The following is a 115343-nucleotide window of genomic DNA, read 5'->3' as shown; positions in this document are numbered from 1 at the left end:
CGACGTGCAATACATCATCAGACATTCTTATTGATCCCAAGCTTCCAGGTATTGCTTCCAGTGTGGTTCGGTACTTTGCTCCAGCGTATGGCGCACCAGTGCAATTTCAGCGTCGTAGGCAGCTGCGTCGAGCTCGCCTCGCAAGAGTCTAAAACGACAATAGACCAACCAAGTATTGACCACATCAGTCTCGCAATATGCTCTCACCTCATGTGCGCGACCTTGCGACCAAGACTCCCAAACATGGCTACCATCCATGCCGAGCTTGCCAGGAAAGCCGCAAAGCTTTGAGAGATCATCGAGTGGCGCATTGCCTCGGCCATTGTATTTAGCCAAAACATCCATGAGATCAATATGCCGATTGTGATAGCGACTCAGGTAGTTGTTATAGCGAAACTCACGATCATCATCACCCGTATCCCAGTACCTCGGTGCCACAACACCATGAATCAGACTGCGATAGTGCAACACAGGCAAATCAAAACCATTGCCATTCCAACTGATCAACTTTGGCGTATAACGCTCAATCGTTTTGAAAAATCCAGATAGCAACACCTGCTCAGGATCATCTGCTGTACCCAAGCAGCGCACCCTGAACCCCTGTTCATCGCGAAACACGCATCCAACCACAGCGACACGCTGTAAGTGCAAGGGGAGGAAATCACTACCAGTGAGTTCTTTGCGCGCGGCAAAAGCTTTTTGTGCGACCTCTGCGTCGGAAATATCAGATCCCCATCCATGCAGACGGCGTAAACCGTCTATGTCAGGTATGGTTTCAAGGTCAAAAACAAGTGTAGGGGTCATCAAACACTATCGGGCTGGTAAATATTGCATGGGGTCCACAGGGGTTCCGCGACGGCGAACTTCAAAGTGGAGACGAACAGAAGTCGTGTCAGATTGTCCCATCTCGGCAATTTTGGTTCCGCGTTTGACCAATTGCCCTTCTTTGACCAATAACGATTTGTTATGGGCATAAGCAGTGATGAAGCCATCACTGTGCTCGACAATGACTAGGTTACCTAAGCCCCTCGGCCCATCACCCGCAAAAATTACCTTGCCATTGGCGGCTGCTTCGATTGGATCACCTGTGCTACCGGCGATGTCAATACCTTTTGTCGTTGAGGTAAATCCCTGAATCACTTTGCCTTTGGCGGGCCATCCCCAGCTTATCAAACCAGCATCCGACGCGCGAGCATTGCTGGATTCGGTTGACGCAGAAGTATTACTTGTCTGCGAAGTTTGTGTCGAGGAGCTGTTAGTACGGGCAACGGGCGGTGGCGTTTGAGAGTCCGAAAGTCGCAATGTCTGTCCGACAATGAGTAAATTAGGATTCGTGATTTTATTGATACGTGCAATCGTGCCCTCAGCAACACCTGTCGCGCGCGCAATCTTGTTCAACGTATCGCCTGGCTTGACCACGTAGGTCGAGGCGCTTGGCACACCCGAGGACAAATTCGATACTGGCGCAAGCGAACTGGAAGTACATCCTGCCAAGACAAGCGCCACAGCAAAGCAGACTGCGGAAGTTAACGTTCTGAACTGAGTATTTGATTTCACACTTGCCTCGTTTTGATCTCTGATGTTGGTGTAGGTTTCCCCGCACACACCATTTTCCTACCTATTTATGGTTGCAATCCTGACTTGAGAGGCACAAATCTTACCTCCTCAAGCTCCTGTCTAGTCCAGCCTGTTTCGCTGGTTCGTTGTATTCGTATCAGTTTTTGGGCACTCGTGCCTTCTGGAGCTATCAAAATACCCCCGACTCTCAGTTGCAACATCAGCGCCTGCGGGATTTTAAGGCCTGCAGCAGCAACAACAATCGCATCAAACGGTGCGGCACTCGATAGACCTGCCATCCCATCGCCGTAACTCAGCCTGATCTTGGTTAAGTGCAGCGAACGCAAATGTTCCTTTGCCATATCGTACAACGAGCGAATACGCTCAATCGAGTAGACCTGCGGAAAAACATAGGACATGACGGCTGCCTGATAACCACAACCCGTACCCACTTCAAGCACACGAGTAGGCAATTCGATTTCGCACACTGCTGAAATCATTCGGGCAACCACCCAGGGTTGTGAAATCGTCTGGCCATGGCCGATAGGGAGTGCTGCATCATCATAGGCACGGCTTGCGAGTGCTTCGTCAACAAAAGAATGACGCGGGACCACTTGCATTGCACTCAGTACGCGCTCGTCAGTGATTCCTTGGGCGTGTAAACGCTCCACCATGGCGGCTCGCAAACGCTCCGAATGTAGACCTAAGTTTTCCTGTACACGTCGCGCTGGAAGCGCGGCATCGCTGCCACTGGACAAACGCGAAATGGAAATTTTGGTATTGCTATTCGTTGCGGTAATGCCCTGCAAACCACGGCTACCTAAGGACTTTAAGTCCTTGGCCGAAGCGAGCACTCTTGGGGGCTTTAGCCATTGCATAAAGGCTGAACCCATGAAGCCACGTCAGTCAACTGAGCGTGTTGCGTTAAGTCAAGTCTCAAAGGCGTCACAGAGACATAACCATTGTGGATCGCATCGAAATCCGTGCCTTCAGTGGCATCATTGGCTGCACCTGCTGGACCGATCCAGTAAACGGTCTCACCATAAGGCGTGCTGGAGCGCACAACCGGCTGAGAAGGATGTCGTTTGCCCAAGCGGGTCGCCATTACACCCTTGTTTTGACTCAGAGGACAATCAGGGAAATTGATATTGAGTAAAGACGCCCCTGCAAGAGGCTGCGTTAGTTGTTGTTGGACAATTTTTTTCGCTAGTTGCGCGGCAGCATCAAGGTTAGACCACCCCTTCGCGACGAGGGAAAAAGCAATAGAAGGAATACCGAACAGATATCCTTCGGCAGCAGCAGCTACAGTGCCAGAGTAAAGTGTGTCATCACCCATGTTGGCACCATTATTGATGCCAGAGACAACCAAATCTGGACGGCGATCAAGCAGACCCGTCAGTGCCACGTGTACGCAATCTGAAGGTGTACCGTTCACATAAGTAAAACCGTTTGGAGCCTGACGAACAGCCAAGGGACGGCTCAATGTCAACGAATTCGATGCGCCACTATGATTGACCTCTGGGGCCACAACCGTGATATCAGCTAAATCACGCAGTACCGCAACCAAGGCCTCAAGTCCAGGGGCGTTATATCCGTCATCATTGGAGACCAAAATATGCATAAATAAGAGCTCATTCACTATTCAGTTTGATTAGGAATCATTGTACCTGCTGCTCGCTTGGCGGTGGCTCTGTCAGACCGAAAATGATATCAACAAGTTAGAATAGCTGACTATTTCACAGGCTCAAAAGGAACTGCTTGATGGACATCCCGCAAAATACCCTTTCCCTTCTAGGCATGTTACTGACTGCTTATTTGATTGGATCTGTATCTTTTGCGGTTGTTTTCAGCAAATTATTTGGTTTGCAAGACCCGAGAACCTACGGTTCAGGTAATCCGGGGGCTACTAATGTTCTGCGCTCAGGCAACAAAGCTGCTGCAGCATTAACACTGATCGGTGACGCTGCAAAAGGCTGGTTTGCGGTTTGGATGGCTCAGCGGTTGGAGTTATCGCCCCTTGTGATTGCCTGTGTAGCAATTGCTGTCTTTATCGGACACCTTTATCCGATCTTCTTAAGGTTTAAAGGAGGCAAAGGTGTGGCAACAGCATTTGGCGTCATGCTTGCAGTACAGCCACTTTTAGCATTAGCTGCCACGGCAACCTGGGTCATCATCGCCGTGTTTTTTAGGTTTTCGTCACTGGCTGCGTTGACTTGTGCGGTGTTCGCGCCGTTTTATTATTTCTTTGGTGGCATGTTGGTCTGGCAAGCTCATTTGCCAATAGGCGTTGCGCTCATCACGATTGCGATCTTTCTACTGTATCGCCACAAAGCCAACATTCAGCGTCTGCTCAACGGGACGGAACCGCGCATCGGCCAAGGTAAAAAAACGTGATTAGAGCGTTGACTGACGCTCAGATCGTTGCGAGGTCCCATCGGGGCCGGACATCAAAGCCGTGTTGTTGATCGGTTAAATCGACCAAGCCCCTCGAAATGCGTTGCGCTGCAGCAAAGGCAATCATCGCGCCGTTATCTGTACATAGTTCTAAGGGTGGAAAAAAAGCCTCGGCTCTGCGTTTATTTAAAGCAAGTGCCAATTTGCTGCGCAAGAGTTGATTGGCCCCGACGCCGCCTGCCACCACTAAGCGCTTGAGCCCTGTTTGATCAAGCGCGGAAACAGACTTCGCTACCAGCACATCGACAATGGCTTCTTGAGTCGCTGCTGCGAGATCTGCTGCCAAGGTATCACTGACACGAGGCTGAGCTTGTGCAGTTTTTAGTCTCGTCAGTACTGCGGTTTTGAGTCCGCTAAAGCTAAAATCAAGACTGCCACTGTGAAGCATGGGACGCGGTAACTGAATCGCTTGCGCATTGCCCTGCTCTGCTAACCGTGCGAGAGCGGGTCCGCCTGGATAGCCGAGTCCTAGTAGCTTGGCCGTTTTATCAAAAGCCTCCCCAGCTGCGTCATCCATGGTTTCACCCAGCAGGCTGTACTGCCCAACATCATCAACACGCATGAGCTGGGTATGACCACCCGATACCAGTAATGCGACAAACGGGAACTCTGGACATGGATCCGCAAGACGCGGTGAAAGTAAATGTCCCTCAAGATGGTGAATCGCAATCGCAGGTAAATTTAACGACCAGGCTAAGGACTGTGCCACGCTTGCGCCCACTAACAAGGCGCCCGCCAAGCCTGGTCCAGCGGTGTAAGCGACTGCGCCAACGTCTTGGAGACTCAGGCCAGCCTCCGCCAGTACAGCACGCGTCAAGGGAATCACACGCCGCACATGGTCGCGCGAGGCAAGTTCAGGAACGACTCCACCATAAGCCGCATGCATCGCAACTTGCGTGTGTAGCGCATGGGCGAGTAAACCCTGTTCAGTGCACACCAGTGCTACACCAGTTTCATCGCATGAACTTTCAAAACCGAGCACAATCATGGGAACATCAGTCCTCGATACCTTTTGAGGCTAGGTATTCTTCGTAGGGCCCGCGATAATCAGTCACCTGCCCAGTTGGCTGAATTTCCCAGACACGGGTCGCAAGTGCAGAAACAAACTCTCGGTCGTGAGAAACGAAAAACAACGTACCTGGGTACTTGTCCAAGGCAAGCTGCAGAGACTCAATCGATTCCATGTCGAGGTGATTGGTCGGTTCATCAAGCAACATGACGTTGTGTTTTTTAAGCATTAAGCGACCAAACGTCATGCGGTTTTTCTCGCCTCCCGATAAAACTGGAGGGGCTTTAGGTAAATCGTCAGCAGAAAACAATAAACGGCCTAATACCGAACGGATAGATTGATCGTCATCAGAAGGTTGACGATAGTGTGTCATCCACTCGAACAGGTTGCTGTCTTTGTCTGTGAAAAGCTCAGAGACATCTTGAGCCATATAGCCTAGGTCAGCATTTTCAGACCATTTTACGGTTCCGCGGTCTGGTGCCAAATCAAGAGCCAACATGCGTAAAAGTGTGGTTTTACCTGCACCGTTTGCGCCAATAATGGCGATTTTTTCGCCTGCTTCTACCATTGAAGAAAACGGACGAATGACCGGCGCATCAAAACTCTTTTCGACGGACTCCAGCGTGACCGCCTGACGATGGAGCATTTTGAGTTGTTCAAAACGAATAAATGGGTTTTGACGTGATGAGGGCTTGACCTCGATCTGTGCAGACTTGATACGATCGATTTGCTTGAGCCTTGACGTCGCCTGACGCGCCTTGGATTTGTTCGCAGAGAAGCGACGAACAAAATCCTGCAATTCGCTCACGCGCTCTTTTGCTTTAGCGTTGGCATTGGACACGCGCTCACGCGCCTGAGTCGAGGCCAACATATAGTCATCATAGTTACCCGGATAGACGCGAAGCTCACCGAAATCCAAATCCGCCATGTGTGTGCAGACTTGATTTAAAAAGTGACGATCGTGACTGATGATAATCATCGTGCTCTGGTAGCCGTTGAGCACATTTTCTAACCAGCGAATGGTGTTGATATCCAGGTTGTTGGTTGGCTCATCCAGTAACAACACATCAGGATTTGAAAAAAGTGCCTGAGCCAATAGCACCCTGAGCTTCCAGCCTGGCGCGATTTCGCGCATCGGCAGTTGGTGCTGTTCAACTGGAAATTCAAGACCTAACAATAACTCACCAGCGCGAGCTTCAGCGGTGTAACCATCGTATTCGGCAAATTTTGCCTCGAGGTCAGCGGCCAGCATGTAGTCTTCGTCAGTGGCGTCCGCATTGGCATAAATGGCATCACGTTGCGACATGGCTTCCCACATCTCAGTGTGTCCCATGAGAACAACATCCAACACACGATAGTCTTCAAAAGCAAACTGGTCTTGGCGTAGTTTGCCTAAACGCAAGCCTGGCTCAAGGTGCACATTGCCCGCTGTGGACTCAAGGTCTCCGCCAATAATTTTCATCAGCGTGGATTTGCCGGAACCGTTGGCGCCAATCAAACCATAGCGATTACCCTCCCCGAACTTGACGTTGACGTTTTCGAAGAGAGGCTTAGGTCCGAACTGTATGGCTAGATTTGAAGCTGTTATCACGGTAGGCTACTTTAGTAAATATTGGAGTTACATCTTGATAGATATGTTTTCAGTGTAACAACACGGGCAAAACCACCCTTTTTAAATTCTTCGTACCTATCATGCGCAGGGTCAGCTACCAAGCTGAACTCATTGACACAATACGAGGAGAAAAAGTTGGAACAACTCACTATTTTATTTCATACCCTTGGCGGAATCGTTTGGGGCCCTATTCTTTTGGTTTTACTCGTAGGAACAGGGGTATATCTGACCATTAGGCTTGGCGCTCTACAGATCCGACTCTTGCCAGCGGCGCTGAGGATGGCCTTTTCGAAGGGTAAAAATCCTAATCTCCCCGGGGATATCTCTCAGTTTCAGTCGCTAATGACCGCATTAGCCGCCACGATCGGGACAGGAAATATCGCTGGCGTAGCAACCGCCGTCGTTCTGGGTGGTCCGGGCGCCCTGTTTTGGATGTGGGCTAGCGCATTTTTTGGAATGGCCACCAAATATGCGGAGGGACTACTCGCAGTGAAGTACAGGGTTAAAGAGGCGGACGGAACGATGTCAGGCGGTCCGATGTATTACATTTCGCTTGGCTTAAAAATGAAATGGCTTGGCATGATGTTTGCCGTATTTGGCATGGTGGCAGCCTTGGGGACAGGCGCCTCCGTACAGTCAAACTCTCTGGCGCAGTCAATGCTGTCGACTTTTGGTGTATCTGGCTGGTTGACAGGTGTTGTATTGACCTCAATTACAGCTCTCGTCATTTTGGGTGGCATCAAAAGTATTGGTCGCGTCACCGCCGTGATTGTGCCTTTTATGGCAGCGGTCTACCTGTTAGGTGGACTAGCCGTGATTGTGACAAACATCGAAGGTCTCTGGCCAGCGTTGTGTCTGATTATGACTGATGCCTTTACAGGTGCTGCTGTTGCGGGCGGTGCGCTCGGTACGATGATTCGCTATGGTGTCGCTCGCGGGGTATTTTCTAACGAAGCTGGACTCGGGACAGCCCCTATCGCTGCCGCTGCGGCAAAAACGGATCAACCCGTCAAGCAAGCATTAGTTTCTATGACTGGTACGTTCATCGATACGATTATTGTGTGCTCCATCACAGGTATTGTTCTAGTGATGGGGGGACAATTTACTTCCGGGATAACAGGAGCCGCGCTGACTGCGCAAACTTTTGAGGCCATGCTGCCTGGGCCTGGGGGGTGGATTGTGACAATCGGCTTGATATTTTTTGCTTACTCCACAATTTTAGGATGGAGCTACTATGGCGAAAAATGCGCACAATACGCTTTAGGCAAACGCATCATCTGGCCTTATCGTTGCCTCTACACAGCTTTTGTCATGATCGGAACTGTGGTGTCACTTGATCTTGTCTGGGCAGTTTCAGACGTCGTCAATGGCTTAATGGCTTTTCCCAACCTGATTGGCATTGTGCTCTTGTCTGGCGTCGTGATCAAAGAAACACAAGCCTATCTGGCGGATGAGAGAAATAGGTCTGAAAAATAAATCAGTAAAGATTTAAATTTCGTCTGGATGTTCATCCAGCACTAAGTGGGCGATGCCATCTTCGGTGGCTACGCCCACTTTCGCTCCAATGGGCAAGGTCACTTTCATCGGAGTGTGCCCATAAGGAAGGCCCGGAATAATGGGAATCTTAACTGTTTGCTTAATAAAGTCGATGGCAGCATTTAGATCGTACCCACGATCATGCGCAGCTAGTTTGTATTCAGTGAAACCACCCAACATCAACGCCTTTTGCTTGCCTAAAATGCCTGCTTGGGCAAGTTGATTGAGCATGCGCTCAATGCGATACGGATGCTCACCTACATCTTCGACAAACAAAATGCCGCCTTTGATTTTTGGCATAAAAGGTGTCCCGATTAAGGCGGTGATCATTGCCAGGTTTCCACCCCACAGCACGCCACGACAATCAACCGAATCTGCTTTGGGTGATTCGAAACTCAGTATTTCGAGCTCGCCACGCATGACTTCACCAAAAATCTCAGTGGTCAGTATTTCTGTTTTAGCTGCACCAAAGTCGTAACAAGCCGTGGGACCCGCATAGCTCACTAAGCCCGTTTTGGCTAAAAAGGCCAAATTAAAGGCCGTAAAGTCACTTTGGCCGACGAATCTTTTGCCAGAGTTTCCTAAAGCATTCCAATCCAAGTGAGGTAACAGTCGAGTCAGACCATAGCCACCACGTGAAGCCATGACAATTGGAAGTTTCTGCTTGATCGCACGCGTAAACGCAGCGAGTCTTTGTGTATCGGTTCCCGCGAAACGCTGTGAACACGCTAGCACGCTGCGGTCCAGTGCCACTTTAAATCCCATCTTCTCAAGACGTTGAACGCCTCTCGTGAGCACTTTTGCTTCAGCAATTGCACTTGAGGGACTCATAATGTAGATACCCTTATGGCCTGCATTGGATGTCGGCTTAACAGGGGATTGATTGATAGCAGTACTACGACTCATTGTTGCTTTCCTTGTTGCGGCGAAGTCGAAAGAAACTCCGAAGCGTCTCGCCGCACAATTGCTCAAGCACACCTCCCGTCACTTCTGTGTGATGGTTCAGGCGCGACTCTTGCGGTAAATTAATCACACTGCCACATGCGCCTGTTTTAGGGTCTGCGGCTCCAAATACTACGCGCGCCAAACGTGCGTGCATGATAGCCCCCATGCACATGGCACAGGGTTCAAGCGTCACATACAGCGTGGCGCCAGGGATTCGGTAATTGCTTAAATGTTTGGCGGCAGCCCGGAGGGCCACAACTTCGGCGTGTCCAGTTGGGTCATGATCCTGAATGGTTCGGTTAAAACCAGTTCCGATGATTGTTCCAGCGCGATCAACTATCACGGCACCTACAGGTACCTCACCCAAGTATTGCGCTTGAAGGGCTTGCTCTAAAGCAAGCTGCATACGCGACTCATCCACGGTAAACACGAGATTTCAGTGCAATCCTGCCAGCCAAGCTTGTCAGCGCTTCTTCGAGCCATTGGTAGAGTTCTGCATCATCATCATAGCGAGCCTGATTCAAATTGGAGACGCGTCCATCCTCGATAAATCCCCAAGCACGACTGCGTTTATCGCGATGTTTTGGATCCCAGACGCCGAACGCAAAACCACCTGAACTTCGGATCAAGGAAAAACAAGGAATATCAGTGTAGCCATCGCCGACAAACACCATTTGATCAAAGGGTACCCGCAACCGGTCTTCGGGGATCTTACGATTGACCTCAAATGGCTTACCTAGGTAAGCAGGTCCAACAATCCCTTTTTGGATATGAAACAGATAGCGCGTTTTATCCGTGAAACTCACGACTCGACGTGGAAAGGAAATCCCACCGTCTTTGTCATAGATAAACTCTGAGGCCCAGATCGCCGTAAATTCGTGGGCGATACGAGTGTGACGCACAACGTCACCGATTCCACTAGAAATCAAATAAAACTCAAGTTGAACCTGAGGGTGCACTTGTCTGACTTGCTCACGCAGGCGTCGAAAAAGTGATTCCACACCAGTGTGTAAAGGCAAGGCTTGGCCCCAGGCCTTCAGACGTTCTTGCGTAATATTGCCGTGATTTCCTTCTTGGGATAAGGCAATCATTTCATGCAAATATGCGGGCACAGGATCCCAATCTTTTGCAAGAAGTGGATCGACACGCCCAGACCAAAACTGTTGGGTATCCACACCGATACTCTCCAGAAAGCCGGAGGTGCTATCTGGAGCAAGCGTGTCGTCAAAGTCGAAAATAAGCGCGATTACATCTGACATCGTTGTCTTTCCAGCGGTTCGATACAGTGCAATTGTAGCGATCTTGCTCCTTTCTAGCTGCCTAAAGCAAGATCAGAGGTGTTTGGACAGATCCAGCGCACGACATCACGCGTCGCATCAATACAGCCACCCTCCTGATAAACCCCCCTGATATCTCGATAACGCATCATTCTTTCCACGATGCGGTTTGTTTCGGCTGATGATTTTTTAGTTTCGTTAACCTTTTCCCGGACAATATCCTCGTTCATTTTGAGCTCACCGGCAGCGTCGTAAAAGACGCCATCACGCCAGTGGTAAATCTCCAGACATTTATCTGTCAATTTGAAGGGATTGGCACGCTCCCATAGATTGCAAAACTCACCACCACCGTGATAAACCACCCACGATCCCTCAAAACCCTCTACATCTGCAGAGTGGCTATCAGGATTGCGAAACCACAGACGACAACCAGGGACATAAAACTGCATCGGCAGCGGATGTTCTAACGTACCGACTTCATAAATGAACGCATCGTTAAAGTCATCTGCAAGTAGCGCCCGGGTCTGCCACTGTTTCTGCAGGGCCGTATACAGCGCAGGATTATTCAACTTGAGCTCTTGCGCAATCGAAAGCAACATAATGTATTCGGCTGCTCGTCCACATGAAAACGTATAGAGCTGTTGTCCGGACACCTCAGGCTGAGTCGTTTTAATTAAGGCCTCAACCATATCTACGCCAGGTTTTAATAAAAAACCTTTTCCTTCAACATACGTCCAGCATTCTTTTGGACGCTCATATCCGTCAGGGTTAAAAGCCAGTTCTGTTCGCCGCGCCGCATCCACTGCAAAATGACGGACACGAACTGCGGCCTTAAGCTCAGCAATCGAGGGAAAACAATACGCGATAGGTGAACATGCCAGACAAAGCAGAATTTCAAGATCTAAATGCTCAGGTTGATGGAGGGTATCCAATCCGAGTTGTGCACACAAGTTCAGCGTGTTGTAGTCAGGTGTTAGGGCATGTAATGCCGGCGAAGCCGTCACGTGCACAACAGTCTGTCCTTGGTACGAAACAAGTGCAATATTGAGGTAAGCTTGTGCTCCAAGAGCTTGCCTCCAGCTGGTGATTTCAGAGGCCGCGAGTTTTGCGAGCTGTTCTTGTTCGAACAACACACAAATGCCCTCAAGTGCCTCTATCTTATGTTTTGAATAATCAGCCATTGAGATAAAGAGTTCCTAAGTTAAACCTTTATTCGACATAAACATGCCTGAACAAGCACTTTATGTCATAGACCTACTCTATGTCGACCCCAGAAATCCGTCCAGAACAATCTATTGAGTTGCTAAAAGCTCTACATATCCTGACGCGCGATGGAAAACTCAATCAAGACAGCAGGCGCAAACTTAAACAGGTTTACCACTTATTTCAATTTATTGAACCCCTACTAAAACAAGTTCAACTCAAGCGAAATGATTTTTGCGTAGTGGATCACGGTGCGGGTAAATCCTACCTAGGATTTATACTTGTTGACCTCTATTTGCGACACCACGCGCCTCTCGCCTCCATGATTGGGATCGAAACACGATCAGAGCTTGTCGAACAAACCAAAAAGCTGGCTCAAGATCTTGGTTTTGAGCAGATGCGCTTTTTAAATGAATCAGTCGCACAATCCATCGTGTCACCGTCTTTGCCTGCAGAAGTCGATCTTGTGACAGCACTGCACGCATGCAATACCGCCACCGACGATGCCATACGATTTGGTCTTGCCAAACGAGCAGAGTTTATGGTGCTAGTGCCTTGTTGTCAGGCTGAAGTGGCAGGTGTCTTGCGCAAGCACAAAGCACAGCAGCTTAAAGACCCGCTAGCTGAAATTTGGCGGCACCCTCTGCATACACGTGAATTTGGTAGTCAAGTCACCAATACGCTGCGTTGCTTACAGCTCGAAGCGCATGGGTATCAAGTGACCGTCACTGAACTCGTTGGCTGGGAGCACTCTATGAAAAATGAGCTATTAATTGCGCAACGTAAAGGTCCGCCAAAGCCCCACACCATCGCACGCCTTGAGGCATTGCTCGCACGTTTAGGCCTTGAAGAACTCAAACAACGTTTTTTTGTTCCCGATCAATTGAGTCAATCCGGTGAGCAACCATGACACCCAAACCTCTTCGTTTGTTGATTGCCGGTTGCGGTGACCTCGGTAGTCGCGTGGCAAATAAGCTGTTACTCGAACCCGGCAATTGTGTCTGGGGGCTTCGGCGTACTCGTGATGAACGTTGCGAAAGTGCGCCAGGCTTTGAATGGCTCGTAGCCGATTTGTCCAAACCAGAGACGCTCGCTATGCTCCCGGCAGATATTACGCACGTACTATTTTGCGCCGCGCCAAATAGTCGAACCGAGTCGGCGTATCGGGATGTTTATTTTAATGGTCTGAAAAATGTTGCTGAACGCGCACTGAATCCCAATTTAAATCGCATCCTGTTTGTATCTTCGAGTGCTGTTTACGGAGCGCATGGTGATGAATGGGTCGACGAAGAAACGCCCGTGAGTCCACAAAACTTTAACGGTCGAATTCTGCTGGAAAGTGAACAATGGCTGAGTCGTTTTTGCCAAGAACACGCCATCAAAAGTCTAAGCTTGAGGTTGTCTGGAATCTATGGTCCGGGACGGGTGCAATTGTTGGAAAAACTTAAACTAGGTCTAGTGGGTGCACCCTCCTTACCCATACATTGGGCAAATCGCATTCACGTGGAAGACGCAGCAAATGCCATCTTGCATCTCATGAATTTACCAGACCCAATGCCTACTTATCTCGTGACAGATAGTACGCCGCTTCCACTACATACTCTGTATGAAAGCTTGGCGCGACTTGTGAATGGACCGACTCCGACTGAAGCCGCGGCCCCTAGTTTTGTCGGTAGTAAACGACTGAGTAACGCTAGGCTTCGCGCATCAGGCTTTGATTTCCTGTGGCCAAATAGCGTTGCTGGCTACGCCTCACTCATTCAGTCAGGATAACGAATTTCCAGGATATCGAGCTCTTCGATACCACCAGGTGTTCTGAGTGTCACGGTGTCACCGAGCTTGGCTTTGGTGAGTGCACGCGCCACAGGAGAAATCCAGCTGATTCGTCCCTGCAAAGGTTCCGCCTCATCCACGCCAACAATCGTGACACGATGCTCTTCTCCATCTTGATTGGCGTACAAGACGGTCGCACCAAAAAAAACTTGTTCACGATTTGTCTGAAGTGCAGGATCAACGACTTCAGCGAGCTCTAGACGCTTGGTCAAAAAACGCATACGTCTGTCAATTTCGCGTAAACGTTTTTTTCCGTACAAGTAGTCGCCATTCTCAGAGCGATCACCGTTAGAGGCTGCCCACGAAACGACCTGCACCATGGCAGGTCGTTCTTCGTTCATCAGATGCGCAAGCTCATCTCGCAAGCCAGCATATCCTCCAGGAGTCAGATAATTTTTTGTTCCCGCAGGTAAGGCCTGAGCCTCTGGCAGCTCTTCATCCTCAACACCATCTTGCTCTTTGACGAAAGCTTTATTCATTGTTAATTACACCAAATCCTGCCACACGGGCTTAAGATCTACGGGGAGTGGTGGCAGGCTGCCGAGATCAATACGGCTTTCCTCCGGGCTATGGAAATCAGACCCACATGAGGCCTGAAAGCCATAGTGTCTGGCCACTTGGGCATACTCTTTAAATTGAGGGACGCTATGACTTCCCGTCACGACTTCGATCGCGCAACCACCGAGGTCCTTAAACGTATCGAAGAGCGCTCCAAACTGTAATGGCGTGTATTTGTAACGGCCTGGGTGGGCAATGACAGATACGCCACCTGCCCCTCGGATCCAGTTGACAGCAGACTCAAGTGTGGCCCATTGCATAGGTTCATGTGCAGGCCCATCATCCTTGAGTAAACGGTCAAAAACGGCTTGAACATTTGGAAAATAACCCGCTTGAACTAAAAACCGTGCGAAGTGGGTGCGGCTGATGAGTTCGGGATTGCCTGCAAAAGGCAAGGCGCCCTCAAAGGCTCCTGGCATGCCAAGCTCCGCGAGACGGTTTCCAATACGTTGTGCGCGTTGCGCACGCCCTGCTCGTGTCTGACGCAGACCTTCAACAAGGGTGGCATCCGTTGGATTGAAACCAAGACCAACAATGTGAACAGTCTGATTCGCCCAAGTCACCGAAATTTCAACGCCGGTCAGGTAATGAAGACCAATTTCGCGGGCGGTTTCGGATGCAATCGCCTGTCCGGAGAGTTCGTCATGATCCGTCAAAGACCAGAGCGTCACTCCCGAATCTTTGGCACGTCTTGCCAAATCATCTGGAGTAAACACACCATCAGAAACGGTTGAATGACAGTGTAAATCAGCACAAAAAGTATCCGCAAAAGTATTCATCGCATCAATGCCTAAAAGCTTGTGAGTCTTGCGCTGTCTGACTCAATAAAAATTCTGTCACCACGTCAATTTGAGCCGTCTCCATCAAAGTGGGAGCGTGTCCAACACCAGCGATTTCAGTCAAACGCGCTTGGGGCTGATATTGCAGCATTTTCTGACAGGTTTGTTCTGACAATAAATCAGATTGCTGTCCACGAATAATTTGTATGGGTGCAGTAAGAGATGAAAATGCCCCCCAAAGAAATGCCTCACCCTGAGCAGCGAGCTCAGGTGTGAGTTGCTTGAAAGGCACGGCTAAAGAGAGGTCATAATGCTTAATCCACTGACCCGCTCTCTCAACGTAAACATAACGCGTCAGGTCGGCCCACTGTTCAGGCGTGTGCGGGCCAAAACTTTCACAAGTCATACGCACATATTGAACTGCTTGATCAAAACTTGGAAAACTGACATTTTCGCCCACATACAAGCCAATGCGTGCCAAAGAAGCTGGCTCAAGATGAGGCCCCACATCATTTAAAACAATTGAGTCCAGGCGCAGTTGCGTAGAAGGTACGGGGGTGTGACTCTGCGCAGGTGTCAAAGTCGCATTCGAATGACGCGCTTGTGCCAAAGCACCTGCATACACTAAACCAATAAGACCCCCCATTGATGTTCCGACCCAATGCAAGCGCTCAGGCTGCAGTCGGGCGATCAAAGTGACCATATCTGAAACATACTGGGGCAACCCGTAGAGTGCGGGATTGGACAACCAGTCCGAAAGACCACGTCCGGCCACATCAGGACAAATCACTCGATATCGGTTGGACAATACTTTAGCCAGGGCATCAAAATCTCTACCTGTCCGCGTGAGGCCGTGAACGCAGAGGACAACTTCATGGTTGTCTGAATCTCCCCATTCGTAATAAGCCATGCGATGCAGTCCTGCGGGACTGGAGCAGGTCACGGCTTGCAAACGTGGCAACAGCATGGTGAGTTCCCCCGGGTCTTGTTCGGCGAATGCTCGAACGGATACCTTATTGTAGTACTGACCCGGGAGTAATCGCTGCACTGCAGCAATAGCTTATTTCTTAAGCATTCCTGCGTTGCGAGCGTCTTCCATCACCAAGGGTTCCTTTTCCTTCATGAAAGCAGGGATCTTTTCGAGCGGGATGTCGACCAGAACAAAACCGCCCTCTTCCAAGCGTGTTTTTGTAGCGGGATCCGCATTAAGCTTTGCCATGTAATCAGACATTTTCTTTTGTGTCTCGATCGGTGTGCTCTTTGGCATGGCAATACCTCTATAGGCGCCATCCACCCAATTGAGCCCAAGCTCTTTAAAGGTTGGTACATCGGGAAGAGCAGGATGACGTTTTTCAGTGGCCACAGCTAAGGTACGCACGCGATTTTTCTGTTGAATCGCCAAGGGTAAATAGCCCATTGCACCGTCAACATGCATACCAATCAGTGAGGCAATTAAGTCTCCTGTCCCTTTGAACGGCACATAGTTGACTTTGACCTCTGCCAATTTGTTCAGACGCTCAGTGGCCATATGATTGGCAGAGTACTGCGCAGATCCTGCAAGCGACATCTTGCCAGGATTTTTCTTGGCAGCGGCAATGAACTCTTGGTAAGTCTTATAAGGACTGTCGGCCGACACCATCAGAGCATCAGGCGTAAAGTGATAGTAATAGACAGAGTTAATATCGTTGGTTTTGTACTGAGTGCCTTCTTGTAAAGGTTGCAACATGATGTGCGGAATATTGACGCCAATGATGTTGGTGCCGTCATTGGGATAGTTGTTTAACTGGCTCCATACAAGGGCTCCGCCCGCGCCTGCGCGGTTTATGACAACCATAGGTTGCTTGAATTGCTTAGCTGAAATGTCAGCCTGCAAACGCGCTACAACATCAGACTCGCCGCCGGGCGGAAATGGAATAATGTATTGGACAGGTTTTTCACTAATCACTTGTGCAGCGACCTGAGTCGCACCCATCAAGGCGAGCGACATGACACCTGCGATTTTGGCTATTTTTACAAATTGCATCTCTCAATCTCCTCAGTCTTTTATTTTTTGGCATCCTAACTCCTTCACGCTGCAGTCAGGATGAGTATGGATTACTTTACTCTGAGTTACTGTCAAAAAACTGGCGAGATAAAAAAAAATTTACCATTTTGACCAGCACTCAGTTTCTGTCATGCCAATACCTCTTGCGCTCTTGTGCTTGAGAAAAAATAGTCAACCCTGTATTGCTTGATTCAGCAGTCACCGCACCATCGCGATCTGTTCTCCAAAAAATGGTCTGTAATGCTTTCCACCTCTGTTCGACCTGAGGCGCAGGATGCGAAAAGCGATTGAGATACCCAACCTGGGCGATCGCATGACGAGCGCCTAACTGAGAAATGAAGCTTTCTGAGGAAGATGTGGCTGAGCCATGATGCGCCACTAAGGCAACATCAGCCCGCACATGACCTAACAGCTCTTTCTCTTGCCTGTTACCAATATCACCAGGCAACAGAGCTGAATGATGTTTACCCTGTATGTGAAGCACACAACTATGTGCATTTGTTTTGACTTTTTTCTTGCTCATATGCTTGACCATTGAAGCTCCCTCATCCTTGGTATTTGTCACAGGATGCAAGAAAGTAAAGGTCACGCCATCCCAGATCCAACTTACCCCTGCTTGACACATCAACACCTCATCAGGTCGCACAATCGGTGCGGGAAGTTTCAGGACGCTTTGGGTATGATTTAAAAGGTGTTCCAAATTGAAACTTGCATACGCTAAAGAGACGGGCATTTCGCGTAATAAACCGGGTAAACCACCTGCATGATCAATGTCTGGATGTGAAATGATCAAAGCATTGATATGTCGCACACCCAGTGCACGTAGTGCGGGTGACACGACGCGTTGACCTGCATCACTGACACCTAGTCGCGGACCGACATCAAACACCAAAGAGTGACGCTGGGTACGCACAATGATTGCACCACCTTGGCCAACATCAAGGGCCGTTAGTTGCCAGGCACCCGCTGATAATGTTTGAGGCTGCCATGTCAAAGCTGGCAATAGCAAGGTCCATCCCACCCACCGCTCAGGAATACCAGGAGGCTGTAAGGCCCAGACAATTCCAATTAAGGAAAGTAATAAACACCAAACAGGCATTGCTGCAACGGACATTGAAGAACCTGGAACAAAGGCAAGCCAGGTCACGGGCACCATTGTCCAGTCTAGTGCCCAGTGTGCAAACCAAGCAATCCAACCGGCTAAGACCTCTACGCCTGGAATGAGTGCTGTGAGTGCCATCAACAGGGCAAGTGGGGTCACAATGAAAGTAATCACTGGAATCGCAACCGCATTGGCAATCGGAGAAGTCACAGAAACTTGTTGAAATAAATATGCGAGTGCGGGAAGCATCGCTAAAGTAATCAGCCACTGTAGTCGCGCAGACTCTTTAAAGATTATCCACCAACGCACTCTAAATGTCAGAGTCCCCTCTGCGTTCAATTGAGCTTGCGATCCAACATAAAATAAAACTGCCACCGCACCAAACGATAACCAGAAGCCTGTTGCAAGGGGTGACCATGGATCAATGATCGTCACAACCGCCGCCGCTAGACAAAGCACACTGCTAGCTGAAATAGGTAAACGCACTAACATTGCAAGGCCTGACACCAGAAGCATAAAAAACGTACGCCTAGCAGGTACTCCCCAGCCCGCCAACAGACAGTAAAGCCAAGCCACGCTTAACGCGGCGATACCCGCAACGATCTTTGCAGGAATGTGCTCCGCTAAAGCCCGACCACGCCAACGTAAACGTTTCCACAACCAAAGCATGGAGATGCCTCCAAATGCCGCCAGCATCGTGACGTGCGAGCCACTAATGGAAACCAAATGCGTAATGCCAGTCTTGTTAAATATTTCCCAGTGTTCCGCTAGAACGCTGTCTTGATCCCCGATCGCCAGTGCAATCAGGACGGCTCCAAAAGTCATGTCGGCAACATGTTTGCGCATCGCTTGACGTAAGTATTGACGTGCCCGAGAGACCATCACTTGAAGCGAAGCCATTCGAATTTCAGTGACGAGAACGGGATTTCCACGCACACGTCCGATGGCACGAATATTGCGACTCAATAAATGCGCCTCATAATCAAAGCCGTGTGGATTTAAGGCTCCCCTAGGCTGTCGAAAAATAAGTGCAGCGCGCCAAATCTGACCAGGTAATATGACTAGTGAAGCATGTTCAGCATCGGGTTTTCGCCAGACAACTTGAATATGGCGAGGGATTCCCTTTAAACGCTCTCCAGTCTGACTGTGGGGTAAAACCTCAGCCTCAAATCTAAAACTATCACCTTGATCTTGAACCATGCCAGTGATTTCAAATTGGATGCGAGAGACGACATTTTCATGCTCTGGGGACAGCTGATCCGACATCCGCAATTGCGCTCTCCAAGTCGACCAGGCAAGTGAGGCTGTCAATACCAAAGCCAAAATCATGGCACGATTCAAATATTGAACACTCTGTTTTGCAAAAGAGTATTTCTCAATAACAGTAAAACCAGAGCAACTGTATAGAAAAATCCATGCAGAACAAACGATCAAACACAGGCCAAGCACATCCAGCCATTGCGGCAAGTGCGCTAAAGTTTGAACATAAACACAAGCTGCAACGATGGAAAGTGCAATTAACCTACCCATTTACACCTCGACGAAACACGCCATAGTGCTTCGTCTTGAACAACTTGTCACGGGTGTGTGAACGGTATTGACCTGTCGTAATACTACGTGCGCAGAGGGAGGTCGAGGTGGCACTCAAGCCCTGTTTTAAAACCATTTTTCAAGGTCAAAGTGCCGCCATGCTGTTCGGCAATACTGCGCGCAATCGTTAAGCCTAAGCCCGTTCCACCGTGATCTCGATTACGTGAGGACTCTAAACGATAAAAAGGATCGAACAACCGTTCTAGCTCATGCTCAGGAACGCCGGTACCTTGGTCAGAAATGACAATATGGAGTGAAGCAGGCAATTGCATGACCTGCACCTGAGCCGAGCTTCCGTACTTAATGGCATTTTCTAATAAATTAGACAGACATCTTTTCATTGCTTGAGGCCGGCACGGATACGGAGCCGAAGCATGACCAATCATTTCAATCGAATGACCAGATTCGCGTGCATCATCTTGTAAGCTTTCAATGAGTGCGTTGATATCAAGCGGTTGAATGACTTCTGTCGTTTCAATCCCCCGCATAAAATCTAACGTGCCAGTGACCATTTTTTCAAGTTCGCTCAAATCACGAATGAACTTCTCTCTAATCGGTTCATCATCCAGTAATTCTGCCCTAAGACGCATTCGTGTAATGGGTGTTTTCAGGTCATGAGACATTGCCGCAAGAATACGGGTACGGTCGTGCAGGTATCGCGATAAGCGCATCTGCATACCATTGAGAGCCCTAGCTGCCTGAGCAACTTCTAGAGGACCTGTTTCAGGTAGAGGCGGCCGATTGATATTTTTACCTAGTTCAGTCGCTGCAATGGAAAAGTTTTTAAGGGGTCTGGTGACCCAACGTACTCCAAATACCGCAAGCAGCACAACAGTCACAATCAATACCAGCACACTCAACATTGCTCTGTAAGGCCATGTCCAAGCCTCCGGTTGTAGCTGTGAATCAAAGATTGCCCAACTCCCGTCTTGCAGGCGAACTTGTACAAAGACGGATGCATGTAAACGACCTCGATGACGCCCGACTGCATCGCCTTGTTGAGGATCTAAAACGGCCAATCGAATTTCTCGGTCGCGCCCTAAAATTCTTTGTAGAATCGATGAAAACATCACAGCCTGAGGTGAGTCGTTTTTGTCTCTAGGCGGACGAAGACTTTTTAGACTAGTGGCTTCGGGTGAAAGGACAACACGCATGACTGGGGAACTCAAGAGCTTGACGAGTCGCTCTCGCTCAGAAACGTTTGCGGTATCCAACAAGATGACTGTATCTGCAATCCGACGCACAGACTGAACGCCACTTGTTCTAGACAAAAACTCTCCCCGATCTTGGAGAACGATCGTCAAACTTATGCCCTGAGCAACGATCAACACAACTAAAAAGATCATCACTAAACGACTAAATAGGGAGTGTGGAAATAATTTCATGCGGTGTCCGACACAACTTCAGAGGCCAAGACATAGCCCTCTCCGCGGGATGTCTTGATAATCGTGGGATCTTTTGGGTTGTCATTCAGGCGACGCCTAAGACGACTCACTTGTAAATCAATGCTGCGATCGAAGGGACCCGCATCGCGAGACTGTGTCATATCAATTAGCTGATCGCGTGTCAGCACCCGATTGGGGTGATCAAGAAATATCCGTAATAATTTGAAATCTGTACCGCTCAAAGCAATCGTCACGCCTTCGGGCGAGATCAAATTGCGGGTGACGACATCCAGTGTCCAACCCGTAAAGTGCATCGTCTTAATGTGATCTGGTTTGAGATTTGAGGGTAAAGCCCGCGTTCGCCTGAGGATACTTTTAATACGCGCTACGAGTTCTCTGGGACTAAAGGGCTTGGAAAGATAGTCATCCGCACCCATCTCTAAGCCAACGATACGATCTACCTCTTCACCGCGCGCGGTCAACATGATGATGGGCACATCTGAATGCGCCCTGACCTCGCGACATAACGTCAGCCCATCTTCGCCAGGCAACATCAAGTCCAGCACGATCAGTGTAGGTTCTTGGCGCGCAAGCACAGCACGCATCGTGCGACCGTCTGCGGCAACGGTGGTCCGATATCCCTGCTTTTGTAAATACTCGCTCAACAAGTCTCTAATGTCGCGATCGTCGTCAACGATGAGAATATGATCCATAGCGCTCATCATGCCCACATCCTCCCCTGGTGAAAAGAAGTATTCACTCCTAAATTGTATTGCAATGTATCAAACTTGAGCTTTGGCGCTTAAAGCTACAAATTCACTGTCAATCGACATAAAAAAAGGCGTTTGAACTGATTCAATACGACTCATCCGCTCCACTTGCAATGTGATGGCGGCAACTTCACCTTAATAGGGAATTGATCATGAAAAGCACACGCAACCTCGCAATGACGCTCTTGGCAACTTTGGGCATATCACTGGCTTTCGCCAATGCCCAAGCTCAGGCGACTGCACCACAATCAACGGATACAACTTCTTCGCTGTCGACCGCTACGCCTTCAGCGGACTCCAAGACAAGTCCAAGCAGCAACATGGGTCCCGGCATGCAACATGGCCAGGGTCACGGTATGGGGCAAGGGTCGGGTCAAGGTAAGCAACACGGAAAAAATGGTCAGGGCTCTGAAATGAGCAAGCTGATGACACCCGAAGAACGTACAGCGATGCGCGCAAAAATGAAAGCCGCACAGAATCCAGAAGAGCGAAAAGCTATTCGCATGAGTATGCGGACTGAAATGGAAAAGCGAGCCAAAGAAAAAGGGATCGCCTTACCTGAACGTAAAGGTGGCTGCCAACGTCAACAGGGTGCACAAGCCAGTTAAACAATGGACAGAGGTCTCTGCTTCAACCATTGATTGAGGTGCTTCACTTCACTGCGAGTCCTGCCAATCCTGGCAGAACTCGCAGTGCTGTTTTCGCCGTTTCAAAGAGTGTTTCAGCCTCTGTCATACCTCTGAGTGTCGCAAGCGTTCGAGCGATTTCTGCTACTTGGCAAGGCTCATTGCGCCGATTGTCATGACACCATGCGGGGGCTATATCAGGTGCATCGGTTTCAAGCACCAGAGCACTGAGCGGCAGCTCAACAGCCAAACGTCGTATTTGCAGAGCACGACTGTAAGTCATTGCACCACCGATTCCCAGTGCAAAGCCTCTTTCTACAAACTGGTTGGCCTGTTGCATGCTCCCATTAAAGGCATGTGCAATACCTCCTCGAACCTGACTCCGTCGTAAATATTTGAGCACCATATCCTGCGATCGTCTGATATGCAACAACACGGGCAAATCAAACTCACAAGCAAGAGCGAGTTGTGACTCATAAAAAAATTCTTGTTTCTGGCGCGGTGCACCTTGGGAAATTTCAGGAACAAAATAATCTAGACCAATTTCACCGATCGCAACTAATTTTGGATCACCGCGATGACGGTTGAGCAGTGTATGCAAAAGGTGTAAATCTTGCTCTGAAGCATGTTGTACGCACATCGGATGAATCCCTAATGCATAAAACCCCTGATCAAAAGAGTGGGCTAACACACGTACGCGCTCGAAATTTCCAGCGTTCACAGCTGGAATCACAATGGCCTGAATATGTTCTTGTTGCGCACGCGCAATCACTGCATCGCGATCTAAGTCGAACTCTGTGGCATCAAGATGACAATGTGTATCAAGGCGCATTGACCAGTCGCCCAGCATCCATGTAGAGGCGTCGATCCGCCAGCGCAGCAAGCTCTGGGTCATGCGTCACGATCAAAAATGCAGTCCGAGATTCCGCATTAACTTGCTTGAGCAACTTGAACATTTGTTGCGCCGTATGACGATCGAGATTGCCTGTGGGTTCATCGGCCAAAACACAAGCTGGGCGTGTCACGAGGGCCCGAGCGAGCGCAACCCGTTGGCGTTCCCCGCCAGAAAGCTGACCAGGGTAATGCGTTGTACGCGCAGAAAGACCGACAAGCTCTAATACTTTGAGTGCCTCCGCACGTGCACTTTCACGGCTGTCACGACGCACAATCAAAGGCATCGCCACATTATCAAGCGCAGTAAACTCAGGCAACAAATGGTGAAACTGGTAGACGAAACCCAATTCAAGATTACGAAGTCGGCTGCGGGCTGACTCAGACAAACCCTCGGAGGGCTGTCCTGCCACGCGAATGGTTCCAGAAGTCGGTAAATCCAACAGGCCTAATGCATGTAATAACGTGCTTTTGCCAGAGCCCGACGCACCAATAATCGCCACTAATTCGCCACGTTTTATATCAAGACTCACTTCACGCAGTACATCGATACGCACATTGCCATCGTCGTAATATTTGCAAAGATTTTTGGCTTGCAGGGCAAAATCGAGCGCTTGATCAGTCATGGCGGAGTACCTCTGCAGGCTGCAGACGAGACGCGCGCCAGCTGGGATAAAGCGTGGCCAGCAGCGACATCACAAGCGAGGTCACACCGATGGTCGTAATGTCAGCCATGCGCGGATCGGAAGGCAACGCACTGATAAAGTAAATTTCTCTGGGTAAAAACTGTGCACCAATCAGCCTTTCGATTGCGGGCACCAGCACATCCACATTAAAGGCAATTGCGGTACCACCCACAACCCCTAGCAACGTGCCTACCACACCAATCAAAGCACCCTGAACAAGGAAAATGCGCGCGATCTCGCCAGGGGTTGCTCCAAAACTACGGAGAATTGCGATGTCAGATTGCTTGTCTTTGACCGCCATCACCAAAGAAGACAACAGATTGAACGCTGCGACAGCAACAATCAAAGCCAAAATTAAAAACATCATGCGCTTTTCGGTCTGAACGGCAGCAAACCATGTTCGGTTGTTGCGTGACCAATCCCCGATTGAGACGTTGTTTGGCAGCAAAGGGATCAATGATCGGGCGATCTCAGGTGCTTGATGCATATCATCAACCCTCAGCCTGACCCCCGCCAACCCGCTATCCCGAAACATTTTGGCCGCATCGGAGGCATCCACAAATGCCAAGGAGGAGTCGTACTCGTAATGACCAGAGCGGAAAGTACCCACCAAGGTGAACTGGCGCATTCGAGGAGTAAAACCAGCCGGGCTAATATTAGCGGCAGGCGCTAGCATCATGACGGTTTGACCGATTCTGACCTGGAGCAAATCAGCTAATTCTTGACCAAGCACAATACCAAAGGCACCTGGTTTGAGATCGGTGAGTTTGCCCCGCACCATTTGGCGACCTGCTTCAGAGACTTCTTTTTCTGAAACAGGATCAATACCGCGCACTTGAACACCACGCAAATCTTGGCCACGCATGAGCATTGCCTGCGCAGCGACAAAGGGAGCTGCACCCGTTACTTGAGGGGATTGTCGTGCTTGCTTGGCAAGCTCGGTCCATTGTTCAAGAATCTGAGAGGGATCCCCACCGGGAACAAAAATCTCAATATGGGGCAAAACAGAAAGCATACGATCACGCACATCTTTCTGAAAACCGTTCATGACTGACAGCACAACAATTAAGGCTGCGACACCTAACGCGATCCCAGCCATCGAAGTCGCTGCCACGAACGACACAAAGCCGTCGCGACGACCCCCGCGGGGCCCAGAGCGACTCAGGCCCGCATAGCGAGCACCAATCCAAAGTTCATAAGGTAATTTAAACACCCTGCCATTATCGCACCAAACCCCCAAACCGGAAGCCATCCCACTACAATTCAGCTTATGCATCTGATCATTCCGGGATCACTTCCCTCTTATACCGTCGCGGCAGACCTTCTTCCTCACGTGCAGGAACGCTGCCCAGAGCTGGTTCAACGCATGACGCGACTTCGCGCAGTCGTGACGACATGCCCACCTGAAGAAACGGGTTGTTCTGCATTAGAGTTTCTTGAACTTTCTGCACTTGGCTACTCGGGAGAAATTGGTCATAGCGTTGGAGCCGGACTCGGCCCGCTTCGTGCAGGGATGATCCAGCCTGGTGATCCTGTTTGGGTGGCTGATTTGTGCTCTGTCGCCATTGGTCGAGATGGCGCGTCACTCGCCATTCCCGACTCTCTTGGTCTCGACCCGGCTCACGCAGATGCATTATTTGAGGCTGTGCAGCCATTGTGGCGTGAATGTGGGATTTCAGTGCTGCCAATAGAAACTGGTCGCTGGAGAGTGTGGCTTGCCCCTGATGCGCGCATTCGCTCAATATCACCTGCAGCGGTCTCCACCCTATCGGTTTCTGACTGGTGGCCACAAGACGAATCAACAAAAACTTGGCGCAAACTACTGAATGAAGTACAGATGGTTTGGCATACGCATCCAGTGAACGCACAACGAACTGCCAACGGTCTGGAGCCCATCAATAGTCTATGGCTTTACGGAGGCGCACAGGGTTGGAAACCGACCCCAAGAACAGCGACCACTGAATACACCAATCTATTGGCAAAGAGTTTCTTAGAAAATGACTGGGCCACTTGGCTAGATTACTTGCCCCAATTATCAAAACAGATTTCAAATTTGCCTGAAGATGCGAGCCTGACATTAGTGGGTGAACGCAGAATCGTCAGACTCAGCCCATCACAACAACCTTGGTGGCAGCGCCTCATGCCCCGCCGCACTCAAAATTGGACGACCTGGTGGATACGCCAAAACTAACTGTACGCGCGACAGACACTGACACCAGCACACGCCTACAAGCCGCTGGCATCCACCCCTTGCTCGCGCGACTCTGGTCTGCAAGAGGTGTACGCAGCCAAGAAGATGTTCAGCTTGACTGGCCGGCCATGCTCGCGCCCAAGACGCTTACCCAAGCTGAACATGCTGCCGTGTTATTAGCGGATGCAATCACTGCACGCAAGCGTATGCTCATTGTGGCGGATTACGACTGTGATGGTGCAACGGCCTGTGCGGTCGGCATGCGTGCGCTAACAGAAATGGGCGCGATCGTCGATTTTTTGGTGCCTAACCGCTTTGAGACTGGCTACGGACTGTCCCCTGCCGTCGTAGACTTAGCTTGCCAACATCCCGCCGGACGTCCTGATTTGCTGATCACTGTGGACAATGGCATTGCAAGTGTTGACGGTGTCGCGGCGGCCAATGCGGCCGGAATTGGTGTGATCGTCACGGATCATCATCTTCCTGGAGACCTGTTGCCGCAAGCGCTTGCCATCGTCAACCCTAATCAGCCTGGCTGCGATTTTCCTTCCAAAAATCTTGCTGGTGTGGGAGTGATTTTTTATCTGATGCTTGCGCTTCGAGCAGAACTCAGAAGTCGAGGGCGCTTTCCTGCCAATGGAGGACCGCGTCTTGATGCGCTGGCGGATTTAGTGGCGCTAGGCACCGTAGCCGACGTCGTCAAACTGGACACTAACAACCGATTACTTGTCACGCGTGGCCTTGAGCGTATGCGCAAAGGCCTCATGCAACCAGGCATCCGTGCTTTATTTGCTGTTGCAGCACGAGACCCTCAAGCCGCCAGTGCTTTTGACTTAGGCTTTGCCCTAGGGCCGCGCATCAATGCTGCGGGTCGCCTGGCCGATATGGGGCTCGGCATACGGTGTCTGATCACAAATGACGACATGCAAGCGCTCGAGTTGGCACGTGAACTGGACACGATCAATCGTGAGCGCAGGCAGATTGAGAACGTGATGAAAGAACAAGCCCTTGCCGCTACTGAGTCTGTTCAGGCTGGCAAACTCGGCGCCTCAGTCTGTGTTTTTCATCCTGAGTGGCATCAAGGCGTAGTTGGACTTGTCGCATCGCGTTTAAAAGAAAGGTTTTTCCGCCCCACCCTCGCTTTTGCTCCTGCGGGTGATGATGAATTACGCGGTTCCGGACGCTCGATTCCGGATGTGCACTTGCGCGATGTCTTAGATCTGGTTTCCAAACGGCATCCTGGACTGATCCGTAAGTTTGGCGGTCACGCGATGGCCGCGGGCCTGACTCTCGGCAAAGATGATTTTGATCGGTTCGCGCCAGCCTTTGATCTTGCCGTCACGGAGCTCACCGGAAGAACGAGCTTTGAACCCGTGATCGAAACGGATGGATCGCTCGAAGAGGGCTATGCAAACGCTCAAGTCGCGAATATTTTGGAGCAACAGGTCTGGGGAGCCGGTTTTGCAGCACCTCTATTTCTCGATACTTTCAAGGTTCAGAGCCAAAAGCTGGTCGGTGAAAAACACCTGAAGCTCTCTGTTCAGCGCGGCCATCAAAGATTTGACGCAATCTGGTTCAATCACACAGACAGACTGCCTGAATTTGTCAAAATGGCCTACCGATTGGATCAAAACGTCTGGAATGGCGTCATTTCTGTTCAACTGATCGTGGAACATGCCGAAACTGCCTGATTTGATGCAGGCCATATCTGGCTGAAGCATTGTTGAGACTCCGTTAAACTACGGAGTTATATCTATACATAGCGGAAACCAAAGCACATGGACGCAGAACGTCAAAATCAAATTTCCTCACGCCTTTTAGATTATGCCGCGCGTGAGGCAGCACTTCGGGGGTATCTTTGACTACGATGTCAAAGCTGAACGACTCCATGTCGTCAATGCCGAACTAGAAGACCCCAACGTCTGGAACGACCCTAAGCGGGCTCAGGAGCTTGGGCGCGAGAAAAAAAGTATCGAAGACGTGGTGGGAACGCTGACCACGTTGGCACAGTCCATAGCAGACTCCTCCGAACTGTTCGAACTGGCTGCCGCAGACAATGATGATGAAACCTTAATCGCGATTGAAACCGATGCAGAACAATTCCAGGCCACCCTTGAGGGGATGGAATTTAGAAGAATGTTTTCAAACCCTGCAGATCCCCTTAATTGCTTTTTAGATATTCAAGCGGGTGCGGGTGGCACAGAGGCGCAGGATTGGGCATCGATCCTCTTGCGACAATATTTACGCTACGCCGAGCGCAAGGGTTTTAAAGCAGAGCTTCTCGAAGAATCAGAAGGTGAAGTGGCTGGTATCAAATCTGCCACTATTAAAATCGAGGGTGAATACGCCTTCGGTTTTTTACGCACAGAAAGCGGTGTGCACAGACTTGTACGCAAGAGCCCGTTTGACTCTTCAGGAGGACGTCACACTTCTTTTGCAAGCGTCTTTGTTTATCCCGAAGTCGATGATTCAATCGAAATCGATATCAATCCCGCAGATTTGCGCGTCGACACCTATCGCGCAAGCGGTGCGGGTGGTCAGCACATTAACAAAACCGACTCTGCGGTACGCATTACCCACGTTCCGACCAATATCGTTGTGCAATGCCAGAATGATCGCTCACAACATCGTAACCGTGCCGAAGCAATGCAAATGCTCAAGTCGCGATTGTTCGAACTTGAAATGCGCAACCGCATGGCTGAACAGCAAAAGATGGAGGATGCCAAAACTGATGTGGGCTGGGGGCACCAGATTCGTTCTTACGTGCTGGATCAGAGCCGCATTAAAGACTTGCGCACCAACGTAGAGATCTCCAATACGCAAAAGGTCCTGGATGGCGACCTGGATCCGTTTATCCAGGCAAGCTTAAAGCAAGGAGTATAAAAATGACAACGCTCACGATTTTGACAGGTACAACACGTGGTCTGGGTGCTGCGATGGCTGAGCAACTTGCCGCGCATGGTGAACATCTTGTGACATTGTCACGCAAGAGCTCTCAAGCACTCGTTGATATTGCAGCGGCTCACGGAACCTCTCTGACACAACTCGAAGTCGATCTGTCAGATACTCCTTCGGTTAAACATGCTGCCTCACAGCTTATTGCGCTGATCAATGGACATTCGCATGTACGCTTTATACACAATGCAGGTGTCGTTAAACCTATTTCACAAAGTCAGCATTTGACAGATTTAGATGCAATCAACGATGCATTTCATGTCAACATCACTTCAGCCATTTTTCTGACTGCACATGTATTAAACAGCTCACCTCAGGCGACCGATCGTCGTGTCATGCTGATCTCTTCTGGCGCAGGTCGAAATGCGAGCTCTGGCTGGGCCGTTTACTGCGCGACCAAGGCTGCCATGGACCGCTATGCCGAAGCGGCACAGCTTGATCAAGGCCCCCGTGCACGCATTGTCTCGATGGCCCCCGGCATTATTGACACGCCAATGCAAGAAACAATCCGTGCCACTTCCAAAGATGCACTTCCCTCTTTGGAGCGCTTTATTGGCTTTAAAGAAAGCAATCAACTGGCAGACCCAGCGTCTGTGGCCCAACGACTTCTAAAGGTTATCGAAAGCGACGCCTTTGGCAGCAAAACCATCGACGATATTCGTCAACATCACGCCTGATCATGACTGACACCAACACCCCCCAACACGATGAAAACCACCTGATTGCCGAGCGCCGGACAAAATTATCTGGCTTGCGCAACCAAGGAATTGCATTTCCAAACGATTTTGTCCCTGCGAATCGTGCGAAAGCACTCCATGCAAGTTTTGGCGAACTGGATCAAGCCACTCTTGCTACAGCAGCTCACCCTGCTTCGGTTGCAGGACGCATGATGCTCAAACGTGTCATGGGTAAAGCGAGCTTTGCCACTTTACAAGACAGTACTGGACGCATTCAGATTTATCTTGAACGTGGCAGTCTCGGCGAAGAGGTCTATGACTCCTTCAAAACCTGGGATATTGGTGACATCATTGCAATAAAGGGTCATGTTTTTAAGACCAATAAAGGCGAATTGTCGATCCATGCGACTGAGGCACGTGTCTTAGCAAAATCCCTGCGTCCCCTGCCTGACAAATTTCATGGCGTCTCCGATCAAGAGTTGCGTTATCGCCAGCGTTACGTCGATCTCATTATGACCGAGCAAACGCGCGAAACGTTTTTAGCGCGCAGCCAAGCCATTAGCGCAATTCGTCAAACGATGGTGGATGCAGGATTTCTCGAAGTTGAGACTCCAATGTTGCACGGCATTCCAGGCGGCGCGGCGGCGAAACCTTTTGTGACGCACCATAACGCACTTGATATGGAGATGTTTCTGCGCATAGCGCCTGAACTCTATCTCAAGCGTTTGATCGTTGGCGGATTTGAAAGAGTATTTGAGATCAATCGAAACTTCCGGAATGAAGGTGTGAGCCCGCGCCACAACCCCGAGTTCACGATGATGGAGTTTTACGCAGCTTACACAGACTATCAATGGCTGATGGACTTTACAGAGCAAATTATTCGCGCAGCTGCCATTAAAGCTTGTGGCACTGCCACGCTGACCTACCAGGGACGCGAGCTTGATTTGTCCAAACCATTTCACCGACTCACGATTGTCGAAGCGATCCTTCAACATGTTCCAGAGTTCACCGAAGCACAATTGACTGACATTGAGTTTGTTAAAGCTCAACTCAAAAAGCGCGGCGTAGATGTCAATGCACCAAATTTTGCACTTGCTGGATTAGGTGCTTTGCAACTGGCGTTGTTTGAAGAAACAGCGGAATCGCAGCTCTGGCACCCGACTTACATCATCGACTACCCAATCGAAGTCTCACCACTTGCCCGCGAGTCAGATACACGCCCGGGCATTACCGAACGTTTTGAGTTGTTCATGACAGGTAGAGAAATCGCCAACGGTTTTTCGGAGCTTAACGATCCGGAGGATCAAGCTGCGCGTTTTCACGCCCAGGTTGCCGCTAAAGATGCTGGTGATGAAGAAGCCATGTTCTATGACGCAGACTATATTCGAGCACTTGAGTACGGAATGCCACCTACAGGTGGGTGTGGAATCGGCATTGATCGCTTAGTGATGTTGCTGACCGACAGCCCCAGCATACGGGATGTCATCCTGTTCCCGCACTTGAGAAAAGAAGACTAAATTTAAGTTCTGTAAGGAGTCAGCCACGCTAAACCAGCTTCGACGCTGGCGCGTGGTTTGTACTCACAACCAATCCAGCCCGCATACCCCAGCGAATCAATTCGTTCAAATACAGCGGCATACGCCACCTCACCCTCATCAGGCTCAGCTCGGCTTGGTACCGCTGCGACTTGTATGTGACCAATATGCGGCAAATAATGAGCAAGTTTGGTCAGGATATCTCCCTCAGCCACACCTACGTGATAAACATCAAACATCAGTTTGATATTTGCGCGGCCGCATTGCTCCCGTATCGCATTTGCTTCAGCTTGAGTTGAATAAAAATATCCGGGTTTGTCTCGCTGATTAATGGCTTCAAGCAAAATTGTGATGCCATGCTTTGCCGAAAGATCTGCTGCCCATTGAAGATTGCTGACCAATGTGCGCGAGGCAATGATGTGCTGCTGAGGATCGATAATCCCCGGCAACACATGTATAGACGAGGCGCCGGCTGCGACACACCAGGCAAGCGACATTTCAAAGGACTGTTGAAAATCCCGCTCTCTTCCCGGCAAGGCAGCCAAGCCTGACTCCCCTACACTAGGATCTCCAATCGGTGCGTTCGCTGCCAACAAAGTGATATCGTGGCGTACACAAGCCTCTTTGACAGCATCAGCTGGCGTGTCATAAGGCCAATGCAACTCGATGGCTCGGAATCGACTGGCAGCCGCCCGCTCAATACGTTCGAGCAAAGGCAGTTGCGACCAAAGAAATCCTAAATTAGCCGAAAAACGCAACATCGAGTCCCCACTCAAGAATCAATACCCTGTCTTTGAAGAACCGGGGGCCTGAGCACCCCGCGCAGTAGCCACTGCGGCTTTAGCCGCACTCGCCATCAGTGCAGCTTCGTTTCCAGGTGTCACCATCTGAAAGCCTTGCTTGATACGCATGGCTGCCGCTTCACCCGACGAACAAAAAATACCAGCGATTTTTCCGTGCGCAATGGCACGTTGACGAATGTGCTCAACGGCTTTCATCACGACAGGGTCATCGGACTCCGACTTTGGAACTGAGCCTAGCGCAAGTGCGAGATCATTCGGTCCAATATAGATGCCGTCTAGTCCGTCCAGAGCAAGAATTTCCTCTAAATTGTCCAAACCGGCTTGAGTCTCGATCATACCAAGTGCAAGAATCTCTTTATCAGCATGCGGGTAGTAATCCGCACCACCATACAACATGGCACGAGCAGGACCAAATGAGCGCTGTCCATGAGGTGGATAACGGCAGGACGAAACAAAGCTGGCCGCATCATCGACGGTAGAAATCATCGGACAAATAATGCCGTAAGCGCCACTGTCCAACAAGCGCATGATTTGGGCGGGGTCATTCCATGGCACCCTCGCGAGTGGGATGGCTGGCGTAGAAGAAAGAGCCTGAAACATCGGGAGCGCAGCATCAATCCCAATCATTCCGTGCTGCAAATCAACGGTCACAGAATCAAAGCCCTGATGACCAATAATCTCAGCGGAATAGGAAGAAGGAATAGCTAACCAGCCATTCACAACGGGTTGACCTGCAGCAATTTTTTGACGGATGGTATTGGCACGCATGCATATCTCCACTGTTATTAATATGGAAGATACTTTACACGATTGCTGCTAGAACGTTTTAGTGATTTTCTTTGGCGTGATTGATGGTATAGCGTGGAATTTCAATCGTTAAGTCTGAGTGAGCCACACGTGCCTGGCAGGCAAGCCTTGAGGTCGTAGAAAGACCCCAGGCGCGATCAAGAAGATCCTCCTCTGAGTCTGAAGCCTCAGCAAGCGATTGGAAGCCTTCTTTGACAACCACATGACAAGTCGTGCAGGCACAGGAAAGCTCGCATGCGTGCTCAAGTTCAACATGGTGATCCAGTAACACTCGGCAAATTGACTCGCCAACTGGAGCATTCTCAATCACTTTGCCCATAGGACAAACATCGGGGTGAGGCAACACAATAATTTTGGGCATAAAAATCCTATAAGTCCTCGAGCGATCGACCCGTCAAGGCGGCACGGATACTACGATCCATACGGCGTGCGGCAAAGTCATCTGTCACAGAAGACAGCGCTTTGATCGCGTTGCGAATCGCTTCGACATCGTCACCTGAGGCGGCTTCGATCGTCATTTGGCAATGTTGGGAAATGCGCGTTTGTTCTGCGGCGCTTAAAAGATCGGCATCAGCCGCGAGCGCCGCTGACACAGACTCAATGAGCTGTTGCGCGTCGACTTGCTGTTCACGCAACATACGCATCTGGGCATCGTAGCCTGCTTTGGACATTCCCTCAGAGAGCATGCGGGAAACCTCATCATCGCTCAAACCAAAAGACGGCTTGACCGTGACAGACGCCTCGACACCCGAGCCAAGCTCGCGTGCGGACACACTCAGCAAACCGTCGGCATCGACCTGAAAAGTGACGCGTATACGCGCCGCACCCGCAACCATCGCAGGAATGCCACGCAACTCAAAGCGTGCCAGTGATCGGCAATCCGATACCAAATCACGCTCTCCCTGAACAACATGCACGGCTAAGGCAGTTTGACCGTCTTTAAAGGTCGTAAATTCTTGAGCACGTGCGACAGGAATTGTGCTGTTACGGGGAATAATATGCTCGACTAAACCCCCCATGGTTTCGAGTCCGAGAGTCAAAGGCGTCACATCGAGCAGCAGCCAATCCTCGCCTGGATTACGATTACCTGCTAATAAATTGGCTTGAAGTGCAGCGCCCAAGGCGACAACTTGATCAGGATCAAGATCCGTCAAAGGCTCGGTCCCAAATGCATCCCGAACACTTTTACGCACGATGGGCATCCTGGTCGCACCACCCACCATCACGACACCCTTGATGTCGTGAACTTTAAGCGATGCATCCTTGAGGGCCTGTTGTGCACAGGCAATCGTCCGTGCAACCAAAGGAGCCGCTAGTTGCTCAAAAGCCTCGCGAGAAAGCTCAAGTTGGTAAACCTGACCATCCACACTGACACTCTCAGCGTGCTCTGAATGATCAGTGAGCATTTCGCGTACGCATCGCGCAGCGCTCAGCAAAGCACGTCGGGTCTGAAGACTGATAGAACTCATTTCCTGCTTGCGAATAAAGTCATCCACAATCAGTGCGTCGAAATCATCACCACCCAATCGCGTATCACCACCCGTTGCAACCACCTCGAACACGCCGCGAGACAATCTCAACAGAGAAACGTCAAACGTTCCGCCACCTAAATCAAAAACAGCATAGGTACCTTCGGATGCATGGTCAAGTCCATAGGCAATGGCTGCTGCAGTGGGCTCATTCAACAAGCGCAACACATTTAAACCGGCTAAACGTGCGGCATCCCGAGTGGCTTGACGCTGCGCATCATCAAAATAAGCTGGTACGGTAATGACCGCGCCCACGAGGGCATCGCCTAAGGTACCTTCCGCCAAAAGCTTCAGTTTTTCTAAAATCTTTGCAGCGACCTCGACCGGAGACAGCAGAGCATGCTCGGTCTGAACTTTTACACTTTGACCGTCTTCCACAAAAAGGTAAGGCATACCAGAGGCGAGCGCTTCTTGGTAAGACCTACCCATCAGTCGCTTGATAGAAACAAGCGTGTCTAAGGGGAAGTCAGTTTGTTTGGCGATCGCCTCTGAACCAACGTGTGCGAGACCTCCTTGCTCCACGTACACCGCAGAGGGCACAAGCGGTCTTCCTGCATCAGAAAGCACTTCAGGCACGCTGCTTCGGACAGCCGCAACTAAAGAATGTGTGGTGCCCAAGTCAATCCCCACCGCCAAGCGACGTTGATGTGGAGCAGGAGATTCACCAGGCTCAGAAATTTGCAGTAAAGCCATATGTTTGATTCAGTTGCGCACTCTGTGCTGCGTAGAGACCGCAAGGCCTAATCAATTGCGCGACATTGCGCAATCAGCTTATTTAAAAACATCCACTCGCGCACACGCGCGGCGGCCAAATCATAACGCTCTTGAGAGAGGTATTCACCCACAGACTTCTCTATTTCATGCTCAGCTTCAGTGAGTTCAGCCTGAAGAGCTTGACGCACTGCGTGTCGAGCCTGAGGATCACCACTGCGGTCCAACACTTCGTCAAGCTGCTCATGCCAAGACATCTGACGAAATAAAAAATCGGCAGACATCGCAGTATTGGTTTCAGTTTGCAGATCGACGCCGGCGAGCTCACAGAGATAACGCGCTCGGGACATAGGATCTTTCAAAATCCTGTACGCTTCGTTTGCCTGAGAGCTCCATTGCATCGCGACTCTTTTTTCGACCGCAGATCGTGTGGCAAACCGATCAGGATGCACAGCGAGCGCTACCTTTTTCCAGGCTGACTCTAAAGCCTGAGGGTCCGTTTTAAAAACCCGAGGCAATCCAAGCAGGCTAAAGTGATCCTGCGTAGACAGTGAGCTTGACGTTGAGGCTTCCAAAAAATTTATACCGTGAAAGACTCGCCACAACCACAGGTTGCCTTTTCATTTGGATTACGGAACTTAAAGCCTTCGTTTAGGCCTTCACGTGCGTAGTCGAGCTCGGTGCCATCTAAATATGACAGGCTTTTCGGGTCAATAAACACTTTGACACCAAAACTTTCGAACACCTGGTCTTCGGCAGCGGCCTCATCAACGTACTCGAGTTTGTATGCCATTCCCGAACATCCCGTCGTTCTAACACCTAAACGAAGCCCAATACCGCTGCCGCGTTTTTGTAGGTATTTGCCGATATGGTCGGCAGCCTGAGTGGTAAGTGTGACGCCCATGATCATCCAGTATGCTTGTTTTTGTAATCCTCGACAGCAGCCTTGATCGCATCTTCGGCAAGAATCGAGCAATGAATCTTAACGGGTGGAAGAGCCAGCTCTTCGGCGATCTGTGTATTGCGAATCGTCAAAGCCTCGTCCAGTGTTTTACCTTTAACCCACTCGGTGACGAGTGAGCTTGATGCAATGGCTGAACCACAACCATAGGTTTTAAATCGTGCATCTTCGATAATGCCAGCTTCATTGACACGAATCTGTAATTTCATCACATCACCACAGGCGGGTGCGCCCACCATTCCTGTGCCAACTTGATCATCACTCTTGTCAAACGTGCCGACGTTGCGTGGGTTTTCGTAGTGGTCTAGGACCTTGTCGCTGTATGCCATTTGTATTCTCCAATCAGTGCGTTTAGTGGGCGGCCCACTGAACTGAATTTAAATCGATACCTTCTTTGGCCATTTCCCAAAGCGGCGACATATCACGTAGCTTTCCAACGCGTGACTTCAACAAGTCGACCGCAAAGTCGATTTCTTTTTCAGTCGTGAAGCGTCCAATCGTAAAGCGAATCGAACTATGGGCCAGCTCATCGTTACGGCCCAGTGCGCGCAACACATAGGAAGGCTCGAGACTCGCAGAAGTACAAGCAGAGCCACTCGACACTGCGAGTTCTTTAATCGCCATGATCAAAGATTCGCCTTCAACGTAGTTAAAACTGACGTTCAGGTTGTGGGGAACACGGTGTTCCAGATCGCCATTGAGGTAAACCTCTTCGATTTGTGAAAGACCTGCCCACAAACGGTCTCTCAACATGCGAATGCGTTCGTTTTCAGTACCCATTTCCTGCTGTGCTAACGCGAAGGACTCACCCATTCCCACAATCTGGTGTGTAGCCAAGGTACCTGAGCGAAATCCACGCTCATGTCCGCCACCGTGCATTTGAGCTTCGATCCGGATCCGTGGCTTGCGGCGCACGTACAAAGCACCGATACCCTTGGGACCGTAAGTTTTGTGTGCACAGAAAGACATCAAATCGACTTTGAGTGTTTGCAAATCGATCGCGACCTTGCCAGTAGCCTGAGCAGCATCAACGTGAAAAATAATATTGTTGGCGCGGCACAGTTCTCCGATTGCGGCAACATCCTGAATAACACCGATCTCATTGTTCACAAACATGACAGAAATCAGCACAGTGTCAGGACGAATGGCGGCTTTGAGCGCATCCATACTGATCAGACCATTTTCCTGCACGTCTAGGTACGTCACCTCAAAACCTTGACGCTCCAACTCACGACAGGGATCAAGGACGGCCTTGTGCTCTGTCTTAACGGTGATGACGTGCTTGCCGCGCTCAGCATAAAAGGTGGCCGCACCTTTGATTGCCAAGTTGTTTGACTCTGTCGCACCGGAAGTCCAAATGATTTCACGCGGATCAGCATTGACCAAAGCTGCGACCTGAGTGCGAGCATGCTCAACGGCCTCCTCTGCTTCCCAGCCATAGGAGTGACTACGCGAGGCAGGGTTTCCCGCATGCTCGTAAAGCCAAGGGATCATCTTTTCAACAACGCGCGGATCGACTGGTGTCGTAGCCGAGTAGTCAAAATAAATAGGACGGGTAGACATACTAGTACTCCTGAATATTTTTAAAGACTAATCGAAATAGATTCTGATGAAAGTGGAGACGCAGTTGTACCAACAACATTCACCCGCACACCTGCTCCAGAGGTTTTGCTCGCCTCTTGAATCTGGCGCAAGCGTTGCTGATCAACTAAATCTTGCAAAGAAACTGAGTCTAAAAAATCGACCATTTTGCGATTGAGAGTCGACCACAATTCATGCGTCATACAGATGCCAGACTTACCATCCGTACCGCTATCACAGGCAGATTTGCCAGCACAATTTGTGGCATCAATCGGCTCGTCGACTGCAAAAATAATATCGGCGACTGTGATGTTGCGTGCCAAACGGGATAACGTGTATCCACCGCCTGGACCGCGAACACTTTCAACGAGTTCGTGGCGTCGAAGCTTTCCGAACAACTGCTCCAGATAAGAAAGCGAGATGTTTTGACGCTGGCTGATGGCGGACAATGTGACGGGGCCACCCTGTTGGCGGAGCGCCAGATCAATCATGGCGGTAACGGCAAAACGACCTTTTGTAGTGAGCCTCATGACAGTATCCTTTTGAAGAAACCTTAAGTATTTGAAGACTTACCCGACTAATAAACTCAAGTATACATAATTCCCGAGTGTTTTAGTTGGGTATACCCTTAAAACATTATTGGTTTTCAGGATAAAAAGTCGTAAAAAAACCGCGCAGAGCGCGGTTTTTCAAATCACACCAATCAGGCAGCCTGATATTGGGTCGCGCGCTTACGCACCAACTCAAGCACGCCTTGGCAAGCGTCTTCGAGATAGTCGAGCACTTTACCGAAACCTTCTGGACCACCGTAGTAAGGATCTGGAACAGTCGCTTCCTCGAACTCATTCGCAAAGCGCATCAACAACATCAACTTGTGATGATGAGGCTTGGGGCACTGTTGCTGCAAAGCGGACAAATTTTCCCAGTCCATCGCCAGAATCAGGTCGTAATCGTGGAAATCCTCGGGCTCGACTTGCCTGGCTTCGGCACGTGTAATCTCGTAGCCGCGTTTTCGCGCAGCAGCGATTGCACGGGGATCAGGCGCCTCACCAACGTGGAAGCTATGGGTACCGGCGGAGTCAATCCCGACGACCTCAGAAAGGCCTGCGTCATTGATTAGGTGGCGGAATACGCCTTCTGCGCTGGGCGACCGGCAAATATTGCCCATGCATACGAAGAGAACTTTTGTCATGATGGTGCATATTGTGCGGGAAAACCCGTAACATGTCCAGATATTTTTTTTGTTTTTTTAAAAGAAAAGCAAAAATTTCAAAAACAATAAAATTAATATAAACAGATACTTAGATCAAATTTATTGTTAAGGACATTAAATTTAAATTTTGTAAAACCCAGACTTAAGCGATAGAAAAGCCATCTCTGCACAACTTGTTATGCACTGCAGCAATGCCAAAGGACTGCAGTTATGCACCAGACAGCAGCACGCGGTCTTTTAATGCCTTTAGAGCATCCCTCGCAGCGGCAGCTTGTTCAAACTCAAGATTTCGCGCATGGTCGAGCATGAGCTTTTCTAAACGCTTAAATTCTTTTGCAAGCGCCTTTTCATCTGTCAATAAAGCACGCGACACCTCAGGCTCTTCTTGGTTTCTAAATGCAGGCGCCACGATGCCGTCAATCAACTCGCGAACAGCCTTACGAACGCTTCGCGCCTCAATCCCATTTTCTTGGTTGAAGGCGAGTTGCTTTTGACGGCGTCGTTCAGTTTCACCCATTGCACGCTTCATTGAATCGGTGACGCGATCGGCGTACAAAATGGCTCGACCATTTAAATTACGGGCGGCTCGACCGATTGTTTGAATCAGACTTCGATCCGAACGCAGGAAGCCTTCTTTGTCTGCATCCAAAATAGCCACGAGAGAAACCTCAGGGATATCAAGACCTTCGCGCAATAAGTTAATCCCAACTAACACATCAAACACGCCCAGCCGTAAGTCACGGATGATTTCAACACGTTCAACAGTGTCAATATCAGAATGCAAATAACGCACTCTGATACCGTGCTCAGCAAGGTAATCGGTCAAGTCCTCGGCCATGCGCTTGGTCAGGGTCGTGACCAGCACCCTCTCCTCAACCGCGACGCGAATTTTGATCTCGCCTAATAAGTCATCGACTTGAGTTCGGGCGGGTCGCACCTCAACAATCGGATCGACCAGTCCTGTTGGGCGCACCACTTGTTCGACCACATTGTCGGTATGAGTCTGCTCGTATTGACCAGGAGTGGCCGAGACAAAAATACACTGACGCATCCTTGTTTCAAACTCCTCCATTTTTAGAGGACGATTGTCCATTGCAGAAGGCAGGCGAAAGCCGTAGGTCACCAGTGTTTCTTTGCGCGCTCGATCACCACGATACATCCCACCGAGCTGTCCGATTGTGACGTGACTTTCATCAATGAACATGAGCGCATCGCTGGGCAAATAATCAATGAGTGTGGGTGGCGGATCTCCTGGCGCGGCACCAGAAAGATGCCTCGAATAGTTTTCAATGCCTTTACAAAACCCCAACTCCGTCAACATCTCCAAGTCAAAACGCGTTCGTTGTTCGATACGTTGTGCTTCGACAAGATGGCCACCATCCACAAAAAACTTTACCCGCTCGCGGAGTTCTTGTTTGATCGTTTCGATGGCTCGCATCACCGTATCGCGTGGGGTGACGTAATGTGAACCAGGATAAACAGTAAAACGCGGCACCTTTTGGCGGACTTTACCCGTCAGAGGATCAAAAAGCTCAAGACTTTCTACCTCATCATCAAATAAAGAAAGACGAACAGCCAACTCGGCACTTTCCGCAGGAAAAATATCGATCGTTTCACCGCGAGCACGAAAGGTACCTCGTGTGAACTCAGTATCATTGCGTTCATATTGCATGGCCACTAAGCGAGCGAGAATTTCACGCCTCGGCACACGGTCTCCGACACGCAATATAAGTACCATTGCGTGGTAATCAGACGGGTTGCCGATACCGTAGATACAAGAAACTGTCCCTACGATGATCGTATCGCGACGCTCGAGCAAGCTTTTAGTGGCTGACAAGCGCATCTGCTCAATGTGCTCATTGATTGATGAGTCTTTTTCAATGAACAAATCACGGGTTGGAACGTAAGCTTCGGGCTGATAATAATCGTAATAAGAAACAAAATACTCAACGGCATTTTTAGGGAAAAACTCCCTCATTTCAGCATAGAGCTGGGCAGCTAATGTCTTGTTGGGCGCCAATACGACGGCTGGCCGGCCAAGTCGCGCAATCATGTTGGCCATCGTGAACGTTTTGCCGGAACCGGTCACGCCCAGCAGCGTCTGCATCATTAGACCGTCTCTCACGCCTTGCTCAAGCTGATTGATCGCGTTAGGTTGATCTCCCCCGGGTGGATAAGGCTGGTACAAATGAAAGGGACTATCCGGATAGTCGACGTAACGCGGCTCTTCTTTTCCTGTCGAAATCGTTGCAGGTACTACAGGAATTGATACACGTGCCGCGGAAACACCCTCGTGTGCAATGGCTGGGGGCAAACTCAGACTCAAGGCCGCGGACGCGTCGTCCTCGTCGCTTGGGATCAGCTTGTTGGCGAATGAATCAGCTGAGTGCGGATCGTGTATTTCTTCGGGTGGAATGTGTGAGGCCATGCTAGACTTATTCGGGAAACCCCTCGGATGCGGGGCTAGCCTTCTATTATGTTCTCTGTTAGTTCGAGCGTCCACCCAAAATATTTAGTGGTATTAAACAAACAGCAATACTTAAAATGTTGTTACCCAATCTCTAGCACTTACAATCTAGCCCTATTCCTCTTGCTACTCTCTACACAGAAACTTAAATGAGCACCCTTTTTCAATCCGTAGAACTCGCCCCTCGTGACCCGATCTTGGGTCTGAATGAACAATTCAATGCAGACACGCGCGCGCACAAGGTTAACCTTGGTGTTGGTGTCTATTACGATGACAACGGCAAGATTCCCTTGCTTTCAGCCGTTCATCAAGCCGAGGTGGCTCGCGTAGAAGCTGCTGCTGCCCGGGGTTACTTACCCATTGAAGGCATTGCCGGCTACAACAAAGGCGCCCAGGAATTGGTGTTGGGTAAAAATTCTCCCCTGATCGCTGCAGGCCGCGTGCTGACGATGCAAGCGCTTGGTGGCACAGGTGCATTAAAAATTGGTGCTGACTTTATTAAACAATTAGTACCAGGTGCAAAAGTTGCAATCAGTAATCCCAGCTGGGAAAATCATCGCGCCCTTTTTGAGCGCGCAGGTTTTGAGGTTGTGAACTACCCTTATTACGATGCAGCAACACATGGCTTAGACTTTCAGGGCATGCTCAACGGATTGCGCGCACTGCCCGCCCAAAGCGTGGTCGTATTACATGCGTGCTGCCACAATCCAACCGGCGTGGATTTGACGACAGATCAGTGGCGCGAAGTGGCCAAGGTCATTAAAGATACCAACCTCATTCCTTTTCTTGATATTGCCTATCAAGGCTTTGGCGATGGTTTGGAGCAAGACGCATCTGCCGTGCGACTCTTTGCTGATCTTGATATGACTATGTTTATCAGCTCATCGTTTTCAAAGTCATTTTCGCTGTATGGAGAGCGCGTTGGTGCATTGACGATCGTCACGGGCAGCCAAGACGAATCGAACCGTGTACTGAGCCAGGTCAAGCGTGTGATTCGCACCAACTACTCCAATCCTCCGACCCATGGCGGCACAATTGTGTCGACAGTGCTCAACACACCTGCACTTTTTGCCCTTTGGGATCAAGAACTTGCTGGTATGCGTGATCGCATTCGCTTAATGCGCCGTCAATTAGTCGAAAAGCTCGCTGAAAATGGCGTTAAAAAAGACTTTGGTTTCGTCATGAAGCAGCGCGGTATGTTCTCCTTCTCTGGCTTAAATGCTGCGCAAGTTGAGCGCCTACGCGCAGAACATGCGATTTATGCCGTGAGCAGTGGGCGAATTTGCGTTGCAGCCCTCAATAGCCATAATATTGATGTTGTCGCGAAAGCCATCGCGAGCGTGATGAAAGACTAATAAATAGCCTTTTTAAGGTGTGTTGAAGCAGCTCCGCGTCGTCGGAGCTGTTTTTTTATACAGATAACATTTGCCATTCAGAGACAAATGATGCAAAATAAAGGCTGTATATAAAAACAGCACTGTACGTGTGCACACGCCTGAGGGGCTGACTGTGACTATCAAACTAACTGAACGGCAGCAGCAAATCTTAGATTTGATCCGAGAGGCTGTTTCAAGCACCGGCTTTCCTCCTACTCGTGCAGAAATCGCCCAAAAGTTAGGCTTTCGTTCCGCCAATGCAGCAGAGGACCATCTGCGTGCCCTCGCGCGGAAAGGTGTGATCGAACTCACTGCAGGTGCCTCACGTGGTATTAGACTCACCGAAAGTGCTTCAGACTTCATGTCGGAATCATCTTTCGATGCAGACACACCCCTCATGCAAGAAAGTGTAGACATTGGTACTCGTACAGGGTTGGGCCGTCTCAGCCTAAAACAGCCTCCTGATATAGGGCAGATGCTTGTTCCTCTGATTGGTCGTGTTGCGGCAGGTTTCCCCATGCTCGCAGCAGAGAACATTGAAAAGGAAATCTCTGTTGATCCCAATATGTTTGCACAGCAGCCTGACTACTTGCTAAAAGTAAAAGGCCTCAGCATGAGAGATATCGGCATTTTAGATGGTGATTTACTGGCAATCAAAAAGACCAGTGATGCTAGAAATGGTCAAATTATTGTTGCGCGTATTGATGACGAAGTCACGGTCAAACGCCTCAATAAAAAAGGCAACCACATCGAGTTGTTACCTGAAAATCCTGACTTCGAACCGATCGTGATTCAACCCGGTCAAGACTTCTCAGTTGAGGGTATTGCGCTGGGCCTGATTCGCAACACACCGCTGCATTAATGACTCTGATACGCAGTTCTTGAAACGCGGATTTTCGCGCACGATCTCCGTCGCTTTTCTAAATCACCGCACCGAGCGCGGCGATTTAATTCTCCTTCCACCGCTCTAGCGCTCTACGATTGCGCTTGGTTGGGCGCCCAGCAATTTCCTGCGAGGGCTCGCTATAAAAACGTCTATTCTCAGCGACCGTCTGACGCGCTAAAAGACTTTCTGGTGTTTCTTCAAAGAGCAAGCGTGCAAGAGGCGCAGACTTACGTTGTTCAGTAATACCGCGAACAACCAATTCAAAACGTTCTTGCTCACGATTAATTTTTAATCGTTCACCGACCTTAATCAAGCGCGCAGGTTTAGCGCGCTCATCCGATACAAGTACACGGCCAGCCTCAATGGCTGTTGCAGCCAGCGTTCGCGACTTGTAAAAACGTGCGGCCCAAAGCCATTTATCAAGCCGAACAGAATCAACAAATACATGCATCAAGTCGACCACTCCTGAACAAAAGAGGCGCCAACAGGCGCCTCTTTCTTAAACACATACTAAAAAACACCACGTCGGAAATAACTTAGTGCTTAATCACAGGATCTGTCGTTGCAACAACTTCTGGCTTTGCTACCACCTCTTTTGCAACAACCGACTCTTCAGGTAAAGGCTGGGTAGGACCAGACAGAGCAACCTCTAGCACCTTATCAATCCAGCGAACTGGAACGATTTCCAAGTGATTTTTGACGTTATCAGGGATCTCAGCCAAATCCTTGACGTTTTCCTCAGGGATCAAAACAGTCTTGATGCCGCCACGATGCGCTGCTAACAGCTTTTCTTTGAGCCCACCAATCGCAAGGACCTCGCCTCTCAAAGTAATCTCACCAGTCATTGCAACGTCTGCGCGAACAGGAATGTGCGTCAATGCTGAAACGATCGCAGTTGTAATAGCAATACCTGCGGAAGGTCCGTCCTTGGGTGTAGCCCCTTCTGGAAAGTGAACGTGAATATCTCGCTTTTCAAAAACCGTATCAGCAATTCCAAGGCGCGCTGCACGTGCACGTACAACACTTCGTGCCGCTTCAACGGACTCTTTCATCACGTCACCGATTGAACCTGTGCGTTGAATCACACCTTTGCCTGGCATATCTGCGACTTCGATCGTGAGTAAATCACCTCCCACCTCAGTCCATGCCAAGCCTGTGACTTGTCCGATCTGATTTTCCTTTTCCGCCATTCCAAAGTTGTAACGACGTACACCCAAGTAGTCACTCAAGTTATCAGACGTCACCACTACTTTTGCGATAGGCTCTGCGGACTTGGCAGCCTTTTTAGCTTCGCTTTCTGCGAGCAGTTTCTTGACAACTTTACGACAGATTTTGCCTACATCACGCTCAAGAGCGCGAACGCCAGCTTCACGTGTGTAATAACGCACGATGTCACGAATTGCTGACTCTTCAACGATGAGCTCTTCGGACTTGACACCGTTGTTCTTCATGACCTTGGGGACAAGGTGATCAAGCGCAATATGGATTTTCTCATCCTCTGTGTAACCAGAAAGACGAATCACTTCCATTCTATCCAGCAAGGCTGGTGGAATATTGAGCGTATTACTGGTCGCTACAAACATCACATCAGACAAATCGAAATCTACTTCGACGTAGTGATCCTGGAATGTATGGTTCTGTTCGGGATCCAGTACCTCAAGCAAGGCAGATGCAGGATCACCGCGGAAATCCATCCCCAATTTATCGATTTCATCCAATAAGAATAAAGGATTTCTCACAGCAACTTTTGACATGTTTTGCAAAATTTTGCCGGGCATCGAACCAATGTAAGTTCGACGATGTCCACGAATTTCGGCCTCATCACGCACGCCACCTAAGGCCATGCGAATGAACTTACGATTTGTGGCTTTGGCAATCGACTGACCTAACGAGGTCTTTCCAACGCCAGGAGGGCCTACCAGACAAAGAATCGGTGCTTTGACCTTATCAACCCGTTGTTGGACAGCAAGGTATTCAAGAATACGCTCTTTAACTTTATCTAAGCCATAGTGGTCGTTATCAAGCACGCTTTCAGCATTGGGGATCGAGTTATTGACCTTGCTCTTTTTGCGCCAAGGCAAAGCAATCACTGTATCAATGTAATTACGAACGACAGTGGCTTCAGCCGACATGGGCGACATGAGTTTGAGCTTTTTGAGCTCGCCATCGACCTTTTTACGTGCATCCTTAGGGAGATGCGCAGCCTCGATTTTCTTTTCGAGCTCCTCGATATCTGCGCCCTCTTCGCCCTCGCCCAATTCTTTTTGAATGGCTTTAACCTGCTCATTCAAATAGTAGTCACGCTGGCTCTTTTCCATCTGTTTTTTAACGCGACCACGAATACGCTTTTCGACCTGCAGAATGTCGATCTCAGTTTCGAGTTGCGAAAGTAAAGCCTCGAGGCGCTCAGATGTCGAAATGATTTCAAGCATCTTTTGCTTTTGTTCGAGCTTTAAAGGCAAATGGGCAGCAATCGTGTCAGCCAAGCGGCCAGCGTCATCAATCCCAGCCAAAGAAGTCAGAATCTCTGGGGGAATCTTTTTATTGAGTTTGACATACTGTTCAAACTGGCTAACGATCGCCCGACGCAATGCCTCAATTTCTGCTCCAGTCGTTGCATCCGGAGCGATTGGCACCAGTTCAGAGGTGAAATGGGTGTCTGCATCCTGAATATTTGTGACGCGAGCGCGTTGTGCACCCTCAACTAATACCTTGACTGTACCGTCAGGAAGCTTGAGCATTTGCAAGATGGTGGCAACACAGCCGATTTCATAGACATCATCTGGCGTAGGGTCGTCTTTACCTGCAGATTTTTGAGCAGCCAGCATAATGCTTTTGCCAGCCTCCATGGCAGCCTCGAGCGCCCGAATAGAACGGGGACGTCCGACGAAAAGAGGGATTACCATGTGGGGAAACACGACAACGTCGCGTAATGGCAACAAGGGCAAATTGATGGGTTCAGAAGGCAGGGTCTGATGTCCGGACATGATGTCCTCCTAAAAAAAACTCGGCGAATCCTAACTGGGCGGCCGATACAAAGCCCGTGTTTCTACGAATAGCTTCGTTATTGGGACAATAGCCTAAATTTCAAGTTCTAAACCTTAATAAAAGCAAAAGCCCCTCTAGAGGGGCAGGGAAATCTTATAAATAAGAACTTAAACCATTATCAAGCCGCAGCATCCCGGACTGCTGGCTTTTTAACAACCGGTTTTGGCTCATTTTCATCTGCATAAACCAACAGAGGCTTGCCCGTACCGCTAATGGCAGATTCATCGAGCACCACTCGCTTGATATTACCTTGTGTAGGCAACTCATACATCGTGTCCAGCAATGCAGACTCTAGGATCGAACGCAAACCGCGAGCGCCTGTTTTGCGCTTGATTGCTTTACGAGCGATCGCTTTTAGCGCATCAGGACGGATCTCAAGTTCGGCACCTTCCATCGCAAACAGTTTCTCGAACTGCTTGACCACGGCATTTTTAGGCTCAGTCAAAATTTGCATGAGCGTGTCTTCGTCTAGCTCTTGCAAGGTGGCAATCACGGGCAAACGACCCACTAGTTCGGGAATTAATCCAAACTTAACCAAATCTTCTGGCTCAACCTCTAGGAATGTATCCCCAGTCGATCTTTCGGTTTTAGACTCAACAGAAGCACCGAAACCAATACCAGAGCGCTCGGTCCGATTACGAATCACCTTTTCGAGACCATCGAAAGCACCACCGACAATAAACAAAATGTTGGTGGTGTCGACTTGAACAAAATCCTGATTTGGATGCTTGCGACCACCCTGTGGCGGGACAGAAGCAACAGTTCCTTCGATCAACTTAAGTAAAGCTTGCTGAACACCCTCTCCGGATACATCACGTGTGATGGATGGATTGTCTGCTTTGCGAGATATCTTGTCTATTTCGTCAATATAAACAATCGCGCGTTGCGCTTTGTCGACCTCGTAATTGCAGTTTTGAAGAAGCTTTTGAATGATGTTTTCAACGTCCTCACCGACGTAACCCGCTTCGGTGAGTGTTGTGGCATCTGCCATGACAAAAGGTACATTGAGCTGACGAGCCAGCGTTTGGGCAAGCAAAGTCTTGCCAGAACCCGTCGGGCCGATTAGGAGAATGTTACTTTTTGATAGTTCAACACCATCACCCTTAATTTCGGCATGGCGCAAACGCTTGTAGTGGTTATAGACGGCTACTGCCAAGACACGCTTAGGTGCAGTCTGACCAATCACATATTGATCGAGAAATGCCTTGATTTCTGCAGGAGTCGGCAAGTCCGTCTTAATGGACTCTTTGGCATTGGCTTGGGCTTCTTCGCGAATAATGTCATTGCACAGGTCAATGCACTCGTCACAAACAAACACCGAAGGACCCGCTATCAGCTTGCGAACTTCATGCTGAGCCTTGTTGCAAAATGAACAATGCAAGACTTTTGTCGTTGCAGATCCCTTTTTTTCGGACATAAGCTTCCTGTAGGTCTTGGGCCGGAGCGTCTTAAACGGTGTCCGCGCGGGATGTCAGTACTTTATCGATGAGGCCATACGCCACAGCGTCAGGCGCAGACATAAAGTTGTCACGTTCAGTGTCAATCTCAATGCGCTCAACAGACTGACCAGTGTGTTCAGCCAACATCTGATTTAATCGCGCACGCAAATCCAAAATTTCACGCGCTTGAATCTGAATGTCTGAGGCTTGCCCTTGCGCACCACCCGAAGGTTGATGAATCATGATGCGGGAATTGGGCAGAGAGAAACGCTTACCCTTTTGACCGGCTGCCAACAAAAACGCACCCATACTCGCGGCTAAACCGGTACACAGTGTTGACACTTCTGGTTTGATAAAACGCATTGTGTCGTAAATAGCCATACCCGCATAAACCGATCCGCCGGGTGAGTTGATATAAAGAGCCACATCCTTGTCAGGATTTTCGGACTCTAAAAACAACAGTTGCGCGACGACCAAGTTGGCCGAGTGGTCATTGACCGGGCCAACCAAAAATATCACACGCTCTTTGAGAAGGCGCGAATAGATGTCGTAAGAGCGCTCACCACGGCCCGATTGCTCAACCACCATCGGTATGTAACCAAGCCCGGTGGGCGTGACTGAAGCGCCACCGTGCATGGATGCATAGAAATCGGTAAAACGTTGCATTTAGGCTGTTCCCATCACTTGGTCAAAGGGGACCTGCTCGTCTTCAACCTGTGCCTGAGCCAATGCATGCTGGACAACGTTGTCCTCAAGCACAATGCCTTCGACCTCAGAACGACGCGCACGATCTGAAAGATAGTAGCTCACGACTTCAGCAGGTTTTTCATAATTTGCTGCGAACTCTTCAATACGGGCGCGAACCTGCTCAGGTTTGGCCTGAAGTTGAGCCTTTTGAACGAGCTCAGAAACCAATAAACCAAGGCGTACACGACGCTCCGCTTCAGCAGTGAACGCATCGGCAGGAATTGGCATCTTGTCAGCGTTTGGCACGCCGCGTTGTGTCAACTCTGCACGAGCCGCTTGGACACGTGCTTCGCACTCGCTGTCCACCAGGGACTTGGGTACGTCAAACGTAGCGGCACCAATCAAGGCATCCATCACGCTGTTTTTAGTGCGGGCGAGTGTGCGGGCTTTTACTTCACGCTCAATATTGCCACGAATGTCGGCGAGCAATTTCTCAACGTCACCTTCAGGTTGACCCAAGGATTTAGCAAACTCTGAATCAATGACTGGCAAGACAGGCTCAGCAACTTCTTTGACAGTAATCGTGAACTCAGCCGTTTTACCAGCAACGTCCTTGCCACCGTAATCGGCTGGAAAGGCCAAGGGGAAAACCTTTGATTCGCCGGCTTTCAAACCACGGACGGCCACCTCAAACTCAGGCAACATACGACCCTGTCCAAGGACAAAAGGAAAATCTTCGGCTTTGCCGCCATCAAATGGAACACCATCGATGGTGCCAACAAAATCCAGCGTGACACGATCTTCATCGGTCGCAACACGACCTTCTTTAGCAGCGTATTCGGCACGCTGTTTGCGAAGGATATCGACGGTGCTTTGAACTTCGGCATCGCCGACTGTTGTCACAGCGCGCTTGATTTTGAGGGCAGATAAATCAGGAAGCGTAATTTCTGGATACACCTCAAAAACAGCGTAAAACGCTAAGGTACCCTCAGGGGTTCCTTCTGTCTTTGGCTCAAGCTTGGGTGATCCAGCAATACGCAAGCCTGAAGCTTCGATGGCTTGTTCAAATGCTTGACCGACCTTGTTGTTGATCATGTCATAACGAATGCCGGCGGAATGTGTACGCTCGAGCATAGCCATTGGCACTTTTCCGGGACGGAAGCCAGGCGCTTTAGCAGTCCGGGACACTCGCTTGAGTTCAGCCTGAACAGCTTTTTCTACGTCGGCCAACAAGACCGAGATTTCGATGCGGCGCTCGAGGCCGGAAAGGGTTTCAACCACAGGTTGCATGAAAATCTACCAAACAAAGAGGACGGAAAGCGCAGCAAACAGCCTACGCCGTATCAAAGAGCAGTGTTGGTGCGAAGGGCGGGACTCGAACCCGCACACCTGTTACGGCGTCAGGACCTAAACCTGGTGCGTCTACCAATTTCGCCACCTTCGCAATAGCCAGACATTGTAGCGCACACTAAGCATGTTTTCCGCCCCACCCTGTCAACCAACTGGTTAAAATGTCGGAATGAATCCGCGCCTCGATACTTTACAGCCCTATCCGTTTGAAAAACTGAGAGCATTATTAGCTCAGTCAAACCCTGCCGCCTCTGGCTTGCGGCCAATCAATCTCTCTATTGGCGAGCCCAAACATCCGGCTCCCGATTGCGTAAAGACCGCCATCGTGAATGGGCTAGACGGCTTGTCTGTTTATCCTCCCACCAAAGGCGACCCCAAGCTGCGTCAGGCTATTAGTGCATGGATCGGTCGCCGCTACGGCATTCCCTGCCCAGATCCAGAAACTCAGATATTGCCGGCACTTGGCTCTAGGGAGGCTCTTTTTGCCTTTGGACAGGTCGTTCTTGATGACACGAAAGATGGTTTGGTCGTCTGCCCGAACCCTTTTTATCAAATTTACGAAGGTGCTGCCCTGCTGGGAGGCGCCACACCCTTTTACGTGAATTCAGATCCTGAAAAAAACTTTCGTTGCGACTGGTCAACCGTTCCGCCTGAAGTTTGGGCTCGCACACAGCTTCTCTTTGTCTGCTCTCCCGGCAATCCGGCTGGCAATGTCATGCCCTTGTCAGACTGGAAGATATTGTTTGATTTATCTGACAAATATAATTTTGTCATTGCGTCTGACGAGTGCTACTCAGAAATTTTTCTCGATGAAAATAATCCGCCACTAGGCGGAATGCAGGCCGCATTTCAACTCGGTCGCACTGATTTTCGAAATTTAATGAGCTTTTCAAGTCTATCGAAACGCTCGAATGTACCGGGAATGCGATCAGGATTTGTGGCGGGCGATGCAAAGCTTATTGCGAAGTTTTTACTGTATCGCACGTATCACGGCAGTGCACTCTCACCTGTCGTATCAACGGCTAGTATCGCTGCTTGGAACGACGAAGCCCATGTCATTGACAATCGTGCACAGTACCGCGCAAAATTCGATGCGGTACTCCCTATTTTGAAGCCCGTCTTGGATGTCGAACGCCCAGACGCCTCCTTTTATCTTTGGGCAGGTACTCCGGGTCCAGATGCTGAGTTTGTTCGCGATCTGCTTACACATACGAATGTGACATTACTACCCGGTAGTTATGTCGGACGCACTGTGGATGGCGTCAATCCAGGTCTAAATCGCATTCGCATTGCTTTAGTCGCACCACTTGCTGATTGTGTCGAAGGTGCACATCGAATCGCTGAATTTGTCCGTTCACGTTACCCACAGGCTGTGAGCAAATAAACAAAGACGTTTATTTTTATTACCAATATCTTTTACTCTTATTTTTATATTTTTAATTTTTTTTACAGGGCTCTCATGACTCTCGATCTGCAAACCACCATTGAACAAGGCTGGGAAAACCGCGCCAATCTCTCACCTTCAGCTGCAGATGCCGCAGTTCGCGAAGCAGTCGAGCACACGATTGACGCTTTGGACACAGGCCGTTTACGTGTTGCTGAAAAAATGAATGGTAAGTGGGAAGTGCACCAGTGGATTAAAAAGGCTGTACTGCTTTCATTCCGCTTGTATGACAATGCGATCATGGGACAAGCCCCCATGCAGTTCTATGACAAAGTGCCTCTTAAATTTGCCGAATACGGTGAGACTGCCTTTAAAACTGGCGGCTACCGTGTTGTACCGCCCGCAGTCGCGCGTCGTGGCGCATTTATTGGACGCAACGTTGTGTTGATGCCTTCCTATGTCAATATTGGTGCCTACGTTGACGAAGGCACCATGGTAGATACTTGGGCTACTGTCGGCTCCTGCGCGCAAATCGGCAAAAATGTTCACCTGTCTGGCGGCGTTGGGATCGGTGGCGTTTTGGAACCTCTTCAAGCCAACCCAACCATCATCGAAGACAACTGTTTTATTGGCGCTCGTTCAGAGGTTGTCGAGGGTGTCATTGTTGAAGAAAACTCAGTTCTGGCAATGGGTGTATTTCTATCGCAAAGTACGCGCATTTATGACCGTGAAACAAAAGAAATTCACTACGGACGTGTACCTTCTGGCTCTGTCGTGGTGCCGGGTTCATTGCCTTCTGCAGATGGTTCGCACAGTTTGAACTGCGCCATCATTGTCAAACGAGTCGATGCACAGACCCGCGCTAAAACTAGCATCAACGATTTGTTGAGAGCGTAATGAACCGAGCAAACCCATCAACACCATTTATTCATTCGCCTCTAACAAGTCTGAACATCGCATGACCAAACAAATTGACGGTTCACGTGAAGCGTTACTCAGCGTTCGAGACTTCATTCGCTACGCTGTATCACGCTTTAACGAACATAAACTTTTTTTTGGTCATGGCTCAGATAACGCTTGGGACGAAGCAGTTTATTTGGTGTTGCATGCGTTGCACTTACCACCCGATCTGCTCGAGCCTTTTATGGATGCTCGTGTTTTACCCTCTGAACGTGAAGCGGCTCTGAGTCTGATCGATTTACGCTGTGAGCATCGACTACCAGCGCCCTATTTGACACATGAGGCGTGGCTTCAAGGCTACACCTTTCATGTTGATCAGCGAGTGATCGTGCCACGCTCACCCATTGCTGAATTGTTGATGAATCAGCTGAGTCCTTGGATTGCAGATCCTTTTGAGATCACGGGCATTCTCGATCTGTGCACAGGTTCAGGTTGCTTGGCGATTATCGCAGCGCATCAGTTTCCTGAGGCCTTTGTCGATGCCACGGATATTTCAAAAGATGCCCTTGATGTTGCCCTCATCAATGTTGAAAAGCACGCCATGCAAGATCGTCTGAACTTGCATCACGGCAGCCTCTACGATCCGCTACCGGTTTCCGCTCGGTACGACCTGATTATCAGCAATCCGCCTTACGTCAACTCCGCATCCATGTTGAAGCTTCCTCCAGAGTATCGTCATGAACCATCCTTAGCGCTTGCTGGTGGAGATGACGGCATGGATTTGGTGCGTACGATTATTGAACAAGCCCCCACTCACTTGCGTGATAATGGTTTGTTGTTAATTGAAATCGGCCATGAAAGACCTTATTTTGAAGCGGCCTTTCCTGATCTCGAGCCCATTTGGCTTGATACCGCCGAAGCCACAGATCAAATTCTTCTCCTGACCAAAGAGCAACTAACACCGTGATTCGTGCTTCTGGTTTGACGGTTCGTCGTGGCACTAAAGTATTGCTCGATCAAACTGAATTTGTTGTGCATCCCGGCGAGCGTGTAGGTTTCGTTGGGAAAAATGGCGCCGGAAAATCTACTCTTTTTGCTCTGCTCCAGCATGAAATTGAAGCGGATGCAGGAACACTTGAAGTGCCTCAAGGATGGCGCATGGCAAGCGTCAAACAAGAAATTGCCTCAAGCGATGGCAGTGCGCGTGACTTTGTTATCGATGGTGATACCCATCTGCGCCTACTACAAGCTGAGCGCAGCGCATTGTCTGATGCGCTCGAACGCTCACCTAACCAAGCAGAAGCACTCGGGGCACGTATCGCAGAACTAGAGTCCGAACTCATCGAAGTCGGCGCATGGACCTCCGCCTCACGTGCTGAGCAACTCCTGGCGGGCTTGGGCTTTACACCAGCGCAATGGGATCATCCTGTAGATAGCTTTTCTGGTGGATGGAGAATGCGTCTCGCGCTCGCAAGAGCTCTGATGGCTCCCTCAGAGTTGTTGTTGCTAGATGAGCCTACAAACCACCTGGACCTCGACGCAATGCTGTGGCTTGAACGCTGGCTAGGCGCTTACACGGGGACCGTTTTACTGATTTCTCACGATACCGAGTTTTTGGATTCTGTTGCACAAACAATTCTCCATTTTGATCAAGGCAAACTCAATCGATACAAGGGTGGCTATCAGGATTTTGTTATTCAACGTTCGGAAAGACTGCGTCAAACCAAAATTGCTTGGGAGCGTCAGACACGCGAGACCGCCAGGTTGCAAGGATTTATTGATCGGTTTAAAGCTAAAGCATCAAAAGCCAAACAAGCTCAAAGTCGTGTGAAGGCCTTGGCGCGAATGGAGCTGTTAGCACCCATTCATGCCGAGTCAGGCATTGACATTCGCATTCCCTCGCCCGAAGAAATGCCCGACCCACTTTTAGTGTTAGAGGATATGCAGGCGGGCTATACCAACGAACAAGGCGAAACGATCCCTATCTTGCGGAAGGTGCGCTTGATGGTTCGAGGTGGAGATCGTATTGGCATCTTGGGCGTCAATGGTGCGGGTAAAAGTACGCTAGTCAAAACACTGGCTGGTGAACTGGAGGTTCAGGCCGGCAGCCGTAAAGCCTCACGTGGTCTAGAGGTGGGATATTTTGCTCAGCATCAGCTTGACATGCTGGATTTAGACAGCAGTCCTTTGCAGCACTTAGCACGACTGGCACCACAAACCCGCGAACAAGAACTTCGTAACTATCTTGGTGGCTTTGGCTTTGGTGGCGATCGCGTCATGGACAAGGTTGCTCCCATGTCCGGTGGTGAAAAAGCCAGACTCGCGCTTTCACTCATCGTATGGCAAAAGCCCAATCTCTTATTGCTAGATGAACCAAGCAATCACTTGGATGTAGAAACACGCGAGGCCTTGACGACTGCGCTAGCAGAGTTTGGTGGCAGCATGCTGCTCGTGTCCCACGATAGACACTTGCTTCGCACCACTGTGGATCGCTTTTGGATCGTGGCGGACGGTGGCGTACAGGAGTTTGACGGTGACCTTGAGGATTACAGAGATTGGTTAGCGCAACATCAAGCAAATGCCCGTAAACAAGAGCTCGCCGATAGGCAAGCTGCAAACACCGTATCACTCGCCCAACAAGAAAATTCCTCAAGTCTTCCGGACATCTCAAATGCTGATCGGAAACAACAAAAACGCGAAGAGGCACAGGAGCGGCAACGAACGGCTGTGCTGCGTAAACCCATCGAGGCCAAGCTTACGAAAATTGAAAAAGAGCTTGAGTCCACGCAAAGCAAACTCAAAATACTTGACGCCTTGATTGCCGATGCAGATCTGTACACGGAAGCAAGACGCCAGGAGAGAGTGCAGACGCTATCCCAGCATGGGGAACTCACAAAAAAGCATGGGGAACTAGAAGAAGTATGGCTTGAGTTGCAAAGCGAGTTGGAATCAATTGGCTAGTACTGACACTAGCCAAATTGAGATTACAAAATTAAACAATAGATTACGCCTAGAAAAACTCTAGCCCTGAATGATGTCAAGTTTGGCCACGCCAAGAGCCAAAGTTTTGGCTCCAACATCGCGAAACTGGATCTGAGCTTGAGCATCTAAACCGCTACCCGACAATCCAAAAATAGTTCCTTCGCCAAAGCGGCCATGTCGTACACCCTGGCCTACGCGAAAATGTTGGTTTCCAACTGTGACACCGTAAGATGCACTTTGACTGACGGCGGGTGCTCGCTTGACGCTTCCCTGCCTTGCATAAGGATCAAAACCTGCGCTACTCGACTTCCAGCGAGGCTCGGAATCACTGAGGCCTTGTTTAGGCGTCAACCACTTTAAATGCTCCTCCGGAACCTCGGACAGAAAGCGTGACCGCATCGCATAACGCGTCTGACCATGGAGCATGCGGCTCTGAGCAAGGCTGAAATAAAGCCGTTCGCGTGCGCGGGTGATCGCCACGTACATCAAACGGCGTTCTTCTTCGAGGCCAGCCTGCTCCAATATGCTGTTTTCATGAGGAAAAAGACCTTCTTCGATGCCAGTGATAAATACTGCATCAAACTCAAGGCCTTTGGCTGCGTGCACAGTCATCAACTGCACAGCATCTTGACCGGCTTGCGCTTGGTTATCACCCGCTTCGAGTGCTGCGTGAGATAAAAAAGCCATCAGAGGTGAAAGACCATCAAAACCCTCTTGCATCGGATCTTGGGCACCTGCTGTCTGCACCACTTCGCCCGCAGGTAAACCACCCATGTCAGACTCTGCAACAAAAGCTGCAGCGGCAGTAATCAACTCTCGAAGGTTTTCAATCCGATCCGCACCTTCGCGATCAAGCTGATAGTGACCGACCAAACCGCTGTGCTCAATGACATGTTCAACAAGCTCTGGAAGAGGCAAGCTGCGTGTCTCATCGGCGAGACGCTGGATCAAACTCGAAAACTGAGCAAGATTAGACCCACCCTTACCAGGCACTCTCGCAACGGCAGCACTCAGACTCGTGTCGTAAGCTTTTGACTGATCTCCCAAAAGCTCTAACGTTCGTGCGCCAATACCGCGAGGAGGAAAATTAACCACTCGCATCCAAGACGTGTCGTCATCCAGATTGGCCATCAACCGCAAATAAGCCAGGGCGTGTTTAATTTCTTGACGCTCAAAAAAGCGTAGACCGCCGTAAACCTTGTAAGGCACTCCCGAAGAGAACAATGCATGTTCAATCACTCGTGACTGAGCATTACTACGATACAAAATAGCGATTTGACTGCGGTCACGACCGTCAGAGATCAGGCCTCGAACTTCTTCGACCAGCCATTGAGCTTCGAGCAAGTCAGTCGGTTGTTCAACAACACGAATTTTTTCTCCCTCACCCTGCTCTGTCCACAGATTCTTTCCAAGCCGACCCGTGTTGTGACTGATCAGAGCATTGGCTGAGTCAAGAATATGGCCAAAGGATCGATAATTTTGCTCGAGGCGAATGACCGTACCATGGGCATAATCGCGCTCAAAATCTGCCATGTTGCCAACATTGGCACCACGAAAAGCGTAGATTGACTGATCATCATCACCCACAGCAAACAAATGTGCGCCACCACCTGCTAATAAAGTGAGCCATTTGTACTGCAAGGTATTGGTATCCTGAAATTCGTCAACCAAAATATGTTTAAAGCGGCGCTGATAGTGCTCACGAATCGGCGCATGTCGAAACAATAACTCGTAGGCACGCAAGAGTAGTTCTGGAAAGTCGACTACGCCTTCACGCTGACACTGCGCCTCATAAAGGGTATAAATTTCGATCAGACGTCGACGAAAACTATCGTAGGCCTCAACATCACCAGGACGTTGGCCGTCTTCTTTGGCACCGTTAATAAAGCGCTGAACATCGCGCGGTGGATACTTATCATCATCCACACCATTTGCTTTTAGCAGTCTCTTGATAGCGGCTAACTGATCCGCAGTATCCAAGATCTGAAAAGCCTGCGGCAAACCAGCATCACGATGGTGGGCGCGCAACATCCGATTACACAAGCCGTGAAAAGTACCAATCCATAAACCACGGGTATCAATCGGCAAAATAGCCGACACCCTGGCCACCATTTCACGTGCAGCTTTGTTGGTAAAAGTGACGGCTAAGATACCAAGCGGACTGACTTGGCTAGTTTGAATCAGCCAAGCCATTCGGGTGGTGAGCACCCGAGTTTTACCGCTACCAGCACCCGCCAACACGAGTGCGTGTTGAGCGGGTAAAGTGACTGCGTCTCGCTGCGGGTCGTTTAGCTTGTCAATCATGCCGCATAGCGGCGAAGACGCAGAGCGAACTCCTCAAGGCTCGCAATGCCGCTCTGCTGAGCACGCTGACACCATGCCTGCAAGTCATGAAGTAACTGTTCGCTGGACGATGTTGAGCTGTCCCAGAGTTTGACTAAGTCATGACGCATCAGGACGAGTGTCGACAAAGATTCATTAAGTGAAAGCGCTTGTTCGATACGGGCACGCTCAGCAGGAGCAAGGTTCTCCTCGCCACGTCCTAACCAATGTGTCGCTGCCGCGAGAGCATCTGCCTTGGTATCAGCTTTAGAAGCTTTTAAACGAACCAACTCATCCTTGCAGGCAGTTTTCATGATGCCGGTATAGCGGGCAAGAATCTCATAACGATGTGCGATCACACCTTGTAGGGTGCGGAGGTCAACGCCTGCTTTGCCAGTCGCCTCTAATTTTAATTTAGGTGCCACTTTTTTGATCTTGGCTAAACCTAACGCCTTGAGACCTAGGATATAAATCCAGCCAATGTCCAACTCATACCATTTACTTGAAAATTTAGCGGAGGTGCCGTGAGCATGATGATTGTTATGGAGCTCTTCACCACCGATCAAGATGCCGATAGGAAACACGTTAGTGCTGGTATCTGGGCTCGCGAAATTGCGATAACCAAAGTAATGACCAATGCCGTTTACCACGCCTGCAGCCCAAAATGGAATCCAAGCCATCTGAATTGCCCAGATTGTGAACCCAATCGCACCAAACAAAGCCACGTCGATGATCAACATCAAAATGATGCCACGAGCGCTGAAGCGTGTATAAACATTGCGCTCAAGCCAATCATCTGGCGTACCGTGCCCGAATTTGGAGACTGTCTCTGCATTTTTTGATTCGTGGCGATATAACTCAGCACCACTAAATAAAACTTTGCCAATGCCGTAAATCATTGGCGAGTGTGGATCCCCCTCACGCTCACAGCGCGCATGGTGCTTGCGATGAATCGACACCCATTCTTTTGTGACCATTCCAGTGGTCATCCAAAGCCAGAAACGGAAAAAATGCATAACCGCCGGATGGAGATCCAAGCCACGGTGCGCCTGGCTGCGATGCAGAAAAATAGTCACGGCAACGATGGTGACGTGGGTCATACCCAGCGTGAAAAGCACTACCTGCCACCAGTTAGCCTGGAGCAAACCACCTGCTGCAAAAGAGATGAAGTCGTTCATGTAAGTGTCTATGATCCAAGACATTAAGATGAACAGAATTTTAGCCCAGCAAAGGGTTATCTGCTAGTAAAAACCCTCAAGTATTTGCGCAAAATCAACTATTTAAGGGTTAACGGTGGCTAAACGACCGGTTACGCTCGTTTGGGCGTAACCGGCACAATTCACCATCATATTTGAGGGTCTGAAGCATCTTCAGATTGAGGCTTTTCAGTCACTTTTACTTTAGCTTTAGGTTTTGCCCGTGGTTTAGCCTTAGGTTTTACTTCAGGTTCAAGCAGCCCTTCAGGCTCCGACAGTATCTCAGACTCAGAATCTGACTCTAATTCAGGCTCACTTTTGACCTTTTCCATCACTAAAGATTTCTTTCTTTCGAAGATAGCTGCAAAAAACCCATCCGTACCATGGACGTCCGGACGCAAACTTAAATAAGGGCCTTCGATTTGAAGTGTTGTGCGCGCTGCCAAAATGGGCGCTGCATCGACCAATTCAAATTCAGGATGGTTTGCCAAAAACAGCTCTGCCTGATCCTGATTTTCTTCTTTTAAAACGCTGCACGTCGCATAAACAAGCCGACCCCCAGGGGCGACACAGCGTGAAGCACTTGCCAAAATGCGTGCCTGCAAAGCCGTGAGCTCTTGAAGACTCTGAACAGACTGACGCCACTTCAAATCAGGGTTGCGTCGCAAGGTTCCCACGCCACTGCAAGGTGCATCCACCAACACGCGGTGCGCTTTACCCGCAAGCCGCCGAACACGCGTGTCATTTTCATGCTCAATCGCGACCGGCACGATATTGGACAACCCGCTTCGAGCAAAGCGTGGCTTAGCCTTTGCAAGTCTAGTCGCTGACACATCAAACGCATAGAGCCTGCCAGTAGAGCGCATCAGCGCACCAAGCAATAATGTCTTACCCCCAGCGCCGGCGCAGAAATCGATCACCATTTCGCCGCGCTTTGGCCCCACCAGCAACGCGAGGAGCTGACTGCCCTCGTCCTGGACCTCAATCAAACCATGTTCGAACTGGTGCCACTTGTTCATAGCGGGCCGCCCCTTAAGACGGATTCCCCAAGGCGAATAAGGTGTCGCAACAGGCGCATGCCGCACGCCATTGCCTTTGATCAAGTCAGCCAGCATTTCATCGCGGTCCGCTTTCATCGGATTGACGCGAATATCAAGCGGGGCTGCAGTATTCAGTGCTGCTGTGAGGGATTCCAGTTCTGGCATGTCCTTGATTCGATCGAACAACCAGTCGGGCAAACTTGTACGGACCTGCAATGAAAGAGACTGCTCATCAATCTGAGCAATCCGGTCTAGCCACGCCAGCTCACCCACATCCAATACTGGGCGAACTTTGTCAGCCCCCATTGTGGCAATGGCGCCCTGGATCGCTAAACGCCGTACCGCATTACCGACTCCACTCTCCCCGAGCTGACGATAGCGACGCAAGTGACGCAACACGTCATAGACAACCTCAGCGACCTCAGCGCGATCGCGGATTCCGAGTTTGGGGTGCGCTCGAAACCAATGGGAAACAATCGAGTCCGCGGCAAAGCGCCAGGTCAGAACTTCGTCAAGGACCTGGCGGATCTGATCCAGCCGAACCGTCATGACAGGCTGGCGAGGCTTTGGAACATATGTTGAAACGACGGGTTGCTTTTCTACGCCATAAGGCTGGCCCTCACCTTGTCCGGCAAAGCCTCGATCGCCTTGAGGGCGGGGTCCACGAGGCTGAGCATTCATGAGTCTTTCAGTCGCGGAACCAGGCTTGACCGCACTAGCTGATGCGCTCAGCGCCGCGGCCCGAGCTTCATCTTTTTTGTTGTGTCGCCCTGCACCCGTCGCGCCAGGTGGCCGACGGCTTGGTTTGCTGGGATTGCTCATAAATATTGGCCTGATGTAAAAAGTCGTGTGGTGATGCCGTCCACCTGAACGCGCTGATCGCTGGTCAAGTGTATTCGGCCCTGAGCAAGCCAACATGCGACTTGCGGATAAATATGGTGTTCCATGCCCAACACCCTTGCGGCTAAGGTCTCGGGCGTATCGTCATTGAGTACCGGGACCACACCCTGAGCAATAATGGGACCGTGATCAAGCACGGGAGTGACGAAGTGTACGGTGCATCCATGGGATTGAACACCCGTGGCTAACGCTTGAGCATGGGTATGTAAACCAGGAAAAGCAGGCAACAAAGACGGATGGATGTTCACAAGCCGTCCGGCAAAGCGCTCAACAAAGCCTGGAGTCAACACTCGCATAAAACCAGCCAGCAGCACGTAATCTGGCTCAAACTGTTCAATGGATTGTGCCAGTGCGGAGTCAAAGGACTCTCTGGAGCTGAAGGCAGTATGGGCCAAGCCCACAGTCTGGATACCCTGCTCTGCAGCCCAAGTCAGTCCTGCTGTCTCAGCACGGCTCGCGATGACGGCAGCGACGTCTGCAGCGCATTCTCCAGTTTGGCACGCCTGCACGATTGCTTGCATATTGGAACCCTGTCCTGAGATCAAAATCACAAAGCGAGGGCGTATATTTTGGGGGTCGGACATGGTATTCCACGATAAGGCTAGTCTGAAATTGTAAACTGTCACCTGTGAAAACCATTCTCAGCATTTTTCGCCAAGCCCCCGCGCCTGATTTTCGCCTACCGTGCGCCCTGTCAATTGGTAACTTTGACGGGGTACATCGTGGCCATCAGGCCATGATTGCTCAAGTCTGCGACGCGGCAGAGCGACTTGCGCTCGCTCCAACGATCCTGACCTTTGCACCGCATCCGCGTCAGTACTTTGCGCATATCAACCACCGCCCAGAGCTCTCTCCTCCGCAAATCACTGGGCTGAGGGACAAACTCACCGCCCTCGCCCACGCCGGCGTTGAGCGTGTGATTCTCGCTCGATTTAATCAAGCAATGGCGGAAATGTCGGCCTCAGACTTTGTCACAAAATGGCTAGCAATTGAGCTCAATGTCCGTTGGTTGCTGGTGGGCGAGGATTTTCGTTTTGGCCGCCAGCGAACCGGGGACGTCAAGTTGCTCAAAGAGCTTGGGCAACTTTGCGGTATCGCGGTTCATACGCTAAGTGACATTACCGATGAACAGGGACACAGGATTTCCAGCTCTGAGGTCCGAGGTGCGCTTGCAGCGGGAGATGTTCGCCGTGCCGCCAGCTTATTAGGCCGCCCTTTTGGCATGACGGGTCACATTGTTCATGGCAAAAAGCTCGGACGTACGCTTAATATGCCAACGATGAATATGCATGTCACACCTCGTTGCGCTGCGCGCTCTGGCATTTATGTCGTTCGCGCACATGGTCTTGGGCCCAAACCCCTGCCTGGAGTGGCTAGCCTAGGCGTTCGTCCCACCGTCGAAGATGATGGAAGAATTTTGCTTGAGACTCACTTATTTGATCTGAATGTAGATGCATACGGTAAACTCGTGCGCGTCGAACTCCTGCAGCATTTGCGGGATGAAGAAAAGTTTCCCGATCTGCCAACCTTGACTGCCGCCATGCATGCCGATGCACAGCATGCGCGCGCTTACTTTGCGCTCCATGGACTATAAAAACACACTCAATTTGCCCGATACACCCTTCCCGATGCGTGGAGACCTTCCGCGTCGAGAGCCTGCTTGGGTCGCACAATGGCAAGAAAAAAAGGTTTATCAAGCGATTCGCGACGCAAGCCGCGGTCGACCAAGCTTTTTATTGCATGACGGCCCGCCCTATGCGAATGGCGACATTCACATCGGTCACGCCGTCAATAAAATCCTAAAGGACATCATCGTCAAAAGCCGCAACATGGCGGGTTTTGATGCGGCGTATGTTCCAGGTTGGGATTGTCACGGCATGCCCATCGAAATTCAGATCGAAAAGAAATTTGGCAAACACTTGCCTGTTGCCGAAGTGCAGGCAAAAGCTCGGGCTTACGCGCTTGAACAAATCGAGCGACAGAAAAAAGACTTTGAACGCTTGGGTGTCCTGGGTGATTGGAATCGCCCTTACCTGACCATGAACTTCAGTAATGAAGCCAATGAAATTCGAGCGCTCGGGCGTATTTTAGAAAAAGGCTATGTTTTTCGTGGTCTCAAACCCGTTAACTGGTGTTTTGATTGCGGCTCTGCTTTGGCTGAAGCCGAGGTCGAATACGCGGACCGTCAGGATCCAGCCGTTCACATCGCCTTCCCTTTTGCAGACCGCCCAGCCCTCGCAAAAGCATTTGGCTTGCCCGAAGTGGATGCCGGTGCTATTGTGATTTGGACTACGACGCCTTGGACCATCCCTTCCAATCAAGCGCTGAATATCCATCCAGAGTTTAAGTACGCGCTCGTGCGTGTGACGCCGGCTCCCTCAACGGGTTCGCTGCTGATTTTGGCCGCAGATCGCGTTGAGGCTTGCCTCAAAGAATGGGGGCTCGAAGGCGACATTATCGCGGAATGCGTTGGCCTCGCTCTGGATCAAATTACCTTCGATCATCCATTGGCAAGCTTCGACGAAGGCTACCGCCGCGTCGCGCCGATTTATCTCGGCGACTATGTGACGCTGGATACAGGAACAGGCGTTGTGCACTCTGCGCCCGCCTACGGTGTTGAAGACTTCCTCTCCTGCAAAGCCAATGGGATGAAAGATGCTGACATCATTAATCCTGTGATGGGTGATGGCAAGTACGTGCCTTCCCTACCTGGCTTTGGTGGACTCAGCATTTGGGCAGCCAATCCGAAAATTGTTGAAGCTTTGGCTGCTGCAGGAACTTTGCTTAAGCAAGAGCCGCATTCACATAGTTATATGCATTGCTGGCGACACAAGACACCCATCATTTACCGGGCGACTAGCCAATGGTTTGCCGGAATGGATGTTCAGCCGATCGACAACGACGCGACTTTGCGCCAAAGTGCCTTAGCGGCGATTGATGCCACAGCGTTTTACCCTGCTTGGGGACGCGCACGATTGCATGCAATGATCGCAAATAGACCAGACTGGACATTGTCTCGCCAACGTCAATGGGGCGTGCCGATGGCGTTCTTTATCCACAAAGAAACAGGCGCGCTTCATCCAAACACACCTGCACTCCTAGAAGAAGTCGCTAAACGTGTGGAAAAACACGGCATTGAAGCTTGGCAAGCGATTGAACCGGCTGATCTGCTGGGGGCTAATGCAAACGACTACGAGAAGAATCGTGACACGCTCGATGTATGGTTTGACTCAGGCACGACGCACGCCACAGTATTGGGTGGTCCTGACAATCAGCACAAGGGCTCGCATGGTGAACTGACTTGGCCTGCGGACATGTACCTTGAAGGCTCAGATCAACATCGCGGTTGGTTCCACTCGTCTTTGTTGACGGGTTGTATGCTATCGGGACGCGCGCCTTACAAGAGCCTTCTGACCCACGGTTTCGTGGTGGACGGTCAGGGCCGCAAAATGAGTAAATCAGTCGGCAATGTGATTGCACCTCAAAAAGTATCTGATAGCCTTGGTGCAGAAATTTTGCGTCTATGGGTGGCCAGCACGGATTATTCTGGTGAGTTGTCCATTTCTGACGAAATCCTCAAACGCGTGGTTGAAGGCTATCGTCGCATTCGTAACACCTTGCGCTTCCTGCTTGCCAACCTCGCTGACTTTGATGCCTCCACGGATGTCGTCGCTGCGAGTGATTTATTAGAAATCGATCGCTATGCCTTGACGATGACTTCGAAAATGCAAGCAGAGGTGTTATCTTGTTTCGAGAAATACGACTTTCACCCGGCCATGTCTCGCATACAGCATTTCTGCTCAGAAGACCTTGGTGCGTTTTATCTTGATGTATTGAAAGATAGGCTTTACACGTCCGCACCGCGCAGTCTTGCTCGACGCTCGGCCCAAACCGCTCTGCTTCACATTACACAGACGTTGCTCAAATTGATGGCGCCTGTATTGTCCTTTACGGCCGAAGAGGCGTGGGGGATTTTGCTCAGCTCAACACTGAAATCCTCTCCTGATATTGGTCGTCTGACCATTTTTACCGAATGCTTCCATGTGACGCCAAAGGTTGCTGACTCCGAGGTACTGGAGCAGCGTTGGTTGAGATTGCGCGAGATTCGGGCGCTTGTCATGCGCAAGCTCGAGGACTTACGTAGTGCAGGGAATATTGGCTCTTCCTTGCAGGGCGAAGTCGATCTGACTGCTCATGGTGATGATCTGGCATTACTGCAAAGCGTTGCAGATCAATTACCCTTTATCTTTATCGTTTCGCGCGTGGGTATTCACGCAGGTGCTGGTGAGTTGGAAATCAGCATTGCGCCCTCTACGCATCAAAAATGTGAACGCTGTTGGCACTGGCGCGACGATATTGGTCAAGATCAAGCGCATCCACACATCTGCGGTCGATGTGTGGATAACTTAAATGAAGCTGCAGCCACCTAAGTATGGAGAGCGACAAGCAAGGCACGTCACACTCGCCCATTCCCGACTTAGTCGGTTATCGCGGAATGGGAAGATGGCTGCTGCTAGCGTTGTTACTGATTGTGGTGGATCAACTGACCAAGATTGGTTTTGATCATGCCCTGCGGTATGGAGAGCGCGTCAACGTTTTGCCTGTTTTTGATTTCACCTTGCTCTACAACAAAGGCGCTGCGTTTAGTTTTCTAGCAGATCAGCCCGGTTGGCAACGTTGGTTTTTTACCATTCTGGGGATTGGTGCAAGCGCATTTATTCTTTGGATGATGCACACCCACCGTTCTCAGCATCGCTTCATGTTGGCGCTCACGCTGATTCTTTCTGGTGCTCTTGGTAATGTGATTGATCGTATCGCCTATGGCCATGTCGTGGACTTTTTGCTTTTTTATTGGCAAAACTGGTATTACCCTGCTTTCAATGTAGCTGATGCAGGCATCACAGTCGGTGCTATCCTTTTAATCATTGACGAAATTCTTCGCCTTCGAGGTCAGCATGCAAGATCTTCTTGATAAACGGATTGTGCTGGGTTTGAGTGGGGGCATTGCCTGCTACAAGGCTGCTGATCTAGTTCGCAGACTGATTGAACGAGGTGCCCAAGTAGACGTTGTCATGACTGAGGCCGCAACGCGGTTTATTACAGCCGTGACGATGCAGGCGTTGAGTGGACGCCCCGTGTTTGTAGATGCTTGGGATAATCGCATCCATAACAATATGGCGCATATCCAACTCACCAGAGGTGCTGATGCGATCCTGATCGCTCCCGCTTCGGCAGACTTTATGGCTAAGCTTGTTCAGGGGCGTGCAGATGATCTGCTCTCGACACTCTGCCTTGCACGTGCCTGTCCATTATTGGTGGCTCCTGCTATGAATCGCGAGATGTGGCTCGCGGCTCCTACACAGCGCAACGTCGCTCAGCTCTCCCAAGACGGTATCGAAATACTGGGTCCTGGCAGTGGTGAGCAAGCATGCGGTGAAACGGGTGATGGCCGCATGCTCGAGCCATTGCAAATTGTTGCAGAGCTCAAGCGATTTTTTCAGCCCAAGCATTTTAAAAATTTGCACGTACTCTTGACGGCTGGACCGACAATTGAGCCGATTGATCCCGTGAGAGTGTTGAGTAATCGCTCCTCTGGCAAGACTGGGTACGCACTTGCCGAGGCTGCCTGGGAAGCTGGAGCGAGCGTGACCCTGATCTCTGGACCGACCGCACTGCCATGTCCCTATGGAGTGACCCGTCTGGATGTGGATACCGCTCAGCAAATGCATGATGCTGTCATGTCCCACCTAACTGGGCAGGATATTTTTATTTCGGTTGCGGCAGTTGCGGACTGGCGCATTAAAAATGTTTCGTCTGAAAAAATTAAGAAAAGTGGTTCATCCACACCCGAATTAAAGTTTGAAGCAAATCCGGATATTCTGGCAGCTGTTGCCTCCCTTAAAGACGGTCCGTGGTGTGTTGGATTTGCAGCTGAAACTGAAAACCTTTCCGAATTTGCTCATGCTAAGAGACTTCGAAAAGGTATCCCGATGCTGATCGGCAACTTAGCCCAACATGTCATGGATGCAGATCACACGACTGTTTCAATTTTTGATGAGCAAGGGGAACATGCCCTGCCCTTGAGTTCCAAACAGGATGTCGCCAGACAGCTTGTGAATGCGATTGCGCAACGCTTTCATCGCTCACACCCGTCAAGATAGATTATTTAGGTCTACACATGCAAGCGTTGATCGACCAACTCGTCTTATTCATTCAAAACAATCAGTCGTGGGCGGGCCTAGTCATTTTTATCATGACTTTCGGTGAATCTTTGTTTGTTCTGGGAATTTTCATCCCAGCAACAGTGTTGCTATTTGCTACAGGCACATTGATTGCAACTGGCACACTTGATGCAGGACCCATTTTATTTTGGGGCATTGCTGGAGCCATTGTTGGGGATGCACTGTCCTTTTGGCTTGGTCGCTGGATGGGCCCTAAAGTTTTACGCCACAAACGGTTGAATGCCTACCGCAGACAAGTCGCTCGCGCTCGACTGTTTTTCTACAGATACGGATTTTTAGCTGTATTAATTGCTCGCTTTTTAGGCCCGCTCCGCTGTTTTATTCCGACCGTTGCTGGCGTAATGGGCATGCCTGAACTTCGTTTTCAACTGGCAAATATCATCTCCGCAATTTTGTGGCTACCTGCCCTGTTGGCTCCAGGGTATCTTGCCTCCCTGAGCGTTGAAGCGCTTAAGCAAGGTCAGCACTCTACTGTTTATTCTTTGGTGGGTCTCGCGGTGATTGCAACGATTGCCTGGCTCGTCATTCGCAAAAGACGTGAAGTCAAAAATAAGCAAACAAATTCGCATAAACGTATTCGTCATCACGACATTTAAATAGAATCTTGAGCTCAATATGAACGCTGTAGACGTAAAAATTCTAGATCCTCGTATGCGTGAGCAATTGCCTGCTTACGCAACGAGTGGCTCAGCAGGCTTGGACCTGAGAGCGTGTTTGGACCAACCTCTTGTGTTGGAACCTGGCATGACACAGCTCATTCCAACAGGCTTGGCGATTCACGTTGCCGATCCAGGGTATGCAGCGGTGATTTTGCCCCGATCGGGTCTTGGCCATAAGCACGGCATCGTATTAGGTAACTTAGTTGGCCTGATCGATTCTGATTATCAGGGGCCATTAATGGTGTCTGCGTGGAACCGTAGCAGCGTCGCCTATACGCTTGAACCCATGGAGCGTTTGGCTCAACTTGTCGTTTTACCCATCGCACAGATTCAATTCAATGTGGTCGAAGATTTTGATCGTACTAGCCGTGGATCTAGTGGTTTTGGCAGTACTGGCAAAGGCTAAATTACTAGCGACTACAAGAAGATCCAGAAGGAGCCTTTTGAGTTTTTAAGGCTTCTGTTAGCTGAGTCGCAAGCGCTTGAACGTTTTCCTGTTGCCCCCTGACTAACGCAAGCACTCCAATATCGACGGGTTTAACCAACCTTGTATAGCAAGTCAAAAAAGACTTGCTCCCAGGAAAACGCATACTCCAGACCGTATCCAAGGCGACGGACTGTCCAGGGATTAAATCAAATCGCTGCACAGCCAATTGTATTTTTGTGACAGACGCGCCTGCGGCTTCGGAGACAAGTTTTTGTACAGGCGGCATGCCTATGCGTTGCGTTAATGCTTGAGAGAGTGCAGTCGACAGTTGGGCTGAAAGAGAACCAGACCAACGATCCTCACTGAGCACCATCAAACGTCCCTCACCCTGACTGACTACGAGAGAAATATTGTCCACCTCGGCAGGCACACTAATATCGGACAAGGAATAGGCGCCGACACTCTTGCCAGACACTTCTTTGCTTGAAGAAACAGCTGATGACGGCGGTGGTAAAGCTTGACTCAAGGTGTAGTGCTGAGCAGGAGGACCTGCGCAACCCACAAGACTTAAAACGCCCAAAGCCAATGCCAAGCGCTTGAAGGAAATCATCATTTACTTGGAGCTCCAAGAGTATCTCGGGAATATGGCTGAGCGCCTCGTCCCCGGATAATAGAATCGGGATTAGCCTGCAAGCTATCTGTCAAAGAACGCAGGGACTTGAGACTGCCCTTTAGATCTTCGAGCATAGACTCTGTGTTGGACGTCAGCGGGCTACCGGGTGCAATTAACGTATTGAGATTTTTAACAGTCAACTCAATCTGTGTCAGAGTGGAAGCTAACTTAGGTGTGACGCTTTTATCCAGATTTGCACTCATGCGCTTAATTTGAATGACCATCTCATCAAGATCTTCTGCAATTTTCTCGAAAGGAATTTTATCGATCTTGGCGATGATGCTTCCAATCTGCGCTTGCATGCTTCCCAGGTCATCTGCAGCAATCGTTGGCATGATAAAAGGTAGCGTTGTTTGATTAGATTCAGCGGGAGGCACGTTAGGAAAGTCCGCTAAGGTGATGTAGAGCTGACCGGTCAAAATACTCGCTGTTCTCAATTGCGCTCGAAGACCTTTGTTAGTCATGCTATTCAACGACTCTGTCAGATCCCCTGGAGTCTGGTGGGCTAGCTTGAGCTCAGTATAGACAGTGCCCAAACGCTCAGGATAAAGGGTACCTTCTACCACGGTAAAAAATTGTCTCGTCATAATGTCGAAATCAAGTTCGACAGAATCCACCACGCCGAGGTCTACACCGTGAAATACAACCGGCGCACCGACATTTAACCCACGAACGGGTTGGTCAAACCGCATACGAATTGGCACAGCAACACCTCTTGGGACAACGGCTGCAGCATTTCGAGATTCGTAGAGTTTGAAAGGCTTTTTAGCATCAATTAATGGTTGAGGCTTACCAAAGGAGGAAAATGAAATCCCACCTGCAATCAACGAAATTAAAGACTCCGTTTGCAGATGCATTCCTCCCGCACCGATCGTCAAGTCAATACCACTTTCATTCCAAAATCGTGTGCTTGTATCGATATATTTGTCGTAAGGTGCGTCAACGAAAATATTGAGATCCACAAATTTACCGGCATCGTTCAGAGAAAATCCCGTCACCAGTCCAACTTGAATTCTTCGATAAAAAATAGGAGCGCCAGGTCCCAAAGAACCTAAGCTATCGGTACGCAACACATAATGGCTACCAGGCCGATTGCTGGAGATTGGAGGAGGAAGCTCCAAGCCGACAAAGTTTCTCTCGCTTTCGCGAGATTTCGCACTGCCATCAAAATCAGTTTCAATGTAGGAGCCAGACAATAGCGTAGTCAGTCCAGAAACCCCACCGAAACCCACGCGAGGCCTGACTACCCAAAAGCGTGAACCCTCATGCGCAAAGGCTGCACCATCCTTGGTCAGATCCGCCTCAACCACCACGCCATCCTGCGTACTATTGAGGCGAACGCTTTTAACTAAGCCAATCACCACATCACGATATTTAATTTGTGTCTTACCATTTTCAATTCCGGTCGCTGACTGAAATGAAATCGTGATCTTTGGACCTTGCTGAGAGTAGTCATGCCAGATGATGGACAGTCCTACGAGAAGCGCTGCGAGCGGGATGAACCACACCCAAGCGAGACTACGCTTAGGACGCCTAGCGACGCGCGGCAATGTTTTCTCAGCGGTCTTGCTTTGCAGGTCGGGCATGCCAGGCTCATTAAGTTGACTCAAGGCGAAATTCCTTGGGCATAGAAGGACTAAATATTAAAAGGAGATGATACTTGACGGCGGTAGCCGGCGCGTCGCCAAGCCAGTCGTGGGTCAAAGCTCAGTGCAGCCAGCATAGTCAAAATCACAACTGCACCAAAAGCAACCGCCCCACTCCCTGGCTCGATACGCAGTAAAGCACCAAACTGTCCCAAAGCTGAAAGCAAAATCACAACAAATACATCCAACATTGACCACTGTCCAATGAACTCGACCACGCGATAAATCTGTGTCCGCCTGCGTAAACCACGCATCGCACCGTACTGAGTAAGGACTAATAAAACTGAAAGTGCCACAAGCTTGAACACAGGTACCAACACACTTGCAACCAAGACAACCAGTGCGATATCCCAAGAGCCCATTTGAAATAATTCGATGACGCCTCCGAGAATAGTGTGAGCGGAGGTTCCGCCCACCGACGTGATTTTCATGATGGGCAGTAAATTAGCAGGTATGTACAAAATCACTGCTGCGAGCAAGAGCGCCCACACCTGCTTAATCTGGGCAGGTGATGGTGGTTTAGGTAAAGTTGGTAATTGCGCAGGCACACCCAAGTCGAGGGCCATCAGACGTAACCTATGCGCATCTAAACGACCCGTACTCGTGATAAAAATCGCTGCACATGCTGTTGCAAACAAACCAACTCCTGCGACTAATGAAGCTAATCCGGCAAGCTTGACGACGGAGACAAGAATGCCAACCAAAAATACTGGGACCATGCACCAAGGCTTTAAGTGGTCAATCATCTTGATTGACCACTCAAAATATGCGGGTAACCGTCCAAGTGACAGTGGCAACATCACTGAAAAAAGCAAGGAAAGCTGAAACACAGGGAGTAAAAAGCCTGCTGCAAATGTAACAATCGCAACCTCTTGGTAACCCTCTTTCCAAACGACTGAAACGGCATCAAAAAACGTTGCAGCTTGTCCTTGGCCCTGCACATAAAGCGTGGCAACAGGGTAAATATTTGCAAAAAACAAACTGATGAAGGCCGTCAAAATAATGGCAAGCCAAGCATTCGGAGTGAAAGCTGCGTAGGACTCCAATACGCTATTACAGCGAATGCACTGAGCCCATTGATCAGGCTCAAGTTCGGGACGCAAATAAACAGCCCCACACTGATGACAAGTCAACGTGAGGGGCTGTGAGGAACTTACCAATGAAGGGCCGTTCTCTGACGTCATCAATGCACCAGCACGGCCTCCTGATCAGAACCCTTGGCGGCACCAGAGGATTTATCATCCTTGGTATCAAACGTAAGAATGACCTTCCCGTCAGCGTCAACGTCCACGCAAACAGAGCCACCATCGACTAGTTTGCCAAACAGTAACTCATCCGCTAAAGCACGACGGAGTGTGTCCTGTATCAAGCGCTGCATAGGACGTGCCCCCATCAATGGATCAAAACCATTTTTACCAAGATGCGCACGTAACGCATCGGTAAAGGAGACCTCGACACGCTTATCGTGGAGCTGGTCTTCAAGCTGCATCAAGAACTTGTCCACAACACGCAGAATCACCTCTTGACTCAAGGGTGCGAAGTGCACAATGGCGTCGAGCCTGTTACGGAACTCAGGTGAAAACAGGCGCTTAATGTCGCCCATTTCATCGCCACTCGCACGCGTATTGGAAAAACCAATATTTGGTTTGTTGAGTGCTTCAGCGCCTGCATTGGTCGTCATCACTAAAATGACATTACGGAAGTCAGCCTTTCGACCGTTGTTGTCGGTGAGCGTGCCGTGATCCATGACCTGCAACAAAATATTAAATACATCCGGATGCGCTTTTTCGATTTCATCTAATAACAACACGCAATGGGGTTGTTTGTTGATCGCCTCGGTCAGCAAACCGCCTTGATCGAAACCAACGTAGCCGGGAGGTGCACCAATCAGACGTGAAACGGTATGACGTTCCATATATTCAGACATATCGAATCGCAGCAACTCCACCCCAAGGGTGAATGCCAACTGCCTTGCCACTTCAGTCTTGCCTACACCCGTTGGTCCGGAGAACAGGAAGGCGCCAATGGGTTTTTCAGGACGACCAAGACCAGATCTTGCCATCTTGATCGCACCTGCCAACGCCTCAATGGCACCATCTTGACCGTACACGACCGTTTTCAAATCACGCTCAAGACTTGCGAGCTTGCTTCGATCATCACTCGATACAGTCTGAGGAGGAATGCGAGCGATTTTAGAAACAATCGCTTCAATATCCGTTTTCCCAATCACTTTCTTTTGCTTTGAGCGAGGGAGCAAGCGCTGCGCTGCACCAGCCTCGTCGATCACATCAATCGCCTTGTCTGGGAGATGCCGATCATTAATGTGGCGAGCCGAAAGTTCGGCAGCCGCTGTCAACGCAGCGCCTGAGTATTTGACCCCGTGATGCTCTTCGAAGCGCCCTTTCAGACCACGCAAAATTTGAATGGTTTGTGCGACCGTAGGTTCGGAAACATCCACTTTTTGAAAGCGACGGGAGAGCGCTGCATCTTTTTCAAAGACACCTCGGAACTCGGTATATGTTGTGGCACCGATGCAGCGTAACTGACCTGAAGACAGCGCGGGCTTGAGCAGATTAGAAGCATCAAGCGTGCCACCCGATGCAGAACCCGCACCAATCAAGGTATGAATTTCATCGATAAACAAGATGGCTTGCGGATTATTTTTGAGCTGTTTCAACACGCCTTTAAGTCGTTGCTCAAAATCGCCTCGATACTTGGTGCCAGCAAGAAGCGCACCCATATCCAAAGAAAATACCTGAGCATCTTGGAGCACTTCGGGCACCTCGCCCTGGGTGATTCGGTAAGCTAAGCCTTCGGCAATTGCTGTTTTGCCCACACCCGCCTCACCCACCAAGAGAGGGTTGTTTTTTCTGCGGCGACACAAAGTTTGAATCACACGCTCAACTTCTTGATCGCGTCCAATCAGCGGATCAATGCGGCCCGCGATGGCGGCGGCATTTAAATCCTGCGTGTACAAATCAAGCGGTGACTGTTTGCCTTCGGCATTTTGCTCAGTTCCTTCCGCTTGCTGTTCTTTGGGTCCAGCAGGGGTCTCAGCTGCAGCTTGTTTGCTGATGCCATGCGAAAGGAAATTCACAACATCCAGGCGGGAGATACCTTGTTGCTGCAAATAAAAAACAGCATGGGACTCTTTCTCACCGAAAATTGCGACTAAGACGTTAGCACCAGTCACAGGCTTTTTGGAGGCTCCACCTGCAGAAACGTGCATGATTGCACGTTGAATCACTCGCTGAAAGCCAAGAGTGGGTTGCGTATCAACCTCTGCACCCGCAGGAATGACTGGGGTGTTGTCAGTCACAAACTTACGTAAGTTATTACGTAACTCATCCATGTTGGCTGAACACGCACGCAGCACTTCGATTGCGGCTGCATTATCAAGCAGCGACAAAAGTAAGTGCTCGACGGTGATGAACTCATGACGAGCTGAGCGGGCCTCAACAAAGGCCATATGTAGGCTAACTTCAAGCTCTTGGGAAATCACATTTCCTCCGACGTTCTTTCAAGTGTTACACCGTTAAATTGCATTCTATGCCTTATTCGTCACCAACCGGTTCCATCACACACTGCAATGGGTGCTGGCGGGCGCGCGCGTGCTGCGCGACTAGAGCGATACGACTTGCAGCGATGTCATGCGGGTAAACCCCACACACACCTTTGCCTTCGTGGTGAACTTGCAACATGATCCGCATCGCTTCCTCCTGCCCTTTACTGAAAAACTTTTGTAGTACATGAACGACGAACTCCATGGGGGTGTAATCGTCATTCAGCAAAATCACACGATAAAGAGGTGGAGGAGCAGTTTTTGCGCTCTGCTTGTCAACAACAAGATCCGGAGTCGAAGTGGTACGTGCGGGCATGTTTAAAAGTTCAATTAAAGAGATACCTTCATTCTACAGACCCCAAGGGGGCAAAAAACTACTTAATAATGAGAAGTATCAAGCAAAAAATTAGTCATACTAGGCAAACCGATACTTGACGAACACATTAAATCTAACGAATATCGCTATACACACAGGAAATAATTGGGTGTCAAGTTGCCGAAAGCAGATTTTTTCAAGCATACGCTTTAGATCAGCTTTCTGTTTAGTTTATACAACGTTCATAAGAGGCAGTCGGAATGTCAGACTCGACCACAAGTAATGGCCCTAAGGTCACAGGTGTAGTGAAATGGTTCAACGACGCAAAAGGCTTTGGATTTGTGACACCCGATGATGGTGGCGAAGATCTGTTTGCTCATTTTTCAGCAATCCATATGGACGGTTTCAAGACTCTCAAAGAAGGCCAGAAAGTTGCCTTTGAGATCACGCAAGGTCCTAAGGGCAAGCAAGCAACTAATATAACGGCTGCTTAAATAGCCGGGGTGAATAACCCCTTGGATACTACGCAATGTATAGACGGTTCCCGCAAGAAAAACAGCGCGATCTGACGGTCGTGCTGTTTGTTTTTATCATTGGTTTTTTCTTTTCGGTTTCCTCTGCTTTTGCACAGATGAATCCGACATTACCCATTAAAAAACTGAATGCAGGCATGCATGTCATTCAAGCCGAAATTGCGGCCACTCCTGAGACGCGCACAATCGGATTAATGAATCGCAAATCTCTTGCGCCTAACCACGGCATGTTGTTTGTTTTTGATCAGGCAAACGTGCAATGCTTTTGGATGCGCAACACTCTGATTCCTCTTTCAATTGCTTACCTCGACACAGACGGTACGATTGTGAACATTGCAGATATGACGCCGCAAAGCGATCAATCACATTGCTCTAATCGCCCGGTGAGATTTGCGCTCGAAATGGACCAGGGTTGGTTTGCTGCGCGCGGCCTCACACCAGGCAAAAAAATACTCGGTCTGCAATAGACCGAGTATTGAGGACGCCATGCAGTATTAGACGCGTTCGACAATCATCGCGATACCCTGCCCCACGCCTATGCACATCGTGCACAAGCCGTAGCGCCCACCAGTAACCTCCAGCTGATGCACTGCTGTCATCACCAGACGCGCTCCGCTTGCGCCCAAGGGGTGACCCAGGGCAATCGCACCGCCGTTGGGGTTGACGCGTGGATCATTATCAGCGATGCCAAGCATCCGCAACACGGCGAGGCCCTGTGCAGCGAATGCCTCATTTAATTCGATCACGTCCATTTGAGCGAGTGTCAAACCAGCGAGTGCCAATACTTTTTGTGAAGCTGGTGCGGGACCAATACCCATAATACGGGGCTCTACGCCAGCTGTGGCCATTGCTACCACACGGGCACGCGGCTTGAGACCATGGCGTGCTGCGGCTTGCTCGTGCGCAATCAGCATCGCAACAGCACCATCGTTGACGCCTGAGGCGTTGCCCGCAGTGACGGAACCGCCTTCGCGCACAACACCTTTGAGCTTTGTGAGCGACTCAAGTGTCGTGAGACGTGGATGCTCGTCGCGATTAACGATCAGTGCATCCCCCTTTTTTTGCGCAATACTGACCGCAACAATTTCGCTTTCGAAATACCCACTTTTTTGTGCTGCCGCTGTCTTTTCCTGGCTGGCCATCGCAAACAAATCTTGGTCTGCACGAGAGATGTTGAACTGATCCGCAACGTTTTCTGCAGTTTCTGGCATCGAGTCGACACCGTATTTTGCTTTCATCAACTTGTTGACGAAACGCCACCCAATCGTGGTGTCATAAATCGATGCGCTACGAGAAAATGCCGAGTCAGCCTTTCCCATGACAAAAGGTGCGCGCGTCATGCTTTCAACGCCGCCAGCTAACATCAGCGAAGCATCTCCTGCCTTGATCGCACGAGCAGCCGTACCAATTGCATCCATGCCGGAGCCGCACAGGCGATTGATTGTTCCACCGGGCACGACATCAGGCAAACCAGCTAATAAAGTCGCCATCCGTGCGACGTTACGATTATCCTCGCCTGCTTGGTTCGCACACCCCATCAGCGCATCATCCAGTTCTTCCCATTTGACGCCTGGATTGCGCTCTGCCAATGCACGGACTGGAATTGCTGCTAAATCGTCTGTTCGAACCGTTGCCAATCCACCAGCGTAACGACCGAAAGGGGTACGAATTGCATCGCAAATATAAGCGTTTTTATCCATGGCGATTCTCTTTTATAAAATGTTGAAAGACTCGAGCGAAATCTTAGCGCAAAAACTTGCACGAAAAAAAACCGACCCTGAGGTCGGCTTTTAGAGGCAGGCTGAAATTAACCGAAGTTTTTAGCAGCGAACGCCCAGTTTGCCAAGGTCCAGAAACTTTCCAGATACTTTGGTCGTGCATTGCGGTAGTCGATGTAATAGGCGTGTTCCCAGACATCACAGGTCAACAATGCCACATCTGTTGTAGTCAATGGCGTTGCAGCATTGCTAGTGTTGACGATATCGAGTGAGCCGTCCGCCTTTTTCACCAACCATGTCCAGCCTGAACCAAAATTGCCGGCAGCTGACTTATTGAAGGCTTCTTTGAAAGCAGCAACACTGCCCCACTTGGCGTTGATGGCCTCTGCAAGCTTACCTGTTGGCTCTCCGCCAGCATTAGGTGCCATGCTGTTCCAGTAGAACGTGTGGTTCCACACCTGAGCAGCATTGTTAAAGATGCCACCAGAAGATTTTTTAACGATCTCTTCTAATGATGCAGTCTCAAACTCTGTGCCTGGAATCAGGTTGTTTAAATTTGTCACATACGTCTGATGATGCTTGCCGTAGTGGAACTCAAGTGTTTCTTTTGAAATAGTGGGTGCCAAAGCATCCATTGCATAGGGCAAAGCTGGGAGTGTGTGGGCCATTGCTGCAAATTCCTATTGAATGTGGGTAAAACAAATCAATTTCTATTGTATCGGACACACCGAATTCATGGCGACAACCCCTTCACTGACAAGGGTTTCCGAACGGATCAAGCTCCATCCTGCGGGTGTTTGAGAGACAAAACCTGGACATTCGCACTGCCAGCAGCGAAACTGACTTCGAGAGTGTCGCTTTGATTGACTTCGTGGGACGAACGCACCACGTTGCCAAGTTGAGTCCTTACGATCGCATAACCTCTAATCAAGGTTTGTTCAGGGCTGAGGGCTCGACACTGTGCAGCAAGTGACGCCAACTTCGCCATACGTAAAGCATGCAACCGACGAAATCCTGAGTCCAAAGAGGCAGCGGCACGTTCGACGCTGACACGTGACGTGCTCAGCTCGGGCAATACGCCGCGCAAGCGTGCGATCGCTCGTTCCGAAGCGTTATGGCGCTGTTGTTCACTGCGCTGAGTCGCTGCACGCAACCTAAATACCAATCCGCTTAATCGCTCCGACTGGTGCGATAACCTTTGCGCGGGAGACACTAAGCTTGCCGCAAGACGATCTACGCGTTGGGAGAGCCTGTCAATCTTTCGTTGCATCCCAACCGTCAATTGATCTTGGGCCCGGCGGACGCGCTCAGACAACTCAACGCGAGCTGTACATACGAGCTCAGCTGCTGCCGTGGGGGTGGGTGCGCGGAGATCCGCCACAAAGTCCGCAATCGTGAAATCTGTTTCATGACCGACTCCTGAAACGACAGGAATCAGGCTGGCTGAAATATCCCGCGCTAAGGCCTCGTCATTAAAGCTCCAGAGATCTTCGATACTACCGCCCCCTCTCACGAGAAGGAGTGTATCGACCTCTTGACGCTCATTCGCCAAGGCGAGCGCCTGCCTGAGCTGCAAAGCCGAGTCAGCACCCTGCACCATCGCCGGATAGATGATCACAGGCACATGAGGGGCTCGTCGCTCAAGCGCCGTTAATACATCGCGGAGTGCCGCAGCGGACAAAGAGGTAATGACACCGACTGCTCTAGGGTGCTTAGCGATGTCCCGTTTATTTTGTGCCTCAAACAGCCCTTCTTGGGTCAATTTGTTCTTGAGTGCTAAAAAAGCCTCAAAAAGCGACCCAAGACCTGCACGTCGCATTTGCTCAGCCTGAATTTGGTATTCGCCGCGGGCTTCGTACAGGGTGACTCGACCCTTGAGTTCGATCTGATCACCAGACTTCGGAACAAATCCCACCGCAGCCGCACGACTTCGAAACATCACTGCTCGAACAGAGGCGCCATTGTCCTTGAGTGTGAAATACCAGTGACCTGATGCCGCGGGTGTGAAATTAGAAACCTCACCACGCACCCAGCTGACATCAAAGCTTTCCTCTAAAAGTCGTGCGACAGCCTGATTTAACTCAGAGACTGTCAGAATGTCCCGCGTCAATACAGGATTTGTTTGTTGATCGCCAAGCGCCATAAGGGGTCTACACCAAAGATTGTCCACAAACGTAATAAAAAAGTAATAAGTTGTTGTGGTTAAAGAATATATCGTTTCTGTTGTTAAGTTTCGTTAAATAAAAATTGTAAGTCATTGATTAAACAGTGAAACTAAATATATCAATATAATTTGCTCAAATTTTAAGCATTTGCTTCAAAGCACCCATTTTCCTTCATTTCGGAAGATGCGCACAGAATTATCCACAAGTTCTGTGGATAGATTTTAATGAGTCCTTGGCTTGCCAAGGGTCTGGTTACCCCCTTACCATGACATCATTGTTGTAAGCACTTAAACACTGAATCTAAGAGGCACCTTTTTTGCAATCAATCGTCATTCAAGCAGGCTGGCCCATCTGGCTCTTGATCGCATTATCCGTTGTCGGTCTAGCCATAGTGATTGAGCGCTCGCTCAGTCTTTCCGCTAAACGCATCATTCCCCACGACCTGCCCGCTCAAGTGATACAAATGGTTCGCGCTCAGGCAGACACCCCCGATGCGATAGACAAACTGCGCGCTTCATCCCCACTCGGACAAATACTCGCGGAGTGTCTAGTCAATCGTCATTTGCCCACAGCAGAACGTCGCCTGGCGATTGAAGATGTTGGACGCGATATTGCATACATGTTGCAACGATACTTGCCTGCGCTGGCAACAGTGGCAAGTATTGCACCCCTCATGGGTTTGTTTGGGACTGTCGTAGGCATGATTGAAATTTTTGCAGCCTACCGCCCTGATGGCTCAGATCCGTCTGAACTAGCCCGCGGAATCTCCATTGCTCTCTACAACACTGGTTTCGGCATTTTGATTGCGATTCCGGCTGTCATGGCGCATCGCTTGTTTAAATCCCGTGTTGAGGCACTTTTACTCAACATGGAAAAAGCCACACGTTATGTTCTCAAAAACATATAAGCGCTGCGCATCATGAACTTCCGCTCAAGCGCCTCAGATCAAGACGCACCCGATATCAATCTCATTCCTTTAATTGATGTGTTGTTGGTGATATTGATATTTTTAGCTGCAACCACGACTTTTACGCGGGACAGACAATTAAAAATTTCTTTGCCTCAGGCCAGCGCGGAGCAAATGACCGTGCCTACTGTAGAGCTTTCAATCTCGCAAGATGGTCGCTTTGCGCTGGCTGGTTTGTTGATTTCCACTTCAGACTTGGTCGCAACACTCAAGACTCAGCTGTCAGGTCAAACCGACGCAGTCCTGTTAATTCGTGCAGATGCCTTGTCGCCGCATCAGGCAGTTGTTCATGCTATGCAAGCCGCACGAGACGCAGGAATCGGTAAAGTCCACTTCGCCACACAGGCGGTGCAGTGAACCTCACTAGTCTGCGTGCCGCAATTGAAAAATGGCTGCATCGGCAGTGGCAGCGTCGTGGAGTGTGGGCCTGGGCGATGGCGCCACTTGCTTTGCTGTTTGGCTTGATTTTAAAAATTCGTGCCTTGCGCTTTAAAAAACTACTCTATCCACATGATCAAATAAATATCCCGATACTAGTGGTTGGCAACATTTATATCGGTGGAACGGGCAAAACGCCTGTAGTCATTGCTCTGGTCAAGCAACTCAGCGCCCTAGGTTGGCAACCAGGGGTGATTAGCAGGGGCTATGGCACCGACATTGGCGATCAACCCCTGCTGGGCCAAGGCTCGGTAGATGCCAAACAATTTGGGGACGAACCCGCGCTGATTACCCACGAGACTGGCGTTCCCATTGCAGTCCATCCCAATCGACATCAAGCCTGCCTGGACCTGATTACACAGTTTCCTCACATCAACCTGATCATTTCAGACGACGGCCTACAGCATCTCAGGCTTCCTCGAGACATCGAACTCGTCGTTCAGGATGCACGAGGGACGGGCAATGGTTGGCTGTTGCCTGCAGGTCCTCTCAGAGAGCCTGTCAGCCGATTGAGTACAGTTCACGCCGTCCTCACACGCATAGATGAGGCACCCCTCAACGCCAAAAAACAATCCGCCTTACTTGCCGTGACGCACCACTCCGCGACAAATTTGCGCAAAACTTCAATTTCTCTTCAGATTTGTCGCTTTAGACACCTTTTAAGCGGACAAACGCAAGAGCCTGCCTCCTTTGTTTCTTTTGTTCACACGCTTTCTGTGACAGCCGTGGCAGGCATTGCCAATCCACAAAGGTTTTTTGCAAGTTTGCAAAAAGCTGGCATTCCCCTCGCACAAGCCCTCGCGCTTCCCGATCATTTTTCCTTTGACCACTCGCCCTTTGCTTCTCTATCGGCTGATGTCATCTTGTTGACCGGAAAAGACGCAATTAAATGCAAAGCTTTGATAGATGACCGCCTTTGGGTTGCAGAAGTGGACATGACATTTGCTGATCCTGAATTTCTACCCTGGCTGAACCACCAATTGCAAGCAAAAGCTTCGCGACTCAGTCCCGATTGATTACAATGGTTTATGCAAACACGACTCCTTGACCTCCTTGTCTGCCCTCTCTGCAAGGGCCCCCTGCACCCAAACGCTGAGCACACGGAACTTGTGTGTCGCGGGGATCGGCTAGCCTTCCCTGTTCGCGATGGCGTGCCAGTCATGCTCGAAGCCGAGGCGCGCGTTTTAAAAGACACGGAAAATCCCTCGGATAACGCTTAAAGACTTCGGGACACGTGTATGCAACCCTTCGTGGTCATCATTCCAGCACGTCAGGCCTCGACCAGACTCCCTGGGAAAATGCTGGCAGACCTTGCAGGTACACCCATGGTGGTCAGGGTCGCTCAACGGGCGGCCGCTTCAGATGCTGCCGAGGTACTGATTGCCACCGATGATTTGCACATTGCGCAGGTGGTGCAATCTTTTGGTTATCGGGCGCTCATGACTCGTATCGACCACCCCTCCGGCACAGACCGCCTGGCAGAAACTGTTGAGCAGCTCAACTTGCCTCCTGAGGCGATTGTGGTGAATGTTCAAGGTGATGAGCCGCTCATTGACCCCGCTTTAATCAATCAGGTCGCGTCCTTGCTTGCCCAGCATCCCACTGCAGCTATGGCAACTTGTGCTGCCCCCATTACCGACGCTACTCATTTTTTTAATCCCAATATCGTCAAAGTTGTGTGTGACAAAGCTGGCCGTGCGCTCTACTTTTCCCGCGCACCGATCCCTTGGGACAGAGATGCCTTAGCAAGCGGATCTCAATTACTGAGTGCCGAGACACCCGCATTGCACCACATTGGTTTATATGCATATCGGGTCCACTTTTTGAAATCTTTTCCAAGCCTCTCGCGCGGCATCTTAGAAAGTATTGAATCACTCGAACAGCTCCGCGCGCTCGAACACGGCTACAGCATTGCGGTGCATCCGACAGAGGCTCACCCGGGCGCAGGGGTCGACACAGAGGCTGATTTGGTCCGCGTTCGACAAGTCTTGAGCACAAAAGCATTAAAGTCAGGGAAAGCACCACAATAGACAGGTCACGTCAACTGCTGCGATGCGGCATAATATTATCTATCATCACTCAAAGTATCGGGAGTTCTCATGCGTCTAATTCTGCTTGGTCCACCGGGCGCCGGCAAAGGCACGCAAGCGGCATTCATTACCGAACATTTCGGCATCCCACAAATTTCAACGGGGGATATGCTTCGTGCTGCTGTCAAAGCTGGCACCCCGCTTGGTGTGGCTGCAAAAAAAATTATGGACGCCGGGGGCTTGGTTTCTGATGACATCATCATTGGATTGGTACAAGATCGCCTCAAGCAGCCAGACTGCAGCAAGGGCTATCTATTTGACGGTTTTCCCAGAACAATTCCCCAAGCGGATGCGCTGAAACAAGCGCATGTTGCTCTAGATTTTGTCATCGAAATCGCCGTCCCCGAAGAGGACATTATTGATCGCATGAGTGGACGTCGCGTTCACCCTGCCAGCGGGCGGAGCTACCACCTTCGCTTTAATCCGCCGAAAGTTGCAGAACATGACGACCTAACAGGTGAACCGCTGGTTCAGCGTGACGATGACAAAGAGGAAACAGTGCGGCACCGCCTCAAGGTTTACCGCGATCAAACACGTCCCTTGGTCGACTATTACTCCAACTGGGCAGGTTCAGATGCCACAGCACCCCGCTATCGAAAAGTTGAAGGCGTCGGTTCGGTCGATGAGATCAAAGCCAAGATCTTCGCTGCTCTCGTCTAAACATACAGAAAAGTCTCATGGAAATTAAAAACAAAGTCTTTATCGTGACAGGCGGTGCTTCTGGTTTAGGCGCCGGGACAGCAAAAATGCTTTGTGCTCATGGTGCACGCGTAGTCTTGGCAGATGTGCAAGACGAAGCGGGTCAAGCGCTCGCGAAAGAGCTTGGCCAGCATTATGTTCATTGCGATGTCACCCAAGAACAAGATGCACGTGCGGCGGTTACTGCAGCGTTAGCACTTGGGCCCTTATTTGGCTTGGTGAACTGTGCCGGCATTGCACCTGCAGCCAAAATTGTTGGCAAAAACGGTGCGCATCCCCTCGATATGTTCCAAAAGGTCATTTCGATCAATTTGGTCGGTAGCTTTAACATGATGCGCGTCGCCTCTGAGGCGATGAGTCAAAATGAATCAGAGCCTACCGGCGAGCGCGGAGTCCTGATCAATACAGCCTCTGTTGCTGCGTATGACGGCCAGGTGGGTCAAGCCGCCTATGCGGCCTCAAAAGCCGGCGTTGTCGGAATGACTTTACCCATCGCCCGTGATTTGGCCCCCTTAGGGATTCGTTGTGTCACCATCGCTCCAGGGATTTTTGGTACCCCGATGATGTTTGGCATGCCTCAAGCCGTGCAAGACTCCTTGGCTGCAAGCATCCCCTTTCCTTCTCGTTTTGGTCGACCCGAAGACTACGCCAAACTCGTCCATCAGATCGTCACGAACGAAATGCTGAATGGCGAAACCATTCGCTTGGATGGCGCTATCCGCATGCCCCCAAGATGAGCCTGTTGCGTGCCGCCGCGACTGTCAGCAGCTTCACGCTGCTGTCACGGATCACTGGCTTGGCACGCGACATACTGATTGCACGAGCATTTGGCGCCGGTGCATTGACCGACGCATTTTGGGTCGCCTTTAGAATTCCTAACCTTTTGCGTCGACTCTTTGCAGAAGGTGCCTTTGCTCAAGCTTTTGTGCCGATTTTGGGTGAAGTGCGGAATCAGCACGAATCCGAGGCAGTTAAAACGCTACTTGATCGCGTTGCAATCACTTTGTTTTTAGTGCTTTCTTTGACAACGATCATAGGCGTCATTGGTGCGCCCTGGGTCGTCATGGCGATGGCCAGTGGTTTGACCGAGCCCCAGCGCGCTACTGATTTTGAGTCCGCTGTTTGGATGACGCGAGTGATGTTTCCGTACATTATTTGCATGTCACTGGTGGCCTTTGCTTCAGGCGTGCTCAACACTTGGCGACGCTTCGCAGTACCTGCATTCACACCAGTTTTGCTCAATTTATCCATGATCGGCAGTAGTTTGCTCATCGCCGACTGGTTTGAAAAACCAATTTATGCGCTCGCCGCGGGTGTCATGGTGGGGGGACTCGCTCAATTGGCGGTGCAGTGGTTTGCACTGTCGCGCCTCGGTTTACGGCCCCGTCTGATTGGCCCCATTCAACCCGCACTGAAAGATCCAGTCGTTCGACGCATTATGAAGCAGATGCTTCCCGCCACGCTTGGCGTCTCTGTCGCACAAATCTCTTTGTTAATTAACACCAACATTGCAACTTGGCTGACGCCAGGAAGTGTGACATGGTTGTCCTTTGCGGACCGACTCATGGAGTTTCCTACGGCACTGATTGGCGTGGCACTCGGGACGGTTTTATTACCGAGCCTCTCTAAAGCCCACGCGCAACCCGACGGTCAACAACACTACAGTCACCTGCTGGATTGGGGACTCAAACTCATGCTGCTTCTGGGTCTTCCAGCAGCGTTGTGCATGGTGCTGATGGCGGATGCTTTGGTCGCAACACTTTTTCACTATGGCGCCTTTAGTGCCTCGGATGTTGCACACACACGTTTAGCCGTCATGGCCTATTCCGTCGGTTTGGTGGGCTTGTTGACAATCAAGATTCTTGCGCCGGGGTTTTATGCCAAACAAGATATCCGAACACCCGTCAAAATTGCCATTGGCGTTTTGATTTTGACCCAACTCATGAATGTGGTGCTTGTGCCCGCCTTGGCCCATGCGGGCCTTGCGTTGGCCATCGGGCTTGGTGCCTGCCTAAACGCGATGGCCCTTTACGTAGGCTTGCGACGAAAAGGTATTTATCAACCAGGCTTGGGTTGGCTCGCATTTTTTCTCAGACAAACTTGCGGTCTATTTGCCATGGCCATTCCGCTCTGGTACGCCTCCAGCCAACTTGACTGGATAAGTCTTCAAACCACACCATGGCTCAGATTTTTTTGGTTATTTGGGGTGCTGTCTGTCGCTGGCTTAACGTATCTCTTGACGCTCTGGGTGCTTGGCATGCGACTCAAACACTTTAGACGCGCCCCCGTTGCAACACAAACAGCACATTTGACCAAATAGAGTTTGCATTTCAGGGGCTTAGTGCTAGAATAGCAGGCTGAACTCAACCAATTGCGTGTATGAGAGCTGATTAACAGCTTGATTTAGCGCGCTATTTAAAGATAAGACAGATTATTCATGGCAAATACAGCCCAAGCCCGCAAACGTGCACGTCAATCCGTTGCTACTAACCTGCACAACTCCAGCCTGCGTTCAATGTTTCGCACAGCGATCAAGCGCGTGCGTACAGCGATTGATGCTGGCGACAAGGCCGCTGCTACTGAAGTTCTCCAGAAAGCAACTAGCGTGATTGATCGCATTGCTGACAAAAACATCATTCACAAGAACAAAGCTGCTCGTCACAAGAGCCGCCTGTCTGCTGCAATCAAGTCACTAGCTTAAGCCTAGCATTCTCTTTACATGACCGATCGGGATCGTGTAATGTTTTGAGAATGACTTGATAGACGCATGAGATGTGATGCGACACTCTTTTAGAGTCGTCAAAATAAGACAGCCCTTTACGGGCTGTTTTGCTTTGTGCCGAATGAGCATCGTATATGTGTAACCGGATATATTTATTTAAATAAAGTTCAGACATTCCCTAAGGCTCTTTCCTACACGGATCAATCCACCATGACAAAGCCCCGCATTTTGCAGATTGGCTCTCTAACCGGTCACCCGCCCGCTGATGCCGAACTTGCCGCACGCTATGACGTATTGCAATATTGGAAAGCGTCAGATCCACAAGCGTTTTTACGCGAGCATGCCGACAGTATCGAGGTGGTTGCGACCTCGGCCAATATCGGATGCAAAGCTGAAGTCATTCAGTCACTTCCAAAGCTCAAGGCGATTTGTAGCTGGGGCGTTGGCTACGACTCGATTGATGTCGAAGCAGCCCAGAGCCGCAATATTCTTGTCAGCAACACCCCTGACGTGCTGAACGATTGCGTGGCAGATCTCGCTTGGGGTCTGCTGATCGCAAGCGCACGCAATATTGGCTGGGGTGACCGCTTTGTTCGTGCGAACCACTGGGAAAATAAAGTAGGTAGCCTGACCTTAGGAACCCGCGTCAGTGGTAAAAAGCTCGGCATCGTCGGGCTTGGACGAATTGGTGAAGCGATTGCGCGTCGAGGTCTGGGTTTCGACATGGAGGTGGGTTATCACAACCGTCGTGCGCGTTCTGATGTGTCCTACAACTACTTTGCGTCGCTCGTGGAGCTCGCCAACTGGAGCGACTTTTTAGTCATTGCAACTGTTGGCGGCGCTAGCACTCGGGGGCTGATTAACGAGACAGTGTTGCGTGCATTGGGTCCAAAAGGTATTTTGGTGAATATCGCTCGCGGTACTGTGATTGATGAGCCAGCCATGGTGCGTGTATTGACTGAAGGTGCCTTGGGTGGTGCAGGACTGGATGTGTTCGACAAAGAGCCTAAAGTACCTGATGCCCTGAAGACAATGAACAACGTGGTGTTGATGCCTCACGTTGCAAGTGCGACGCATGAAACGCGGCGTGCGATGACGGATTGCCTACTTGAAAATCTGGAGTCGTTTTTCGCGAAGGGTCAGGTTTTGACACCAATTGACTGAACGGCAACCTACTTTTTGTCACGTTCCAAGGGATCGACCGTCAGGTTGGTCTCTGTTTTGAGGTGATTATCTCGAGCAAAGTCGTGAACAAACTTCCAGGCCAAAGGCTCAAGTTCGCGAAGACGCTCATCCACCACAACACAGCGTACGCCATCTATCACGGTGGGCACTGAATACGGGGAATATGACAGATGCCCGCCGAGCGAGCCGGCAGGCCGATATGGGGCTAAAACCCCCGCAAGGCGCTCAGCCCAATCACTAGGCCTAAAGTTGGCGCCAGACTGGGTGAGTCCATAGATGATGAAATAGCGAACTTCTGATGTCATGCATAACCTGTATCGCCGATTATCAGACTCTAGAACTTCTGATTCGTGAGCCTATCGGTAAGATTGTATATGATTGATGTTTTACACCCACGCAAGCGATCCCGCCTGATGGGTATTTTTTAATTTTACGGAGCCCCGGCGATGACTTCTGCCATTTCAAATACGTATGCCCGACTTCCCGTTGCTTTTACACATGGTAAAGGCGTTTGGTTATGGGACACTAACGGCCGACGTTATCTGGACGCGATGGCGGGCATCGGCGTCTCATGCCTGGGGCACGGACATCCAAAACTGGTCGAGGCCATCAGTCAGCAAGCGGCGCGACTGATCCACACCTCCAACCTGTATCAGGTCCCAGAGCAAGAGGCCTTAGCCCAAAAAATTGTTGATATTTCAGGCATGACCGAAGTGCTTTTTGGCAATAGCGGTGCCGAGGCTAATGAGGCTGCGATCAAGCTTGCACGCTACTACGGGCACAAAAAAGGCAACGACCTACCCACAATCATCACGATGGAGTCTTCTTGGCACGGTCGGACGCTGGGAACACTAGCAGCAACAGACAGTGAAAAAGCCCGAGCCGGTTTTGGTCCACTCCCCGAAGGCTTCATCAAGGTCGCATATAACGATCTCAACGCCATCAAGGCTGCAGGCGATAAAGAGCCGCGTGTTGTCGCGGTGCTGCTTGAAGTTTTGCAAGGCGAAGGCGGCATTCGTCCCTCGGATATTTCATATATGCAAGATCTGCGCAAACTTTGCAACGAGCGCGGCTGGCTGATGATGATCGACGAAGTTCAATCAGGTATCGGTCGAACCGGAAAATGGCTGGCTCACCAATGGGCAGATATTTTGCCTGACGTCGTGGTGCTCGCAAAAGGCTTAGGCGGTGGCGTGCCAATTGGTGCGATCGCTGCGCGCGGTCCTGCTGCAGGCGTTCTCGGACCAGGCAGCCATGGCACCACCTTTGGCGGCGGTCCTTTAGTGTGTGCCGCGGGCAACGCTACGCTCAAAACGCTTGAGGATGACAAGCTGCTTGATCATGCTGCACGTGTGGGTGCACATCTTAAAGCTGCCCTCCAGGAAGCCCTTAAAGGCGTTCCAGGCGTGCGCGAAGTCCGCGGTCAGGGTCTGATGCTTGGCATTGAGCTCGACAAGCCCTGCGGCGCTCTTGTGATGCGTGCCCTTGAGGCGGGCCTGCTGATTAACGTGACCAGAGACCGTGTGATTCGTATGTTGCCGCCATTGATTATTACTGAAGCCGAAGCTGACGAAATCGTCAGCCTCTTGGTCCCGCTTATTAAGGCGTTTAACGCTGAACAATAAGCTGCGCACACATCACCAGGTACACCATGTCAAACGTTGTCAGCACGAATGCGCCTATCAGGCATTTCCTTCAGTTCAGTGACTTTTCACGTGAGGAGTTGCTCTACGTACTGGATCGGGCACGCCTGATCAAGGATAAATTCAAACGTTACGAGCCTCATCACTCGCTGCACGACCGCACGCTTGCAATGGTGTTTGAAAAGGCCAGTACTCGCACACGAGTATCTTTTGAAGCGGGAATGTACCAACTCGGGGGCTCGGTCATTCATCTGACCACCAATGACTCACAGTTGGGGCGCTCCGAGCCCATTGAGGACACGGCGCGCGTCGTGTCACGGATGGTTGATATCGTTATGATTCGTACGTTTGAACAGACACGTCTTGAACGCTTTGCCGAGCATTCACGCGTCCCTGTGATTAACGGACTGACCAACGAGTTTCATCCTTGCCAAATTCTGGCCGATATTTTTACTTTTATCGAAAATCGAGGCAGTATTGCCGGCAAGACCGTTGCCTGGGTAGGCGATGCCAATAATATGGCCTATACCTGGTTACAAGCCGCTGAACTGCTAGATTTCAAGTTGCATGTGTCGGCGCCTGCCGGCTACAGGCTGGAGCCCGCGCGCATTGGTTCGGCCAGCCCTGCAACCCTGCAAGAGTTTGCAGATCCTCACGAAGCGTGTCAGGGCGCACACCTTGTCACCACAGATGTCTGGACAAGTATGGGCTACGAGTCAGAAAACGAAGAACGCCGCAAAGCGTTTGCAGACTGGTGCGTCGATCAGGACATGATGCAACGTGCAGCTCCTGATGCGCTCTTTATGCATTGTTTGCCCGCACACCGCGGTGAAGAGGTGACGACCGAGGTCTTAGAGGGTCCGCAAAGCGTGGTCTGGGACGAAGCAGAAAACCGCTTGCATGTTCAAAAAGCCTTGATGGAGTTCTTGCTACTCGGTCAGGTCAACTAAACGTTCACATCCCGCTCAGCGGGTTAGAATTCTCCTATTCCTATTTTCTACACATAGAGCTGCTCATGAGCGATATTAAAAAAGTTGTGCTGGCCTACTCTGGCGGATTAGACACTTCAGTCATTTTGAAATGGCTCCAAGATACCTATCAGTGCGAGGTCGTGACATTTACGGCCGATATTGGTCAAGGCGAAGAGCTCGAGCCTGCCCGCGCCAAAGCCATCAAGTTTGGTATTAAGCCAGAACAGATTTTTATTGATGATTTGCGCGAAGAGTTTGTGCGCGACTTTGTATATCCAATGTTCCGCTGCAATACTGTTTACGAAGGCGAATATCTCTTGGGCACTTCTATTGCCCGTCCTCTGATCGCAAAAAGACAGATCGAAATTGCCCGTCAAGTTGGTGCAGATGCGGTCTCCCATGGCGCGACCGGAAAAGGCAACGATCAGGTGCGTTTTGAACTAGGCTATTACGCCTTGGAGCCAGGCATCAAGGTGATTGCTCCCTGGCGAGAGTGGGATTTAGTGTCGCGCGAAAAGCTCCTGCAATACGCAGAGGATGCAGGTATCTCAATCGACATGAAGCACAAACAAGGCGGCGCACCCTACTCCATGGATGCCAACCTCCTGCACATCAGTTTTGAAGGTCGCCACCTCGAAGATCCGAAGGCCGAAGCTGAAGAGTCCATGTGGCGCTGGACAGTATCCCCAGAAGCTGCACCAGACAAAGCCGAGTATCTCGATATCGAATTTGAGCATGGCGACATCGTCGGACTCAATGGCGTGCGCCTGTCACCTGCTCAAGTCTTGACTAAATTAAACGAACTGGGTGGCAAGCATGGCATCGGTCGATTGGATCTGGTGGAAAACCGCTACGTTGGCATGAAGTCACGCGGCTGCTACGAAACTCCCGGCGGTACGATTATGCTCAAAGCGCACCGTGCCATCGAATCTATCACGCTCGATCGTGAGGTTGCGCACCTCAAAGACGATCTGATGCCTCGCTATGCTTCATTGATTTATAACGGTTACTGGTGGTCACCAGAGCGCCGTGCCTTGCAAGCGCTCATCGACACGACACAGCAGGACGTCAATGGCTGGGTGCGCGTCAAGCTTTACAAAGGCGGCGTCTATACCGTCTCGCGTGATTCCAAAGACACACTGTTTGATCAGACCATTGCAACGTTTGATGATGATGGCGGCGCCTACAATCAGGCTGATGCTGCGGGATTTATCAAGTTGAACGCTCTGCGGATGCGTATTGAGGCCCGTGCAGGTCGTAAATAAAATTCTCAATCATGTCTGATTGAGAGTCAAAATTAGTTTAGTGAGAAAGTAATGCCCTCAGCAAGATTTGACTGAGGGCATTTTTTATATCTGGAATTGACTCAAACGCTCCAAGCGATTGAGCTGGGCGCCCTTGCGAAGTCCTGGAAATAACACTGTAATCTTGACGCCAGATAAGAGCGGAACACTCACCAGATTCCACCAAGCACCATGGGCACGCGCAATCTCGCGCACCAGAGCCAGACCAAGCCCGGAGCCTCCCTCTAACGCATCGGAAGCACGATAAAAGGCATCGAACACCCTACTTTGATCAGCCAAGCTGATTCCACAGCCATCGTCCTCGACGGATAAAGTCGGTGGTGTCTCAGTCACGATCAGCCGAATGCGTTTCGCACCCTTGGCGTAACGGATCGAGTTATCAATCAAATTACCCAAAAGTTCTCTGAGCAAAATGGGATCCCCTTCAATCCAAACAGGGTGCTCGGGTGCCTCAAGTTGCAAATCGATATGACATGCCTGTGCCCGCTCAAGCCACTCAGCACCACACGTACGTGTCCACTCAGACAGGTCCAAAAGAACGAAATGATCTTGGGGGCGCCCCTCAGGATCGACGCGTGCAAGGAGCAATAATTGTGTGCCTAGTCGAATCATCCGGTCAGTCACATTTTTAATGCGCTCTGCGCGTTCACGAATGTCTGGCGTCAAGGGCTGCGCCAGCATCAACTCAGATTCGAGTTTTAAACCTGTGAGAGGGGTTTTGAGTTGATGTGCAGCGTGCCCCACAAAACGTCGTTGCGCTTCAAAAGTATCATTTAAACGGGCAAATAATGCATTGGTATGGGTGAGCAGTTGATCGAACTCAGTCGGCAAGTCATGAACTTCCATTCGACCAAGGTCCTGCGCAGAACGCTGCGCAATTTGTTCAGAGAGTTTTTCCACAGAAGCCATGCTTCGATGGACGGCTCTGATGACGACCCAGACTAACAATCCAATTAAAAGTGCTTGACCCGCCACCATCAGCCAAAAAATATCTTCGCGCTGCCACTCATCTGTATCAAGTTTATAAGAGACGACCCAAGTTACGGCCTGGTCTAAAAGAACGAGAGCGATGATGGGGGGTAATAGACGAAGGATCAATAGCCGGGCCATTGATCCCTTTAGAGGCAACTTCACGCGAGAGCACCAGGCAAAGAAGATTTCCAAAAGGTGACCAAACGCATGGAAGCTAGGCCTCAAGCTCTAACATGTAGCCAAATCCACGGATGGTTTTAATGGCAACGCCCAACCCTTCCAGTCTTTTTCGCAGCCTGTAAATGTAAACCTCGACTGCATTTTCACTAAAGTCTGCATCCATTGCAGAAAGTGCTTGGGTAATTTGCTGTTTTGTGACAACTTTTTCCGCGCGAGACAACAGCATTTCCAGTACAGACATTTCTCGAACAGAAACAGTCAATAACTCGCCTGCCACACGGATTTCGCGATGAACGGTATCAAAACGAATCGACCCAAACTCAACGATGGGCACAACGGTTCCGAGGTGTCTGCGGGCAAAAGCACGAACGCGGGCAGCAAGTTCATCGAGCTCGAAGGGTTTTGAGAGATAGTCATCGGCTCCGGCATCAAGACCGGCAACGCGATCAGCCAAAGCATCTCGTGCGGTCAAGACAAGCACGGGGATGTAGCGTCCTTCGAGGCGAAAAGTCTGCAAGACCTCCAAGCCATCCATATCAGGGAGATTCAGATCCAGAACCACTAAATCATACGAATAGTTTTTGATCGCCAGCAGTGCTCGCTTGCCATCCGCGAGCCAGTCAACGGCGTAGCCCTGACTAGTCAGGAACTCTTGAAGAGCCCGTCCTAGTGTTGCGTCATCTTCAATTAGTAATACTCTCATACGAAAGATTTTACTCTCAGAAAGAGCACTTTCTGTGAATATGAACACTGAGGGGGAGATATTGGGTGGTGGGTGCTACAGGACTCGAACCTGTGACCTACGCCGTGTAAAGGCGCCGCTCTACCAACTGAGCTAAGCACCCCATCATGTTGTGACAAACAGTCGTAATCGCAATGCTAAGCGGATACAAAGGTGTACAAACAAAAACGAGGGAACATCAAATAACACTAAAAAAAAACAATGCGGATCGCATTATAGCGAACCGCATTGTTTTAGCAACTGAAAGCGAGTCTTAGTTGACTGCGTCTTTCAGAGCCTTGCCTGGACGGAACTTAGGCACTTTGGCTTTTTTGATCTTGATGGCTTCGCCTGTACGTGGGTTACGACCTGTGCGAGCAGCGCGAGCTGTCACGGCAAAAGTGCCGAAACCGACCAAAGTCACAGTGCCACCCTTTTTGAGGGTTGTCTTGACAGCAGCAATCATCGCATCAAGTGAGCGACCAGCAGCAGCCTTGGAGATGTCAGCCTTGGTGGCGATGTGTTCGATCAATTCGGTTTTGTTCATATTAGAGATACCTCTAGTGGTGTTAAAAAAAGCCAGACGTTTTTTATCATCTGTGCCGTAATCATTTAGTGCAATCTAACAGCAACAGCACATGCCATCATTAAGCCTTGAGACGCTGCGGCTGTCAAGAAAAAATCACCGTATCAACCGCAACTTACTTGAATGTAAGAAAAAGAAAGAATTTATTGAAGCTTTGCCACACTCTGTTCATTCAACGCTAGCATCAAATAAAAAAATGCGTTAAAAGCATGCCAATTTAAACATGAAGGGTCAAATTAATTTTTGACATTTGTCAAAAGCCTGGGAAAAGTCTTGGATTAAATCCGCCTCATCTTCGATCCCAACAGACAGACGAATCAAACCCTCAGCGATCCCCATTTTTGCCCGCAAGTCAGGACCCATTTCATAATAAATTGTTTGCGCAGCAGGAAGAGCCAAGCTACGTGTGTCACCCACATGTGTCGCCAAAATCACAATTTCAAGGTGATTGAGAAAGTCAAAGCTATCGATACCATCCGCCAACTCAAAGGCAATCAAATTGCCGAAGCCGCCATTAAAAAGTTTTTTGGCGCGCTCATGCTGCGGGTGGGAGGATAAACCTGGGTAGGCAACTTTTGCCACGCTAGGGTGTTTAGACAAATATGTCGCAATCGCCAGCGCATTGCTACATATTTTCCCCAATCTCAAGGACAGTGTCTCGGCCCCTACGGCAATGCGATGAGCGGCATCCGCTGAAAGGGTTGCCCCCATATCGCGAAGTCCTTTTTTCTTGATTTGAGTGAGCCCCCAACCTGACACAGGACCCTTTTTATAAACATCCAAAATATTGGGACATTTTGCCCAGTCAAAAAGACCCGTATCCGTGAGCGCACCACCCAAAGCGTGGGCGTGACCACCAATATGCTTGGACAAGGAATTCATCACAAAAGAAGCCCCCACAGACGCAGGCTTGAATAGCCAAGGCGAGGTCAAGGTATTGTCAACAACGTAGATCAAACCACGCTCCGCACACAGTGCACCAATCGCCTCGAGATCAGCAATCTGAGTACCTGGATTGGCGATCGTTTCGGTAAAGACCATGCGCGTATTTGGTCGAATCGCCGCAGCCACAGCTGAAATATCCGTCGGGTCCACAAGCGTCAGCTCAATACCAAGCAACTCCAGCGTTCCAAACAAGCTATTGGTGTTTCCAAAAATGAACTGACTGGAGATCAGGTGATCGCCTGCTTTGAGCAAAGTTGTGAACAGTGCAGCAAGTGCGCCCATTCCTGTTGCAAAGCTGAGGCTCGCCACACCGCCTTCCATCGTCGTAATCTTTTTTTCTAAAGCATCCGTGGTGGGCGTACCTTGTCTCGCGTAGGTGTATCCAGGCTTGCCTTGAAAAACAGCCGCCAATTCTCTTGCATCCGGATATGCATATTGCGAAGAGGTATGAATAGGCTTGTGCACAGCGCCATGCTCGACAGACAGTCGACGATCGCCATGCAAAATGTTAGTGGTAAATCCGTGCTTAGCCATGAAAAAATACTCAAAAAACAGTGAGACAAAGTGCTAGTTTAGTAGATGAAATCATCGATTTATTTGACGCCGCGCTGACGAACAGTTTCATATAAGCACACTGCAGTCGCAACGCTGACGTTCAAGCTCTCAACGCTTCCCAGCATAGGGATGTGAACAAGCTCATCGCATGTCTCGCGCGTCAGGCGACGCATGCCCTCACCTTCGGCCCCCATGACCCAACCCATCGCACGCTTACCTTGAATCTGATGAATACCTTCAGGCGCCTGATCATCGGTTCCCACTAACCAGATATCGCGATCTTTAAGGTCACGCATGGTGCGTGCCAAGTTGGTCACCATAATGTAGGGAACAGACTCTGCCGCGCCGCAAGCCACGCGTTGCACGGTTGTGTTGAGTCCGACTGCGCGATCTCTGGGTGCCACGACGGCATGCACACCAGCAGCATCTGCTGTGCGCAAGCATGCGCCAAGGTTGTGCGGATCCGTCACACCATCCAAAATCAAGAGCAGAGCAGGACCCTCAACTCCATCCAGAACATCGTCCAAGTCATCGGCGAGCTTACGCGCATCAGCAACGGCAACAACACCTTGGTGTCGTGATCCACCGGCCAGACCATCCAGACGGTCCGCACCCACCAAGTGAACAGGGCGCCCTGCCTTGCTCACTTGATCAATCAGAGACTGCATGCGCTTGTCTTTACGTTGCGTTTCGACATACACCTCGCGGATCGTCTCGGGCGCCTGTCTAAGACGGGCGATCACTGCGTGAAAACCTGCGAGCATTTGAGTAGCTGCCATTCAATAATTCCTAACGCCCTTTGCGAGCTGATTTTTTAACACCTGCGCCTTTAGTGGCTTTTAGCAATTTTTTGCTTGGCCGCGCAGTTTCTTGTTTGACCGCTTTCTTTGCTTCGGCGCGCCGCACACTGGCGACTTTCCCTTGCAATTCAGCGGGTTTTGTCGGGGCCGCCTTTTTAACACGGCGAGCAACGGAGTCATCAGGACGCGCAGAGGCTTTACGCAAGGCCACAAAACTGGTACCGGTTACAAGTCGAAACTCAATACGTCGCGCCTCTAGATCGACTCGCGCCACTTGAACTTGCACCGCGTCAGTCAGACGAAAACGTATACCTGTGCGTTCACCCCGCAATTCATGCAACGACTCATTGAACTGGAAATACTCAGTACCCAGCTCCGAGACATGCACCATGCCTTCTACATGCAACGTGTCCAGTGTGACAAAAATGCCAAAGCTCGCCACGCCAGTTACTCGACCACTAAAGGTCTCGCCGACGCGTTCTTTCACAAACCAACATTTGAGCCATGCTTCCACATCGCGTGAGGCCTCGTCAGCACGACGTTCGGTGCCTGACAACATCAGCCCCAGTCTTTCCCATAAATCGTGCTCGTACTCTTGCTGGGTGGCTCCCGGAGCTGCGACAAAGCCATGTAAAGCTGGCTGATAACGCACGCCCTTGAGCAGGGCTTTAATGACGCGATGCGTGAGCAAATCAGGATAGCGACGGATAGGCGAAGTAAAGTGGGTGTAGGCGGGATATGACAGACCGAAGTGACCCATATTGTCAGGACCGTAAATGGCCTGTTGCATCGATCGCAAACACATCGTTTGCAACAAAGCGTAATCGGGGCGCGCACGCGCCTTGTCGAGTAACTCGCCGTAATCTTTAGCTGTTGGCTCGGCTCCCCCGCCTAGACTTAACCCAAGCGTTTTTAAAAACTCTCGCAAAGACTTGAGCTTGTCGGTCGTGGGTCCCTCATGCACTCGATACAAGCCGATGTGCTTGCTACGCCCCATAAAATCAGCCGCGCAAGTGTTGGCCGCAAGCATGCATTCTTCGATCAGTCGGTGCGCATCGTTACGCACCAAACCAATAATCTTTTCGATACGTCCGAGTTCGTTACAAACAATTTTGGTCTCAACCGTATCAAAATCAATCGCGCCCCGCTCTTTGCGAGCTTGCTGCAAGAGCTGAAATACTGAGTACAAACTTTGTATGTGCGGAGTGACATGGGCAAGACTGCGTGCCGCAGGTCCTTGAGGTTGCTGCAGTGTTTCCCAGACTTGGTTGTATGTAGTCCGTGCATGCGAATGAATCACCGCATTGTAAAACTGGTAGGCCGCCACAGTGCCGGCTTTAGTGCCCGTAAGCGGGATCACCATATCGCAAACCAACACCAGTCTGTCTACCTGTGGCTTGAGTGAGCACAAACCATTGGAGAGCTTTTCGGGCAACATCGGAATCACACGGCGTGGAAAATACACACTCGTGCCACGGGTACGCGCATCGATATCTAAGGCATCCTCGGGTGTCACATAGTGGCTCACATCTGCAATGGCAACTAATAAGCGCCAAGCAGGACGTTTACGTCCGGAGCCTAGATCGACTTCTTCACAATACACCGCATCATCAAAATCGCGGGCATCTTCACCGTCAATCGTAATAAACGCCACATCGCGCAAATCAACACGATCTTTGAGATCTTGTTTACGCACGGTATCGGGTAATTTTTCAGTTTGACGCCAGGCCGCATCAGAAAATTCGACCGGCACATCAAACTTGCGGACCGCAATTTCGATTTCCATGCCTGGGTCGTCGATTTCACCGAGAATCTCCGCCACGCGACCTAACGGCTGGGTATGACGCGTAGGCTGTTCAATAATGTCGACGGACACGACTTGACCGTGTTGTGCACCGCCTGTATCCGCAGGAGGAATCAACACATCGTGCTTGATGCGTTGATCTTCGGGAACCACGATTGTCATGCCGCGCTCGTTTAGAAAGCGACCGACTAAACGATTGGTGCGACGCTCAATCACTTCAACAATGGTAGCCTCAGGCTTACCACGGTATTCGCCGGTTGGCTTGACGAGTACGCGATCGCCGTGCAACACCTTGAGCATCTCACGGGGAGATAGAAAAAGGTCTGGCCCCCCTCCATCACGCACCAAAAATCCGAAGCCATCGCGATGCCCCTGGACTCGTCCTGCGACAAAGTCCAGTTTATTTGCCAGCAAGAGAACGCCTTTACGGTTGGGCAACAACTGACCATCGCGCTCCATTGCGGCAAGCCGACGGTCAAAGCCCTTGAGGGTTTCCGGAGACTCGAGACCGAGTCGCGTCGCAAGGTCTTCGGGAGAGAGCGGCACAAGTGCGGTACGCAAGGACTCTAAGATTTCTTCGCGACTTGGAACATCTGGATCAAAGTCAGGAGGAAGTTCTGGGGTGGCTGCGCTGGGGCGACCGTTCTTGGAATGAGGAGGAAGGCGATTTGCCAAAGTTTGAATCTCGCTTATAATTCGGTGCTTCAGAAGTACAGATAGGCCCAGGTGGCGGAATTGGTAGACGCGCACGGTTCAGGTCCGTGTGCCGCAAGGTGTGGAGGTTCGAGTCCTCTCCTGGGCACCATTGAAGTGTAAAGCAAAATACCTGTTGCTTTAATGATCTTCAGCGCTTTATCAGCAAAATAACTAACCTCAAAACTCTTTTATTAGATTTTGGGGTTTTTTATTATCTCAAAGCTTAGTGATGTTTCTTTATCCAGCAAGCGCAATCAGTGTTTTTTTCATCATCACGTGTTCAATATTGGCATCTAAAAAGACCTCCCCAAACTCGACGAAGCCTTGTTTGAGGTAAAAGCCTTTGGCGTGAAGCTGAGCGCCAAGCACAACCTCTTTGAAACCCCTATCTTGTGCCGCCTGAATCAGCGCGTGTAAAACCGCCGCGCCAACACCCTTTTTTCGCTCTGATAGCTTGACTGCCATACGGCCAATATGACCATCCGGAAGCAGACGCCCTGTCGCGACAGCATCACCTTGGGGACTGAAGGCCAGAGCATGCAAGCATTGTGCATCCATTGCGTCGAGCTCTTCGGCAATGGGAACCTGTTGTTCCTCGACAAAAACCTCAAATCGAATCGCGCACGCTTGGTCACGCAACTCGGACCACGAGCCTAGTTGCACTTGAACAGCCGAAGCATGCGTCTGAAAATTTTCGTGTTTCACTCAACATTCCTTTGACGGTCTATTTTTGTATTATGTCTGAGTTGACCTCAACGCGCATGAATCCCGAACCAACGCGCTACACTTGGGCACCTTAAATTTTCTATTATGTCGGGCTATGTTTGCTGCGGTCATTGACGCTGCTTTTCCGGTATTTGCCCTGATCCTGACGGGATGGGTCTGCACCAAGCGCAATTTACTCGGCTCCTCCAGCCGTGAGGGCCTCAACAGCTTTGTGATTTACCTCGCACTGCCTGCGCAACTTTTTGCCGCCATGTCGAATGTCGAGCTGTCAGACCTCGCTCAACCAGGTTTTTTTTGGTCCTTCGCCTTGGGTATGTTTGGCACCGCAGGCTTATATGCGCTTGTCTCAAGAGACAAACACATCCCTCCCCTTGATAGACTGATCAATAGTATGAGTGCTGCGTATGGGAATGCTGGTTTTATGGGCATACCACTCTGCCTGATGGTGTTTGGCAAGGAGGGGTTAGCCCCATCGGTGATTACAGCCGTCTTTACCGTTTCTTTGCTCTTTGCCATGACAATCATGCTTGCCGAGTTGCTGAGACTGGATCACTCTGGGATTTTGCCAGCCATTAAAAAAGTCCTTTACTCCATGCTGCGCAACCCACTATTAGTGGCCCCGATCTTGGGTGTTCTGTGGTCAGTCTTGCAGTGGCCGATGCCAGCACCGGCCATGCGTTACATCAGCTTGTTAGGCGATGCCTCCACACCCTGCGCTTTGATCGCCATCGGACTGTTTCTTGGGCAGACTTCAGAGCAACGCGCAGGCCCTGAGGTAATGCGTATTGTTCTGTTCAAACTCTTATTTCAGCCTGCGCTGACTGCACTTTTAGTGTTGTTTGTGTTTGACGTGCCAAAAACATGGGCGCTAGTCGCGATTCTGGCCGCGGCACTGCCTGTTGGGACCGGACCTTTTATGATGTCTCAACTCTATCAACGCGATGCCGCGGCCAGCGCACGCGCAATTCTGGTCTCAACTGTTTTATCTGTTGTTACGATCTCGGCACTTGTTGCCTGGATCAGCCAAGAACTTTGAGATCCCTTTTTTCAAACAACTTTATCAAACATTTTTCTAGGCGCTCACCATGTCTGAACCCTCTGCAACTGTCACAGCCACCTCACCGGTGCTGACCATCGAGGGAGCGATCGCTACGATCCGCCTGTGCAACCCTAGCTATGCCAATCGCCTGAGCCCTTCTGATCTAGCCATCATCCAATCACACATCCATGCCGTCAATCAAGCACCACAAGTACTGGTGTTGCGATTGATCGCAGACGGAAAATATTTTTGTAGTGGTTACGATATTTCCTCACTGGCCGCTGAGAGCGCGCCCTCGTCCCTCTACTTTGGTGAAATCGTCGACCTGATCGAGCAGGCACGACCTGTGACTGTCGCTGCGATTAACGGCGGGGTCTACGGTGGCGGTACCGATCTTTGCCTGGCCTGTGATTTTCGCGTAGGGAGCACCGCTGCCAATATGTTTATGCCCGCGGCAAAATTGGGGCTACATTTTTATCCGGGCGGCATGGTGCGTTACATCACGCGACTGGGACTGAATCAGGCGAAAAGACTATTTTTGACTGCTGAAAAAATCGAAGCGCCAGAAATGCAAGAGATCGGATTTTTGACTGAACTGGTTGAACCCGAACAACTGGGTCCGCGTGTAGACGCTCTCACACAACAATTGGCCTCGATGGCACCGCTTGCGCTACTCGGTATTAAAAAGCACCTCAATCTCATTGTGCGCGGACAATTAGACGAGGTGACTATCCAGCAAGCTGTGCTCCATTCCGAACGCTCAGACGATATCAAGGAAGGGGCTGCAGCATGGAAAGACAAGCGTCCCGCTATTTTTAAAGGGCTCTGAGAGCACTCACTTCGGCTGGCCACGCTGATTGCTTAAATTATTTTTATATAATTTCCAAATTGACACCAAACCGAGAATCTAAATATGCGTCAGATATTTTTATCCGCCTTCGTCCTAGCCCTGTCCTGCATCACTTCAGGCGCAACGGCACAACAGATTAATGAGCAGTGGCTTGGTTTCTGGGACTCAGCCGATGGTCAACTCATCGTCACCCCAAAAAATATTATTGACGCGGGCAAAATTTGCAAATGGGTAGGCAAAGCGCCGACGGGACAACATGCAGGGTGCGTCGGATTTTATTCAGGCACGACAACCAAGAAAGAAATGCTCGCGACGCTTCAAACTATGCGTGACGCCCTACGAGCCAACGATCAAAACATGGATGCCAACTATTTAGCTGGAGAAAAAAAACTAGTGGATGTATTGGAATCCAAACTCAAGTCTCTCAGCGACAGCACATTTAGGATAATAGATACCTCGGATGCTGATTATCAAGGTTCAGGTGACTGTGGCAATTACTACATCATGGACCAAGGCATCGCTTACTCCGTTCGTCAATGCGAATCCGCAGGCTTGGGCAGTGCTTTAGTTGTCACGCCAATGCGCAAAGGCCCTGCAACTGGACCCGTTTCAACGCTCAACGGACATTGGGTCAGTACAAAATGGAAATACGGCTATACACTTGAAAACGGTCTAGGCACAGCAACCGCCACCAACAGTGCAAAATTTAAAGTGGGGGATGAAATCATCATTCTTCGCGCGACAGGAAAAAATTCCTTTGAGGGTCAGCAAGTCTATCAAGATGGAAAATTTCACCCCATTAGTGCAAACTTGCTGCCAGACGGACGCCTGCAGTTCAAAGGCGAGAAAAATATTACTTGGATCATGGAACGGAAATGACAACAAAACCAAAAGTTGCACTGATTAGCACAGGTGGCACGATCACTTCGCTCAGTATCCTGGGCGAACTTGATGTGTTTGAATACAGCTCCACCGGCACCAGACTCGACGCGCACGGTATGTTGGAAAAGTTTCCGCAAGCCAAGACCGTTGCCAATGTCCTCCCTGTGGCTTTTGATACCTTGCTGTCCACTGCTGTGAGCTTTCCTCATTGGAAAAAACTTGCTGAGGTCATTAGCAAGCTCATCCAGGAACATCAGGATCTCGCAGGTATCGTGATTTTGCATGGCACTTCTTCGATGGAAGAGACTGCCTATGCGTTGAACTTAGGTCTCAACACCAGTATTCCTGTTGTGTTGACAGGTGCGCAGCGCCCTGCCAGTGCTTTATCGACAGATGCCGGTATGAATATTTACAACGCAGTGCGCTTGGCTGCATGCCCTGAGGCACAAAACCTCGGCGTGATGATTTGTCTGAACGACGAGATTCAAGCAGCACGTGATGTCACGAAAACCTCCAACGGACGCCTGCAGACGTTTCGGTCTCCAGACTTTGGTGCGCTCGGTCATGTGGATGGTGACAGAATTGTCATCTATCGCAGCCCGACGAGACGTCGCACACCTGATACAGAGTTTGATCTGCGCGAGATAGCTCAACTCCCCCGAGTCGATATCGCTTATAGCTATGCAGGTGGCGATGGTGTGGCTGTTCAGGCCTTTATCGCGGCAGGTGCGCGCGGTATTGTCGGTGCGGCGTTTGCGCCGGGGCTACTGTCACCAGAAGAGTTTATTGCGATGGAAGCTGCAGTCAAGCAAGGCGTAGCTGTTGCCATTTCATCCCGGGCGGGCTCAGGACGTACCTTTGCCCCCAGCAAAATGCGCGAGGCTGGCTTTATTCAAGCTGACAACCTCACCCCTCAAAAAACACGCATTCTTTTAGCCATGGCGCTGACCAAGACCCAAGATCGGGCCGAGATTCAGCGGATGTTTGATACATATTAAAAGTTACATTCGTTTCATCAATGAGTCTGTTCAAATTACTGCGCAGTGATGAATCGCTGCGCAGTGTACAGACGACAAGAGGCATCGATCAGCTGCCTCGCAATGCTGACATGCTCTGGCAAGGGCGGAAGTTCTTCGCGTGAAAACCAACCTGCCGCCTCAATCTCGGTCGGATCGGGGGTGATCTCTCCGCCAGCATAATCTGCATAAAATGCCACCATCAGCGAATTGGGAAATGGCCAGGATTGGCTCGTGAAGTAGCGCAAATTGCTGATTTCCAAACCAACTTCTTCGCGCACCTCGCGCACCGCACACTGCTCGAGCGTTTCACCTGCTTCAACAAAGCCAGCTAACGCACTAAAAACACCAGGACGGAAATGTGGGCTGCGCGCCAACATGAGTTCGTGTCCACGCTCAATCAACACCATAACGGCGGGTGAAATGCGTGGGTAGGCCACTAGACGACAGGAGGGACACTCAAGTGCATACTCAGTTTTTTTCATCACCGTTGGGGTACCGCAATGGCCACAGAAACGATGATTTTTTTGCCAATCAATCATCTGTGTCCCGCGACCAGCTAAGGCAAAAATCTCCGGACCTGCCGAAGCAAACAAGCTGCGAACTGGACGCAACTCACCCGTGATGTGAGAAGGAATATTGTCCGTTTCTATCGCATAACAGGCTGATCCATTCAATTGGCCAATATGAAGCGCCTCAATCAGATCACCAAAATCCGCTCGACGAGCTTGAGGAAAGGCTTCGTTGCCTTGTGCATCAACAGAAATCAATACCTGATTGCCACAGCGGATTAACCAATAACTTAAGTCACTCATTTTGTCTCACTTGGTATAAATTATTTGACGTCATTGTATGTCTTCATCAATCAAAGAGATAAACAAAAGCCCCATCACCGTTTCCAGCGAGGGGGCTTTTGAAATCTAGGCAGAATAAAACTTAGCCAGGTCCCATCATCAGATTAGGTAGCCATGTCGAGATAATAGGAATATAGGTCACGACCAGCAACAAACCGACCATCAAGAAGAAGAATGGCATCGTGCCACGCAACACCTGAGCCAAGGGGATTTTGGAAATGTTACTAATTACGAACAGATTCAAGCCTACAGGTGGCGACATCAGCGCCAACTCCATGTTGATCACGAGCATGACACCGAAATGAATCGGATCAATACCGAGTGGCTCAAGCAAAGGCAAGACAATCGGCACCATAATCAACAAGATCGAAAAGACCTCAAGGAACATACCCAGGAAGATCAGGAGAATGTTGACAGCGAGCAAAAACTGCCAAGGCTGAATATCCAGACCTTTAACAAAATCCAGCGTCTTTTGCGCAACTCCTGTTTCTGTAATCAAATGGCCGAAAGCCAGCGCCATCGCGATGATAATCATGATCGCCGCGGCACTGCGCACTGCATGCGTCATCACTTTTAAAAAGTCACGCGCTTTGACTTCACGATAGACAAATAAGGCCAAAGCAATTGCTACGACTGCGGATAAAGCAGCCGTTTCTGTCAACGTGACAAAACCACCATACAAACCGCCCAACACCACAACAGGCACGAGTAAAGCAGGAATGGCGTTAAGGGTCTTTTTAATTTTTTCTTCACGTGGCATGGGTACACGATCAACATAACCATGTTTCTTGCTGAAGAAATAAACGTATATACCCATCATCGTGGCACTAATCAGGCCAGGAATGACACCTCCCAAAAACAAGCGGGGAATCGATGCGTCTGCAAGTACTCCATAAACTACAAAAGCAAGTGAAGGTGGAATCAAAATACCCAGCGTCCCGGCTGAAACCAAGATACCACCAGCAAAAGCTGGGTTGTAGCCATTACGAAGCATGGCTGGGATCATGATGGTACCCATCGCAATCGCAGTCGCCACAGAAGATCCGCACATGGCAGCAAAAATTGCGCATGTCAACACGGAGACAAGACCCAAACCACCGTGGACACGCCCAATCCAGGCCGTTGCAGCATTGATCAACGCTTTTGCAACCCCACCGCGTTCCATGAACGTGGCCGCAATCACAAAATATGGGACGGCCAGCAGAGTTGGGGAATTGAGCTCATCAATAATTTTTTGAGCCAACGGAACCAAACTACCTTCAGTCGCAAATACCAAACCAGATGTCAAACCCATTGTCAAAAAAATGGGGACCCCGAGAATCAAAAGAATAATAAAAACGGGAGAAAAGAAACTAAGCATGCTGCTGCTCCCGCTTGAACCATTTACGATAAAGACGCACGATGTAAGCCAGACCCATTACAAAAGAACCTGCCGGTAATGCTGCAAAGTAAATCCACAACGGCATACGCAGCATCGTCGTCGAGACATCACCGAAGTCCCAAGCCTGATAGGCCACGGCAGATCCGTAATACACGGCAAACACGCAGAAAATCAAACCCAGCACGTCTGCCAGAACTTCGACACCGTGCTTAAGTTTAGGTGGGAACATATTAATAAAGAAGTCTGACTTTACATGACGATCCATCAAGGTCACGGTACCGAGCGATAAAAAAACCGCCCAGATCACCATGTAAACCTGCACTTCTTCGACAAAGTCCAGTGTCATCGAGGGCGCAACCAGTCTAACAATGACGTTATAGGAACACATCACCAAGGCCAGCGTGGCTAAGCCCCCCACCACCAAAGATTCGATGGGGTGGGATTCGGGTACATCATGGGCTTCCGCCTCGAGGTCAGCCTGAGCTTTTTGGCGTAACGTCTCATAGAGTCGATTGCCAGTGGGCTCAGCTGCCTGAACTGTGTCTTTTGCTTGCATAATTTAGAACGCCACGCCTGCTTCTTTGAGGTTTTTGAGAGCTTCTTCGACAACGTCGTTGTCCATCTTGATGCTCTTGACGAGCTCAGGCTGGATCTTCATCAATTCACGGCGTGCACCCAAAACTTGCTCAGGCGTTGGAATGACAACTTTCAAACCAGCTTTGACCAGTACTTCTTTAGCCTTGAGTTGAGCGGCCGCAGCATTTTTACGCTCTTGAGTAGCAGCGATATCCCATGACTCAAGAATAGCCTGCTGCACTTCTTTGGGCTGCTTGTTAAAGAAGTTGGCACGCATCATCGGTACGTACTGGTTGAACTGGTTTCTGTCTTCGAAAGAGTACTTCATACCCGAGTCCATCAACTTGGAGGAGAAGCTGCTTTCGTAAGTGGTCAACAAACCATCCATCACGCCCTGGCTCATCGCCAATGGAACATCTGGCCATGGCACAAGCAATGCTGTAGCACCAAGTGTTGTGATGCGCTGAGCATTCGCCGTACCACCGGGATAACGGATCTTCATGCCTTTCATGTCAGCATAGGTCTTGATTTCTTTGTTGATGGTGTAGGTGTTTTGAAAACCCAAATCCATCCACTTACCCAAGATCTTAACGCGCATGCGCTCTTCGAATTTTTTATTCAGGAACTGACCAAGTTTGCCATCCATGACTTTATGAACGGTGGCTTCTTCAACGCCATAAAACATGGGAAGACTTTGCAGTGCGGCATTTGGCTCGGCACTGTCAAGCTGCCAGGTACCTGGAACAGCCATTTCTACTGCGTCCTGACGCAGCGCGCGGGGTACGTCACGATCACGGAACAACTGGCCGCTTGGGTAGACTTCAATCGCAAAACGGTTACCCGTGCGTTTTTTCAATTCTTCGACGAAAATTTCCACGCCTTTGTTACGGACATGAACTGGGTTCGTGTCAAGCGCAATGCGGAGTTTTTCCTGAGCCGAGGCTGGTGTAGCTACCAACGCCGACGCCAAAACTGCAAACGACGCAGTCATGAGTTTTACGGATAAAGAGGACATGTGATTTCCTTGAAAAAATGAAGTCTAGTTCAGGCTCTGAACTAGACGCGGGCAGACTGTAACGAAATAGCCTTGTTATGTAAATAATGATTACCCTACTTCATAGGGAAACATGGGGAAACTACTAAGTAAAAAGAAGGCATCCATCTCTTAAACCAGAGAAGAGATGCAAGGAACAGGAAACATTTCGTTACCAATTTCACATCTTAAATCGTACGCCCCAAGGCCTTAAAAAATAATTCTGATTGCAATCTTTCACCAAGAGTTTGCTCACCGACCCGCTGAGCAAGATTTGCATCAACCGGCTCAAGCGATAAACCAGAAGACATTGCAAGCACTTGCATCATGCAGGCACGCTCTAAAAAATACAGATCGTCGTAGGCATAGTCCACGCGATCACCACAGACTACAACGCCGTGATTACCTAAAAACACCACATCCGCGCCTTGCATGGCATGCGCGATACGCTCGCCCTCACCCGCATCTAGCGCTAAGCCGTTGTAATGCGCATCAATGGCGACGCGACCATGAAAACGCATGGCATTTTGTGACAGTGTTGTATCGAGCGCGCGTTGTCGCGTCAAAGTCAACGCCGTGGCATAAGGCATGTGCGTATGCAGCACGCAGGTTTTTTTAGCAATCCGATGCACTGCAGCATGGATGTACATGGCGGTTGGCTCAACAGGATGGCGACCTGCCAAAATTTCACCATGCTCATCAATCATGACGATATCTTCGGCTTGGATCTCACTCCAGAGCAATCCTCTTGGGTTGAGCAAAAAACGCCCGCTATCATCAGGAATTTCAACGCTGAAATGGTTACAAACCCCTTCTGACAAGCCATGATGAGCGGCAGCGCGCAGTGCCAAGGCTAAATCCTCGCGCAACGCGCGGATCTCTGTGGACTCAAAGTCTTCTTCGTGCATGTTTCTTGTCATTCATCTTCTCCCGTAATGATTTTTTAACGCCTATGGCTCGAAAATGGCCTCACTTTGTATCAAGCGCCCGCTCTATATAGTCATGGTTGACAGAAGCACGTGGCACTTTGAAAGTAAACCAACTGCGTACATCTTCTTCGAGTCCTATGCCGTGCATATAGTTGTAGATCGCTTTTCGAAGCCCTACCCCCAATGCTGCGTGGTCGACATTGGTGGGATCAGTAAAACCCACATCATTTTTGGCAAAACTTGTCGGTGGCAGCGTCTCAAGTGTGACCCCGTACTCAGAAGGATTCAGCCCCACAGGAGAATGGACCGTACAAGTAAAGCGGTGGAAAAAACCACTTTGAATACAGCCATTGGCAAATAACTGACGCACATACTCCAAGGCATCCACGGTATCGCGGACGGTCTGGGTCGGAAAACCATACATCAAATACGCATGTACCAAAATGCCTGCGTCACTAAAGGCGCGTGTCACTCTTGCGACCTGATCGACCGATACACCTTTTTTCATCAAATTGAGCAAGCGATCTGAAGCGACTTCTAAACCACCTGAGACCGCGATACAACCGCTTTGCGCCAGCAACTGGCAGAGCTCTGGCGTGAACGTTTTTTCAAAACGAATGTTGCCCCACCAGGAGATATTGAGATTTCGCTTGATCAACTCTAAGGCGAGAGACTTTAATGCTTTTGGTGGAGCGGCTTCATCAACAAAATGAAAACCAGTCTGACCGGTTTCGCGAACAATTGCCTCAATGCGATCAGCCAAGACCTCCGCGGAGGCGGTTTCATAACGTCCGATGTAATCCAGACTCACATCACAAAAGCTACATTTTTTCCAATAACAGCCGTGAGCGACGGTCAGTTTGTTCCAGCGACCATCACTCCACAGCCGATGCATGGGATTGAGCATATCTAACAATGACAAATAGTCGGAAAGCGGCAAACCATCCCAAGTTGGCGTCCCGACTTCCTCGAAAGGAACCTCAGGTTCGACCATGTTGATGTAGCGCACGACACCCGTTTCGGCGTCGCGTAAAAATGTCCTCACCAGACGTTGCTGCGATCGCTTGCCTGACAAATGATCCAGCAAGGAAAGTAAAGGTCGTTCACCCGCATCCAGCGTCACGAAATCAAAATAATCAAACACTCTGGGTTCTTTGAGCGCGCGCAGTTCCGTATTGACGAAACCGCCACCTAAGATGATTTTGATTGCGGGATGATGGGCTTTAATCGTCTGCGCAATTCTGAATGCGGCATAGACCGTACCGGGGAACGGCACCGAAAGCAACACGACTGTAGGCTTATGACGCGCAAGGGCCTCAAGCGTGAGTTCTTTTAAATAATCATCCACGAGTGAGGGCGGTGCTGCTAAAGCAAGCGCCAAGGGCTCGAATGTCGCCTGACTCGCAGCCAGTGACTCGCCATAGCGCACAAACTCAAAGCGTGAATCAACCGCATCGCGTAGAACATCAGCAAGATCGTTGAGGTAGAGCGTCGCTAAATGCTTGGCACGATCCTGCATCCCGAGCGCACCAAAGGCCCAGCCCAAAGGATCTACGGATTCGTCATCGACATAGGCATCAAGCGCGGCAAAGCGTGGTCCCTCAGGCAAATACTGACGACTAACGATACGATGGGCCAGCGTTGAGTCTCGACCTTGTAAGAAGGCAATGACGGCATCAATGGTGCTGAGATAGCGATTTTGTTGGGCAACAAAGGCCTGGAGAGAATGGCTTCGCTGACGAGGAGCGATTGCCTTGACTTGAGTGGCGACTTGTTCGAGTCCTGTTTCGCTGAGCAGACGTAATACTAAGGCAAGGGCAAGGTCCTCTTGCACAGCATGGATGTTGCGCGAACGCAAAAAACCCGTCAAATATGCTGTTGAGGGATAAGGCGTGTTGAGCTGAGTCATCGGCGGGATAACAGACAACACACGCAAAGTCACAACATTGGCATTAGACATATTGATTGACGCATTTCAGAGGGGGTCAGTATATGTTGAAATTTGATCATGCCAAGCATAAAAAGCCCTGTGCGAAGATGAATTTACTGAATTAAATCAACTTGCTAGCCACAATCGTATAATCCAAACGCCAACAAAATCGTGTGAAATAAAAATATAGGACAGAGCGTGGAGTTCAAAAACATAGCAGACCTACAAAAAGCCAGCAGTCGCGGCCAAAAAGAAATCTTTAAGCTCGGCATGGGACTGCTATTTGTTCTAGCCATCATGCTCTACACGACTGTCAATTTAGAGGTCTCTGGTACCCAGGGCTCGATTCTGATCATCGCCGCCATGATTGCTGGCTATATGGCCATGAATATCGGGGCCAACGATGTCGCGAATAACGTCGCGCCCGCCGTAGGCTCAAAGTCACTGACCATGACCTCGGCCATCATCATCGCTGCAGTATTTGAAATGATGGGGGCTCTCGTCGCAGGCGGAGATGTTGTCTCAACGATCCGAGGCGGCATCATTGATCAAAAAATGATTACCGACGGCAATCGCTTTATCTGGGTCATGACCTCCGCACTGTTAGCCGGTGCGCTCTGGCTAAATTTTGCAACAATGGTGGGCGCGCCTGTCTCGACGACGCACTCCATTGTTGGCGCGGTGCTCGGTGCAGGCCTTGCTGCAGGTGGCATTAATGTGGTCAATTGGCCTGTCATGGGCGGCATTGTATTGAGCTGGGTCGTATCCCCTCTTTTGGGTGGCCTCGTTGCAGCTGGATTTCTTTATTGGATCAAACGCTCCATCACATATCAGACCGACATGATTGCAGCGGCCAAACGAACCGTTCCGCTCTTAATTGGAATCATGTCGTGCGCCTTTACAACCTACTTGATTTTGAAAGGTTTAAACAAAATCTGGAAAGTCGATTTTTTAACAGCCGCTGTCATCGGCATTGTGATTGGTGTATTGACCTGGCTGATGGTCCGGCCCCTTGTCAATCTGCGCGCGAAATCCATTGAGCCCAACAAAGCAGGCATCAACTCCTTATTTACAGTTCCACTGATTTTTTCAGCCGCGCTATTAAGTTTTGCGCATGGTGCTAATGACGTCGCCAATGCTGTTGGACCGCTCGCTGCGATCGTCGACACTGTTATTCAAGGCAGTGTCTCTACTAAAGCCGACATCCCCTTATGGGTCATGATCGTGGGTGCACTTGGCATCTCTTTAGGTCTAACACTTTATGGTCCAAAGCTGATTCGTACCGTAGGTGGAGAAATCACAGAACTCGATCAAATGCGTGCTTTTTGCATTGCAATGTCCGCATCGATCACGGTCATTGTCGCTTCGCAGCTCGGACTCCCTGTGAGCTCCACGCATATTGCGATTGGAGGAATATTCGGAGTTGGATTTTTACGTGAACGACTGAAAACACAATATGCTCGCATGATTGAGTACATCAGGATGCACCACTCAGGCGAGGACAAAGAAATGGTAGAGCAGTTTTTGCTTAAATTTTCACAAGCAGATATGGCTAGCAAAAAATCAATCTTGAAACAACTCAAGATCAATGAAGCGGAGGTATTGCTTTCAAAGAAAGAACGCAAAAAAATGAAGCGTGTTTACCGCGAAGAGTTGGTCAAACGCTCCGCGGTTTATAAAATTTTTGCTGCTTGGATTATCACCGTTCCCGCCTCGGCCTTAATGGCTGCCGGGATTTTTTATTTGGTGTCATTAACAGGAAAATAATGATTAAAACCGCTAACATCATTCCAATAATATTTTTAACTTTTTACAACTTTTTTTTTACAACCTATGTTCACGCCGCAAGCTTTGACTGCACAAAGGCGAGAAGCACAATGGAGAAAGCGATTTGCCCAGATGCATCGCTATCCAGTTTAGATGAAAAGCTTGCATTTGAATACAAGACGGCTCGCTCGAAACTTTCCCCTACAGCCGACAAAATTCTGATCTCAAGCCAAAGATCTTGGCTTCGATTTATAGCGACCTACTGTTTTGTGGATATGAATGCGTCAGTCGTTAGTCATCAAGAAGCTACTAGTTGTCTAATTAAATCTTATAACGAACGCATTAAAGACCTATCGTCTACAGGAAAAATAATCGCAGGCTATAAAACCTATATCGCTATCGATAACCATATTCGCGTATCAAAACCGCAAGAAATGGTTTATGTGATTGAGCGAAAATACATGCAAGTCGATGATGAATCACCGATCGGCATTCGACTCAATCACTATTTGAATTTTAAAGACAAAGCAGATTTGCCTGAAGAGCGTGGAACAGAAAGTTATGACATTCAGCTCTCACAAGCATCTCCCGACTGGCTGTATAAAAAAATATTCAGTGAAGCCTTTACTGGAGCATATCCAACCAGCGATACCGAATGCGGTGTATTTTCAATTGAAAAGGAAAGACCTTTAAAAATATCTGATGTATTTACAGGAAATACTTGGCAAAAGATATTTGAAAGTACGACACAATCACACTTTCTTGAGCTAGCTAAAATCGAAAAAGATTTTGACATCAGCATGGTTTCTGATTTTCGCCCAAGCACAGCTCAACCATCAGCCTCATTTTCATTTTGTTTTACAAATAAAGGAATCGATGTAGATGGTTTCCTGCCTCATGTTGCACGTGCCTTTGACGGCGTCACCATTAGCTGGAAATCTTTAGAAAATACATTAACACCCTATGCGCTTGAACAGGTCAAAAAAATGGGTGGACTTTAGCGTGTGAGTGCGCTGCAGCGCAATATATACATTCTAGAAATCCACCCCAAATAACCACTATCAAATTTTTATGTCATACACACTCAGGTAAGATGCTCCACCAGACCCATCGAACCAGAGTGAGCGGCAAGGTCCATCAGGGTTTCTGGAGCACTTGCTACAACAATACCTAGCTGCTGCGTATCAGACACATCTGCATCCGTGTCTTTCACAGCTAAAGTAATCTCCAGTGCGAGGTCAAGCGTAGCCGACTCGTTTGTCACCAAACCGATGTCTGATATTTTGATCACGTCATTATCGGTCGTTGCCGCACCAAAGCTTTGAGTCTCTGTGCTTGCGCCAAGCTCTCCAACATCGCTAACAAAGTTGATACCAGAGCCAATCAACCCTTCGGTAGAAACTAAAACCTGAGCACCTGAGATCAGATAGTTTTCACCTACATCGTTAAAGTCGTTTGACTGGATGATCACCGCACCATCATTATTGTCAAGCGTAATTCCATAAGTTGGAGTGATAGTATTCCCAACCTTGAGAATATCTCCGTTATCTATGATGAGTGCCTTAGTTGTCTCGCCCGAGGTATCGGTATCGATTAGCTTAAGAATGACAACCAGATCCTCAGTGCCAATGCCATCAAATTTCAAAAACAATTCATTAGCAAAAGCTGTAGGCGCAGTATTCGTAAAGCCAAAGGGATTAGTACTAAACAAATCAAAATCTAACACCTCACCCTTTTGTATCGTATCTCCAGCAACACCATTTGCTGAGTTTGAAGTTGTCACCCATGTTGATGCTTGTGTGATGAGCTCTCCATTCGTAAAGGTATTACCGTTACCATCTACACCAACTGCCTGAAGATTATTGCTACCAGTACCTCCACCGGGCTCAGATACACCTGTGAACTGAGCATAAACATTGTTGCTAAGTGCTGCAACAGCGACTGCTGGCTGAGTATTATCCGTAGATGAACTTTCGGGCTGATACCCTGTGTAACTTAGCGCTTCAGAGGTCGTCAAAATCGAGTAACTCTGAATCGGTTCAGACAGGGAAACAGTATAAGTACCATCAACTTTATTGAAACTCAATGATCCCGTAGCGTGCTTGGTATCTGTTGAATAATCACTCGGCAAATAATCAAACTCAAGCATAAATTCAGCTTGTGTCGCACTTTCTGACATCCATGTAATACTGGTATTTGTGATTGAATTCAATCCAACTTGTCCAGTTAGACTATCCATTTGAAAATCAGAATTTAAAGCACTGAAACTTGTTCGACTATCCGCTCCAATCGAGTAAGAAAATGTACTTGTTCCACCTGGAATTGGATTATCAGCATTCGCAAACACTAGATCTTCAACATTCAACACAACTGGTGTATCGTCATTCACAACAATTACAAGCTCACCAATCGCCGAGTCATTGTCTGAATCAAGAACTTTATAACCCACGATGAAGGCAAAGTTATTTTCATTCAGGTCATTTTCATGTTGAATGGGTGCGTTTTGAACAACTGAATATTCACCAGTTAAACTGTCAAGCGTTAAAGTCATGACGTTCACTGATCCCTGAAGTACTTGCAGTACCTCATCGTTCACAAGATAACTAAATCCTGCAGGCGACCCAGCATTTAGCCATTCAATTGAACCAATACCGTCTGCACCAGCACTAAAGTTTACTGTTCCACTGGCAAACTCTATGTCAGGATTCATATCACCCGTACCATTTGGATTACCTCCTGACAATGCGTCATCATCAAACATGACAACTTCATTGCGCGTAACGGTTGGGGTGTCGTCGTTGACAACAACCACTAACTGTCCCGAAGCGGCATCACCATCTGCATCCATGACGCTATAGCTGATAATTAATGCCTGATTGTTTTCATCCAAACCCGTAGGATGGATCAGTGCAGCATTTTGAACAACAGAATACGCTCCACTTAAGGTGTCAACAGAAAGTGTAAGAACAGTTGTTGCGCCTTGCTTCACCAAAAGATCTACACCAGAAGCTTCGTATGTAAATCCAGCTGGTGCTCCTGTTGTCATCCAAGAGATCGAGCCCGCACCATCCGCACCAAACAGATGACCCAAGGTTCCCGTTGTATTGACTGTATCGGGCGAAGCATCTCCGAGACCGCCAGGATTGCCCCCTGGCATTAAGTCATCATCAAGTTGAACGACATTGTTTCGGATGATGGTGGGCGTATCATCGTTGACGACAATGTAAAGAGGGCCCAATGCAAAATCACCATCATTGTCAGTGACATGATAAGTAACTGTGAAGTTTTGCGAATTTTCATTCATTCCTGCTGTGTGCATGATTGAAGTATTCTGAACGACTGAGTAATCACCATTTAATGGATTGACAGATAAAGTCATGACTGTTGTTGAACCCTGCTTGATCAACAAGTCTGTTCCAGATGACTCGTATGTAAATCCAACCGGTGCTCCCGAAGTCAACCATGTAATGAGACCGCCGTCAGCTCCAAACTTGTAATCCAGTTGACCGGATGTAAAGGCTGTATCTGGACTGACATCCCCTACCCCTCCTGGATTACCGCCCAGCAATGCATCATCATCAAACACTGCAACGGGATTATTTGAACCTTCTGGTGTGTCGTCGTTGACCAAGATTGTCAACCCACCGGTCACGGAATCGCCATCTGCATCGACGACTGCGTAGGCAATATCAAATAGTTGATCGTTTTCCGCGGAGCCAAGAGGATGCAAAATATTGCTATTTTGAATCGTTGAGTATGAACCGGTTATAGGATCAATAGTTGCAGTGACAACAGTAACGGAACTCTGCTTGATGTAGAGATTATTATCTGACACCTCGTAAGTAAATCCTGCGGGTGCGCCAGTCGATAGCCAAGAAATTGAACCTGCACCATCTGCCCCAAAGCTATGACTCAGTGTGCCATTAGTATTTTGTGTATCTGGGGAGATATCACCAATACCGCCAGGTACACCACCGGGTAGAATTTCGTCATCAAGAATCACTAATTCATTCTCAGTCACCACTGGGGTGTCATCATCGACAACAATCACAAGCTGACCCACGGCCACATCACCATCGGCATCCGAGACTGAGTAGCTCACAATCAAGCTCTCGTTGTTCTCATCCAGACCCGTAGGATGTGTCACAGGGGCATTCTGTGTGACAGAGTAAGCACCTGTCTCTGTATCCAGAGTCAAGGTCATGACAGTCACCGTACCTTGCTTGACCAACAGATCATCACCGCTGGCTTCGTAAGTAAAGCCAGCAGGCGCACCGGTTGTGAGCCAGCTCAGCGAGCCCTCTCCGTCTGCACCATACGCATAGCCAAGTGTGCCAGAGGTGT

The 115343-nt window shown here is 49.9% G+C and carries 106 protein-coding genes, 3 tRNA genes and 2 pseudogenes (1 of these 111 running past the window's edge); 44 read left to right on the top strand and 67 right to left on the bottom strand.

Annotated features, from left to right (window positions below; translation table 11 throughout):
• The 5 genes from rlmD to surE all read right to left on the bottom strand — a co-directional run.
• Positions 1–25 carry the 5' portion of a 23S rRNA (uracil(1939)-C(5))-methyltransferase RlmD gene (gene rlmD, locus WBJ47_RS11995; protein ID WP_422243775.1) on the bottom strand. It extends 1286 nt beyond the left edge of the window, so 25 of the gene's 1311 nt are visible here — the first part of the coding sequence; its start codon is at positions 23–25; its stop codon lies off the left edge, out of view.
• A gap of 2 nt (positions 26–27) precedes the next feature.
• Complete coding sequence (locus WBJ47_RS11990; protein WP_422243774.1) at positions 28–804, bottom strand: 3'-5' exonuclease; 777 nt, start codon at positions 802–804, stop codon at positions 28–30.
• 6 nt (positions 805–810) lie between these two features.
• Positions 811–1557 carry a peptidoglycan DD-metalloendopeptidase family protein gene (locus tag WBJ47_RS11985; protein ID WP_424585626.1) on the bottom strand — a complete coding sequence of 249 codons (747 nt, stop codon included), beginning with the start codon at positions 1555–1557 and terminating at the stop codon, positions 811–813.
• A 65-nt stretch (positions 1558–1622) separates the two neighbouring features.
• Complete coding sequence (locus WBJ47_RS11980) at positions 1623–2435, bottom strand: protein-L-isoaspartate(D-aspartate) O-methyltransferase (RefSeq protein WP_424585337.1); 813 nt, start codon at positions 2433–2435, stop codon at positions 1623–1625.
• Positions 2423–3178 carry a 5'/3'-nucleotidase SurE gene (gene surE / locus WBJ47_RS11975; RefSeq protein WP_422242716.1) on the bottom strand — a complete coding sequence of 252 codons (756 nt, stop codon included), beginning with the start codon at positions 3176–3178 and terminating at the stop codon, positions 2423–2425. The genes WBJ47_RS11980 and surE overlap by 13 nt, the downstream gene beginning before the upstream one ends.
• A 140-nt stretch (positions 3179–3318) precedes the next feature.
• On the opposite strand from surE, the gene plsY reads away from it, so the two are divergent.
• Positions 3319–3951, top strand: a complete 633-nt coding sequence (gene plsY / locus WBJ47_RS11970; protein ID WP_422242715.1) for a glycerol-3-phosphate 1-O-acyltransferase PlsY — start codon at positions 3319–3321, stop codon at positions 3949–3951.
• 19 nt (positions 3952–3970) lie between these two features.
• Here the strand turns inward: plsY and tsaD are convergent, their stop codons facing one another.
• Together tsaD and WBJ47_RS11960 are read right to left on the bottom strand one after the other, a co-directional pair.
• Positions 3971–4999 carry a tRNA (adenosine(37)-N6)-threonylcarbamoyltransferase complex transferase subunit TsaD gene (tsaD, locus tag WBJ47_RS11965; RefSeq protein WP_422242714.1) on the bottom strand — a complete coding sequence of 343 codons (1029 nt, stop codon included), beginning with the start codon at positions 4997–4999 and terminating at the stop codon, positions 3971–3973.
• Between the two features lie 7 nt (positions 5000–5006).
• A complete protein-coding gene (locus WBJ47_RS11960) occupies positions 5007–6611 on the bottom strand; it encodes an ABC-F family ATPase (protein WP_422242713.1) in 1605 nt (534 codons plus the stop codon).
• A gap of 156 nt (positions 6612–6767) precedes the next feature.
• Between WBJ47_RS11960 and WBJ47_RS11955 the strand changes: the two genes are divergently transcribed.
• The gene (locus WBJ47_RS11955; RefSeq protein ID WP_422242712.1) at positions 6768–8108 is read left to right on the top strand and encodes an alanine/glycine:cation symporter family protein; all 1341 of its coding nucleotides are present in this window, start codon (positions 6768–6770) and stop codon (positions 8106–8108) included.
• Between the two features lie 12 nt (positions 8109–8120).
• Here WBJ47_RS11955 and WBJ47_RS11950 read toward each other — a convergent pair whose 3' ends face one another.
• Genes WBJ47_RS11950 through WBJ47_RS11935 form a run of 4 tightly spaced genes read right to left on the bottom strand, consistent with a single transcriptional unit; the run spans position 8121 to position 11571 of the window.
• A complete protein-coding gene (locus tag WBJ47_RS11950; RefSeq protein WP_422242711.1) occupies positions 8121–9074 on the bottom strand; it encodes an LD-carboxypeptidase in 954 nt (317 codons plus the stop codon).
• A complete protein-coding gene (gene tadA / locus WBJ47_RS11945) occupies positions 9064–9519 on the bottom strand; it encodes a tRNA adenosine(34) deaminase TadA (RefSeq protein ID WP_422242710.1) in 456 nt (151 codons plus the stop codon). Before tadA ends, WBJ47_RS11950 begins: the two co-directional genes overlap by 11 nt.
• 7 nt (positions 9520–9526) lie before the next feature.
• Entirely contained in the window at positions 9527–10372 is an 846-nt protein-coding gene (locus tag WBJ47_RS11940) for a haloacid dehalogenase-like hydrolase (RefSeq protein ID WP_422242709.1), read from the bottom strand.
• 53 nt (positions 10373–10425) lie between these two features.
• Positions 10426–11571, bottom strand: coding sequence for a hypothetical protein (locus WBJ47_RS11935; RefSeq protein WP_422242708.1), 1146 nt, complete (start codon positions 11569–11571; stop codon positions 10426–10428).
• An 80-nt stretch (positions 11572–11651) separates the two neighbouring features.
• Between WBJ47_RS11935 and WBJ47_RS11930 the strand changes: the two genes are divergently transcribed.
• On the top strand, positions 11652–12503 hold the full coding sequence (locus WBJ47_RS11930; protein ID WP_422242707.1) for a class I SAM-dependent methyltransferase: 852 nt from the start codon (positions 11652–11654) through the stop codon (positions 12501–12503).
• Positions 12500–13366 carry an SDR family oxidoreductase gene (locus WBJ47_RS11925; protein ID WP_422242706.1) on the top strand — a complete coding sequence of 289 codons (867 nt, stop codon included), beginning with the start codon at positions 12500–12502 and terminating at the stop codon, positions 13364–13366. Before WBJ47_RS11930 ends, WBJ47_RS11925 begins: the two co-directional genes overlap by 4 nt.
• On the opposite strand, the gene greB is transcribed toward WBJ47_RS11925, so the two are convergent.
• The 7 genes from greB to WBJ47_RS11890 form a co-directional block, all read right to left on the bottom strand.
• Positions 13354–13905, bottom strand: a complete 552-nt coding sequence (gene greB / locus WBJ47_RS11920; RefSeq protein ID WP_422242705.1) for a transcription elongation factor GreB — start codon at positions 13903–13905, stop codon at positions 13354–13356. The two genes, WBJ47_RS11925 and greB, sit on opposite strands and share 13 nt — an antisense overlap.
• A gap of 6 nt (positions 13906–13911) precedes the next feature.
• The gene (locus tag WBJ47_RS11915) at positions 13912–14763 is read right to left on the bottom strand and encodes a PHP domain-containing protein (RefSeq protein ID WP_422242704.1); all 852 of its coding nucleotides are present in this window, start codon (positions 14761–14763) and stop codon (positions 13912–13914) included.
• Between the two features lie 4 nt (positions 14764–14767).
• Positions 14768–15730: an alpha/beta fold hydrolase gene (locus WBJ47_RS11910; RefSeq protein ID WP_422242722.1), complete on the bottom strand. Its 963-nt coding sequence runs from the start codon at positions 15728–15730 to the stop codon at positions 14768–14770.
• A gap of 93 nt (positions 15731–15823) precedes the next feature.
• Positions 15824–16786: a tripartite tricarboxylate transporter substrate binding protein gene (locus WBJ47_RS11905; RefSeq protein WP_422242703.1), complete on the bottom strand. Its 963-nt coding sequence runs from the start codon at positions 16784–16786 to the stop codon at positions 15824–15826.
• Positions 16787–16925: 139 nt separating this feature from the next.
• A complete protein-coding gene (locus WBJ47_RS11900; RefSeq protein WP_422242702.1) occupies positions 16926–19439 on the bottom strand; it encodes a DNA internalization-related competence protein ComEC/Rec2 in 2514 nt (837 codons plus the stop codon).
• Between the two features lie 83 nt (positions 19440–19522).
• On the bottom strand, positions 19523–20884 hold the full coding sequence (locus WBJ47_RS11895) for a sensor histidine kinase (RefSeq protein WP_422242701.1): 1362 nt from the start codon (positions 20882–20884) through the stop codon (positions 19523–19525).
• Positions 20881–21606, bottom strand: coding sequence for a response regulator (locus tag WBJ47_RS11890; RefSeq protein ID WP_422242721.1), 726 nt, complete (start codon positions 21604–21606; stop codon positions 20881–20883). The genes WBJ47_RS11895 and WBJ47_RS11890 overlap by 4 nt, the downstream gene beginning before the upstream one ends.
• Positions 21607–21806: 200 nt before the next feature.
• Between WBJ47_RS11890 and WBJ47_RS11885 the strand changes: the two genes are divergently transcribed.
• Positions 21807–22262, top strand: a complete 456-nt coding sequence (locus WBJ47_RS11885) for a hypothetical protein (RefSeq protein ID WP_422242700.1) — start codon at positions 21807–21809, stop codon at positions 22260–22262.
• Between the two features lie 43 nt (positions 22263–22305).
• Here WBJ47_RS11885 and WBJ47_RS11880 read toward each other — a convergent pair whose 3' ends face one another.
• The 3 genes from WBJ47_RS11880 to WBJ47_RS11870 are packed head-to-tail and all read right to left on the bottom strand — an operon-like array spanning position 22306 to position 25070.
• Complete coding sequence (locus WBJ47_RS11880; RefSeq protein ID WP_422242720.1) at positions 22306–23112, bottom strand: TatD family hydrolase; 807 nt, start codon at positions 23110–23112, stop codon at positions 22306–22308.
• Positions 23102–23797, bottom strand: coding sequence for a lipoprotein-releasing ABC transporter ATP-binding protein LolD (gene lolD, locus WBJ47_RS11875; RefSeq protein WP_422242699.1), 696 nt, complete (start codon positions 23795–23797; stop codon positions 23102–23104). The genes WBJ47_RS11880 and lolD overlap by 11 nt, the downstream gene beginning before the upstream one ends.
• Positions 23790–25070, bottom strand: a complete 1281-nt coding sequence (locus tag WBJ47_RS11870; protein ID WP_422242719.1) for a lipoprotein-releasing ABC transporter permease subunit — start codon at positions 25068–25070, stop codon at positions 23790–23792. Before WBJ47_RS11870 ends, lolD begins: the two co-directional genes overlap by 8 nt.
• Before the next feature lie 57 nt (positions 25071–25127).
• Here WBJ47_RS11870 and WBJ47_RS11865 point away from each other — a divergent pair, with 57 nt between their 5' ends.
• The 5 genes from WBJ47_RS11865 to lysS all read left to right on the top strand — a co-directional run bounded on the left by WBJ47_RS11865 (position 25128) and on the right by lysS (position 31197).
• Positions 25128–26048 carry a hypothetical protein gene (locus WBJ47_RS11865; RefSeq protein ID WP_422242698.1) on the top strand — a complete coding sequence of 307 codons (921 nt, stop codon included), beginning with the start codon at positions 25128–25130 and terminating at the stop codon, positions 26046–26048.
• Complete coding sequence (gene recJ, locus WBJ47_RS11860) at positions 26030–27739, top strand: single-stranded-DNA-specific exonuclease RecJ (protein ID WP_422242697.1); 1710 nt, start codon at positions 26030–26032, stop codon at positions 27737–27739. The genes WBJ47_RS11865 and recJ overlap by 19 nt, the downstream gene beginning before the upstream one ends.
• A gap of 87 nt (positions 27740–27826) precedes the next feature.
• A protein-coding gene (prfB, locus tag WBJ47_RS11855) for a peptide chain release factor 2 (protein ID WP_422242696.1) occupies positions 27827–28931 on the top strand; the annotation gives its coding sequence in 2 pieces (ribosomal slippage) (positions 27827–27907 and positions 27909–28931; 1104 coding nt in all).
• A gap of 2 nt (positions 28932–28933) precedes the next feature.
• A complete protein-coding gene (locus tag WBJ47_RS11850; RefSeq protein ID WP_422242695.1) occupies positions 28934–29680 on the top strand; it encodes an SDR family NAD(P)-dependent oxidoreductase in 747 nt (248 codons plus the stop codon).
• A gap of 2 nt (positions 29681–29682) precedes the next feature.
• Positions 29683–31197: a lysine--tRNA ligase gene (gene lysS / locus WBJ47_RS11845; protein WP_422242694.1), complete on the top strand. Its 1515-nt coding sequence runs from the start codon at positions 29683–29685 to the stop codon at positions 31195–31197.
• 2 nt (positions 31198–31199) lie between these two features.
• Here the strand turns inward: lysS and WBJ47_RS11840 are convergent, their stop codons facing one another.
• The 11 genes from WBJ47_RS11840 to uvrB all read right to left on the bottom strand — a co-directional run bounded on the left by WBJ47_RS11840 (position 31200) and on the right by uvrB (position 41248).
• Positions 31200–31976, bottom strand: coding sequence for a hydroxypyruvate isomerase family protein (locus WBJ47_RS11840; RefSeq protein WP_422242693.1), 777 nt, complete (start codon positions 31974–31976; stop codon positions 31200–31202).
• An 18-nt stretch (positions 31977–31994) separates the two neighbouring features.
• Positions 31995–32786 (bottom strand): HpcH/HpaI aldolase family protein, encoded by a 792-nt coding sequence (locus WBJ47_RS11835; RefSeq protein ID WP_422242692.1) that lies wholly within the window; start codon positions 32784–32786, stop codon positions 31995–31997.
• Between the two features lie 58 nt (positions 32787–32844).
• Positions 32845–33186: an ISC system 2Fe-2S type ferredoxin gene (gene fdx, locus WBJ47_RS11830; protein WP_422242691.1), complete on the bottom strand. Its 342-nt coding sequence runs from the start codon at positions 33184–33186 to the stop codon at positions 32845–32847.
• 7 nt (positions 33187–33193) lie between these two features.
• Entirely contained in the window at positions 33194–35047 is a 1854-nt protein-coding gene (gene hscA / locus WBJ47_RS11825) for a Fe-S protein assembly chaperone HscA (protein WP_422242690.1), read from the bottom strand.
• Between the two features lie 47 nt (positions 35048–35094).
• Positions 35095–35616 carry a Fe-S protein assembly co-chaperone HscB gene (gene hscB / locus WBJ47_RS11820; RefSeq protein ID WP_422242718.1) on the bottom strand — a complete coding sequence of 174 codons (522 nt, stop codon included), beginning with the start codon at positions 35614–35616 and terminating at the stop codon, positions 35095–35097.
• 29 nt (positions 35617–35645) lie between these two features.
• Entirely contained in the window at positions 35646–35969 is a 324-nt protein-coding gene (gene iscA, locus WBJ47_RS11815) for an iron-sulfur cluster assembly protein IscA (protein ID WP_422242689.1), read from the bottom strand.
• A 2-nt stretch (positions 35970–35971) separates the two neighbouring features.
• A complete protein-coding gene (iscU, locus tag WBJ47_RS11810; RefSeq protein WP_422242688.1) occupies positions 35972–36355 on the bottom strand; it encodes a Fe-S cluster assembly scaffold IscU in 384 nt (127 codons plus the stop codon).
• Positions 36356–36377: 22 nt separating this feature from the next.
• Positions 36378–37589, bottom strand: coding sequence for an IscS subfamily cysteine desulfurase (locus WBJ47_RS11805; protein WP_422242687.1), 1212 nt, complete (start codon positions 37587–37589; stop codon positions 36378–36380).
• Between the two features lie 20 nt (positions 37590–37609).
• Complete coding sequence (locus WBJ47_RS11800) at positions 37610–38137, bottom strand: Fe-S cluster assembly transcription factor (RefSeq protein ID WP_422242686.1); 528 nt, start codon at positions 38135–38137, stop codon at positions 37610–37612.
• Between the two features lie 173 nt (positions 38138–38310).
• Positions 38311–38802: a low molecular weight protein-tyrosine-phosphatase gene (locus tag WBJ47_RS11795; RefSeq protein WP_422242717.1), complete on the bottom strand. Its 492-nt coding sequence runs from the start codon at positions 38800–38802 to the stop codon at positions 38311–38313.
• A gap of 226 nt (positions 38803–39028) precedes the next feature.
• Complete coding sequence (gene uvrB / locus WBJ47_RS11790) at positions 39029–41248, bottom strand: excinuclease ABC subunit UvrB (RefSeq protein ID WP_422242685.1); 2220 nt, start codon at positions 41246–41248, stop codon at positions 39029–39031.
• Between the two features lie 188 nt (positions 41249–41436).
• Here uvrB and WBJ47_RS11785 point away from each other — a divergent pair, with 188 nt between their 5' ends.
• Entirely contained in the window at positions 41437–42642 is a 1206-nt protein-coding gene (locus WBJ47_RS11785) for an amino acid aminotransferase (RefSeq protein WP_422242684.1), read from the top strand.
• A gap of 154 nt (positions 42643–42796) precedes the next feature.
• Complete coding sequence (lexA, locus tag WBJ47_RS11780; protein WP_422242683.1) at positions 42797–43525, top strand: transcriptional repressor LexA; 729 nt, start codon at positions 42797–42799, stop codon at positions 43523–43525.
• Positions 43526–43610: 85 nt separating this feature from the next.
• Here the strand turns inward: lexA and WBJ47_RS11775 are convergent, their stop codons facing one another.
• From WBJ47_RS11775 to WBJ47_RS11750, 6 genes are all read right to left on the bottom strand, one after another.
• The gene (locus WBJ47_RS11775; RefSeq protein WP_422242682.1) at positions 43611–44000 is read right to left on the bottom strand and encodes an RNA-binding S4 domain-containing protein; all 390 of its coding nucleotides are present in this window, start codon (positions 43998–44000) and stop codon (positions 43611–43613) included.
• Between the two features lie 85 nt (positions 44001–44085).
• Positions 44086–46536 carry an endopeptidase La gene (lon, locus tag WBJ47_RS11770; protein ID WP_424585315.1) on the bottom strand — a complete coding sequence of 817 codons (2451 nt, stop codon included), beginning with the start codon at positions 46534–46536 and terminating at the stop codon, positions 44086–44088.
• Positions 46537–46715: 179 nt separating this feature from the next.
• The gene (gene clpX / locus WBJ47_RS11765; protein WP_422244047.1) at positions 46716–48014 is read right to left on the bottom strand and encodes an ATP-dependent Clp protease ATP-binding subunit ClpX; all 1299 of its coding nucleotides are present in this window, start codon (positions 48012–48014) and stop codon (positions 46716–46718) included.
• 31 nt (positions 48015–48045) lie between these two features.
• Complete coding sequence (clpP, locus tag WBJ47_RS11760; RefSeq protein ID WP_422244046.1) at positions 48046–48702, bottom strand: ATP-dependent Clp endopeptidase proteolytic subunit ClpP; 657 nt, start codon at positions 48700–48702, stop codon at positions 48046–48048.
• The gene (gene tig / locus WBJ47_RS11755; protein ID WP_422244045.1) at positions 48703–50013 is read right to left on the bottom strand and encodes a trigger factor; all 1311 of its coding nucleotides are present in this window, start codon (positions 50011–50013) and stop codon (positions 48703–48705) included.
• 67 nt (positions 50014–50080) lie between these two features.
• Positions 50081–50167: transfer RNA gene (locus tag WBJ47_RS11750), tRNA-Leu, on the bottom strand.
• Positions 50168–50242: 75 nt separating this feature from the next.
• On the opposite strand from WBJ47_RS11750, the gene dapC reads away from it, so the two are divergent.
• The 4 genes from dapC to WBJ47_RS11730 all read left to right on the top strand — a co-directional run bounded on the left by dapC (position 50243) and on the right by WBJ47_RS11730 (position 55318).
• Complete coding sequence (dapC, locus tag WBJ47_RS11745) at positions 50243–51457, top strand: succinyldiaminopimelate transaminase (RefSeq protein WP_422244044.1); 1215 nt, start codon at positions 50243–50245, stop codon at positions 51455–51457.
• Between the two features lie 75 nt (positions 51458–51532).
• Entirely contained in the window at positions 51533–52354 is an 822-nt protein-coding gene (gene dapD / locus WBJ47_RS11740) for a 2,3,4,5-tetrahydropyridine-2,6-dicarboxylate N-succinyltransferase (RefSeq protein WP_422244043.1), read from the top strand.
• 61 nt (positions 52355–52415) lie between these two features.
• The gene (prmB, locus tag WBJ47_RS11735) at positions 52416–53324 is read left to right on the top strand and encodes a 50S ribosomal protein L3 N(5)-glutamine methyltransferase (protein ID WP_422244042.1); all 909 of its coding nucleotides are present in this window, start codon (positions 52416–52418) and stop codon (positions 53322–53324) included.
• The gene (locus WBJ47_RS11730) at positions 53321–55318 is read left to right on the top strand and encodes an ATP-binding cassette domain-containing protein (protein ID WP_422244041.1); all 1998 of its coding nucleotides are present in this window, start codon (positions 53321–53323) and stop codon (positions 55316–55318) included. The genes prmB and WBJ47_RS11730 overlap by 4 nt, the downstream gene beginning before the upstream one ends.
• Positions 55319–55378: 60 nt before the next feature.
• Here the strand turns inward: WBJ47_RS11730 and WBJ47_RS11725 are convergent.
• The 5 genes and pseudogenes from WBJ47_RS11725 to purN all read right to left on the bottom strand — a co-directional run.
• Positions 55379–55567, bottom strand: a pseudogene (locus WBJ47_RS11725) (hypothetical protein); the annotation flags it as partial.
• Between the two features lie 102 nt (positions 55568–55669).
• Positions 55670–57643 (bottom strand): annotated as a pseudogene (locus WBJ47_RS11720) (UvrD-helicase domain-containing protein); the annotation flags it as partial.
• On the bottom strand, positions 57640–58839 hold the full coding sequence (locus WBJ47_RS11715) for a DesA family fatty acid desaturase (RefSeq protein WP_422244040.1): 1200 nt from the start codon (positions 58837–58839) through the stop codon (positions 57640–57642). The pseudogene WBJ47_RS11720 and the gene WBJ47_RS11715, both read right to left, overlap by 4 nt.
• 167 nt (positions 58840–59006) lie before the next feature.
• A complete protein-coding gene (locus WBJ47_RS11710) occupies positions 59007–60446 on the bottom strand; it encodes an RsmB/NOP family class I SAM-dependent RNA methyltransferase (RefSeq protein WP_422244050.1) in 1440 nt (479 codons plus the stop codon).
• 269 nt (positions 60447–60715) lie between these two features.
• Positions 60716–61381, bottom strand: a complete 666-nt coding sequence (purN, locus tag WBJ47_RS11705) for a phosphoribosylglycinamide formyltransferase (RefSeq protein ID WP_422244039.1) — start codon at positions 61379–61381, stop codon at positions 60716–60718.
• 44 nt (positions 61382–61425) lie between these two features.
• Here purN and WBJ47_RS11700 point away from each other — a divergent pair, with 44 nt between their 5' ends.
• The 6 genes from WBJ47_RS11700 (at position 61426) to dut (ending at position 68104) form a co-directional block, all read left to right on the top strand.
• Complete coding sequence (locus tag WBJ47_RS11700) at positions 61426–62391, top strand: bifunctional riboflavin kinase/FAD synthetase (protein WP_422244038.1); 966 nt, start codon at positions 61426–61428, stop codon at positions 62389–62391.
• Complete coding sequence (gene ileS, locus WBJ47_RS11695) at positions 62381–65227, top strand: isoleucine--tRNA ligase (RefSeq protein WP_424585336.1); 2847 nt, start codon at positions 62381–62383, stop codon at positions 65225–65227. The genes WBJ47_RS11700 and ileS overlap by 11 nt, the downstream gene beginning before the upstream one ends.
• A gap of 65 nt (positions 65228–65292) precedes the next feature.
• The gene (lspA, locus tag WBJ47_RS11690) at positions 65293–65769 is read left to right on the top strand and encodes a signal peptidase II (RefSeq protein ID WP_422244734.1); all 477 of its coding nucleotides are present in this window, start codon (positions 65293–65295) and stop codon (positions 65767–65769) included.
• Positions 65753–66958, top strand: a complete 1206-nt coding sequence (gene coaBC, locus WBJ47_RS11685; protein WP_422244713.1) for a bifunctional phosphopantothenoylcysteine decarboxylase/phosphopantothenate--cysteine ligase CoaBC — start codon at positions 65753–65755, stop codon at positions 66956–66958. Before lspA ends, coaBC begins: the two co-directional genes overlap by 17 nt.
• A gap of 17 nt (positions 66959–66975) precedes the next feature.
• Complete coding sequence (locus WBJ47_RS11680; RefSeq protein ID WP_422244715.1) at positions 66976–67635, top strand: DedA family protein; 660 nt, start codon at positions 66976–66978, stop codon at positions 67633–67635.
• Positions 67636–67654: 19 nt separating this feature from the next.
• The gene (dut, locus tag WBJ47_RS11675) at positions 67655–68104 is read left to right on the top strand and encodes a dUTP diphosphatase (protein WP_422244716.1); all 450 of its coding nucleotides are present in this window, start codon (positions 67655–67657) and stop codon (positions 68102–68104) included.
• 4 nt (positions 68105–68108) lie between these two features.
• On the opposite strand, the gene WBJ47_RS11670 is transcribed toward dut, so the two are convergent.
• From WBJ47_RS11670 to clpS, 5 genes are all read right to left on the bottom strand, one after another.
• A complete protein-coding gene (locus WBJ47_RS11670) occupies positions 68109–68738 on the bottom strand; it encodes a PqiC family protein (RefSeq protein WP_422244718.1) in 630 nt (209 codons plus the stop codon).
• Entirely contained in the window at positions 68735–70408 is a 1674-nt protein-coding gene (locus tag WBJ47_RS11665) for an intermembrane transport protein PqiB (protein WP_422244719.1), read from the bottom strand. Before WBJ47_RS11665 ends, WBJ47_RS11670 begins: the two co-directional genes overlap by 4 nt.
• 26 nt (positions 70409–70434) lie before the next feature.
• Complete coding sequence (locus tag WBJ47_RS11660) at positions 70435–71547, bottom strand: paraquat-inducible protein A (protein ID WP_422244721.1); 1113 nt, start codon at positions 71545–71547, stop codon at positions 70435–70437.
• 80 nt (positions 71548–71627) lie between these two features.
• On the bottom strand, positions 71628–73946 hold the full coding sequence (clpA, locus tag WBJ47_RS11655) for an ATP-dependent Clp protease ATP-binding subunit ClpA (protein ID WP_422244723.1): 2319 nt from the start codon (positions 73944–73946) through the stop codon (positions 71628–71630).
• A gap of 52 nt (positions 73947–73998) precedes the next feature.
• Positions 73999–74322, bottom strand: a complete 324-nt coding sequence (gene clpS, locus WBJ47_RS11650; protein WP_422244725.1) for an ATP-dependent Clp protease adapter ClpS — start codon at positions 74320–74322, stop codon at positions 73999–74001.
• 260 nt (positions 74323–74582) lie between these two features.
• Between clpS and WBJ47_RS11645 the strand changes: the two genes are divergently transcribed.
• Both WBJ47_RS11645 and WBJ47_RS11640 read left to right on the top strand, forming a co-directional pair.
• Complete coding sequence (locus WBJ47_RS11645) at positions 74583–74816, top strand: cold-shock protein (protein WP_422244726.1); 234 nt, start codon at positions 74583–74585, stop codon at positions 74814–74816.
• Between the two features lie 137 nt (positions 74817–74953).
• On the top strand, positions 74954–75322 hold the full coding sequence (locus WBJ47_RS11640) for a DUF192 domain-containing protein (protein ID WP_422244735.1): 369 nt from the start codon (positions 74954–74956) through the stop codon (positions 75320–75322).
• A gap of 27 nt (positions 75323–75349) precedes the next feature.
• Here WBJ47_RS11640 and pcaF read toward each other — a convergent pair whose 3' ends face one another.
• The 3 genes from pcaF to xseA form a co-directional block, all read right to left on the bottom strand.
• Positions 75350–76555: a 3-oxoadipyl-CoA thiolase gene (gene pcaF, locus WBJ47_RS11635; protein WP_422244727.1), complete on the bottom strand. Its 1206-nt coding sequence runs from the start codon at positions 76553–76555 to the stop codon at positions 75350–75352.
• Positions 76556–76662: 107 nt separating this feature from the next.
• On the bottom strand, positions 76663–77241 hold the full coding sequence (gene sodB, locus WBJ47_RS11630; protein WP_422244728.1) for a superoxide dismutase [Fe]: 579 nt from the start codon (positions 77239–77241) through the stop codon (positions 76663–76665).
• A 107-nt stretch (positions 77242–77348) separates the two neighbouring features.
• Positions 77349–78716 carry an exodeoxyribonuclease VII large subunit gene (gene xseA, locus WBJ47_RS11625; protein WP_422244729.1) on the bottom strand — a complete coding sequence of 456 codons (1368 nt, stop codon included), beginning with the start codon at positions 78714–78716 and terminating at the stop codon, positions 77349–77351.
• A gap of 338 nt (positions 78717–79054) precedes the next feature.
• On the opposite strand from xseA, the gene WBJ47_RS11620 reads away from it, so the two are divergent.
• The 10 genes from WBJ47_RS11620 to WBJ47_RS11575 all read left to right on the top strand — a co-directional run bounded on the left by WBJ47_RS11620 (position 79055) and on the right by WBJ47_RS11575 (position 86818).
• The gene (locus WBJ47_RS11620; protein WP_422244731.1) at positions 79055–79645 is read left to right on the top strand and encodes a MotA/TolQ/ExbB proton channel family protein; all 591 of its coding nucleotides are present in this window, start codon (positions 79055–79057) and stop codon (positions 79643–79645) included.
• Positions 79646–79657: 12 nt separating this feature from the next.
• A complete protein-coding gene (locus tag WBJ47_RS11615) occupies positions 79658–80062 on the top strand; it encodes an ExbD/TolR family protein (protein WP_422244732.1) in 405 nt (134 codons plus the stop codon).
• A complete protein-coding gene (gene lpxK, locus WBJ47_RS11610) occupies positions 80059–81159 on the top strand; it encodes a tetraacyldisaccharide 4'-kinase (protein WP_424585314.1) in 1101 nt (366 codons plus the stop codon). The genes WBJ47_RS11615 and lpxK overlap by 4 nt, the downstream gene beginning before the upstream one ends.
• A gap of 12 nt (positions 81160–81171) precedes the next feature.
• Positions 81172–81363 (top strand): Trm112 family protein, encoded by a 192-nt coding sequence (locus WBJ47_RS11605; protein ID WP_422242753.1) that lies wholly within the window; start codon positions 81172–81174, stop codon positions 81361–81363.
• A gap of 18 nt (positions 81364–81381) precedes the next feature.
• A complete protein-coding gene (kdsB, locus tag WBJ47_RS11600) occupies positions 81382–82173 on the top strand; it encodes a 3-deoxy-manno-octulosonate cytidylyltransferase (RefSeq protein ID WP_422242754.1) in 792 nt (263 codons plus the stop codon).
• A 69-nt stretch (positions 82174–82242) separates the two neighbouring features.
• Complete coding sequence (gene adk, locus WBJ47_RS11595; RefSeq protein WP_422242755.1) at positions 82243–82893, top strand: adenylate kinase; 651 nt, start codon at positions 82243–82245, stop codon at positions 82891–82893.
• Positions 82894–82910: 17 nt separating this feature from the next.
• Positions 82911–83669, top strand: a complete 759-nt coding sequence (locus WBJ47_RS11590; protein WP_422242756.1) for a 3-hydroxyacyl-CoA dehydrogenase — start codon at positions 82911–82913, stop codon at positions 83667–83669.
• A complete protein-coding gene (gene murJ, locus WBJ47_RS11585; protein ID WP_422242757.1) occupies positions 83666–85252 on the top strand; it encodes a murein biosynthesis integral membrane protein MurJ in 1587 nt (528 codons plus the stop codon). Before WBJ47_RS11590 ends, murJ begins: the two co-directional genes overlap by 4 nt.
• 117 nt (positions 85253–85369) lie before the next feature.
• The gene (gene rpsT / locus WBJ47_RS11580; protein ID WP_422242758.1) at positions 85370–85633 is read left to right on the top strand and encodes a 30S ribosomal protein S20; all 264 of its coding nucleotides are present in this window, start codon (positions 85370–85372) and stop codon (positions 85631–85633) included.
• A gap of 231 nt (positions 85634–85864) precedes the next feature.
• Positions 85865–86818, top strand: coding sequence for a 2-hydroxyacid dehydrogenase (locus tag WBJ47_RS11575; protein ID WP_424585313.1), 954 nt, complete (start codon positions 85865–85867; stop codon positions 86816–86818).
• An 8-nt stretch (positions 86819–86826) separates the two neighbouring features.
• On the opposite strand, the gene WBJ47_RS11570 is transcribed toward WBJ47_RS11575, so the two are convergent.
• Positions 86827–87144 (bottom strand): DUF3579 domain-containing protein, encoded by a 318-nt coding sequence (locus WBJ47_RS11570; protein ID WP_422242750.1) that lies wholly within the window; start codon positions 87142–87144, stop codon positions 86827–86829.
• 141 nt (positions 87145–87285) lie between these two features.
• On the opposite strand from WBJ47_RS11570, the gene WBJ47_RS11565 reads away from it, so the two are divergent.
• The 3 genes from WBJ47_RS11565 to WBJ47_RS11555 all read left to right on the top strand — a co-directional run bounded on the left by WBJ47_RS11565 (position 87286) and on the right by WBJ47_RS11555 (position 90718).
• A complete protein-coding gene (locus WBJ47_RS11565) occupies positions 87286–88464 on the top strand; it encodes an aspartate aminotransferase family protein (RefSeq protein WP_422242749.1) in 1179 nt (392 codons plus the stop codon).
• Between the two features lie 26 nt (positions 88465–88490).
• Positions 88491–89432 (top strand): ornithine carbamoyltransferase, encoded by a 942-nt coding sequence (gene argF / locus WBJ47_RS11560; RefSeq protein WP_422242748.1) that lies wholly within the window; start codon positions 88491–88493, stop codon positions 89430–89432.
• 65 nt (positions 89433–89497) lie between these two features.
• Positions 89498–90718: an argininosuccinate synthase gene (locus tag WBJ47_RS11555; RefSeq protein WP_422242747.1), complete on the top strand. Its 1221-nt coding sequence runs from the start codon at positions 89498–89500 to the stop codon at positions 90716–90718.
• A gap of 84 nt (positions 90719–90802) precedes the next feature.
• Here WBJ47_RS11555 and WBJ47_RS11550 read toward each other — a convergent pair whose 3' ends face one another.
• The 7 genes from WBJ47_RS11550 to rnr all read right to left on the bottom strand — a co-directional run bounded on the left by WBJ47_RS11550 (position 90803) and on the right by rnr (position 97995).
• Positions 90803–91867, bottom strand: coding sequence for a sensor histidine kinase (locus WBJ47_RS11550; protein ID WP_422242746.1), 1065 nt, complete (start codon positions 91865–91867; stop codon positions 90803–90805).
• A 76-nt stretch (positions 91868–91943) separates the two neighbouring features.
• Positions 91944–92612, bottom strand: coding sequence for a response regulator transcription factor (locus WBJ47_RS11545; RefSeq protein ID WP_422242745.1), 669 nt, complete (start codon positions 92610–92612; stop codon positions 91944–91946).
• A gap of 66 nt (positions 92613–92678) precedes the next feature.
• Positions 92679–92754 (bottom strand) — tRNA-Val (locus WBJ47_RS11540).
• Positions 92755–92904: 150 nt separating this feature from the next.
• On the bottom strand, positions 92905–93177 hold the full coding sequence (locus WBJ47_RS11535) for an HU family DNA-binding protein (protein WP_422242744.1): 273 nt from the start codon (positions 93175–93177) through the stop codon (positions 92905–92907).
• A 270-nt stretch (positions 93178–93447) separates the two neighbouring features.
• Positions 93448–94695, bottom strand: a complete 1248-nt coding sequence (locus tag WBJ47_RS11530) for a cystathionine gamma-synthase family protein (RefSeq protein ID WP_422242743.1) — start codon at positions 94693–94695, stop codon at positions 93448–93450.
• A 59-nt stretch (positions 94696–94754) separates the two neighbouring features.
• Positions 94755–95495: a 23S rRNA (guanosine(2251)-2'-O)-methyltransferase RlmB gene (gene rlmB / locus WBJ47_RS11525; RefSeq protein WP_422242742.1), complete on the bottom strand. Its 741-nt coding sequence runs from the start codon at positions 95493–95495 to the stop codon at positions 94755–94757.
• Between the two features lie 10 nt (positions 95496–95505).
• On the bottom strand, positions 95506–97995 hold the full coding sequence (gene rnr, locus WBJ47_RS11520; RefSeq protein WP_422242741.1) for a ribonuclease R: 2490 nt from the start codon (positions 97993–97995) through the stop codon (positions 95506–95508).
• A 45-nt stretch (positions 97996–98040) separates the two neighbouring features.
• Here rnr and WBJ47_RS11515 point away from each other — a divergent pair.
• Positions 98041–98125 (top strand) — tRNA-Leu (locus tag WBJ47_RS11515).
• A 128-nt stretch (positions 98126–98253) separates the two neighbouring features.
• Here the strand turns inward: WBJ47_RS11515 and WBJ47_RS11510 are convergent.
• The gene (locus tag WBJ47_RS11510; protein ID WP_422242740.1) at positions 98254–98721 is read right to left on the bottom strand and encodes a GNAT family N-acetyltransferase; all 468 of its coding nucleotides are present in this window, start codon (positions 98719–98721) and stop codon (positions 98254–98256) included.
• Positions 98722–98836: 115 nt separating this feature from the next.
• Between WBJ47_RS11510 and WBJ47_RS11505 the strand changes: the two genes are divergently transcribed.
• The 4 genes from WBJ47_RS11505 (at position 98837) to WBJ47_RS11490 (ending at position 102511) form a co-directional block, all read left to right on the top strand.
• Positions 98837–99778 carry an AEC family transporter gene (locus WBJ47_RS11505; RefSeq protein WP_422242739.1) on the top strand — a complete coding sequence of 314 codons (942 nt, stop codon included), beginning with the start codon at positions 98837–98839 and terminating at the stop codon, positions 99776–99778.
• A gap of 49 nt (positions 99779–99827) precedes the next feature.
• Positions 99828–100610, top strand: coding sequence for an enoyl-CoA hydratase/isomerase family protein (locus WBJ47_RS11500; protein WP_422242738.1), 783 nt, complete (start codon positions 99828–99830; stop codon positions 100608–100610).
• Between the two features lie 84 nt (positions 100611–100694).
• On the top strand, positions 100695–101510 hold the full coding sequence (locus tag WBJ47_RS11495; RefSeq protein WP_422242737.1) for a hypothetical protein: 816 nt from the start codon (positions 100695–100697) through the stop codon (positions 101508–101510).
• Positions 101507–102511: an asparaginase gene (locus tag WBJ47_RS11490; RefSeq protein ID WP_422242736.1), complete on the top strand. Its 1005-nt coding sequence runs from the start codon at positions 101507–101509 to the stop codon at positions 102509–102511. The genes WBJ47_RS11495 and WBJ47_RS11490 overlap by 4 nt, the downstream gene beginning before the upstream one ends.
• Positions 102512–102546: 35 nt before the next feature.
• Here the strand turns inward: WBJ47_RS11490 and nudC are convergent, their stop codons facing one another.
• The 6 genes from nudC to WBJ47_RS11460 form a co-directional block, all read right to left on the bottom strand.
• Complete coding sequence (gene nudC / locus WBJ47_RS11485) at positions 102547–103344, bottom strand: NAD(+) diphosphatase (protein WP_422242735.1); 798 nt, start codon at positions 103342–103344, stop codon at positions 102547–102549.
• Positions 103345–103465: 121 nt separating this feature from the next.
• Positions 103466–104743, bottom strand: a complete 1278-nt coding sequence (locus WBJ47_RS11480) for a TRAP transporter large permease (protein ID WP_422242734.1) — start codon at positions 104741–104743, stop codon at positions 103466–103468.
• Positions 104736–105320 (bottom strand): TRAP transporter small permease, encoded by a 585-nt coding sequence (locus WBJ47_RS11475; protein WP_422242733.1) that lies wholly within the window; start codon positions 105318–105320, stop codon positions 104736–104738. The genes WBJ47_RS11480 and WBJ47_RS11475 overlap by 8 nt, the downstream gene beginning before the upstream one ends.
• A gap of 3 nt (positions 105321–105323) precedes the next feature.
• Positions 105324–106355, bottom strand: a complete 1032-nt coding sequence (dctP, locus tag WBJ47_RS11470) for a TRAP transporter substrate-binding protein DctP (protein WP_422242732.1) — start codon at positions 106353–106355, stop codon at positions 105324–105326.
• 206 nt (positions 106356–106561) lie between these two features.
• Positions 106562–107293, bottom strand: a complete 732-nt coding sequence (locus WBJ47_RS11465; protein WP_422242731.1) for an aldolase — start codon at positions 107291–107293, stop codon at positions 106562–106564.
• A 49-nt stretch (positions 107294–107342) separates the two neighbouring features.
• Positions 107343–109262, bottom strand: coding sequence for a B12-binding domain-containing radical SAM protein (locus WBJ47_RS11460; RefSeq protein WP_424585312.1), 1920 nt, complete (start codon positions 109260–109262; stop codon positions 107343–107345).
• A gap of 168 nt (positions 109263–109430) precedes the next feature.
• Between WBJ47_RS11460 and WBJ47_RS11455 the strand changes: the two genes are divergently transcribed.
• Positions 109431–110999: an inorganic phosphate transporter gene (locus tag WBJ47_RS11455; protein WP_422242730.1), complete on the top strand. Its 1569-nt coding sequence runs from the start codon at positions 109431–109433 to the stop codon at positions 110997–110999.
• Positions 110999–112000, top strand: coding sequence for a lysozyme inhibitor LprI family protein (locus tag WBJ47_RS11450; protein WP_422242729.1), 1002 nt, complete (start codon positions 110999–111001; stop codon positions 111998–112000). The genes WBJ47_RS11455 and WBJ47_RS11450 overlap by 1 nt, the downstream gene beginning before the upstream one ends.
• Positions 112001–112083: 83 nt before the next feature.
• On the opposite strand, the gene WBJ47_RS11445 is transcribed toward WBJ47_RS11450, so the two are convergent.
• A partial coding sequence (locus tag WBJ47_RS11445) for a DUF5801 repeats-in-toxin domain-containing protein (protein ID WP_422242728.1) occupies positions 112084–115343 on the bottom strand: 3260 nt, incomplete at its 5' end.

Source organism: Zwartia sp. (assembly GCF_049655405.1).
In the GTDB taxonomy this organism is placed as follows: domain Bacteria; phylum Pseudomonadota; class Gammaproteobacteria; order Burkholderiales; family Burkholderiaceae_B; genus Zwartia.
Note: the sequence above shows the minus strand (reverse complement) of the source record. Positions and strands in the feature narration are given on the sequence as shown.

What these genes read in the sequence shown, in the direction of transcription:
- WBJ47_RS11990 (WP_422243774.1), bottom strand. Translation starts at nt 804, where the DNA reads ATGACCCCTACACTTGTTTTTGACCTTGAAACCATACCTGACATAGAC.
- WBJ47_RS11980 (WP_424585337.1), bottom strand. Translation starts at nt 2,435, where the DNA reads ATGCAATGGCTAAAGCCCCCAAGAGTGCTCGCTTCGGCCAAGGACTTA.
- surE (WP_422242716.1), bottom strand. Translation starts at nt 3,178, where the DNA reads ATGCATATTTTGGTCTCCAATGATGACGGATATAACGCCCCTGGACTT.
- plsY (WP_422242715.1), top strand. Translation starts at nt 3,319, where the DNA reads ATGGACATCCCGCAAAATACCCTTTCCCTTCTAGGCATGTTACTGACT.
- tsaD (WP_422242714.1), bottom strand. Translation starts at nt 4,999, where the DNA reads ATGATTGTGCTCGGTTTTGAAAGTTCATGCGATGAAACTGGTGTAGCA.
- WBJ47_RS11950 (WP_422242711.1), bottom strand. Translation starts at nt 9,074, where the DNA reads ATGAGTCGTAGTACTGCTATCAATCAATCCCCTGTTAAGCCGACATCC.
- tadA (WP_422242710.1), bottom strand. Translation starts at nt 9,519, where the DNA reads ATGCAGCTTGCTTTAGAGCAAGCCCTTCAAGCGCAATACTTGGGTGAG.
- WBJ47_RS11940 (WP_422242709.1), bottom strand. Translation starts at nt 10,372, where the DNA reads ATGTCAGATGTAATCGCGCTTATTTTCGACTTTGACGACACGCTTGCT.
- WBJ47_RS11935 (WP_422242708.1), bottom strand. Translation starts at nt 11,571, where the DNA reads ATGGCTGATTATTCAAAACATAAGATAGAGGCACTTGAGGGCATTTGT.
- WBJ47_RS11930 (WP_422242707.1), top strand. Translation starts at nt 11,652, where the DNA reads ATGTCGACCCCAGAAATCCGTCCAGAACAATCTATTGAGTTGCTAAAA.
- WBJ47_RS11925 (WP_422242706.1), top strand. Translation starts at nt 12,500, where the DNA reads ATGACACCCAAACCTCTTCGTTTGTTGATTGCCGGTTGCGGTGACCTC.
- greB (WP_422242705.1), bottom strand. Translation starts at nt 13,905, where the DNA reads ATGAATAAAGCTTTCGTCAAAGAGCAAGATGGTGTTGAGGATGAAGAG.
- WBJ47_RS11915 (WP_422242704.1), bottom strand. Translation starts at nt 14,763, where the DNA reads ATGAATACTTTTGCGGATACTTTTTGTGCTGATTTACACTGTCATTCA.
- WBJ47_RS11910 (WP_422242722.1), bottom strand. Translation starts at nt 15,730, where the DNA reads ATGCTGTTGCCACGTTTGCAAGCCGTGACCTGCTCCAGTCCCGCAGGA.
- WBJ47_RS11905 (WP_422242703.1), bottom strand. Translation starts at nt 16,786, where the DNA reads ATGCAATTTGTAAAAATAGCCAAAATCGCAGGTGTCATGTCGCTCGCC.
- WBJ47_RS11900 (WP_422242702.1), bottom strand. Translation starts at nt 19,439, where the DNA reads ATGGGTAGGTTAATTGCACTTTCCATCGTTGCAGCTTGTGTTTATGTT.
- WBJ47_RS11895 (WP_422242701.1), bottom strand. Translation starts at nt 20,884, where the DNA reads ATGAAATTATTTCCACACTCCCTATTTAGTCGTTTAGTGATGATCTTT.
- WBJ47_RS11890 (WP_422242721.1), bottom strand. Translation starts at nt 21,606, where the DNA reads ATGAGCGCTATGGATCATATTCTCATCGTTGACGACGATCGCGACATT.
- WBJ47_RS11885 (WP_422242700.1), top strand. Translation starts at nt 21,807, where the DNA reads ATGAAAAGCACACGCAACCTCGCAATGACGCTCTTGGCAACTTTGGGC.
- WBJ47_RS11880 (WP_422242720.1), bottom strand. Translation starts at nt 23,112, where the DNA reads ATGCGCCTTGATACACATTGTCATCTTGATGCCACAGAGTTCGACTTA.
- lolD (WP_422242699.1), bottom strand. Translation starts at nt 23,797, where the DNA reads ATGACTGATCAAGCGCTCGATTTTGCCCTGCAAGCCAAAAATCTTTGC.
- WBJ47_RS11865 (WP_422242698.1), top strand. Translation starts at nt 25,128, where the DNA reads ATGCATCTGATCATTCCGGGATCACTTCCCTCTTATACCGTCGCGGCA.
- WBJ47_RS11850 (WP_422242695.1), top strand. Translation starts at nt 28,934, where the DNA reads ATGACAACGCTCACGATTTTGACAGGTACAACACGTGGTCTGGGTGCT.
- lysS (WP_422242694.1), top strand. Translation starts at nt 29,683, where the DNA reads ATGACTGACACCAACACCCCCCAACACGATGAAAACCACCTGATTGCC.
- WBJ47_RS11840 (WP_422242693.1), bottom strand. Translation starts at nt 31,976, where the DNA reads ATGTTGCGTTTTTCGGCTAATTTAGGATTTCTTTGGTCGCAACTGCCT.
- WBJ47_RS11835 (WP_422242692.1), bottom strand. Translation starts at nt 32,786, where the DNA reads ATGCGTGCCAATACCATCCGTCAAAAAATTGCTGCAGGTCAACCCGTT.
- fdx (WP_422242691.1), bottom strand. Translation starts at nt 33,186, where the DNA reads ATGCCCAAAATTATTGTGTTGCCTCACCCCGATGTTTGTCCTATGGGC.
- hscA (WP_422242690.1), bottom strand. Translation starts at nt 35,047, where the DNA reads ATGGCTTTACTGCAAATTTCTGAGCCTGGTGAATCTCCTGCTCCACAT.
- iscA (WP_422242689.1), bottom strand. Translation starts at nt 35,969, where the DNA reads ATGGGCGTCACACTTACCACTCAGGCTGCCGACCATATCGGCAAATAC.
- iscU (WP_422242688.1), bottom strand. Translation starts at nt 36,355, where the DNA reads ATGGCATACAGCGACAAGGTCCTAGACCACTACGAAAACCCACGCAAC.
- WBJ47_RS11805 (WP_422242687.1), bottom strand. Translation starts at nt 37,589, where the DNA reads ATGTCTACCCGTCCTATTTATTTTGACTACTCGGCTACGACACCAGTC.
- WBJ47_RS11800 (WP_422242686.1), bottom strand. Translation starts at nt 38,137, where the DNA reads ATGAGGCTCACTACAAAAGGTCGTTTTGCCGTTACCGCCATGATTGAT.
- uvrB (WP_422242685.1), bottom strand. Translation starts at nt 41,248, where the DNA reads ATGGCCTCACACATTCCACCCGAAGAAATACACGATCCGCACTCAGCT.
- WBJ47_RS11785 (WP_422242684.1), top strand. Translation starts at nt 41,437, where the DNA reads ATGAGCACCCTTTTTCAATCCGTAGAACTCGCCCCTCGTGACCCGATC.
- WBJ47_RS11775 (WP_422242682.1), bottom strand. Translation starts at nt 44,000, where the DNA reads ATGCATGTATTTGTTGATTCTGTTCGGCTTGATAAATGGCTTTGGGCC.
- lon (WP_424585315.1), bottom strand. Translation starts at nt 46,536, where the DNA reads ATGTCCGGACATCAGACCCTGCCTTCTGAACCCATCAATTTGCCCTTG.
- clpX (WP_422244047.1), bottom strand. Translation starts at nt 48,014, where the DNA reads ATGTCCGAAAAAAAGGGATCTGCAACGACAAAAGTCTTGCATTGTTCA.
- clpP (WP_422244046.1), bottom strand. Translation starts at nt 48,702, where the DNA reads ATGCAACGTTTTACCGATTTCTATGCATCCATGCACGGTGGCGCTTCA.
- tig (WP_422244045.1), bottom strand. Translation starts at nt 50,013, where the DNA reads ATGCAACCTGTGGTTGAAACCCTTTCCGGCCTCGAGCGCCGCATCGAA.
- dapC (WP_422244044.1), top strand. Translation starts at nt 50,243, where the DNA reads ATGAATCCGCGCCTCGATACTTTACAGCCCTATCCGTTTGAAAAACTG.
- dapD (WP_422244043.1), top strand. Translation starts at nt 51,533, where the DNA reads ATGACTCTCGATCTGCAAACCACCATTGAACAAGGCTGGGAAAACCGC.
- prmB (WP_422244042.1), top strand. Translation starts at nt 52,416, where the DNA reads ATGACCAAACAAATTGACGGTTCACGTGAAGCGTTACTCAGCGTTCGA.
- WBJ47_RS11715 (WP_422244040.1), bottom strand. Translation starts at nt 58,839, where the DNA reads ATGAACGACTTCATCTCTTTTGCAGCAGGTGGTTTGCTCCAGGCTAAC.
- WBJ47_RS11710 (WP_422244050.1), bottom strand. Translation starts at nt 60,446, where the DNA reads ATGACGGTTCGGCTGGATCAGATCCGCCAGGTCCTTGACGAAGTTCTG.
- purN (WP_422244039.1), bottom strand. Translation starts at nt 61,381, where the DNA reads ATGTCCGACCCCCAAAATATACGCCCTCGCTTTGTGATTTTGATCTCA.
- ileS (WP_424585336.1), top strand. Translation starts at nt 62,381, where the DNA reads ATGGACTATAAAAACACACTCAATTTGCCCGATACACCCTTCCCGATG.
- lspA (WP_422244734.1), top strand. Translation starts at nt 65,293, where the DNA reads ATGGGAAGATGGCTGCTGCTAGCGTTGTTACTGATTGTGGTGGATCAA.
- coaBC (WP_422244713.1), top strand. Translation starts at nt 65,753, where the DNA reads ATGCAAGATCTTCTTGATAAACGGATTGTGCTGGGTTTGAGTGGGGGC.
- WBJ47_RS11680 (WP_422244715.1), top strand. Translation starts at nt 66,976, where the DNA reads ATGCAAGCGTTGATCGACCAACTCGTCTTATTCATTCAAAACAATCAG.
- dut (WP_422244716.1), top strand. Translation starts at nt 67,655, where the DNA reads ATGAACGCTGTAGACGTAAAAATTCTAGATCCTCGTATGCGTGAGCAA.
- WBJ47_RS11670 (WP_422244718.1), bottom strand. Translation starts at nt 68,738, where the DNA reads ATGATGATTTCCTTCAAGCGCTTGGCATTGGCTTTGGGCGTTTTAAGT.
- clpS (WP_422244725.1), bottom strand. Translation starts at nt 74,322, where the DNA reads ATGCCCGCACGTACCACTTCGACTCCGGATCTTGTTGTTGACAAGCAG.
- WBJ47_RS11645 (WP_422244726.1), top strand. Translation starts at nt 74,583, where the DNA reads ATGTCAGACTCGACCACAAGTAATGGCCCTAAGGTCACAGGTGTAGTG.
- WBJ47_RS11640 (WP_422244735.1), top strand. Translation starts at nt 74,954, where the DNA reads ATGAATCCGACATTACCCATTAAAAAACTGAATGCAGGCATGCATGTC.
- pcaF (WP_422244727.1), bottom strand. Translation starts at nt 76,555, where the DNA reads ATGGATAAAAACGCTTATATTTGCGATGCAATTCGTACCCCTTTCGGT.
- sodB (WP_422244728.1), bottom strand. Translation starts at nt 77,241, where the DNA reads ATGGCCCACACACTCCCAGCTTTGCCCTATGCAATGGATGCTTTGGCA.
- xseA (WP_422244729.1), bottom strand. Translation starts at nt 78,716, where the DNA reads ATGGCGCTTGGCGATCAACAAACAAATCCTGTATTGACGCGGGACATT.
- WBJ47_RS11615 (WP_422244732.1), top strand. Translation starts at nt 79,658, where the DNA reads ATGAACTTCCGCTCAAGCGCCTCAGATCAAGACGCACCCGATATCAAT.
- WBJ47_RS11605 (WP_422242753.1), top strand. Translation starts at nt 81,172, where the DNA reads ATGCAAACACGACTCCTTGACCTCCTTGTCTGCCCTCTCTGCAAGGGC.
- kdsB (WP_422242754.1), top strand. Translation starts at nt 81,382, where the DNA reads ATGCAACCCTTCGTGGTCATCATTCCAGCACGTCAGGCCTCGACCAGA.
- adk (WP_422242755.1), top strand. Translation starts at nt 82,243, where the DNA reads ATGCGTCTAATTCTGCTTGGTCCACCGGGCGCCGGCAAAGGCACGCAA.
- WBJ47_RS11590 (WP_422242756.1), top strand. Translation starts at nt 82,911, where the DNA reads ATGGAAATTAAAAACAAAGTCTTTATCGTGACAGGCGGTGCTTCTGGT.
- murJ (WP_422242757.1), top strand. Translation starts at nt 83,666, where the DNA reads ATGAGCCTGTTGCGTGCCGCCGCGACTGTCAGCAGCTTCACGCTGCTG.
- rpsT (WP_422242758.1), top strand. Translation starts at nt 85,370, where the DNA reads ATGGCAAATACAGCCCAAGCCCGCAAACGTGCACGTCAATCCGTTGCT.
- WBJ47_RS11575 (WP_424585313.1), top strand. Translation starts at nt 85,865, where the DNA reads ATGACAAAGCCCCGCATTTTGCAGATTGGCTCTCTAACCGGTCACCCG.
- WBJ47_RS11570 (WP_422242750.1), bottom strand. Translation starts at nt 87,144, where the DNA reads ATGACATCAGAAGTTCGCTATTTCATCATCTATGGACTCACCCAGTCT.
- WBJ47_RS11565 (WP_422242749.1), top strand. Translation starts at nt 87,286, where the DNA reads ATGACTTCTGCCATTTCAAATACGTATGCCCGACTTCCCGTTGCTTTT.
- argF (WP_422242748.1), top strand. Translation starts at nt 88,491, where the DNA reads ATGTCAAACGTTGTCAGCACGAATGCGCCTATCAGGCATTTCCTTCAG.
- WBJ47_RS11555 (WP_422242747.1), top strand. Translation starts at nt 89,498, where the DNA reads ATGAGCGATATTAAAAAAGTTGTGCTGGCCTACTCTGGCGGATTAGAC.
- WBJ47_RS11550 (WP_422242746.1), bottom strand. Translation starts at nt 91,867, where the DNA reads ATGGCCCGGCTATTGATCCTTCGTCTATTACCCCCCATCATCGCTCTC.
- WBJ47_RS11545 (WP_422242745.1), bottom strand. Translation starts at nt 92,612, where the DNA reads ATGAGAGTATTACTAATTGAAGATGACGCAACACTAGGACGGGCTCTT.
- WBJ47_RS11535 (WP_422242744.1), bottom strand. Translation starts at nt 93,177, where the DNA reads ATGAACAAAACCGAATTGATCGAACACATCGCCACCAAGGCTGACATC.
- WBJ47_RS11530 (WP_422242743.1), bottom strand. Translation starts at nt 94,695, where the DNA reads ATGGCTAAGCACGGATTTACCACTAACATTTTGCATGGCGATCGTCGA.
- rlmB (WP_422242742.1), bottom strand. Translation starts at nt 95,495, where the DNA reads ATGGCAGCTACTCAAATGCTCGCAGGTTTTCACGCAGTGATCGCCCGT.
- WBJ47_RS11505 (WP_422242739.1), top strand. Translation starts at nt 98,837, where the DNA reads ATGTTTGCTGCGGTCATTGACGCTGCTTTTCCGGTATTTGCCCTGATC.
- WBJ47_RS11500 (WP_422242738.1), top strand. Translation starts at nt 99,828, where the DNA reads ATGTCTGAACCCTCTGCAACTGTCACAGCCACCTCACCGGTGCTGACC.
- WBJ47_RS11495 (WP_422242737.1), top strand. Translation starts at nt 100,695, where the DNA reads ATGCGTCAGATATTTTTATCCGCCTTCGTCCTAGCCCTGTCCTGCATC.
- WBJ47_RS11490 (WP_422242736.1), top strand. Translation starts at nt 101,507, where the DNA reads ATGACAACAAAACCAAAAGTTGCACTGATTAGCACAGGTGGCACGATC.
- nudC (WP_422242735.1), bottom strand. Translation starts at nt 103,344, where the DNA reads ATGAGTGACTTAAGTTATTGGTTAATCCGCTGTGGCAATCAGGTATTG.
- WBJ47_RS11480 (WP_422242734.1), bottom strand. Translation starts at nt 104,743, where the DNA reads ATGCTTAGTTTCTTTTCTCCCGTTTTTATTATTCTTTTGATTCTCGGG.
- WBJ47_RS11475 (WP_422242733.1), bottom strand. Translation starts at nt 105,320, where the DNA reads ATGCAAGCAAAAGACACAGTTCAGGCAGCTGAGCCCACTGGCAATCGA.
- dctP (WP_422242732.1), bottom strand. Translation starts at nt 106,355, where the DNA reads ATGTCCTCTTTATCCGTAAAACTCATGACTGCGTCGTTTGCAGTTTTG.
- WBJ47_RS11465 (WP_422242731.1), bottom strand. Translation starts at nt 107,293, where the DNA reads ATGACAAGAAACATGCACGAAGAAGACTTTGAGTCCACAGAGATCCGC.
- WBJ47_RS11460 (WP_424585312.1), bottom strand. Translation starts at nt 109,262, where the DNA reads ATGTCTAATGCCAATGTTGTGACTTTGCGTGTGTTGTCTGTTATCCCG.
- WBJ47_RS11450 (WP_422242729.1), top strand. Translation starts at nt 110,999, where the DNA reads ATGATTAAAACCGCTAACATCATTCCAATAATATTTTTAACTTTTTAC.